The following is a 115,343-nucleotide window of genomic DNA, read 5'->3' as shown; positions in this document are numbered from 1 at the left end:
CTACAGCCGATAGTGCAAACTTGTTTTGCAACATCGACCACTTGTTTTGTTTCCAACGTAACAGCGGACCCATACCCATTAAAATGGCAAACGGTACCAGTAAAATAGCAAACATCTTATTGAAGAACGGCTCACCAATCGAAATGCTACCTAAGCCAAGTTCTTTGTGGATCATTGGCAGTAATGTACCTAGCAATACAATCAGCGTTGCCACAACTAAGAAAATATTATTTAGCCAAAGCGCAACTTCACGTGAGGCAAACTTATAACGGCCTTCACTTTTCACCTGTGAAACGCGTAATGCATAAAGCGATAAACCACCACCAACGACAATGGCTAAGAAAGCTAAAATAAACATACCGCGGTTAGGATCTGAGGCAAAAGCATGCACAGATACAATGATACCCGAGCGAACAATAAAGGTACCCAGTAAGCTTAACGAAAATGCTGCAATAGCCAACAATACGGTCCACGACTTAAACACACCACGCTTTTCGGTGGTTGATAATGAGTGCAGCAATGCTGTTGCCACAAGCCATGGCATTAATGATGCGTTTTCAACTGGATCCCAGAACCACCAGCCACCCCAGCCAAGTTCTGAGTATGCCCACCAACTACCAATGGTAATACCGAGTGTTAAAAAGCCCCATGCTGTCATAGTCCAAGGACGAGACCACTTAGCCCAAGTATTATCAAGCTTACCTGTAAGTAACGCTGCAATAGCAAATGAGAACGACACAGATAAACCCACATAGCCCATATAAAGCAATGGCGGGTGAATGATCATACCCGGGTCTTGCAATAACGGGTTTAAATCGCGACCTTCAACAGGGAAATAAGGCAATAAGCGCTCAAATGGGCTCGACATTAATAAGGTGTATAACATAAAGCCAACACCTAAAAAGCCTAGTACACCCAGTACACGAGCACGTAATACCCAAGGTAATGATTGCGAACGCATAGCAACTACAGCGGTCCAACCCGCTTGCATTACTAACCAGAGTAAAATTGCCCCTTCATGACCACCCCATGTCGAGGTTATCTTGTAGTACCAAGGTAAGGTGCTACTTGAGTGATAAGCAACATACGAAACAGTAAAGTCGTCGGTTAAACTGGCATAAACAAGTGCAGCAAAAGACAAAAGTACAAATACGAATTGTCCAATTGCCAGTGATGGGGCGGCACGCATTAAACGTAAATTGCCGGTATGCGCGCCCCACAAAGGAAAAATACACAATAGAACACTGAGCACCATGGCCAGTGTTAAAGAAAAATAACCGAGTTCTGGGATCATATTAATTGCCGTTATCTAAGTTATACGTCGGTTTTTCGTGCTTGATACCCTTCACAGCTTCAGCAACTTCTGCAGGCATGTACTCTTCATCATGCTTTGCAAGTACTTCAAAGGCATCAATTTCATTGGCTTTAACTAGCACGCCCTGCGCCACAATCCCTTGGCCTTCACGGAATAAGTCCGGCAAAATCCCTTGATAATTAATTGTCACCATAGGGCCTTTATCAATCAGTTTAAAGCTTACCTTTAAGCTTGATTCGTCACGAACAACTGAGCCAGGTACAACCATGCCGCCAATACGTAGCTTCTGACCAATATGCGGTTTTTCTTTGTTTGGTCCTTTACCCTCAACAAGTTCACTTGGGGTATAGAATAAATTGATGTTTTCTTGCAGTGCGTACAGCACTAAACCAATCGTTGCACCCACACCAAAAATAATGGCTACAACAGCTAATAAACGTTTTTTACGTCTTGGATTCATTGCCCTGCCTCTTGCTTCGCTTTCTTAATGCGCTCTTCACGTTGTGCTTGCTGCTTTACTGAAGAGAAAATACGTTTTGTATCGTTTAACGAACTAAATAAAATACCAAGTAAAATTAATGCACAGCTACCAAAAGACAACCATACATAAAAGCCATAGCCACCCATGGCAATAAAATCTGCAAAAGAATCAAACTGCATGATTAACCTCGCTCAACCATATCACGCACCCAAGGGCGATGCTTTTCACGTTGGAGAATTTCGTTTTTAAGACGGATTAACGTCACCACACCAACAAAACCTGCAAACGCAACAATGTTAACCATTAATGGCCAAAACATGCTTGGATCAATAGCTTTAGTATCAAACTTTGTAATGGTTGCACCTTGATGCAAGGTATTCCACCACTCCACCGAGAAGTGAATAATCGGTAAGTTGATAACCCCAACAATGGCTAAGATACAAGCAGCACGCCCCGCTGCTTTTTTATCTTCAAAAGCATGATAAAGCGATAACACACCAAGGTATAAAAATAACAGAATTAACTCAGAGGTAAGACGTGCATCCCACACCCACCATGCGCCCCACATAGGTTTACCCCATGCTGCACCGGTAATTAATGCTATCGCTGTCACACATGCCCCGACAGGTGCAATTGCAATCACTGCAAGTTCTGCATTACGTAATTGCCATACTAGTGCGATCACTGCTGCAATCGCCATAGAAGAGTAAGCGCCCATAGATAAAATAGCTGAAGGCACATGGATAAAAATAATTCGGTAGCTGTCTTTTTGTTGGTAATCGGCTGGGGCATAAGCAAGCCCCCAGACCCATCCAACAATCATACAAACCACCGTAACGACGGCGAAATAAGGCAGTAAGGTGTTACACAATTGGTAAGCACGATCTGCTTTTGCGTAGGGATGTAACCACTTCCACATATTAACTTACACTCACTTTCAATGCTGACGATATGGCAATTGGCGCCGCTATAATCGCTACGATTAGCATGGCACCAAGGATTGCAAGCTGTCCGCTATAGGCAAGCTCCATAGAGCTGGTATCAATAGCCGAGGTTGCAAAAATTAGTACAGGGATATACAAAGGCAAAACAAGCAAACTCATTAAAATGCCGCCTTTTTGTAGTCCCACAGTAAGTCCAGCGCCAATTGCACCAATGAAGCTAAGCAATGGCGTACCTAACAATAAGGTCAGAACGGTTGCTAAAAGCGCTGAACTTTCTAAATTCAATAACAAAGCAAATACCGGGGTCATTAACACTAAAGGCAACCCCGTGATCACCCAATGCGCTGCCACCTTTGCAAGGACAGTTAACGGTAATGGGTATGATGAAGCAATTAATTGCTCTAGTGTTCCGTCGTGATAATCATCACGAAATAGCTTATCTAAGCCCAACATAGTCGAGAGTAACGCAGCGACCCAAATAATGCCCGGTGCCATACGAGCAAGTAGACCGGGTTCAGGGCCAATTGCTAACGGAAAAAGTGTAATAACAATAAGAAAAAACAAGATAGGGTTAACGATTTCAGCACGCTGACGAAACGCTAATTTAAGATCTTTAGAAAAAACCGCAGTGAATAATTGCCAATACGAATGCTGTTTTACCATCAGTGGCGATACTCCAAAGTCACTGTTTGTAGGTCACTAAAATGTGTCGTTAAGTCTTGGTGGGTAGTTAAAAGAATCCCGCCACCAGCATTTAGGTGCTCAACAAAGCGTTCTTGTAAAAATGCCACACCGCTTTTATCAAGGGCCGTAAATGGCTCATCAAGGATCCATAGTTTGGCACTATTCAGCCACAGTCTTACTAAAGCGACACGGCGCTGTTGCCCTGCTGACAACATACGAACAGGCACATCCTCAAGACCTACTAAGCCTATTTTTGCTAGGATCGGATACAAGTCTTGTTTGCTATCGTAGCCATTAATTTTTAGCCAAAATGCGACATTCTCAAGGGCAGTAAGTTGTGTATTTACACCCGTTTTATGGCCGATGAATAATAACTCTTGTGCATATTCATCATAGTATTTTGTAATCGAGCGTTCTTGGAACAAAACATCGCCTTCATCCGCCATAGCGAAACCCGCGATAATACGCAATAATGATGTTTTACCAGCCCCATTCGGACCAGCTAATTGCATAATTTGTCCCGATTTCAAGCTGAAATTAAGATCCGCAAACAAACAACGATCTTGCTTGATGCAGGTGACGGCCTTAATGTGTAACAAGATGACGATTCTCTATACCCAAAATTAGGCGTTAGTCTACCATAATGATAGGGTAATACGAATATTGCTTTAAAACGATTAACTTATATTTGATCTAAAATAATGAATAAACAAAGCCAGTTGACTCTCAGCACTCAGCTTAATCTAGACCCAAAAGCAATCAGCAGTGCATCACAGCAATCACCTAATGATGCCTTAAAAATGCTGGCTGAGCAGAGCTTAACTGCCCGAAATATCGTAATTGGTAAGCAAAGCATGCAAATGGACGTGCTAATCAATAACTCATGGCAAACACTGCGCTTATCAACAGAGCAAGAAAATCTTAAAACTGAGCGCTTTTTAGCGGCCAATATTCAATTAAGTAGTGATGGTAAACAGCTGACTATCACACCAGCACCGCTGACGATTACACTTGGCAAAAGCCAGCAATTACAAGCACTACTGAACTTGCTAACGCAAGGGAGCGCAAATACAAATATGCCGCACCCTGCTCAGATTGCGCCAAGTAAACCTTTACTACAACTACCAACATTAAAAGCTGAGTTTGCTCTTAACAATAGCCTGGTTGCTCTTTTAAAAGCTGAAGCACCACTTAAAGCCATTTTGCTGCCTGCTACCAACCAACAAAATAGCTTTAATTTAAACATAATTAATCGCTTTGGGGATTCACTCCATCAGCAAAGTGTTAGCCAACAAAAAGTAGCCGAGTTGGTGGCTAAGCTAACCCCTGAAATGAATTTAAAATTAGCTGGGCAACAAGTACAGTTAAGCGTTGCAAACAAGCAAAGTAATGTACTAACTTTACCGCTACCTACAATATCGCCAAAACAAGCTAAGCAAATTCAAGCCCAGTGGCAATTTCATCCTCATGCATTAAAACTAATACCCCAGCAAGTTAAAAATACTATTGAACTTATAAATAAAGCACCTGTGCAACAAATACTGTTAAAGAACTCGTTGTCAGAGACATTCAATCAAGCATTAAAAAGCCAAGCTGTTGAACCTAAGAATACGTTGATAGCGCCATCGAGCAGCTCAAATTCCCCCATTAGCTCTTGGCTAAAAGACAGTTTTGCTGATTTAAAAACGCGTATTAGTGATGCTGTGCGCTATTTTGAAAAGCTCCCCGCTACCACCAAAGCGGCTGTTAACCAGTCAACGCATCAGCTGATTGAAAGCAAAAATACGATTAGCCAACTGGGCTTTAATGCTAATAAAATCAATATAGTAAAGTTTGCCGCTATTCAACAAAGCACGCCACAACACGCCGCCCCCCAAGTATCGCAAACAATCAGTGGGCCAGTTTCAGCAAATACGCCATTACCTGCGACTAAACAGACAGAACCATTAACCGAAAGTCAGTCTACAAAGCAAGTTAGCTTACCCGTGAGTTATAACAAGGCTCCACCTTTAATACAGTTACTGCAACGGATAAAAGTCAGTTTAGAGCCGCTTGTTAGCGCGCAGCGCCCTGCTACTCAAATAGCAATCAATAGTAAAGCGCAAACTCCTGCTTTGAATAAAGATACGGCTTTACAAAAAGCACCTGTAGACAACAAAGCGGTTAGCGGCGCTGTTACTGCCATGAAATCTGACAAACCAGCCTCAGAGCAGCTCGCTCAAGCTAAAAATAACCTTGCTAATTCAGTAGTTAAAAATCTGAGTGAGCAGATTACACAAACTAAACAAGCGACATTAAACTCAGCGCCCAACCCTACTGCACAAAATGCAAAGCCTGATTTAAAAGGGGCACCTGCTCCTTCGGAACAACAAGCTGATCGAGCAATAAAAACAGTGGCTAAAAACCTTGTAGCGGCAACGCCTAATGAACAAATAAAACAGAATAACTCAGCGACTCGAGCGCCAACTGAGCAAACCGCAGGATTACAAAAAGTTGCTCAGCAGCAAACTCAATTACATGCCCCCTACTTAGCTTTGAAAGAACCAAACTTGAGCCAGCCATTGTTGCCGATAAGACCGATTGAGGCCACGCTGATTGCTAAGCTATTACCGCTTCCTGAAAGCAAACCTTTAGCAAGCACACCTCTACCGGTGCAATTAACAGAAAAACTTGTAGCTCTGAGTGAGCAAAACACATCGTCTTCGGTAGATTTGAATCGACTCGTAAATCAAGCATTTAATCGCATGATCTCGAGTCAAAACATGCACCCTACTACGATTGAACGAGAGCTTTTAAGTATCCTCAGGCCAACAGCATTACCCAGCCAGACTCAGCAAGCGAGCTTTAGCCAAGGGTTAGAACAATTAGCAGTGGCTTCACTTGCCGCGCCAATTATTAATCAAGCACCAACCAACCTTAGTTTTAATAATCAGACTGGTCTTGATGCCTTACTGCAAGTGTTAGTGCCCAACTTTAAAGCCGTTAACGGTAATAAATTACTCGAGCAGCTACAGCAGCCTGCGATGCAAGCCATGGCGGCTGAAGCTTCACAACTAAAAAACACGTTGGCTCAGGTGCAAACAACACCTATCAATCAGCAACAAGATAACAGTGCTTTAGCGCAGTTTTTCTTACCGATGAAGTTACCTCCTGAAACAGGGCAAACAGAAATCAGCTTAGGACAGTATAAAAAGCCAAGTAAAAATAAACTCGAAGCGAAAAATGTCTGGTTTGTGCGATTAAACTTTGATTATGCTCAGCTTGGCAAGTTACAAATTACCGCAGAGGTGATGGATAAAGCGGTTGATTGCCAGTTGCTAGCGTCTTCACAAGAAGTGACAGCGCTTGCTCATCCGCATTTAGAAACGCTGCGTCATAAATTAGCAGGCCATGGCTTAAATGTAGGTGAGTTAAACTTGCAACAAGGGACGTCAAGCCACCAAGCTTTTTATAAATCCCATGCGATTATTAACATTAAGGTGTAATTCTTATGAGTGAACAAGCGGTGCATAAATCAGCAATTGGCTTACTCTACGAAGCTGGTAGCTCGCCACGAGTAACCAGTAAAGGCTTTGGTGAATTGGCTGAAGAAATCGTTAAACTTGCTGAACAAAAAGGTATTTTGATACACCAAGATGCTGATTTAGCACAAACCTTATCGCACCTTGAGTTAGGTGAAGAAATCCCGAAAGAGCTCTATTATGTCATTGCCGAGTTAATTGCTTTTTCGTACGTATTGCGTGGTAAATTTCCACCTGGTTGGCAAGATTTTCAGGGTAAGCTCAACATTCAAGCCTAGTGCTCAAATGTACTCAAATAAAAAGCGCCTTATTGGGCGCCTTTTTGTTTATGAAGTGACATGAGTAGCTCAGCTTCGGCTCTGGGTAATTCGCATTCACGAATTATTTCTTCTAAATCAGCGCCTAGCTCAACCATTTTAACCGCTCGCGAATAAATTTTCGCATTCGGATCATCATATTTTTGTGCATCTTGTAGCTGTTCAAGCTCTTTACTTTTTTCTTCAACAGCAACAACGCGTTTGCCAATACTCAGCATGCCGGCCCGCATCTCAGCCACTTCGCTACGTAAAATACTCAATTGCTGTTGAGCTTCTTGTAACTGTTTTTGCTTGGCTTGAATTGCCGCCGCTTGCTTATTGTTATTGACAAAAATAAGCCCCAAACACACTAATACAAGTAAGATTGAGGCACCAAACAAAGAGTATAACAGCATATAATTTCCAAACGCTTATAGTGCGCTTAGCTCGTCCCACTCATCGTCATTTAATAATTTATTAAGATCAACCAAGATCAGTAACTCACCATCACGGTTAGATACACCTTGGATAAACTTAGCACTTTCTTCTGTGCCAATATTTGGCGCACTGTCAATTTCAGAGCTACGTAGGTAAACCACTTCTGCGACACTGTCGACTAAAATACCAATCACTTGCTTTTCAGCTTCAATGATAACGATACGAGAGTTATCAGTGACCTCAGCACCCATTAAGCCAAAGCGTGCACGAGTGTCGATAACAGTAACAACATTACCACGTAGGTTAATAATACCTAATACATAAGAAGGCGCACCTGGTACAGGAGCAATTTCTGTATAGCGAAGTACTTCTTGTACTTGCATTACGTTAATACCGTACGTTTCTTCTTCAAGTTTAAAGGTTACCCACTGTAACACTTCATCGTTGCTATCAGCGTTTTTATTTGCTGACAGTAGTCTTTCTTCACTCATGCTATTACTCCGTAAAAATAGTTACTGCTCACGGCTGTCTAAGCCCTGCTCTAGCAATTGATTTAAATTTTCAACGTCAATCAAGGCGCACATTTTCTCTTTGATAACACCTGCAAGCCAAGGCCGCTTACCTGATTTTGCTCGCCATTTTACATCTTCTTTACGAAGCGTAATATTATTTACGAGCTTTTCAGCCAATAATCCCCATTGACTGTCACCTAAGGTGATTAAATACTGATAATCTAATGATTGTTCTAATTTTTCATCATACTTTTCTGGCATAACCCAACGTGCAGTATCAACAACATTTAGTTTTTCTTCACGGTTTAGCATTACACCTTTAAACCATTTAGGTTTACCAAATAATTGGTTAACCTCAGCCAGCTGATGAATTCCCCCTAATGCTTTTAACGGTACAGCAAGCGTTAACCCTGCAACCTCAAAGAATAATGCCTGAAATTCACCATCAAAATAGTCTTCTTGACGATCAGACGAGGTTTTTGCAACCAGTTCAGCTTTAGGTTCTGTGACTATATCTTTGATATTAGCTTGGTTCTCGGTTTTCTCAAGCTCTTTAGTCGGTTCTGGGGGTGGTAAAACAGGTTCTGGAGTAGGCTGAACGTCTGTCAGCTTTTCTTCCGTCTTAGTTTCAGGCTCTTTAACCTGCTCCAGCAGCTTTGCGACTGGCTCAAGATTTTGGTCTGTAGGCTCATCTTCACACAACAAAGCGCCCAAATATTGGGTCATCACTTTTTCATTGGCAAATAAATGCTTACTCATCTTTAACCTTGTGCAACTAAGTAATCAAGCAGCGCGCGATAGGCAAATACCCCACGCGAACGCGGGCAAAATTGAATCGGCACTTGTTGTGCTAAACTAGCATCTCTAAACTTTGTATCGACAGGCACCACGCCTGACCATACTTTATCTTTGTAATTATCCTGCAGAGTCTTGTAAGCTTCAAGTGATGCTTTAGTACGTTTATCGTACATTGTAGGAATAATTGTATATTGGTACTGTTTTGCTTGCGATGTTTGCATCAACTCCATCGTACGCATCATACGATCAAGCCCTTTTAAGGCCAGAAATTCTGTTTGTACTGGCACTAAAATTCGCTCACTAGCTGCAAGAGCATTGACCATCAAAACCCCTAAAACAGGCGGGCAATCAATAATTGCATAGTCATAATGGTCGCTAATTTTGGCCAGTGCTTTTTTTAGTATTAAGCCCATACCATTTTTATTGCCCATGCTTCTATCAAGCGTCGCGATTGCCATCGTCGCAGGTAAGATATCAAGGTTTTCAAGTGTTGATGGACATAGAGCCTGTAAAATTTCTTCACTGGCCATGTTATTGCCGCGCGCAAAGATATCATACACGCTAACTTCTAAGTCTTCTGAATCTATACCAAAATAATAAGTCAATGATGCATGCGGATCGGTGTCAATAAGTAACACGCGTTTTCCTTGTAAAGCGAGAATACCAGCAAGGCTAACGGCTGTTGTTGTTTTCCCTACCCCACCTTTTTGATTCGCTACGGTCCAAACTTTCACATCACACCTTATTATTGTTCATTGCGCGTGGTAATCCTAATGCCACCATGTGGTAATTGAATCACTTTAATGCTGTTATCATCGCTTGGCAACTCAATTTCTGTCGTCTGTTGCGGTTGGTTTTGTGACTCTTGTTCAGTATTTTCTGGCTCTTTTGGCGGTAAACCATATTTAGACAATGCAACAACCACTTTGCGGTTTTCTGCGCGGCCTTGCTCAGTGTCATTACTTGCGAAGGGCGAATACTGCCCGTAGCCTTCAATAGCCATACGTGCAGGGTTAATGCCTAAACTCTCAAGCTCAACCAGTACAGATGTAGCCCGCGCTACAGATAGCTCCCAGTTTGAGCGAAACATCTCATTACGAATACCTTCGTTATCGGTATAACCACGCACGCGAATGTAGTTATCAACCGGCGCGATAATATCTTTCACTAAACCAACAACTTGCTTGGCACGCTGCTGTGCAACAGCACTGCCCGATGAAAATAACATACCTGAACTTAATTCGATGATAAGCCAATCTTGGTGAAGCTCTAAACTCGCTTCGCCATCACGAATTTCATCAATAAGCGCAGACTGTAATTTAGTAAGTAAGCTGTCGAGAGGCTTGCCAAGATGTTTTTTCTCAATATTGCTGGTTTCGCTTTGTCCATCGAGTAATTCAGGACCCTGCTCATCTTTACGAATGCTCTCACCGTATAGAATGTCGTTCTCAGGACTAACTCTATCAGTTAATATGCCTGTACCGTTAACCCCAGTGCCAACCTGTTGTTGCTGACGAGCTGATTTTTCGAACACCTGCTCCAGTGAGTCTGAGAGAATCTGAAAGTCTTCATTTTTACTAATTGCGATAGCATACATGACCACAAAAAAAGCAAACATGATGGTCATGTAATCGGCATAAGAGACAAGCCAGCGTTCAGTATGTTGGTTTTTTGACGTGTTATGACGCAGACGACGGCGCATCATAATAAATTACTCGTCAACTAAGCTTGGGCGCTCTACACGGTACGCCTCAAGTTTTAGTTCGATATTTAGTGGGCTTTCACCTTGCGAAATAGCAATAATGCCTTCAGCAAGTAGTTCATGATACAGCATTTTTTGCTCAACTTGTTGCTTAAGTTTATTCGCCATCGGCAAGAATAATAAGTTAGCTAAACCAACACCGTAAATAGTAGCGATAAACGCAGTAGCCACACCGGCACCCAGCTTTTCAGGATCGGTGATAAATTGCATAGCCTGAATCAAACCGAGTACCGCACCTAGAATACCAATTGTAGGGCTATAACCGCCCATGGCTTCGTAAACTCGGCTTACCTCAAGTAAGCGCTCGCGTTCAAGCATTAAATCAATTTCAAGGGTATCTCTAAGCTTTTGCTCATCAACCCCATCAACAAGTAGACTCAAGCCTTTTGCCGCATACGGGTCTGAATGCGACAGCGCATCAGACTCAAGGGCTAAGTACCCTTCTTGGCGTGCTTTGTGTGACCAACGCTTTACTTGTTCAATGGCTGCATCAATATCGTGATACGGCGGAAAGAACACCCAATGACTGATCTTCAGTGTTTTAGTAAAAACACTTGCAGGGGTTTGAAGCATCACAGCCCCAAGCGTACCACCGAGTACGATGATAAGCGCAGGACCATTAAACAGTGCAGAAACAACCCCGCCCTCTAATGCATAACCAAAGGCGATGGCACTTATCGCGACAATTAAGCCAAGAAAAGATAGCTTATCCACAGCCAGTCTCACGCGTTAGGCGAGCTGCAACATCAGTGAGTGCTAAGCTCTCGCTCGCCAGCCCCGCATTTGCAACAGCTTGTGGCATACCATACACCACACTGGTTTTTTCATCTTGCGCCCAAATAGTAGCACCGACTTGCTTAAGCATACGCGCACCATCACGGCCATCTGCGCCCATGCCCGTTAAAACTACAGCTAGCACATCACCACCAAAGGTTTTTGCAGCACTAGCAAAGGTCACGTCAACGCTCGGTTTGTAAGTAATACGCGGACTGTCGTCTTCAAACACACGCAGTGTGCGAGAGCCGCCTCGTCCTTCTATTAGCATTTGTTGACCTCCTGGCGCTAAATAAGCGGTACCAGGCACTAAACGGTCACCATTTTGCGCTTCTTTCACATTGATTCTGCATAAGCCATTAAGGCGTGCAGCAAAAGCAGGTGTAAACGCAGCTGGCATATGCTGAATAAGCAAAATAGGATGCGGAAAGTTAGCTGGCAGCTGAGTTAAAATTGTTTGTAGCGCTACAGGCCCACCGGTTGATGTGCCAATAGCAACTAACTGATATTGCTTGCCCGAAGCGCGAATATTACTCGTACTCGAAGACGATGCGGCAGGCGAACTAGCAGGAGCTGGACGGCTAAAGCTGCGATCAGGTTGAACAATACCGCTACTCGTATTTGCAGTGCTACTGCTCCTTGATGCAGGAGCCGGAGTTGGTCGCGAAATAGGTGCTGGGCGCGAAAAACGAGAAAGGCGACGGCGACCAATTTCTTTTACTTTATTTTGCAAAAGTGCGATTGCATCTTCATTGTTGCGTGCAATGTCTTCAAATTTTTTCGGTAAAAAATCTAACGCCCCAGCATCCAGTGCATCTAGGGTTGCGGTTGCACCATCACGAGTGAGTGATGAGAACATTAAAATAGGAGTTGGTGTTGCTGCCATTATTTCTTTCACGGCACTAATGCCATCAAGAACCGGCATTTCAACATCCATAGTAATCACATCAGGTTTTAGTTCACGGGCTTTATCTACCGCTTCACGGCCGTTTACGGCAAAACCTATCACTTGAATATTGCTGTCTTGCTCTAAAATTTCGCTTACACGACGGCGAAAAAAGCTTGAATCATCAACAACTAATACTTTGACTGCCATTGGCACTCTCTTGTTTTATATCATTCAAAGTGCAGCTAAATACTGCACTTTATTATTTATTATTAGCCAACGTAGTGTTTAAGCATGCTAGGTACGTCGAGGATCAGTGCAATCCCACCATCAGAAGTAATTGTCGCACCTGCCATACCTGGTGTGCCTTGTAATAAGGCATCTAAAGGTTTAATAACAACTTCCTCTTGACCTATTAACGAGTCAACTACAAAGCCCACTTGCTTAGTACCTATTTGTACAATAACCACGTGACCTTCTGCTTTACGCTCTTGGCGGTTGGCACCTTTTACTAACCAATGTTGTAAATAGAAAAGCGGGATCGCTTTTTCACGTACAATAATTGTCAGTTGGCCATCAACTACGTTAGTTTTAGTTAAATCAAGGTGGAAAATTTCGCTAACACCAGCAAGTGGTAATGCGAAGGTTTGCTCACCCACAACAACCATTAAGGTCGGTAAGATAGCAAGTGTTAATGGCACCTTGATTTCAAGTGCAGTACCTACCCCCAGCTCAGACTGAATATTAACCGAGCCATTTAACTGAGTGATTTTAGTTTTAACAACATCCATGCCGACACCACGGCCTGAGATGTCAGAGATTTCTTCTTTGGTTGAGAAACCTGGTGCAAAGATTAAGTTGTACGCTTCGGTATCCGACAAGCGACTTGCTTGGTCGTGATCAATCACACCTTTGCTAATTGCGATTTTTTTCAGTTTCTCAGCATCCATACCTGCACCATCATCACGAATGGTTAGTAGGATGTGATCACCTTCTTGTGATGCCGAAAGCGTTACGGTACCTGTACGTGGTTTACCTGCGGCTTCACGCACGTCTGGCATTTCAATACCATGGTCAACAGAGTTACGCACTAAGTGCACCAATGGATCAGCAAGTGCTTCAACAAGGTTTTTATCTAAATCGGTTTCTTCACCAACTAGCTGCAGGTTAATATCTTTTTTCAAGCTACGGGCTAAGTCACGAACAACCCGTGGGAAACGGCCAAATACTTTCTTAATTGGCTGCATCCGGGTTTTCATCACCGCGCCTTGCAAGTCTGCGGTTACCACATCTAGGTTAGAGATGGCTTTACCCATTGACTCGCTATTGCTGTTATTAGCAAGGCTCACTAAGCGGTTTCGGACCAATACCAGCTCACCCACCATGTTCATGATTTCATCGAGACGTTTAGTATCAACACGTACCGTTGTTTCTGCCTGTGGTGGTGGCGCTTTTTTCGGTGCAGCAGAAGCAGCAGGCGATTTTTCTGGTGCTTTTGCAGGTGCTGGAGCCGGTTTAGGCGCTGCGGCAGCAGGTTTAGGCGCAGGTGCCGGTTTTGATACTGCAGGCTGTGCTGGTTTTGCAGGTTCTGCTTTTGGTGGTTCAGGCGCTTTTTCTGGCGCAGTCGTTTCTAAAGACTGAGGAGCAGTACCTTTACCATGTAATTCATCAAGCAGTGCTTCAAACTCGTCATCGCTAATTTCATCGTCTGAGTCATTGCTTGAAGGTTCTGCTGCAGACGCCTGAGGAGCAGCCTGTGCAGGCTTTGTAGCTTCAGGCTGAGCAGGAGTATCTTGTTTTACTTCACCAAAGTTACCAACGCCATGCAGTTCGTCTAATAAGCTGTCAAATTCATCATCGGTAATATCGTCACTGTCATTGCTTACAGTATCTGCAGCAGGTGCTGCTGGGCCTTGGCCTTTACCATGAAGTTCATCTAGTAGGCTTTCAAATTCGTCTTCGGTGATTTCGTCAATATTTTGTGACTCAGCGCTGCTATCTGCAAGACCGCCGCCATCAAATAACATATCGAACGCAAATGGGTCATCTTCATCGATGTTGTCTGTTGTTGTTTCTGCTGTGACTTCAGGCGTATCAACAACTGGCTCTTCAACTGCGGGTTCTTCAGGTGCAACTGCAACATCGTCTGCTACAGATAAATCTTCACCTGCAAGCTCTTCTGCAGTCGGTGGCTGACTTAATTTATGAAGGACTTCTAATAGGGCTGGGTCTGCAGGCTCTGGCTGTTCGCGATTTTGAATCGTAGCGAACATTTCGTTGATAGTGTCGAGAGCCTGTAAAATTACGTCCATTAGTTCTGGTGTTACACTGCGCAGACCTTGGCGTAATAAATCGAAAACATTCTCTGCACCATGACACGCATCTACAAGTTCAGTCATACTTAAGAAGCCTGCACCACCTTTAACAGTATGGAAGCCTCTAAAAATGGCGTTTAATAGATCTTTGTCTTCTGGGTTGTTTTCAAGCTCGACTAATTGCTCTGACAAAAGCTCTAAGATTTCTCCTGCTTCAACAAGGAAATCCTGTAATATATCTTCATCGACTTCAAAGCTCATGCAGCTACTCTCCTCTTAGAAGCCCAGACTTGATAATAGATCATCGACTTCATCTTGTCCTGAGACAACATCATCGCGAGACTCTTTATCAATAATTGGCCCTTCAGGACCTGCTAGTGTGTCACTTGTTGCAGGTGCTTTTTCTATGGCCTGTTTTTCTTGTTGTTGATGACCATCTTCTTGACTGCCAAACACAGTTAAGAGATTAATTAAACTGTCTTCTACCTCTCGCACCAACTCAATAACACGGCGAATAACTTGTCCGGTTAAATCCTGATAATCCTGCGCCATCAGCACATTAGTCATCAAACCTTGGAGCTCATCGGTTTTGGTATGCGAGTTATTCATGAACTTATCTAAGCTATGACATAACGATTTAAATTCACCGAGTTCAATTTCTCGGTTCATTAAACGATCCCACGTAGGTTTGATTGCGGCAATTTCATCAGCAAGTTGTTGCGCTATTGGTAAACTTGCTTCAACCGCATCCATGGTTTTATTGGCGGCGCTTTCTGTCATTTTCATAACATAATTTAAGCGCTGCTTAGCGTCTGGGATCGCTTCGGTAGTTAAATCAGTGAGACGAGTATCTAGGTCAAAGTTTTTTAATGCTTCATGAAGCTGACGCGTCAATTTGCCGACTTCAGCAAACAACTCTGATTGTTCTTTTGATGCAGCGTCAAGAATGAGCTTATCCGCTTTTTCTTGTTCACCATTTTCAAGATACTCAACAAGTTGACGAGCTTGCTCTAAACTTATTTGAGGCGCAGCAAGTGCTGACATAAGCCTCTCCCCTTAGATTAACCTAGACGTTCAAACACTTTTTCCAATTTGGTCTTAAGTGTCGCAGCAGTGAATGGTTTAACGATATAGCCATTTACACCTGCTTGAGCAGCAGCAACAATTTGTTCTTTTTTCGCTTCAGCTGTCACCATTAAAACAGGAATATGCTTAAGGCTATCATCAGCACGAATTGCACGTAACAAATCAATACCTTGCATACCAGGCATGTTCCAATCTGTTACAACAAAATCAAATTCTTGATTTTGTAGCATTGGCAATGCTGTTGAACCGTCGTCAGCTTCCTGCACATTGGTAAAACCTAAATCCCTTAATAGATTTTTAATGATACGTCTCATTGTAGAAAAATCATCAACAACAAGAATTTTCATGTTTTTATCCAAAACATCCTCCGGTGAGGTTTGAACCTTTATTTACTTACTACTAATTAATCCAGTCATTGATTTTTGCTTTGAGCTTAATCATCGCCTGACCATGTATTTGACTCACACGCGACTCGCTAACATCGAGTATGTGTCCTATTTCTTTTAAGTTCATTTCGTCGTTGTAGTACAAAGACAAAACGAGAGCATCTCTTTCTGGTAACGATTGGATAGCCGTTAATAGAGACTGGTTAAACCGCTCATTTTTAACGTTATTAAACGGTTTGTCTAGTCCTAAATCCTGACCTACTGGTGTGATAACGTCTTCATCTACACCTAAATCTTCAATACCTAATACTTTACTCGAATTTACATCATGTAGAATATGATGGTACTCATCTAGCGTAATATCAAGTTTTTCAGCGACTTCAGTATCTTTGGGCTCACGATTTAAAGAGCTTTCTAATTCGGAAATGGTTTCAGCCACAAGGCGGGCATTTCGGTGAACAGAGCGTGGCGCCCAGTCACCTCTACGAATTTCGTCTAACATCGCACCACGAATACGAATTCCAGCGAAGGTTTCGAAACTAGCACCTTTGCTAGCATCAAAGTTTTTTGACGCTTCAATTAGGCCTATCATGCCTGATTGAATTAAATCATCGAGTTGCACACTGGCAGGTAAACGAGCAATTAGATGGCATGCCACTTTTTTGACTAAAGAGGCATGTTTTTCGACAATCGCATTTAAATTCTGTGCTGATTGATATCCCATCGCTTTATTCACCGATGTTGTCATAGTTAGCCGTTTACTAGTTTTTCAATAAAAAATTCTAAATGGCCAGACGGTTGATTAGGGATCGGCCACTTAACTGCTTTTGTTGCTAATGTTTTAAACGCCACCGCTGCCGGAGAGTTCGGGAATAATTCAACAATCACCTTTTGACGTCGCGTAGATTTACGCATGTTCTCGTCATAAGGAATGGTTGCTACCAACTCCATTGAAACATCTAAAAAACGATCCGTTACTTTTGAAAGTTTAGCAAATAATTCTTGCCCTTCACGCAAACTGCGCACCATATTGGCAACAATTTTAAATTTATATACGCCATGCTCACGGCTAAGCACTTTAATAAGTGCGTAAGCATCAGTAATTGAGGTAGGTTCATCGCATACAACCACAACAACGTCTTGGGCTGCACGAGAAAAGCTTAATACCATGTCAGAAATACCTGCGGCGGTATCAACAATTAATATATCAAACTCGGTGTTTAACTCGCTAAAAGCGCGAATAAGGCCTGCATGCTCAGATGGCGTTAATTCAACCATACTTTGTGAACCAGACGTCGCTGGTACAATTTTGATGCCCGCAGGGCCTTCAACAAGAATTTCGTCAAGCTCACACTCGCCTGACAAAACATGAGATAAATTACGTTCAACACGAAGGCCAAGCATTACGTCACAGTTTGCCAAACCTAAATCGGCATCTAATACTAATACACGATTTCCTTGCTGACCTAATGCGATTGCGGTATTGAGTGAAACGTTGGTTTTACCCACTCCACCTTTACCGCCAGTAACAGCGATAACTTTAACGCCACTATTATTATTTTGATTCATTTTGCGCAGGCCGCTTGCTTGATCTAATACTGTGTTAATCATACATCCCTACTGTGTTCGACGCTACTGCTTGACGTCTTGAATGTTGTGCTTTTGCTCGTTTTAAATACAATTGTTCAGCTTTTTTCACTAGTTTTTCAGCATTCGCTACGCGAATATCCTCAGGAACGCGCTGACCGTTAGTAAGATACCCTATTGGCAGGCGATTTTGAATCGCTATGCTAATAATCTCACCTAAACTTAAAGATTCATCCAATTTAGTGAAGATACAGCCACTTAGGTGAACCTTTTTAAAGTGTCTTACGGTTTCTTGCAACACATTTATCTGTGCTGTAGCACTTAATACTAAATAACTACGAATATCAACACGCTGATTACGCATTAGGGTATTTAACTGCTCAGTTAAACGTAAATCACGTTGGCTCATACCCGCTGTGTCTATTAATACTAGACGCTTATTACGTAAATGGTATAACACTTCAGCTAATTCATTCGCATCTTTTACCTGCTTAACACCACAGCCAATAATTCGACCATAAGTAGCCAATTGTTCGTAGGCACCAATTCTGTAGGTATCAGTGGTGATCAACGCCACTTTATCAGCACCATATTTTTGTGCACCCAGTGCAGCTAATTTTGCAACTGTGGTTGTTTTACCAACGCCTGTTGGACCCACTAATGCGAATACACCACCTTGACGCAGGATTTCGTTATTCGTTGTATGCATTTGGTTTTCAACCATTTGCAGAAGTGCTTGCCACGCTTGTTGACGTGATACATCGTCAGGAATGAAACACGCCATTTGCTCAGCAACATCACGTTCAATGCCCATACCTGCTAAGCGGTCAATCATACATGCACGAGTCGGATCGCGGCGCGCCATATCTTGTTGCATTAGGCCAGATACTTGGTGTTCAAGTAATTGACGAATCGCATTCATTTCTTCGCGCATGGTCGTCATTTCTGATTGATTCGCAGGTGCTGAGTTTTTGTGCTCGGCTGGTGAATCTAAATCATCAAAACCAGAATCTAAGTCGTCATCAAAACCTAAGCTATGTGCTTGAGTTTGTACACGAGGTGCTGCTTGCTGTTGATAACGAGGAGCTTGCTTATATTCAGGCTGTTGCTGCTCAAAGCTTGGCTCTTTTGGTTGATAGTGTTCACTCGTATCAATACCAGATTGACTAAACATTGACGCAAGCTCTGGCGAACGAGGGCGTGGGGCTTGACGCTCAAGTAACGCTTGTAGGCTATCAGCAACTTTCGCTTGCGGCTCAGGTTTAGCACGCATTGGCTCAGGTTTAACAAAGTTATGCTCTGGAGCAGGTGCTGATTGTGCCACGGCTGGTTTAGCTTCGGCTTTCGGGGCTGCCTTGTCGTAATCAACAGCTGCAACGATTTCAACGCCGTTAGCAAGCTTTTTGTTCGACATAATAACCGCATCAACACCTAGTTCATCTTTCACTTCTTTCAGTGCTGTGCGCATATCTTTAGCAAAAAAACGTTTAATTTTCATGGTTCAACCCCTTTACTATCCTATTGTTGGCCTACTGAGCTGACAATCTTAATCTGTCTTTCGTCTGGTACCTCTTGGTAAGACATCACCCTTAAACCTGGGATGGTGTACTTAACGAAGCGAGATAACACAGTTCTTAACATTCCTGACGTTAACAGTATCGAAGGTTCACCGGCCATTTCTTGGTTTTGATGCGCTTCATTCAATGATTGTTGAAGTCGCTCTGCAAGGCTTGGCTCTATTCCGGCACCTTCGTCACCTGCATTCTGAAGTGACTGATGCAACATCTGTTCCAACTCAGGCGCCAAGGTTATGACAGGGATCTCAGAAGACATACCAACAGCGTCTTGAACGATTAGTCTGCGCAGTGAAATTCGCACTGCAGCCGTTAGTACATCTGGGTCTTGGCTACGTGGGCCATACTCAACAAGGGTTTGAACAATCGAGCGCATATCGCGAATTGCCACCCCTTCATTGAGTAAGTTTTGTAGCACTTTTACGATAGTAGTAAGTGGTAATACGTCAGGAACCAGTCCTTCAACAAGACGTGGATGACTCTTCGCTAACATATCTAGTAAGTTTTGAACTTCTTCATGACCAAGTAGTAAAGCAGCACTGTTAGTAAGTAACTGGCTGATATGAGTTGCAACCACAGTTGCAGAATCAACCACGGTATAGCCAAGTGATTGTGCTTCATCTTTTTGATCAGGTTTGATCCAAACCGCATCTAATCCAAATGCAGGGTCTTTTGTGGCAACTCCTTTGATTGGACCAAATACTTGGCCTGGATTAATCGCTAACTCATCACCATGCTTAAGCTCACCCTCACCGCTTGAAACACCCATCATAGTAATTCTGTAAGCGTTAGGGTCGAGCTCTAAGTTATCGCGAATGTGCACAGGAGGCACCAAGAAGCCAAGTTCCTGAGACAGTTTTTTACGCACACCTTTAATACGATTTAACAGTTCACCACCTTGAGATTGGTCAACAAGTGGAATTAAGCGATAACCCACTTCTAAACCAATAACATCAACTTGCTGAACGTCATCCCAACCCAGTTCTTTTTGTTCTTGTTTGTTGGCAACACCTGTACCTGGTGCACCACCATTTGCCTCTTGCTCTGCTTTTTCGGCTTCTGCTTTGGCTTTTTGTTGCTGTGTGAAATAAGCAAGGTAACCGAGTAATGCACCTAAGCTTAAAAATGCGATGTGCGGCATACCCGGCACAATACCCATGATAATCAAGATACCTGATGCGATATAAAGTGATTTTTCGTTACCTAGCTGTGTCTTAACTTGATCGCCCATATTGTGCGATTCATTTTGACGGGTAACAACGATTGCGGTACCGATTGACAGTAATAGTGAAGGAAGCTGTGCAACTAGACCATCACCAATGGTTAGCAAGGTGTACACTTCCATCGCACGGCTGAACGATAAATCATGTTGGATCATACCAACAAATAAACCACCAACGATATTAATCACGAGAATAACGATACCCGCTATCGCATCGCCTTTTACGAACTTACTTGCACCATCCATTGAACCATAGAAATCGGCTTCACGAGTAACTTCTTCACGACGTTCTCGGGCTTGTTCTGCACTGATGAAACCGGCGTTTAAGTCAGCATCAATCGCCATTTGTTTACCTGGCATTGCATCAAGAGTAAAGCGAGCTGATACTTCAGAAATACGGCCAGCACCTTTGGTGATAACCACAAAGTTAATAATGATTAAAATTAAGAAGACCACTAAACCAACTGCATAGTTACCGCCGATAACCACCGAGCCAAAGGCCTCGATAACTTTACCGGCTGCATCTCCACCGTTATGACCTTCTAGCAATACCACACGGGTACTGGCGACATTCAGTGCTAAGCGCATGATGGTTGCAATTAGTAGAACCGCAGGGAACATACCAAATTCAAGTGGTTTCATGGTGTAAACAGTAACTAGTAACACCACCAGTGCTAACGCGATATTAAACGAAAATAGAATATCTAAAAGAAATGGCGGCAGGGGTAAAATCACCATGCCCAGCGCAGCAAGTACCATTAACGGCGTGCCGATACCCTTCGCATACTCTTTTTTATCTCTGTTAAGTTGTTGTAATACCGCTTTAAATTCCATAATTCAACAATTTCAAAAAATTGACACTACACGGAATTTGCAATAACTATTCCAAGTTATAAATTTATACCAATTCGCTTAATAAAGTGAGCAATTTTGAGGCAATAAAACCTCGTTGATAGCAAGGCAAAAATTTCGTTATTTAGTTGTTCTAAATCAGAAATTTTTAACGCAGATAGCGACAGGTTTAATCCCTCAAAATGATTATAGTATTATTGCGGATTGGTATTACTAATATTTGTAAGCATCGGGTATTGGGAGCTTTTTATTGAGTGGTACAGGACGTTTACCGCGCCCTTTTTGGAAGCGTTTTAACTGGAAAACATAAGCTAGCACTTGCGCAACGGCAGTGAATAGCTGATCGGGTATTTGATTGCCCACATCGGTGGTGTGATACAGCGCACGTGTAAGCATTGGTGATTCAACAATTGGCACGTCATTACCCTTGCCTACTTTACGAATTTGCATAGCAAGCTCGTCCACGCCTTTGGCAAGAACAATAGGCGCACCCGCTTTAGCTGTATCGTATTTTAGTGCTACAGCATAATGGGTCGGGTTGGTTACGATCACATCGGCATCAGGCACGTCTTGCATCATACGCCTTTGCGACATTTCACGCTGAGTACGGCGAATGCGCGCTTTTATTTGCGGATCACCCTCAGAGTTTTTGTATTCGTCTTTCACCTCTTGTAGAGTCATTTTTAACTGTTTATGGTGCTTATGACTCTGATAAGGGGCATCAATTGCAGCAATGAGTATTAAAGTACAGGTTAAGCCTAAGAACATCCAAGAGAGGATTTCGAGTGCATGGATAAAATTTCCGGGCGCGCTTTCAATGCTTAGATGCAGTATTTCATCAAAGAAAGTATTAATTAAGAACACCGCAAAACCTGCAACCACTACAAATTTTAAAATAGACTTAACTAGCTCTACTCCTGCTTGAGGGCCAAGCATACGCTTAATACCTTTAGCGGGCGACATCTTACTAGCCTTTGGTGCTGCCGCTTGCCAACTAAAGTTATAGCCCCCCAGTAAAGTGTTTCCAACAAAAGCGGCTATCACGATGATCAACACAAACATAGCCATAGGGAATAACAACGCATCTGCAACAATTCCCCACACTGAAAACATTTTAGTGGTGTCGTAAGTTTCATTACGATTAAGGCTTAATAAGCGCCCCATCACATTATAAAGCCCTTTGCCAATTTCAGGTCCATAAAGTAATAGTGACACTGCCGAGAAGATAAGTACAAACATGGTGCCTAGCTCTTTAGAACGGGCAACCTGGCCTTTTTTCTTGGCGTCGTCTATTTTCTTCCCGGTGGGTTCTTCGGTTTTTTCTTGACCAGAATCTTCAGCCATGGCGTGCTCCTAAGGTGTACAACCAACAAGGCTGCACATTAACTCAACCATTTTTAACCACTGAAACTCAAATTGAGTCATGAAGTTACCTAACGTCGCCCATATGATTACAAGACCAGCTACTAAGGTAAACGGAAAACCAATCGAAAAAATATTTAACTGTGGTGCCGCACGAGTCATTACACCAAACGACATGTTAATAACCAGCATGGCTGTCAGTGGTGCTAAAGCAAGCACCAAGGCTGTAGTAAACATCCAGCCGCCCCAAGTAACGATATCCCAGTAATGATCAACCGCCCACCAATTGCCATCAATTGGTAGCACTTCAAAGCTATGAATGACCATTTGAATCATCATTAAATGACCATTGAAAACAAAAAATAGTAAGGTAGCCAGAATCAAATAAAACTGACCAACTGCGGGAACGTTTAAGCCATTTGACGGATCAACAACGGACGCAAAACCAAGGCCTGTTTGCATCGCGAGTATTTGCCCTGCAAGGACAAATGTATTGAGTAGTAAGGTTGATGCAAAGCCTATGGCCACACCAATAAGCATTTGTTGAATGACCACGAGAATCATTTCAAAGGAGAATAGGTTATTAAAAGTCGCAGGGGGCAGCATAGGCACAGCAACAAAGGTTACCACAATCGCTAAACCTAGCTTGATTCGGGTTGGTACGTTTCTCGCGCCAAGGCCTGCCATGATCATAATCATTGAGCTAATACGCACTAATGGCAGCAAAAAGTCGCTGAGCCATTGAATAATGACCGCAAATGGAAATTCCATTTAGCCTGCTATCTCCGGTATAGACATCACTAAACGGGTAAAATAGTCCATAAGCTCTTGAGTGAACCAATGGCCACCGACAATAAGTGCGCTTATGGTAATTAGCAAACGAGGTAAAAAGCTTAAGGTTTGCTCATTGATTGATGTTGCCGCTTGGAAAACAGCCACTACAAGACCGACTAATAAGCCAGGTACTACGATTGCAGACACTAACTTTATAACTAAAAATAGCGCGTCACTGAGTATATCGACAAAAATTTCTGGTTCCATTTTGTCTCTCCTACCTAATTATGTGTCTTGAATTGCATTGTTACACCCCGAGCCCAAAGCTCTTCGCCAGCGTGCCCATCACAAGGCTCCAACCATCTACTAATACAAACAGCATAATCTTAAACGGCAAAGATACAATCATCGGCGAAAGCATCATCATACCCATGGCCATTAATACGGAGGCCACTACTAAATCAACTATCAAAAAGGGAATGAAAAACATAAAACCAATGATAAAGGCCGTTTGCAATTCGCTGGTAACAAACGCTGGGATCAATACAATCAACGGCGTGTCTTCTGGCGAATCTAATTGCTCATAACCCGCTATTTTCGCAAAGGTCTCTAAATCTTTTATACGAACTTGCGAGAGCATAAACGCTTTCATTGGCTCTTTGGCAAGTTCTAATGCTTGCACTGAGGTAACTTGTTCATTCAAGTACGGCTCAATGGCACGCTCATTCACCTGCTGATAAATTGGCGCCATAATAAAAATACTCAAAAACAGCGACATGCCTAACAAAATTTGATTCGATGGTGTTTGTTGTAAGCCTATTGCTTGGCGTAATATCGCCAGAACCACAATAATCCGTGTAAATGAAGTCATCATAATGACCGCTGCCGGAATAAAACTCAGCGCCGTCATAATCGCTAACACTTGTAGCGTCACGGAGTAATCTTGAGAGCCATCAGGGTTGGTGGTAATGGTCAGTGCTTCTATGCCTTCAGCGTTAACCGACGGCAAAAACAACACACTTGCTAAAATAAGTATCCACTTGATCATAGCGTTAATTCTTTTTATTTGAAGGTGATTGTGGGTTCAGCAACTTACCAAATTTTTTGGCAAGTTCTGGCAGTTCTTTTTCTTGTAATGGTGTTTCTAGTTTATGCAGGTAGTTAATACTATGCGGGGTCACACCAATTAAGTGCTGAGCGTTATCGATTTCAATGACCATCAAGCGCTCACGAGAGCCTAAAGGCAAACTGCGCACTACTTTAAATTCATCACTATTAGCAAGATTTGGATTTAGTTTTTTAACCAAAAAAGCCAAAGCAATAATAACCACCAGCACTAAAAGCAAAGACATCACCATAGACAGTAAATCTGCCGTCGGTGATGCCGTAGGAAATGCAGTGCTCGACGCACTTGTTAAAGCGACTAAAGCATTCATCGTAACTTTTTAATACGCTCAACTTGGCTGATAACGTCCGTTAAACGAATACCGAACTTATCGTTTACGACAACCACCTCACCATGCGCAATCAGGGTGCCATTAACCAATACATCAAGTGGCTCACCAGCGACTCGGTCTAGTTCTACCACTGAACCTTGGTTAAGCTGTAATAAGTTACGAATGTTGATTTTTGAACGACCCACTTCCATCGAAATAGTAACTGGAATGTCCAAGATGGTATCAAGTTTACGTTTTTCGTCGCCAGACAGCTCATGTCTTTCATCTTTTAACTCATCAAGCTCCGCTACAGCAGCATCACCTGAGCCACCCTCAGCTTCTTCAGCTTCGGCTAGTGCCGCAGCCCATTCGTCCATTGTATCTTGATCATCACTCATTATGTTTAACCTTATAAATCGACTACCAGTCTAAATCTACACCTTCAGATAGATGTAGATCTTCTTCTAGTTCTGCTAATTCTGCATCTGAATCCAGTTTTTTGCCACCTTTTGTGAACACATGTAGTTCTGACTTAACTGATTCAGGGCGTTTAATTTTTTCGCTAATTTGTAGTGCCACATTGTCACGAGAGCGGCCCATTTTCGCTCTAAAGGTCGGCAATTCTTCTACAAATACGGTGATATGTTCTGGCATTTCAACAGGGATAATATCGCCAGCTTTAAGCTCCATAATCTGTTGTAGCGTTAGATCAACTTCAAGCAATTGAGTCGATAAATCGACCTCAACATCCATGATCTCATCACGTAATGCTTTACTCCAACGTAAGTCAGTGTCTTCGGTGTCTGATTGCACACCGGCATCGAGTAATTCACGGATTGGCTCAAGCATCGAATAAGGTAATGCGATATGGAAATCACCGCCACCACCATCTAGCTCAATATGGAAAGAGCTAATAACAACCACTTCAGTTGGACTTACGATGTTAGCCATCGCTGGGTTAACTTCTGAGTCAAGGTACTCAAAAGACACATCCATTACCGGCGCCCATGCTTCTTTATAATCTTCGAAGATGATTTTAAGCAGCATTTGAACAATACGGCGTTCTGTTGGGGTAAATTCACGGCCTTCTATTTTTGCATGATAGCGGCCATCACCACCAAAAAAGTTATCCACTAAAATGAATACTAATCGGGCTTCCATGGTAATTAGGCCGGTGCCCTTCAACGGACGAAAACGTACCATGTTCAAACTAGTTGGCACGAATAAGGTATGAATATATTCGCCAAATTTAATCATTTGTACGCCGTTAATCGACACCTCAGCGGTGCGGCGCATCATGTTAAATAGGCTAATTCGCATATGACGGGCAAAACGTTCATTCACGATCTCCAAGGTCGGCATACGACCCCGAACAATACGATCTTGTGATGAGAAGTCATACTGTAAGGTATTACTGTCTAAGTCATCACCTTCGTGAATATCTTCCTCTTCGACTTCATCAACGCCATGTAAGAGCGCATCAATTTCGTCTTGAGATAATAAATCGCTCACGCTGACCCCTTATTGCATCACAAAGCCGGTAAATAATACCCGCTCTATCACTTTGCTACCTTCAACATCACTTAATGCTGATTGTACTTTTTCAAGTGCAGCAACACGTACTGACTCTTTACCTTCACTGGTACCTAATTCATCTGCGGTCGTTGTTGAAAGAACGCCAAGTAAGGTACTTTCGATAAGTGGAATATGCTTTTTGGCAGTTTCTTCGTTCACTTCACCGCGAACAAGTAGCTGAACTTTTATTTGTACAATTCGGTCGCGACTAGCACCGGGTACATTAAATACAAATGGGCGTGGCATTGCGACATACAGAGCCGAACCAATCTGTGCAGAGCTAGATGGTGCAGCAGCCTCTGTCACTGTGGTTTCATCTGCTAGGCTTTCTTCAGGGGCATCATCGCCCATAAATAAAAAGTAACCCGCAGCAGCACCCGCAATCAACACTACAGCAGCAATGATGATAATCAGCTTCTTTTTGCCTTTACCCGTATCTTCTATTTCTAAATTTGCTTCTTCGGCCATTGTCACTTCCCTCAAAGTTACAGCAAGCTGTTTATCGCGCTGTAACTATTTTATTTCTTATAATAGCAGGACTTATGCATAGTAATCTATTGATGATGAAGATTGTTGTCGAGAAGTTTCTGCGCTTTGTGCTGTTACTTCTGGCTGCTGCTCTTCAGCTTGTTGATTTCCAGCAAGCTGACCTTGCCCAGACTGCTCTTGTTGTTGCTCAGGGTTACCCTGCTGAATACTACTTTCACCAAGTTCAATACCTTGCTGTGCAAGCATTTCTCGTAAACGTGGCATTGATTGCTCTAAAGCTTCTTTAGCCTGCTGATTTTGAACAACAAAATTAATTTGAGCTTGCTCCGCATCGCTACGTATACGAATTTGCATACTGCCCATTTCTGGCGGATCTAAGCGAATTTCAGCTTCTTTATTATTAATATTTAGTAACGCGCTAACTCGCTCTTGAAGCATCTTTGCAGCATCACTTTTTATGATATTAATCGCTTGCATTACACCAGGGTCAACATTCACCGATTTAGATTGAGTCTGAGTTTGCGCAGTTGTTTGTGTATGCATTGTTTGTACGTCTAGTGCTTGCTCATATTGCTGATGAGCCATCTCATAGGCACCTGGTTGTGTTGTTGCATTTGCTTGAGTCGTTAGCTGAGTAAATAATTGAGCTACACGCACAGTAACAGTTTCCTGTGTACGTTCTGTATTAATTTTTGTATCAAGCTCTGTGGTTACTTCTTCACTAGCAACTACTTTTGTCACATCGGCTGTAATTTGCGCGGTATTATTTGGTTTCGCTTTATTATTTTCAACATTAACTGTTGCTGCGGTTACTGGCATCGCAGTACTGGCTGTTGCAGGGGCATTTATAGCCTCTGTCAGCACAGTTTGAGCTGCAGCCAATTTTTCGTACTGAGCAGTGCCCGGCGTTAACGTTTGCAGCTGAGTGTTCACTTTGTTTAACAATGCTTGCTGCTCATCCTTAGTCAGCGCCGTGATTTGCTTTTCTACACCTGTAGGTAATTTGTTATCGAGAGCCTTATTGTCAGCTAATTTAGCATCTTGTTTTGCCTGGCTTTCTTCAGCAATGTCTTGCTCTACAGCAAGTTGTGATACAGGACTCTGTGCAGCTTGCGTTGTAGGCTTACTACTGTTCACATCAGTCAATAGCAACTTGATTGTTGCCACCTCATCAGCACCGAGCTTATTATCAGCTTTAAGTTGATTTATTTGTTGCTCAAGTTGCTTTTGTTGCTCAGAGGTTAGCGATAAACCTTTAGCGAACTCACTTACAGCCTGCCCATCGCCACTTTGTACTTTGGCCAGCAAGCTAACGATTGACTTATCTGTTACTGGTTTATCTAAAACTGGTTTTTCTGTTACGGCTTGATCAATTTTGGCAGCTGCGTCAGCTGGTTTATCTGCCATTTTTGCCGTGCCAGCTTCAATGTTTTTAGCAATGCTTTGCTCAGCACTGAAATTTGCTGCCGTTTTGTCAGTGTAGCTTTGTGTTTGTTTTGAATTAACTTCAGCTGTTTTTGTATCTACTTGAGCATCGCTATTTAAATCTGCAACCACCTTATTTAAAACAGTTTTACTTGTCTCATTTGCCCCAAGTTCTTTGCCTTCAGATGTTTTTGTAGCGTCTGAATTCACAGCCTGTTTCTGAGCGCTATTTAACAGAGCGTCTACATCAACTGTGGTTTCTTTGTTGTCAGTTGCTTGTGTTGAACTGGCAAAGTTAGCTACTTGAGGCTTTGTATCCGGTGTATTAACAGCTGAAACACCCTGCTTTTCTTTGTCTGTTAATGGACCATCAACAATCGGAGTCACGCTATCTTTTGGTGGTAAATCGCCAATCGCTTTTAGCTGGCTATCTACCGCTGTCGCAACTTTAGACTTATGTAATAAGCTTGCTATTGAATTGTCGCCTTCCGCGTCGGCTTTTGAATCATCGGTTTGTGCAACGTCTGTCATCGGTGAAGGTATAACAGGTGTAATGGTATCGATTGGGGTTGGTTTTTTATCAACAACTACTGGGCTAAAGTCATTATTTTCAATCAATTTATTAACACGTGTACTCATAGCTTGAGCTGCATTAATTTGCGAAAGCAGTGAGTTTTCTTCATCTTCTACAAGTGCAAGTTCATCGCTTGGCTCTTTAGTTACAGCTTCATTACGAATATCTGGGCTTGTTTTAGATTGCTGCTGTGTAGACGTGGTAGCAGTTGCAACTTTAGCATCAGCAGTTGTGTTTTCATCACCTAATTTGGCATCTGATTTAGGCTCTTCAGAAATACTGATAGCTTTAGTTTCATCAACAGAATGAGTATCTGCATCACTTTTTGTTTGAGGGGTGGTATTTGCTTGCGCGTTTGCCGCTTCACTTGCTTCTGTAAGTGAAGTTAAAAAACTTAAGCCCGATGCTTTGTCGCTAGACTCTGAGTCTTTGCCTGAAAAACCAGTACCTTGCTCAGTTTTAACCTGCAAATTGATATCACTGATCGCCATAATTCACCTAAAACTAAAGAGGCAATTTGCCGCCGCAAGTGCCAAAATTAATGCTACTGGTTAGGTAAATGCAATTAACATGCCTAAAAAAGATAGTATTTTAGAGAAGTGCGTTTTTAAGTTGACGTTGATAAAACTGATTTGAAGCGAACTCATCCAGCATTTTTTGCTCCGCTTTAGCTACTTGCATCGCTTGTTTTTCAGCTTGCTTTTCGATTAATTTCGCTACTGCTTTTGCTTTCACTTGCTGTTTTAACCACAATGCTTTGCGCTGCGTAACAACTTGTTTTGCAGTATTCACTGTGCTTGCTTGCTGGCGTATCGCTTCTTCAATTTTTGCGATAAAGGCATGATATTGACTAAACCCAGCACTAGACAAACCAGAGCGACCTTTCAAATGCAACTGCTGAGAATACTCCATGCGAAAGTTATTCAGCCCTTGCAGTTTTTGTTGATTACTTTGTAAGTGCTGCTGGGCTTTTAAATAATCCATGCGTAAAGATTCTTCTTTATCGCTCTCAAGCTTTAACAATAAATCAAGTTTACTTTGAGCCATTAACCTTGTCCTAATAACTGCGCAAGACCTTGTAGACCATCATCATAACTGATCACATCTTTCATGCCTTGCTGAAGGAATTGATTCACACGTGGCATCATATTAATTGCTTGGTCAAGCATAGGGTCGGTGCCTTTTTGGTACGCACCTAGTGTGATCATATCTTTGTTCTGTTGATACATTGAATACACTTGTTTTAGCACACGAGCTTGTTGCATATGTGCTTCAGATACAACCTGTGGCATAACACGAGAAATCGATTTTTCAATATCAATAGCCGGATAATGACCACTGTCAGCTAAATCTCGAGATAAAACAATGTGGCCATCTAATATAGCACGAGCAGAGTCAGCAATTGGATCTTGCATATCATCCCCTTCACTAAGCACAGTGAAAAACGCGGTGATTGAACCTTGCCCTTCACCACCATTACCGGCACGTTCCACCAGCGCAGGCAGTTTAGCAAATACTGAAGGCGGATACCCCTTAGTCGCAGGAGGCTCGCCAACTGCTAAGGCAATTTCACGTTGCGCCATGGCATAACGGGTAACGGAGTCAAGTAATAACAATACGTTAAGACCTTGATCGCGAAAGTATTCCGCAATGGTCACTGCACTTTCACAGCCTTTTAAACGCATTAATGGTGAAGCATCCGCAGGAGCTGCGACCACCACTGAGCGCTTACGCCCTTCAACACCTAAAATTTCTTCAATGAACTCTTTTACCTCACGACCACGTTCACCCACAAGACCTACCACAATTACATCTGCTTCAGAGCCGCGAGTCATCATACCCAGTAATACTGATTTACCGACACCAGAGCCTGCAAACAGACCCATACGCTGGCCTTGACCTACGGTAATAACGGAGTTGATGGCTCGTACACCTACATCCATAGGCTGACTAATTGGTCGTCTTGCAAGAGGGTTAATTGAGTTTTGCGCAAACTTTAAGTGATGCTCAGCATTAATGGCACCTAAGCCATCAAGTGGCCGACCAAGGCCATCCACTACACGGCCAAGTAAACTCATGCCGACAGGCAACCCAGTTTCATTTAGCTTTGGGATAACTCGGGCACCAGGCAGTACGCCAGAGATGTGATCATTTGGCATCAAGTAAAGTGTTTGGTCATTAAAACCAACGACTTCAGCATCAACAAAGCCGTTAATGGTTTCAATTTTACATTGACTGCCAACAGGTGCTCTAAGCCCTTTTGCTTCTAGCGTTAAACCAACGACACGCGTCAGAATACCGGCAACAGCTGGTTTTGGGGCCTTGATATTTTTTTCATAGCGCTGTAAGCGTTCGCTTAGAGTCATTGATTGAACACTCATAATGAGCCTAAAAAGTATTAGATACCACTGCTATGCAAAAAGTTTTCCAACGTTTCTTTGACGCGGGTTTTGATTGTCATGTCGAGGGATGATTGCGGGGTTTTAATTTCGCAGCCACCACGTTCTAAAGTCGGTTCTGCAACTAACTGCCAATGGTTATCTGCGATAGCTTGTTCGCCATAACTTTCGGTAATTAAAGTAATATCATCAGGATGTAAGTGAATACGTACTTTAGCTTGCTCTTCACCTAACGCATCAATAGCTTGCTTCAAAGCATGTAAAATGACTTCAGGTGAGGTTTTAATTTCTTGGTAAACTAAAACTTCAGTTAACATCACAGCTAACTGCACTAACTGCTTTTCGGCACTTTCATCGACTTTAGATAATGGTTGAGAAAGGCTATCAAGTAAGCTTCTTAAGTTGGTCAGCTGCTCTTCTAAAATTGGCTTTATTTCTTCTTGGCCTTGCTCCTTACCAAGCTCAATACCTTCTTTAAAGCCAGCTTCTTTTCCCTCATGTGCGCCTTTTTCAAAACCATCTATATAGCCTTGCTCATGGCCTTGCTTTAGTCCTTCTTCGTAGGCATCTTGACGGATCTTTTCAAGCTCAGCCATTGTTAGCGACGGAATTTCAGGCTCTTCTGGCTGCTCTTCGGCCTGCTGCTTTTGCTGCTCTTTGCGATATAAGTCAGCTAAAGGCGTGCCATACGCCGTTGAGCGTCCAGCGAGTTTTGTTGTATCTTGCGTCACTTCAGGAATTGGCCAGTTTTCCAATAATTCATCAGCAGCTTCACTGGCATGTACTGGGCGTCCTGTATGAAATGAAGACTTACTCATGGCTTACAGGAACTCCTCACCACCACCGCCACCAAGCATAATTTCACCTGAGTCAGCTAAACGACGTGCCGTAGAAAGAATTTCTTTCTGTGCCGCTTCTACTTCACTAATACGAACAGGGCCCATTGCCTCAAGATCATCAGCGAGTAATTCAGCAGCACGTTTTGACATATTGCCCAAAATCTTCTCTTTTAATGCTTCGTCAGTACCTTTAATAGCTTTCATTAATACATCTTGCTGTACTTCACGTAGGATCGCTTGAATACCACGGTCTTCAACATCCATTAAGTTCTCAAAGACAAACATAAGGTCTTGGATTTGCTGTGACATCTCTTCATCGTGTTCACGGATTGAATCCATTAACTGACCTTCAACATTGGTATCTAGGTAGTTCATGATATCAGCAGCCGCTTTCAAGCCACCCATTTTCGCAGCTTGCGCACCAGCTTGACCTGCGAACTGTTTCTCCATGATTTCATTCAACTCTTGCAATGCTGCTGGTTGAACTTCTTCAAGGTTAGCAATACGCATGGTTAAATCTAAGCGCACTTTTTCTGGGAATTGCGACAAGATTTCCGCTGATTGCTCTGGCTCTAAATACGATAAAACAATGGTTTGAATTTGCGGATGCTCGTTGCGAATAATATTCGCCACTTGCTTTGAGTCCATCCACTTCAATGAATCAAGACCTTTCGCCCCTGAGCCCATAACAATTTGGTCAATAAGGCTGGCTGCCTTGTCTTCACCAAGCGCTGCTGTAAGGGCTTTTTTGATAAAGTCTTCAGACTGGAAGCCAATGGTACTGAAGCTTTGAATTTGCTCAATAAACAAATTATGGACTGCGCTAATTTTCGCTTGCGATAAATCATCTAGCGCAGCCATTGCCATACCCACTTTTTGCACTTGCTTTGGCTCTAAGTGCTTAAGGATTTGCGCAGCATCTTCTTCTGATAAGCTCAGCAATAAGATTGCCGCCTTATCCACACCGTCTAATTTATCAACATCAAACGCCGGTGGTAGTTGTTTTTGTTCTTGATCAGTCATCTTCTGTTAACCACGCTTTCACTACTTGAGAAGACAGTTCTGGTTCATTTGCAACCAATGCACGAACTGCTTTGAGTAAATCTTCATCGCCATGTAAGTCTGGCAGCTGTAGTGTACCATCACTTGAGAATCCTACAGCAGCAGAGTCAAAGTCTTTATTTAGCATATCTAGCGTGCTATCACCAATATCTACACCTGCACTTAATGCGTCTTCATCGTATTCTTCTAGTGTATCGTCTGGGTAAATTAGACGTTTCAGCATAGGTCTTACTACAAAGACAATCAGTACGATAATAACCAGTGCACCTAATGCTAAGCGTAGCATCTTCATGAACCAATCTTGCTCCCAAAGTGGAACTTCAATCGCTTCACCAGCATCTTCACGAACAAATGGCACTGTAACAACCTCAAGCGCATCACCACGCTGCATATCAAAACCAACACCGCCTTGTAATAAACGACGAATATTTGACAATGCTTCTACAGAGCGAGGAACCATGGTTGTTTCACCATTTTCACCCACCTGCGGTACATAATCAACGGCAACTGAAACACTGATACGACGAATAACACCGGTTTGCTGACGCTTATGCGAAATTGTTGTATCAAGCTCGTAGTTACGTGTTGCTTCTTTATGCGAGCGACTTGGGTTCGTTGCTGAGCCTGCTCCACCTTGGCCTGCAATTTCTGGAATATTAGAGTTAACTGGCGGCTGATTCGTTAGCGCACCTGGAATGCCCACTGCAAGACCACCGATGTTGTTTTCTTCGAACGTGGTTTCACTGCGCACTGCTGGTAAGTCTGGGTTATAACGTTTTTGTGTTTCTTCGACTGCACTAAAGTCCATGTTTAAATCGACTTGCGCGGTATAGTTACCTAATCCTACAACTGGAATAAGGATGCTATCGATTTTATTTAAGTACTCTTCTTCACGCTTACGTTCAATCTCATACTCTTTACGAGAGCGAGCAGCAAGTGAGTTTTGTGAACCTGAATTAAGTAAGCGACCATTTTGATCGGTAACAGTAACACGCTCTGGCGATAACCCTTGGACTGCTGAGGCAACAATATCAACTACTGAGTCAACTTCTTCACCGTCAAGTGTACGACCGCGTTTTAAGGTGAGCACTACCGTCGCTGAAGGTTGTTTTTCACGACGAGCAAATACGTTTTCTTTTGGAATAGCTAAAAGTACTTTGGCGCGAGTAACATTTTTTAGCTCTTCGATGGTACGTGCAAGCTGTTGCTCACGACCATGTTTTAAACGTTCACGTTCAAGGCGTTGGCTAACACCAAACCCCATGTCTTGCATGATGATGTCAGTACCTGAGCTTGGCGCTTGCTCTAGGCCTTCACGAGCCATCAATAATTTAATGTTTTGGTATTCACCTTCTTCAACAGAGATGACGTTACCATCAAGTTCGTAATCAATCTTTTGAGCGTCTAAAAAGTCCAGCGTTTGAATAAGCTCTTCCGTTGGCATTTTGCCAAGCGGACGCATATCTGGTTGACGAGCCCAAATAATAATAAAAATTGCGATAGCCAAACAGATTGCCAAAGCGATCACTAAAGTAACCTGGCGTAAAACATCTACACCGTTTAAGGCACTTAGGTAGCCTGACTTTTGCTCTTGTTGATCATCAGTATCGGTTGAGTCGATACCGCCGCCTGCTAAGGCTAGATCAGTTGATTGATTAGATTGCGCCACAATAATTCTCCACTACCTAGTTACACAGGCATGTTCATGATTTCTTTATAAGCTTCAACAAGTTTATTTCGAACTTGCACCGTAGCTTCAAAAGCGACTGATGATTTTTGCGAAGCAATCATTACGTCTGCTAAAGAAACACTGCGGTCGCCCATTTCCATTGCTGTTACTTTTTGCTTAGCGTCTTGTTGTAAGCCATTCACTGTATCAAGTGCATTGGTAAGTAAATCACCAAACTGTGCCGACGATGTTGGCTGAGTTTGAGTTGGTAAATTATTAATTGAGTTACTACGGCCTACTTCTGAAGCCATAGCTTGCATTTCTTGAAATAATGCGCTGTTTTGAACTTTCATAATACTCTCTGACAATGCAGTTTACTTATGCACTGATAAAGCACAAACCGTGCCACAAAATAAAACCAACAAATTCAATAGTTTGAATCATTAATTTTGCATGTCAGAGTTTTGACAGCAAACAAGCTCACAAAAATGTGAGCTTGTTTGAGTAACTTTTTGGAAGGAGTTTATGCAGGTAAGGCTATACCCAAGTCTCGCATTTGCGCCAGTTTATAACGTAACGTGCGCGGACTAATACCTAAGGTTTCTGCAACCTCTTTGCGCTTACCATTACAGCGCGCTAAGGTTTCTAAAATAATACGATGCTCTTTGTCTTTCAGCTCGTCTTTGTAATTACCTTGCTCACTCACTTGTGGCACGGTATCTAAATTAACTTCAACAGGTTGTTCTTGATATACCGGTGCGTTGTGTGGTGGCGTAGCGACTGGCTTGATATCCACCGTAAGCAACTCCTCAATAAAGACATCATCTTGATGAATACTATTACCATCGCATAATATCAACGCCCGTTGAATAACGTTATCAAGCTCTCGTACGTTACCTGGCCAAGCATGCGATAGCAGCTTTTGTTTCGCCCCCTCACTTAGTTGAGCAATAGGCTCTTTACTGTTCAGGCAATGACGCTCTATTAAATGCTCAGCCAATACAATAATGTCGCCAGGACGCTCTGCTAATGGTTTCCACATTAGCGGGAATACATTTAAGCGATAATATAAATCTTCTCTAAATAGGTTTTCGCTCACCGCTTCTTTCAAATCTCGGTTACTTGTAGCAAGTACGCGAACATCAAGCTCTATGGTTTTACGACCGCCTAAGCGCTCTACTTCGCGCTCTTGAAGTACACGCAGTAATTTAGCTTGCAAGCCTAAATCCATCTCAGTAATTTCATCAAGTAAGATGGTACCACCTTGAGCTTGCTCAAATTTACCCGGACAGGCTTGAATCGCGCCGGTAAACGCCCCTTTTTCGTAACCGAATAAGGTTGCTTCAAGCATGTTTTCAGGAATAGCAGCGCAGTTAATAGCCACAAAGGGGGCATCGCTACGATTTGATTTATCATGGATAAAACGAGCCAACACTTCTTTACCCGAGCCACTTGGGCCGAGTACCATGACACTGGCATCTGAACGGGCAACTTTGCTCGCGAGCTCTAATAGCTTAATACTTGATGGATCGGCAACGATTGGGCCATCGGTTTCTTTTTCCTTTTCAGGCAAATAACGACTCACCATGTTAAGAAGAACTTCTGGAGCAAACGGCTTTGCCATGTAATCAATCGCGCCTAAACGCATTGCTTCTACAGCATCATCAATAGTGGCATAGGCCGTCATCATTAATACCGGCAGCTCAGGATAATTAAGTTTAATGCTACGTAGTAGGTCAAGGCCGCTCATAGCGCCCATTTGCACATCACTAACAACCAATGAATAGCTATTTTGCTTAAGCAAGATCATCGCTTGTTCGGCGCTATCTGCAGCAACGCAATCAATACCCGACATTTCAAGGGTATCAATCAGTGCTTCTCGTAAGCCTGCGTCGTCTTCAACGACTAAAATAGAGTTAGTATTCATTTTGCCTCCGCTGACATTGGTTCTGCACTAATTGGCAAGATCAAACTAAAACATGCTCCCCCATGAGCATTATTAGTCACTTCAACCCGTCCTTGGTGCGCATTGGCGACTGAACTTACAACAGCAAGTCCAAGCCCCGTGCCTTGGCTTTTGGTAGTGTAAAAAGGTTCGAATAATTTGTTGGCATGACGTAAATCAACACCTGGGCCATTATCACTGACACTGATGCGAACACAGTTTTCGCTCGTTTCGTCACGTTCGGCACTCAGGGTTACCACAGCCTCAGAGCCAATAATTTGAATACTATTGTGGATCAGGTTTTGAATAGCACTCGCCAGAGCAGTTTTATTACCCATAATTTCAATATCAGGTTCTGGTAAGTTCACGCTAAGTTCACTGTTATTTTGTGCAACCATAGCATCAGCACCGGCTTTTACTTCATTAAGTAACTGTTGCATTGAAACGCTTTCGACAACTTGTTGCTCACCACTTTTGGCAAATAACAGCATATCGTTCACTTGGGTTTCTAAATCTTTTAAACGCGACATTAGCTTCGTATGAAAGTTGCCACGCGAGCTTTCTGGCAATCGCTTTGAGCCTAAATTTGCGGCATAAAGCATGGCAGCTGATAACGGTGTTCTGACCTGATGAGCAAGCGAAGCAACCATTTTGCCAAGCGCACTCAAGCGCTGCATATGTGCTACTCGCTTTTGTAAGCGTCTGGTTTCAGTTAAATCTGTCATTAAAATTAACTGCCCTGGCTCTGGAGCAAGCGCAGTGATATCAAGCTTAATTAATCGGCCATCTTTAAGTGATACTTCATGTCCATCATCTTGCTTTGGTCGAAATGAACGTTGAATAACGCTAAACCACTTTTCACCTTCAAGCGGCTCACCTAGCATATCAATGGCAATTTGATTGGCTTTTGCGATCATGCCTCGGCCATCTAAAACCACCACACCCGCAGGCATGGTATCAACCAAGTGGCCTAACCAACTGGCTTGTTGGCGCAGCTCACTCAACTCACCCACATACTCTTCTTGTTGTAAGCATGGGTTATATTGTTTGGCTGTGATAAATTGTGGTTTTAGGACATTTGCTAAGGCCATAATCGATACTCAAAAAATCGTGTCTACCTAGCTAAATGCACAATCCGTACCAAATTTATTTTTGTTTTATTTCAATAAATTAAAGACAAAACAACACTGACAAAAAAATGACAATCGCGAGTGAATAATGCAAAAAGAACACCATTGTCGTTGCCCATGGCTCGATACCAGCAAAGAAGATTATGTGGCCTATCATGACCAAGAATGGGGGGTCCCATTATATGATGATCACCGCTTATTTGAATTTATAACCTTAGAGTCAGCACAAGCGGGACTGAGTTGGTATACCATACTTAAAAAGCGTGATGGCTATCGCAGTGCCTTCAAAAACTTTGTTGTCGAAGAGGTTGCCAAAATGACCGAAGACGACGTCGAAAGGTTAATGCAGTTTGAAGGTATTATTCGTAATCGCGCTAAAATCGCCGCCACTATCAATAACGCGCAACGGTTTATTGAGATTCAAAAAGAGTTTGGCAGTTTCTCAAATTACCAATGGCAGTTTGTTGGTGGCAAACCATTGGTAAACGATCTTGATAAATTAGAGGATTACCCGGCTATTACTGAAGCCTCAACAGCATTCGCCAAAGATTTAAAAAAGCGCGGTTTTAAGTTTTTAGGCCCTACGACGGTGTATGCCCACATGCAGGCCTGTGGCATGGTAAATGACCATAGCAATGATTGCTTTAGAAAAGCTGAGATAATTAGTGAATATTAAAGAGATAAAACCGAGGAAGAAACCTAACGCGGCTTAGTCGCGCGTTAGGTTGTATTTCTTCATTTTTTCGACCAGTGTGGTGCGCCTAACACCTAAAATTTCTGCTGCACGTGCAACAACGTAATCATAGCGCTCTAATGCTTGGCTGATTAAGCTGATTTCAAGCTCAGCAAGATACTCTTTGAGCTCAATTCCTTCATCTGGTAATAAACCTGAGTCAGCCGTTGTTGCTGGTACATCAAGCTCTTCCTCATCATAATCACTAAAGCCGGTACTGAAAATATCGTTGAAAGCATCTCGCTCCATCAACTCTTCTGGGTACTCAGGCTCATAAGCCTCAACTTCAATATAACGATATTTAGCTGGAAGGTCTGGCACATCAACCACTTTATCTGGAAACATGATCACCATGCGCTCAACTAAGTTAGCAAGCTCACGAATATTCCCCGGCCACGCATGCTCTTTTAAGCTTTGAATCGCACGCTCAGTGAATTTGGCCGTTGTGCCACTTTGCTCGTTCACACGACGCATTAATTCTTTTAAAAGCAGAGGAATGTCGTCAGCACGCTCACTAAGCGAAGGATTTTCAATTGGAAACACGTTTAAACGATAAAAAAGGTCTTCTCGGAAGTCGCCCTTTTCAATCATTTCTTCAAGGTTGCGGTGAGTCGCAGCAATAATGCGTACATCTGCTTGAATAGGCTTAGTACCCCCTACTCGCTCATAGCTACGCTCTTGCAACACACGCAGTAGTTTAACCTGCATTTGCAAAGGCATATCACCAATTTCATCTAGAAACAGCGTGCCGCCTTGCGCTAATTCAAAACGCCCTTTTCGCGCTGATATTGCGCCCGTAAAGGCACCCTTTTCATGGCCAAATAGCTCACTTTCAAGTAGTTCGCCCGGGATAGCACCACAGTTTACCGGCACAAATGGCCCGGTATTGCGTTTAGAGAGTAAATGAACGTTGCGTGCAACAACTTCTTTACCTGTGCCTGACTCACCTAAGATCAGCACATTGGCATCGGTTTTTGCTACTTGCTCAATTAAAAAGCGCACATCTTTAACAGCTTCGGTTTCACCTACTAAACCATCAAATGATTTGTTAGATTTAGCTTGTTTATGGTCACCCGGTAGCATGCGCTGATATTGCTGACAATCATGCAATAGCTGAGTAGTTACATCATGGTTAAATGGCTCACAAATTAAACCAACTACATTTGCAATGCTTAGTAACGGTTTGAGTGTTTCACCAATTAATAAAAACGGAATGGCAGGAAACTGTTTGATCACAGCCTCGTGATTTAGCTGCTGTAAAGCACCAAGAATGACCATACATTCTTGCTGTTGATGTTTTTCACAAAAAGACTGTAATGTAGTCTCATCAACTAATTGTGCAGATTCACCAATGAAGGTAAGTGCTGCATGTAAACCTATCGCACGATTATTATTATTGTCTAAAATTAAGATCATTATTGGCGAACCACAGTTACCACGAGGTTAGTTAATTTCTAAATTGTAAGCGAGTTTAGGAGGGATGCAAGCGCTAAGCGGCAATTTATTGACATCAACGCCAAAAAATAGTCACTTAGCACTAAAATTTAATACTAAAGAATTAAAGTAAACCTAATATAGATTCGGCTGAACGATTTGCCTGACCACGTAAGGCAATCGATGCTTGCGATAAAATATCATTAGCTACTTGATCAGACACAGCTTTTGCATAGTCAGTATCTTCTATTCGGCTTTGGCTCGCAGCAATGTTCTCTCGCTGGTTGCCTAAACCTTTTATCGTACTCGCCAAGGTGTTTTGAAAAGCGCCTAGCTCAGCTCTTTGGGTGTTAATTTCCTCAGCAGCTTGGTCGCTAATATCAATCGCAGCTTGAGCTCCTGCTTGGGTTGAAATATCGATTCCTGCAATAACTGAAGCAATACTGCCATCAGATGGCGTCACTGATTGTGTGGTGTTAGCATCAGGACCAACTTGAAACGACACTTGCTCACCATCAAATAAAGGTTTGCCACCGAATGTTCCATTTTCAAAGGTTTCTGAAATTTGCGTTTGCAATTGCGACACTTCTTCTTGAAGTGCAGCCCTATCACTGTCTGTGAGCGCACCATTACCCGCTTGAATAGACAGCTCTCGTATGCGAGAAACGGCATCATTCACACCTGATAGATTTGACTCTGTTACTTGCGAGTAAGAAATGCCGTCGTAAGCATTGTTAATTGCTTGACTGTAGCCATCTTGCTGCGATGTTAATCGATCAATAATTTGCAGTGCAGCGGCATCATCTGCCGCTGAGTTTACTTTTTTACCTGATGCTAGTTGCTCAGTAAGCTTATTACCCGTTTGCTGAGTTTGGTTTAAAAACCCGGTATTGGGTGATTGAATTTTCATGGCGGCCTCCGACAAACCGATTGCTTAAATTATAGCTTAATTTGCCAAATTTTGTACTTTGTACCATGGTTTAGATAAATTAACTTGGCATCTGACTTGCTAGTGTATTAGTTAATAGTTAAATTACTGAGAATTGTGTCAAAATTCTCACTTTGCGTATCAAACGCCAATGAAAAATAACTCGGGTAACACTATGTTCGACAATAAAACAATTTTAATTACCGGTGGTACCGGTTCATTCGGTAAAAAATACGTCAAAACGCTTCTAGAACGCTATAAGCCAAAAAAGATCATTATCTTTTCGCGTGACGAACTCAAACAGTTTGAAATGCAGCAAGAGTTTGACCAACCGTGTATGCGGTATTTTATTGGTGATGTACGCGATAAAGAAAGGCTTCGCCGTGCTATGCGCGGCGTGAACTATGTGATTCACGCAGCAGCATTAAAACAAGTTCCAGCCGCTGAATACAACCCAATGGAGTGCATCAAAACTAATATCAATGGCGCAGAGAATGTAATTGACGCCGCCCTTGATAATAACGTAGAAAAAGTCATTGCACTGTCGACTGATAAAGCCGCGAATCCAATCAACTTATATGGTGCGACAAAACTTGCATCAGACAAGTTATTTGTTGCTGCTAATAATATTGCTGGCGGCCATAAAACAACTTTTTCAGTAGTAAGATACGGTAACGTAGTGTGTTCGCGTGGCTCTGTTGTGCCTATTTTCCAAAAGTTTATCGACCAAGGCCGCGACCATATACCAATTACTCATGAAGAAATGACTCGCTTTTGGATTAGCCTGCAACAAGGTGTTGATTTTGTTTTAACTAACTTTGAGCGTATGTTAGGTGGCGAAATTTTCGTTCCGAAGATCCCTTCAATTCGTATTACTGATCTTGCCAAAGCAATGGCACCTGACTTACCAATTAAGGTTATAGGTATTCGCCCAGGTGAAAAGTTACATGAGGTCATGTGCCCGGCCGACTTATGCTTTGAAACGTACGAATATAGCGACCACTTTGTTATCGCTCCGGGTATAAAATTCAGTAGTCGTAGCAATGATTTTACTGTGAATGCTATTGGTGAAAAAGGCAAAAAAGTTACCCAAGGTTTCGAGTATAACTCGCTTGATAACCCTGAATATATGAGTATTGAAGAAATTAAAAACTTCAATGTTCAAGCATTATTGTAAAATTTATTATGGCGAATAAGGTAATTCCTTACGGCAAACAAAGTATTTCGCAAGAAGACATCAATGCCGTAATTGATGTATTAAAGTCTGACTGGTTAACACAGGGTCCTGCTGTTCCAGCATTTGAAAGTGCCATTGCAGAATATTGTGATGCTCACTATGCCTGTGCCACTAACAGTGCGACTTCAGCGTTACATATTGCTTGCCTTGCTTTAGGCGTAGGTAAAGGTGACATTGTATGGACGTCGCCAATCTCCTTTGTCGCATCGAGTAACTGCGCCCTGTATTGTGGCGCAGACATCGATTTTGTTGATATCGACCTTGAAACAGGCAATATGTCTGTTGCAGCGCTTCAAGAAAAGCTAACGTTAGCCAAACAAAGCCAGCAACTTCCTAAAGTCGTGATCCCTGTTCATTTAGCTGGTCAGTCATGCGATATGGCAGCAATCAATGCACTTGCCAAAGAGTATGGTTTTAAGGTTATTGAAGATGCCTCGCATGCTATTGGCGCGAAGTACAAAGATAAGCCTGTTGGCAGCTGTATTTATTCAGATATTACTGTGTTTAGCTTTCATCCAGTCAAGATAATTACATCTGCTGAAGGGGGGATGGCGGTTACCAACTGTGCTGAGCTCAACAAAAAAATGAGCCGCTTGCGAAGCCATGGTATTACTAATATTCCTGAAGAAATGACCGAGCCAAGTCACGGCCCTTGGTATTATCAACAGTTAGAGCTTGGTTTTAATTATAGAATGACTGATATGCAAGCCGCTTTAGGACTGAGTCAGTTAAAGCAGCTAGACAACTTTGTATCAGTGAGAAACGACATTGCAACAACATATAACCATGCGTTTGCAAATTCAACGCTAGCTCATTTAACACAATCGGATGATTGTTACTCTAGCTACCATTTATATATTGTTCGTTTAACGCAATGTAACGTAGAAAAACACAAGTCAGTCATTACAGGTATGCGCGAGCAAGGAGTTATTGCTCACTTGCATTATATACCGATCCATTTACAGCCTTATTATCAAGCTTTAGGCTTTTCGGAAGGTGATTATCCAAATGCAGAAACTTACTACAAACAGGCTGTTACCATTCCTCTGCACCCAACTATGACAGCAAATGAGCAGCAATTCGTTATCGATAAATTGATTGATTTATTATGAAGCTCGCTTTAGGCACAGTGCAATTTGGCTTGAATTACGGTGTGAGTAACCGTTCAGGGAAAACTAAGACCGATGAAGTTAAGCGGATCTTAAAGCTAGCAAAAAGTGCTTCGTTAAATACGATTGATACTGCTGCAGCCTACGGTGATGCTGAAGCTGTTTTAGGCAATTGCGCTATTGATGATTTCAACATCGTGAGTAAAGTAAAACCTTTACCTAATTCATGTAATGAAGAAGAGTGGGTTCACTCTTGCCTTGAGCATACACTTACCGACTTACATTTAAACGCTATTTATGGGCTACTTTTACATAACGCTGACGATTTAAAGAAATACCCAAGCCTTTTAAATGTTTTATACAATCTTAAAGCTGACAATAAAGTAGCCAAAGTAGGCTTATCGGTTTACTCACCTAACCAGATTAGCGAACCTATTTTAGAGCAAATTGATTTAATCCAGCTACCTGCAAATATATTTGATCAACGTTTTTTAACAGCAGATTTATTGAAAAAGTTTAAAAAAAATAAAGTTGAAGTTCACACTCGTTCAGCTTTTTTGCAAGGCTTACTATTGATGTCTGAAGGTGAGTGGCCTGAATATTTTAACCCAATAAAACAGTCCCTTGAGATTTTTCATCATATGGCTAAGCGTTTAAACATGACACCTTTAGCACTGGCTATTAACTACGTTGTTGGTATTGAATCAATTGATAAAGTTGTCATAGGTGTTAACAGCGAAGCCCAGCTGGAAGAGATTTTACAAGCGTTAGACAGCAAGTTAGAACCAAATGTATTTTTTAACGAACTTGCTATCGAAGACGAAAGTTTTATAAATCCTGCCAAATGGCAGCTCAGTTAGTAAAAATCACTGTAGTGAAGCGCTTGCTTTGTAGAGTTTTTTATTAGCTCTGCAGTCTTATTTGGGCCGACATTAAACAAACTGTCAATCGCGCTTAAATGCGACTCAAAACTACCATTTCTTTGAATGTATTCAGGGTGCTCAAAGTTTTGATAGTAAACATCTATATTATTTTTTACCAGTTGCCCACCAGGCGTAAATTCTTCAATATAATTTTTTGCTCCCATCGGCGACAAGTAAACGTTACAGTCTAATATGTTACATAAGGAAACTAACCGGCTATCTTTTACGCCTTCAACATTAGATAGTTTTGAAGATATGTAAGTTGGCGTGCTAATACCGATATAATCCATTAGAGCCTTAATAAGAGCTATATTAAACTGAGCTACAGTATTTAAGTTATCTTTTTCAAACACCGATGAAAGGATTGGGAATAGCTCTTCAAAATAGTCAGTTTTATTATAGTTTTCATAAATACTTTTTAAGTGCTTTTTCTTCCAAACTGTTTCTTTTACAAATGAGGTGTTTTCAATAGTGGCCGCTGATCTCCCATTCGGTGTTGATACATGACAACTAAGCATCAAGGGTTGATTTTTAGCCTTTATTCTATTTCTGATATGCCAATCACTTTTCTCTAATTTTACATCATCAAGAAACACAAACTTATCTGCGCTTTGTATCAATGCAAAGTAACCTAGCCATGGTAAATAAGTCGGCTGCATTACACTTAAAATCATACACTGAAGCCCTCTTTGTATAGGCTCAAAGTAAACTCGTAAGGATACCCACCAATTTTTGTGACATAGTCATGCTTTAAATTCACAAAGGGGGTCATTTCTTGCTTGCACATGTCAAAAATAACCATGGGATCTATATAAAATAAAGTAGGATCTTCATACTCTACATAAGTTGATAACGCATTAAAAATAATGGACTTTTCACATGCAGCAAAACTTTTAGTAAGAGCGTTTTTCATAAACGAAAAATTATCAGTTGTTTTGTTATTAAAAACACCACTGATTAAAACGTGATCATAGCCAAGTGGCATAGCATCACTGTAGATATCAAACAGTTTAAATTTAGACTTTCTATCGTCCGAAAATTTTTTTTCGGCAGAATGAATAAACTCCGGGACAAAGTCTAAACCCAAATAATCCCCTGTAAATCCATTATCACGGAAAAATGCCAACATATCTCCAAGTCCACAACCTAGATCAACAACCCGGCTTTTGTTTGATATTTGCTCAAGAAAAATTTTAAACCTAACATTTTGAGCTTCTTTTGAAACATGCTGAACAGATTGGTGACTATTCCCAAATTTAGCATATAAACCTTGATAATAACTTTTTAGGCTTTCACTCTTACCTGTAGTCATTTATAAATCTCACCATGTTAGTTAATTGAGTTTTAGGCGTAGCAGGCTGAACAAACAAATTTACAATTTTATTTCCGATTTCTTCCGCATTCGGGTAAAAACCTTGAGTTTGTAGAAGACCTAAAGAGCGGTAGTGGCTAGTGAACAATATGTTTTGTTGCTTTGCTGCATTTAAAAATCGCTCTCTATTTTCAATAAATAAAGGGTATCGCCAATACGTTATTTCAGGATTGTACTTAAGCCTTTTAAATTTTTCATTAGAAACAGTTTGCTCTACAAAAGCAATGTTCGACTTTCTGATGGCTGTTAATTTATCTAGCTTTTTTAAACCTTCTAATACATGAGTTATTTGGATAAGTTCAGAAAATTGAGCCATTTTATTATCATCTAAGAAGTCTCTAGCCTTGTCAGCAAAAGTCTGACAATTTGTCATTAATGCTCCACCATAGTTTTGGCTAATAGGCTTATCATAGCCAAAACTAATTACTGAGAAATCACCAAAGCTCCCTATTGGACGGCCTTTAAATTTGCCGCCATACGCAAGGCAAGCATCTTCAATTAAAATGACACCTTTTCGCTTAGCATAATCAGTAATTTCATCAATTGCGCAAAAGTGGCCATACCCATGAACAGCAAGAATGGCCGAAATATCATCATCCATTACTGATTCAATTTGTTCAACTTCCATAGAAAGAGTGCTTAGTGAAACATCAGCTAGCACAACTGAATAACCAGCCATTTGAATAGAGAATAAAACGATAGGACAACAACTTGCAGGCATGACTACCTTACTACCTTGCTCTAAACCTGCGCATTTAAGAGCTGTGATAATTGCAAAACTGCCTGAGCGGGTTAAGATGGCATGATTTCGAACAAAGTAACCCGCTAACTCTTTTTCTAACTCGTCTAAACCCAAATTCTAATATCCTTTCGGTATGTAGCAAGCACGAAGGTTTCTGGCTGAGTCAATACTTCTACTTTTGTTGTATATGCTGCTAAATCATCGATTAATTTTTTAAAGTTATAAAAGCGCCACTGCGAATAACGGTGTATCAGAGGTATCGTTTTTTCATATTCTAAGTCACTATTTCCTTTAATTTCTGACTCAAAGTTCGCATCAAGAATATCTCCTAATAGAATCAAGCCGCCAGGCTTTGTGACTCGAATCATTTCTAATATCACTTCTAGAGCATAGTCATATGAAGGAAAGTAGTGAAAAATGCTGTAGCAAAGCACTCTATCAAAATAATTATTCTTGAATCTTAAACTATTTGCTTCTGACTGAGTGAATGCTCCATCTGGCAACAACATTTTTGCTTTGTTTACCATAGATTCAGAGTAATCAACCCCCACTAATTCGTTAAAATTATTAGCTATCTTAGAGAGCAACAAACCATTACCACAGCCTACATCCAAAACATTACCTTTAGAGGCTGAGTTTAACTCTAGCTTACTTAATACATCTGCACTCAGTGCAAGCCAAGCACTATCTTCGAATGGGCGTCCAACCTGTTCTTTGAAGTCAGCACTTGCATTTGCTATTGAATCCCATTCAGCTTGTTTCGATTCAAATTCGTTCATTTCAAACCTTCATAATTTCAAGTGCTAAGTTTCGCGTTGAATAAGTATTATAAGTTTCAACAAATGAATTTACTTGTTTTGTTTTTTGCTTGATGAAACTGGTTATCCCTTGATTTAACTTATCAACACTTGCATCTTCAGCCAGACCTAAATCGTAAGTTAAATTATTTTTGGCTAATTCTAAAGTATCTTGATGTTGTTCGCGTGTTTGCGAAATAGAACAATTAGGTATTAAACAAAATCCAGCTTCATATTTAGTTAACCCTCCACCACTAATAATTAAATCACTATCAGCAAAGTAACTCGAAATATCTTCAGTAAACCCTACTATTTCTACCTTATTATTTTCAACATTGAGTTGCGGCTTTTCTTTATCTATAAGAGTAAAGTCGATACCAGTAAAAACTTGGTCCAAAGCCGCAATAACTTTTACACCAACACCAAAAGCGTCGTAACCCCCTATAAAAATAAGCACTTTTTCAATTTCATTTTTATATGGTAATGCTAATTTTTCTCCCCTTAAGGCAACTAGCTCGGGTGAAAATGAAAAATAATTCACACCTAAGCAGCTAGGATTAGTAGTTTGATAAAATGAATCAGCATTCAAACGAAAATTAATAAGAAGGTTAACAAAATCAAAGTTGTATTGATTAAAGTCATCAATAACACATAACTTAAAACCAGCACGCTTTAAATTGAGCAGATGTTGTTGAGAAAAATCGTAGCTATCACAAATAATAGTTGTGTTTTCAGCATCGCGCAGTTCCTTTAGTACTTTAAAAGAGTAAAAACAAATTTTTTGCTCAGCAAATAAGTCGTAGTTACCATAAAAATAAACTTTAGGACTGTTCGATAGAACACTTATTTGTCTGGCAATGTTTAGACTCCTTGATAAATGCCCTAAACCAGTACTTTTCGATGCGTTGCAATAAAAAATATACTTAGCTTTAGTTCGCATAGTTATTGATATCTTCATATGCAAACCTAAGAACGTCATGTAAAAGCCAACAACGCCCGCTAAATCTACCAGAAACAAGTATATTACTGTATGCAGACGTTAGAGTCTGATAATTAACTTCAGTCGCTTCTGCAAATTCCTTTGTAGGTACAGGGAAAGTATTTTCAATTTGCTGGACAAAGCCACTTTGTATAGAAGCATCTTCAGCAACCAACCCCATATTCCTTAGATCTTCTACACCTTCATTTAAAGTAAACTCAGCTTCACTTTTATCTCTAAGAACCTCAGCAGATACAGAGTGAGTTTTCTCTGTTCGTAAATTATCATAAAGAGTGATTCTAAAAATTTCAGAGCTTGGATCCCAGTTCCATAAATAGTGAGATTTATTATTATTGAGGGGTTTATCAAATGTTGCATGCAAGATATAAGCAGTTCGGAACGTAGGCCGATAGCTATGAATAGGTAATTCTCCCGCATGTAATGCAAAAACAGGAGGTGCGCTCCAAAAAACAAGTTCAGTGTTAATTACATCACTGTTACTTAGTTCTACAGAGTCGATTTTACCATTTGATTCAAATATTTTTTTTACTTGAGTGTTAGTGATAATTTCAACGCCTAAAGCCTGTGCTTTATTCACGAGCTCTGATATCCATAACTGAACTCCATCAGTATTTGGATAAAAGTAATATGGCATCGAAAAATTATTTTCTTTTAAATATGTGTCATATTCACTACTTTTATGAAAGCCTAACTTTTTATCTATTTCAGGATGTTGTTTTAATATTCTCGTTAAGTTTTCATCAAATGCTTTTACCCTATTAGCACCAAAGTAATTGATACTAGTGTTTGTTGATAAACGTTTCTTATCGACATCCTTACCGTACAGCTTACTAATAACTGGCTTTGCCAAGTTTTCATAAAACGTTGGCCCTAGAGTTTCTTCCAAATATGTTTCTATATCTATTGCAGAACTTGGCAGAACAGAAGATAAAAACTCACCAATACCTATGTGATAAACATCTTTATTTAACTTTCTGGCATCAATAGTTTGTGTTTCTAAGTCCCAAGAACCAGCGAAATAGTTTCCTGTTTCAAGGCGTTGAAAATGATGCCACTGTATTTCATTATTCTCAAAGTTAAAGAGAATATCATCAACCTCCTGTATTCCAGTTGTAACTGGAATATGAGTTCCCTGATCATAAATATTACCTTTGTCATCTTTGACTGAACTTAGCAAACCTCCGACTGCAGTACCTTGCTCAACCAACAAAACTCGATCATATCTTTTTTTTAGTAATATACTCGCGGTGAGGCCACAGACGCCACCACCTACAACAATACATGTTTTCATAACTAATCACCGATATTATCTAGTACATCAAAGCTTACACGGTCACCAATTTCGACTTTTCTACTAATTTGTTTACCAATAACTTGATCGTAATATTTAGTATGAAGCCCAAACCCTGGCCTAACTGACTTTATGTCATCAGCAGTAATAACATCACCTTCGTCAAGTGGTTTAGCAAAGTACAAAGAACGTCGAGCTAAAATATTTTTTTGTGCTGACTCAGTTATTGAATAATCAACATTACCAAGCGCCTTCTCAGCATCTCTTACAGCACATACCAATTGACTAAATTCATTTTTATCTAACGAGAAAAAGGCATCTACTGAATCATCACTTTTATCTAAAATGAAGTGCTTTTCGATGATTTTAGCCCCAAGAGTTACACTCACAACAGGAGAGATTATCCCTTGTGTATGATCAGAAAGTCCTGCAAGGCAATTAAAGCGCTCCTTTATATCTGCAATTGTCGCTAAATTACACTCATCTAAAGGCGTAGGGTAAGCTGTAGTACACTTTAAGATTGCGAGCTCTTTACAACCATTCTCCCTCAACACTTCAACTGCAAGTTCAATATCTTCAAGATTTGCTATTCCTGTTGATAAAATTACTGGCTTTCCAGTTTTTGCTACATATTGTAAAAGAGGGATATCTGTAATTTCTGGAGAGGCTATTTTATAAACAGGTGCACCTAATTCTTCTAGAAGATCAACTGCAGAAAAGTCAAAGGGTGAAGAAAAAATATCAATATTACAACGCTTTGCTTCAGCAAATAACTCTTTATGCCACTCCCAAGGCGTATATGCTTTTTGATATAAAGAATGCAATGAAACATGCGATTGCCATGGATTATCGCTAGGTAAGCAGAAATCAGGTTTATCGCAATCAAGAGTGATTGTATCTGCTGTATAGGTCTGCAGCTTGATAGCATCTGCGCCAGATTGTTTGGCTTCTCTTATTATTTCTTTTGCTTTTTCTAAACTTCCGCCGTGGTTCGCCGACATTTCAGCAATAATATAACAAGGACTAGTGGAATCTATTTTTTTTCCATTAATTTTCATATTATTCTCTATCTTGTTGTTCGTTTTTAAGGGAAATTAGAAGCCCCTCATTACGAACTATTTGAGCATTGATGGCTTTCACTTCAGGGTGGCTGTCTAGAAATGCTTTTATCTGTTGATAGGTTACATTTAGAGTATCATCATTCGCATCAGCAATCGCATTTATAACTTGCCAATCTTCTGGTGTATCTAAAGTAAACCGATAATGACTATCATCAGTGTCATTATTCAATTCAATAACTCGATATTGCTGTTCTTTATTTTCATAGAGATGCAAGGTGACATGTTCTAATTCAGATGGCCTCAGTGCTTCTAAAACAAGCCCTTTTAACGCCTTTGTTTCTACAACTTCACAGTCAACGCCTTCTGCAAACATTTCACTTAAAAAACCATACTGAGCATTTTCATCTATTACTTTAGTACACAACCGCTCACAAATATCAGCATCAACAAAAGGCGTATCACCTGTAATACGAATTACGAATTCACAGGGGTAAAGCTCGGTCGCGAGCTGAAACCTTTGTAATACGTTCTCTTCTGGCCCTCTAAAGTATTTAATCCCATGCTCTTTAGCAACAAGGCATAATTCATCGTTCTCTTGATTAGTCGATGTAAGTAAAACAGTATCATCAATACAAGCAGCCTTTTTTAGCCGCTCAACAACTTGAACGATCACAGGCCTACCATTAATATTTTTAAGAACCTTGTTTGGTAGTCTCGAAGACCCCATTCGAGCTTGTATGAATGCTATTACTTTAGCCATCTAATTTAACCTTTGAAAACCACTATGGCAAACAGGTCCATCTATTAAGCTGGCAATATCTTGGTTACTATCAAGTGCACCTTGCAATAGGTTAAAAACTTCAGAGATAGCAGAAATATACTTTTCACATATCTCTTCACTATGGGCAATGGAAAGATAAATTACATTACTGGCTAAGAAGCCTCTTTTTAGCATCTCTTGAGTGAACAAAGTTTTAAGTGCTAATGCTTGATCTGTCGGAAAAATAAATATCGGCACGCTATCAATACCAATAATTTTTAAATCAAAACCAGCTTTAGCTGATGCATCTAATATTTGTTTTTTGAGTTTTTTACCAATTTCATTAAGCTTAAGAGGTACATTGTCACGTTTAAAAATTTCCAATGTTTTAAGCGCAGCAACAAAACCAACTCTTTCAGTCCAGTAAGAGCTACTAATAAAAGATTGCTGTGCAGCATCCATTACTTCTGAGCGACCTATAATTGCCCCAATAGGGTGCCCGTTACCTAGCGCTTTACCTAGTACACAAATATCTGGTTCTACCTCAGTTAAAAGGTGTGATGCGCCTGTATTTAATCTAAATCCTGAGGAAATTTCGTCGAAAACAACCACTATATTATTTTCATGTGCAATTGCTTTAACTTCTTTTAAAAATTCAACATTTGGTTGGCCATGCCTGAACACTTCCATCATCACAACACCTAATCTATCACGATGCTTTTCGACAATAGCTTTGAAACCTTCAATATCACCTTCTTTAAAAGGAATAGCAGTGTTGTGTAATTGCTTTGGCACACCTGCAGGTTTTAGTCCTGGTAATAGTTGCTCATCTAAATTTTCACTATCACTAATATTTGTAGCTAAATACCAATCATGCCAACCATGGTAACCACAAAATGCCACGGTTTCTTTCTTACTAAAAGCACGAGCGATTCGAATTGCTAAAGTACAAGATTCACCACCAGTACGTGTGAAGCGAACAGCTCCTGACCAAGGATGCAGGTCAATCAATTGCCTTGCTAGTTCAACTTCTTCAAAACAGTTTAAACTACTCATCGAACCATCTTGAATAGCAGAAATAACAGCGTCATTAATCTCATCGTTAGCATAGCCAAGAGAGCTAGTTCCAATTCCCATAATAGAAAAATCGTAGTAATGATTGTTGTCTAAATCCCAAACTTCACAACCTTTTGATTTTTTATAGTAAGCAGGCCATTGCTCCGGGAGAAACATTTCAGCGCGCTTTGATAATAGCTGATTACCTCCAGGGATAATTTTTTTTGCTTGTTGCCAAAGCTTTGCACCAGAGTTATTTTTTAAGGTCATGAAATACCCCTAGAAGAATATGATTAGATAATATCGATTTGTTTAGGAATATTATAGAGATAATAAATTCCCATATATAGGTTATCGGCAAGGTATCTACAAAATAAAGTAGTAATTTATGAAAGCAACCAACGCATGTAAATACCTTGATCTTTCTTATCAAAAGTACGAAAACCTAATTTTTCATAACTCTTGATCGCGGGAATATTGTTAGCATCAACACCTAAAATGATTTCACTAATAGATAGCTGTTCCATCAAGCAGCGTGCAGTTGCAGTTATGACTTCAGCTGCAACTCCTTTACCTCGCCAAGCTGGCTCACCGATTAGTATCCCCATTGTGGCTTGTCCACTTTTTTGGTCTATTGGCTCGTATTTAATATTACCGATATGATTGCCCTCAAAAAATATCCCCCAAAGAATACAATCAGAAGCCGTATTTTTTGAGTTTATATACTCTCTTAATGAGCTTATTGAGGAAGATGAGTAAGCAATGTATTGCTTACTCATCTTGTCTTCAAACCAACTTAAGTAGCGTTCAGATGCATCTGATTCATTTAACAATCTCAAATTGAAGCGGTTGGTAGAGATTGATGTATTCATTAAACTGAAGGCTTAGAGTAGTCGAAGCTATAGTCACTCAATACATTCCATCTTGTTCTGTATTGATTAGGGGCTTCAAGAATGAAGTCTTTCCACAGTTCCTTGGCTTCTTGATAATAAGGGATAATTTCTTTGTCATCACCGAAGTTGTAAAGTAATGAAATTAATACCGAAGTTACATACAAAGACTCACCTTCTAAAAGAAGGTAAAGATGAGTAAAGCGAGGGTGGTTTTTAAATGAAAATAAGTAACGCAGGCTCTTTAATAATTGTTGTAATGCATCTGCTCGATTATTAATTTCAGAGTCTAAGATTTCAGCTATAACATTACATAACTGTTCAAACTCATCGAAGTCTAGGAACTCTTCTAGATTAATATTCTGCTCTAGTGATTTGAACGGTTCTGCTTTGATAAAACTTATAACCTCATGCTTACTGACGTTCGTAGACTCAATAAAGATGTCTTCTGATAATAATGGCATACTTCCTTTTATGGCAGTACCATCACTACAGTTATAGCAATTTAAACCTGTTCCTAACTTTGACTCTAAAAAACGCTCCATTTGAACTTTACCGGTGTGCATAAAATGATCAGTAATAACTTCACCACCAAAATTACCAGGAACGACCAACTCTCCACCCATTTTTAATGGAGCATGAATAGTTTTACCTTCTCCAGAATAGTAATAACTCCCTTTTGAATGGTGATGGTTAGGATCTTTATAACCATTATCTGCACCAAAAAGATAAATGTTCTTAAACTCCATGCTGCCAAAAAAGCTTAACGCAGTGTTACCAACAAGCGGGTTACTAAATCCTATCGTTGTTGTTATGCGGTTATTTTTTAAATATTCAGTAATATGAAACAACGATGTACCAGCTTCGTTCCCTTTTAAAGCTACGCCACACCAACCAAAAAGGTCCAAAACACCTGGGTACATTACATTTAAAACAAGTAAGTTTATTTCTTGTCGAGTTTGTTCAGGCACAAATGCGACTAAAAAGTCTTCTGTTGCTTTTGTTCTTTCAAGAGCAACGTGAAAATCAGGAACAATACCGTGATTTAGTAAAGAAGTGGTCGCTGAATTACATGCAACAACAATGACATCTTTTTGATATTTTTTTATCACCTCAATGTCTTTATCAAGAGAAGGCCCGTTCGCAACTATAAAGATAGGAAATTGATTAAAATCAGGTGATATTTTATTTTCTGGCTTTAATAAGTTAACAGGCTTATGACTGTTTTCAACGGTATGAGCAATACTTAACAAGGCATCATCAAAAAAGCCCCACCCCATAAAAAACTGATGAAAGTTTCCTTTAAATTCAGCTATGAGTCTATTAACAGCTTCTGAGGGATAATGTTGAAAGAAAAGTGCAGAGGCAACACTAAACGCACCTATCTGGTTTGCTCTATCATGTAACGCTTCGTACATTTCACTTTCAGATACTCCAATAGCAAAATACAGAAAGCTGCCTGAGTCATCGACTTTTTGGAGGAATGACTGCCAATCAAAGGTGAATAAACTTGCGAAAAAATAGTCTTCATTTGGCTCAAAAATACTGATGTAATCAGCAATAAACTTGTCAAAAAAGTTATTTAGATAATAGCCTAAGCCAACACCAAATATAATTGCGCTAGGCACTCGCTCATCAACAGCCTTATTTTCTCCTAAATTTTGGCTAGCATTGTTGTAAACTCGTCCTATAGATTTCATTAAATCAATATGAACAAAGTTTGTTTCATTCTTTAAAAACTCAACTCGGCTATGATCGACTTTTCCCATAATAGGATTTTTAAACATTTGCTCAATTTGGGAGTTGGACTGTGCTAAAGGATCTTCACCGTAAAGAGGTACACCAGTGTCATAATCAACAAAGTTAGCAGTACCATTTTCATTAAGAAATAAATTAAACTTCTCTGAAGGTTGATGTGATAAGAATTTCGTTGCGATATCTGGAAAATACTTTTTGAAGGCATTGATATTATTTTCAAATCTTTTATTTGCTTCTTCTGCAAAAAGTGCATCTCTTTTATCTTTTTCTGAAATGCCTTTTAGCTGCGCTTCAATTTCTTCAATTTGTTGCTGTTGAGATGGTTCAGACATTTTGGTACTTCTTCAAGTTTTTCTGATTTTTTTGGAACTGAGCTAACTGCTTAACAGTTGATTTTTTTTTAGCAATAACTTGCTCGATTAGTGCTTTATGTTGCTCTACTACATTTAAAATATCTTCATCACTTTTGAAGTGCTCTCTATCTATAGAGTTAGAAAATAAAGTTTTTATCTCTTCATCAATCTTAAGTGATTTTTCAACCTCGTTTGATTCAATTGCAGAAGCAAATTCAGAGAACAACTTTTCAAAATCAGCCGACATTGGCATCAACACCATTTTCGTTTAATGTTTGTTCTCTTATATCATGTGGGATTGCGTCCCAAGCTGACTTGATCTCTTTTAGCAAGTTAGAAACTTCTATCACTATTTCAGGATCATTTTTAATACTTGCATCTAGTAAACGGTCAATCATATAAGAATACAATGCATAAAGATTTTCAGTGACTTCACCGCCAACTTCAAAATCTAAACACCCTCTTAATGCCTCTAAAATAGCTGACGCTTTTGATAAATGCTCACTTTTAGCTTCAAGGTGCTTTTTTTCAATTGCCACTTTCGCAAGCACCATTTTTTCAATGGCACCAGCCATTAACATTTGAATGATTTCGTAACGGTCAGCACCAGCTACTCGGGTTTTAAGAGCCTCTTTTTGATAATTCTTAACTTTAGCGTTGTACATACTTTCTACCTTTTTATCGCTGAAAATTAACTGCTAGACTTAGTGAAACCAGGTAAACTAGCAAGTTGCGAACTCAGATAAGTTTGCGTTGATTGCATTTGCGCAAGCAAAACATCTAACCCTGAATATTGCTGCCTTAATCGAGTTTCGAGCTCTTCCATTCTATATTGGTGATTTAAAACATCATCTTCTAGCTCATCTAATTGGCCATTCAAGCTCTCTTCACGCTGCTTTATGATACCATCAGAGTCTACGTAATTATTAAGTAAGGCCTCGAACTGTTTAGCAACGCCGTTTTCACCTGCAAAAGCTTTGCCAATGTTGTCAAAGTTATCATCCATCGCTTCATTTAAACTACGAACTAAGCTCGACTTTTCAAGGTAACCTTCTTTATCAACACCTAAACCTATATCAAAAATACTGGTAAATGGGCCTGCATCAGACAAATTAGTTGAGAGTGTATTTACTAATTGTGAACTTAAAGACCTGATTGTAGCATCGCTATTTAAAGGTTTACCTACTCTTGATTGAAAACCTAGTTGACCTACTACATTGTTGTAATTTGCAATTAACTCATCAACCAGTGTAGTAATACTCTCCCTGTCATACTCGACAGACAATTTGGCAGTTTCACCGTCAACACTTTGGCGTTTAGCCGTAATTGTCATGTCTTGAACGGCATCTTTGAATGTGTTGGTGTCATTGGTGATAGTGATACCATCAACCTTTATTGTCGCGTCTTTGGCTTCATTACCAGAAGCTATAGCTATCCCACCAGCACTAACACCATCGTTTGCTAAAGTAGAAACATTATCTAGCTCAGCATTGTCGTTAGTAATAACTAGATCATTACCAGTGCCTGTCACATTCGAAGTAAAAACAAGCTTAGACTCTGTGCCTGTATTAATAATATTAGCAGTGACGCCAAAGTTAAGATCAGAATCGTTAATAGCATCACGTAAGTCAGCAAGAGTTGCACCAGCATCAAGTGTTATATCAAAGCTCTTATCGCCAGCAGCAAAAGATAAAGTACCGCCAGAAGCTGTGACAACATCATCTGTTGAGGTAAATAGACCATCATTGGAAGTTGCGCGACTACCCTGTGCAAGCTCAACAACTTCTATGTTGAAGTCCCCTGGGGTAATATCTGAAGTTGGAGTTACCGAGATTAAATCACCATCATCACTAGTAGGCTGCTTGATGTTAGCAATTCGTTTATCAAAGTTATCAGGGTCAGCAAGCTTCTCGACTGTATCTTGCAGTTTCGATAACGCTGATTTCACTTCACCTAAAGCCGATAACTCAACCTGAAGCGATTCTTCTTTTTTAACAAAAGCATTCATTTTTGGAGTATTTTCAGCTGATAGTGTCGCACTGATGATGCTTTCTAGATCAAGACCAGAGCCTACTCCTGCAGATGTAATTAATGCCATTATAATACTCCTAAATGCTAACTTTATGCGGTTCTATCGAACAACAAACCTCTATTGCTTAATTTATCGGCAAACTCTTCTAAAGCTTTAGCCACTTCGCGAAACTCTTCGGTTGGAATTTCTCGAATTACCTCATCATTTTCTTTATCAAGAACTTTGATAATAGGCGGTTCCCCCATCTCATCAAATTCAAAAATTAAATTTGTTGATGTGACTGGGATATAGCTATTAAGCTTTTCTAAGTTTTGTTTTACTTCAGCAATTAGATCGTTTTTATCTCTCTGCTCATTTTGTTTAGAAACTTGCTCAATATCCACAGGCTCTCTACCAGCAATTTCTGTGCCTTTACTTGCTTTAATATCATCAATTTCAGCTTTTAAAGTTGCAGAATTTCCACTAGTAGTAAGGTTATCATTAGACCTTTGCGTTGAATTAAGATCTATCATAGTAATACCTCTTAATATCTTACCTATTAAGTATAAGCCACTTCAGAGTAAATTTCCTAGCAACCCAAAGTGGCTTATAAAACAAATATTAGCCTAGTAGTGAAAGCGCTACTTGAGGACGTTGATTTGCTTGGCTAAGAATTGAGCTACTTGCTTGTTGCAAGATTTGCATCTTAGTTAAATTAGCTGTTTCAGTTGCGAAATCTGTATCTTGTATACGCGAACGTGCAGCAGATAAGTTTTCAGCAATATTTGATTGGTTACGAATAGTAGATTGGAAACGGTTTTGAACCGCACCAAGCTCCGCACGCTTTTTATCAACTACTGCAATAAGTGAATCCATACCAGCTAAAGTCACTTGTGCGTTTACTTGGCTTGATACACTTATTGCTGTCGCGATGTATGCTGCAGCAAATGTATCTGTGGTTAATGCTGCACCACCAATATCTGACGCACCTTCAGCTAGGCCAGATAAACGGTCACCAGTTACTGCACTTGCAATACCCGCAATACCAGAAAGAGTGAAGCCAGCATTCGCAGAAAGAGAACCAGTTGCAGAACCACCAACGTTTTGCATACTAAAGCCGATTGTTTGAACTGCATCAGCACCGACTTGGAAATTAGCATCAAAAGAACCGTCAAGAAGATTTTGACCACCGAAAGTAGTATCTTCGGCGACACGATTCACTTCAGACATTAATGAACGAATTTCTTCTTGAAGTGCTAAACGGTCTTCATCAGTATTCGAACCATTAGATGCTTGTTGAGCAAGAGTTCTCACTCGTTGGAACATTGATGTTACTTCGTCCAGCGCACCCTCAGCTGTTTGTGCTAAAGAGATACCGTCATTCGCATTTCGGTTACCTTGATTTAAACCATTAACTTGACCAGTTAAACGGTTAGAAATTTGCATACCTGCCGCATCGTCTTTTGCGCTGTTAATGCGTAAACCTGACGAAAGGCGCTGAAATGAAGTGTCTAAAGAGTTGCCAGATTTCATTAGCTGGCGCTGTGCGTTCAAAGAACTCACATTAGTATTTACATAGATAGCCATAATAGCCTCCGCTTTATCATTTTATAGCTAAACAGCGGGATACCCCTACCCTGCTATTTAACCGACTTAGAGTCCTAGATTTATAGTTCTCTAAATCAGTTATCGTCTGATAAAGCGAAAGCTTTAGCTTTATTTGTAAATTTTTTAACTAATTTTTAAATTTTATCCTTGTAATAAGCTTAGAGCCGCTTGAGGTCGTTGATTTGCTTGACCTAAAATTGTTTGGCTTGCTTGTTGTAAAATTTGGTTCTTAGTTAATGCAGCCGTTTCTGCAGCGAAATCAGCATCTTTAATTCGTGATTTTGCAGCTGATAAGTTTTCCGAGATGTTCGCCTGGTTTCGAATCGTAGATTGAAAGCGGTTTTGCACAGCACCTAACTCTGCACGCTTTTTATCTACAACAGCGATTAGCGCGTCCATTCCAGCAAAAACCAATTGAGCATTTACTTGAGTTGAAACAGAAACTGAAGAGGCTCTAAAAACAGCGTCAAAGCTATCAGTCGCTAATGCTGCACCACCAATATCTGATGCACCTTCAGCTAAAGCTGAAAGCTGCTGCCCTCCAACGGCACTTGCAATACCTGCAATACCTGAAAGAGTGAAGCCTCCATCAGCTGATAAACTATTTATTGCAGCAGTTCCACCTACACTTTGCATACTAAAGCCAATGGTTTGAACTGCATCCGCACCAATTTGGAAACTAGCAGAATAACTACCATCTAATAAGTTTTGACCACCAAATGTTGTATCTGTAGCTATGCGATTTACTTCATCTGATAATTGACGGATCTCTTCTTGGATTGCTAAGCGGTCTTCATCAGTATTCGAGCCGTTTGCAGCCTGTTGAGATAGTGTTCTAATACGTTGGAATGTTGATGTAATTTCATCCATCGCACCTTCAGCAGTTTGCGCAAGTGAAATACCATCATTAGCATTTCGATTTCCCTGATTAAGACCTAGAATTTGCGATTGTAAACGGTCAGATATTTGTAAACCGGCAGCATCATCAGCTGCACTATTAATACGTAGGCCTGATGATAAACGTTTAAATGAATTATCTAGATCTGTACCTGTTCTATCCAACTGTCTTTGTGCATTTAATGCACTAACATTAGTATTTACATATAAAGCCATAATAAACTCTCTTCTTATCTGTCAAAGTAAAGTCACTTTTAAAAAGTGAATTTGACAAAGTGACCCTTACAGCGGCAAATCTAAGTCGCCTGGGGCAAAATACTGCCACTTTGCTTATTAGTTAATTAACTTGAAGTAAACAGAGCAATTAATAGGCCAACAATTAATTTAGTTTAAAAAAGGAATGAAAAAAGGCTCCATGTAGGAGCCTTAAGAGAGATAAGTTTAAGAGTGGGTTTAATAACACAAATTATGGCATAATCTGTGCTTTATATTTTATGTTCTTACAAATGTTAGAACACTACTGTCAGGATTTTGAGCGCCTCCGCTTTATAATCCTATCTTAGCGCCTTTGTTAATACCCCATTAGACAAAGGCGCTTTTCTTTTAAGTCAAAGTTTTGACTTCACCTTAACTTAAATCCCTCAACTATTAACCTAGTAGGCTTAACGCCGCTTGAGGTCGTTGGTTAGCTTGACTCAAGATTGTTTGGCTAGCTTGTTGTAAGATTTGCATCTTAGTTAAGTTAGCTGTTTCTTGAGCAAAGTCAGTGTCTTTGATACGTGACTTAGCTGCACTTAAGTTTTCAGAGATATTCGATTGGTTACGAATAGTAGATTGGAAACGGTTTTGTACCGCACCAAGCTCAGCACGTTTTTTATCAACTACTGCTATAAGCGCGTCCATACCTGCTAAAGTCACTTGCGCATTTACTTGGCTTGATACACTTATAGCTGTTGCAATATAAGCAGCAGCAAATGTATCTGTTGCTAATGCTGCACCACCAATATCTGATGCACCTTCAGCTAGTCCAGATAAACGGTCGCCAGTTACTGCACTTGCGATACCCGCAATGCCTGAAAGAGTAAAACCACCATTTGCAGACATAGAACCCGTAGCTGAACCGCCTACATTTTGCATACTGAAACCAATTGTTTGTACAGCATCTGCACCCACTTGGAACTCTGCATCGTATGAACCGTCAAGTAGATTTTGACCACCAAAAGTTGTATCTTCAGCAACACGATTCACCTCAGACATCAGTGAACGAATCTCTTCTTGAATCGCTAAGCGGTCTTCATCGGTATTTGAACCATTTGCTGCTTGTTGAGAAAGCGTACGCACACGTTGGAACATTGCTGTTACTTCGTCTAGCGCACCTTCAGCTGTTTGCGCTAAAGAGATACCGTCGTTCGCATTACGGTTACCTTGGTTAAGACCGTTAATTTGCGATGTTAAACGGTCTGAAATTTGTAGACCTGCCGCATCGTCAGCTGCGCTGTTGATACGAAGACCTGATGATAAACGCTTGAATGAAGTATCAAGTGAGTTACCTGAATTCATTAATTGTCTTTGAGCGTTTAATGAACTAACATTTGTATTTACATAAAGTGCCATGATATTTCTCCCGAAGTAAACTTATCATTTACTCTCAAACTTACTCTAATTAAGCGGTAACTGTTATTTGTTACTCTGCTTGGTTAATTAAGTTATCGGTCCGCTCAAAAAATCCTTTAGTGAATTTTTAAACAATTTTTCATTTTTCATTTAACGCACTGTATTTAAAGTAAAAATATTTAACACTTTTAACTAAACATAGCTTCTGGTTGTCAATAAAATCGTTGCTGTGAAGTATTGCTGAAGATCAAAACGCGACAAAGAGTGCGTTAAAACCGCTTTTAAAGTGTGAAGCTTAAGGAAGGTTTTGTAGGTTAAGCTTATTAAATAAGCTTAACCTACAAAAATTATAAGTAATCAAATAATGAGAGGTTAGCCAAACGGCCAAATGTTGCCTGTGCAGCTTGAAGTGATGTTTCCTGTTTGGTGAGTTCAGTAATCGCTTCAGCCATATCAAGCTCAACAAGCTCAGCTTTTGCAGCTTTATTGCTAGTATCTAAGTCACCGTTTGATTGTTCAATTTTCTTGGCTGTATTTAAGCGACCACCCAAACCGGCCTGAACAAGTGAAACCTGATTTTTGGCATTATCGAGTTGTACAATGGCATCAGCTAAAACTTGATCAAACTCTTCTTGAGTTAAATCAGGATTGGTTAGTCCTGCAATCAGATCGTCCAAAGTATTTAACGCATTCTCTTTTTGTGGTGCTTCAAGGTCAACATCAACTTGGCCGTTAGCCACAGGATCAATGGTAACCTTCATCCCCTTATAAATAATTTTGCCGTCTTCAAAGCTGCCACTATCAATCGTTACACCAGCTTGCTGCACAACAAATGTATTAGGTGTGCCTGTGGTAGTAATAAAGCTTAGTGTATTGGCATTTGCGGCTGCGGCAGGATCAGCGTTGTAATTTGCCTGATGGAATTTATCGAAATCAGCTTGCTCAGTAACATAAATTTTTGAGCTTGTAATACCGCCGGACACAGTGCCGTCGTTTGATGCCACATTTAGTCGAGCATTTACTTTTTCGAATGTATCAAAACCATTGTCACTTGATTTGATTTCTACACCTTCAGCCACTTTGATCTTGTGTTGCCCCTGATCGCCGCCATATTCATAGCGACCAGACGTACTATTGTAGCTATAAGATGGGGTATTATCTTGGTAACCCGAAAAGATAAATTTACCGTCTTCGGTCTTTGCATTCATCAAATCAAGTACCGTACTTTGCAATGCTTTAACTTCTTCAGCAATACCTTCACGGTCGATATCACTATAGGCACCGTTACCAGCTTGAATCGATAACGTATAGGCGGACTCAAGTGCGCCTTTAATATTTTGCAGCACACTTTCTTCTGTCGTTAGGCGGCTATTCAGCATAGTAATGTTTTTTGTGAACTGTTCATTACCCTGAATGCGATCTGTATAAAGTAACGCGCGAGCCGTTGCGGAAGGATCGTCAGCAGCAGTTAATACACGCTTTTGGGTATTAACCTGCTCTTGCGCTTTGTTTACATTTTGTTGTGAGTTAAGAATAGAATTAAGGTTATTCTTATACATCATGTTATTTGAAATACGCATAATTACCTCGCCGCACTTAATAAGGTGTCAAAAATAGTACGTGCTGTTGAAAGTACCTGTGCTGATGCAGCATACGATTGCTGGAAGCGCAGTAAGTTTGCCGCTTCTTCATCAAGGTTTACACCTGATAGCGATTCATACCAAGCTTCAGACTGATCAGCCAATGCTGTAAAGGCCGCACCATTGGTTTGGGCTTGACTAGTCACTACACCAATATCAGTGACAATGCCTGAATAGGCTTGATTAAACGTTTTATGATTATCGGCTGTACTACTTGCTTCAACATTTTGACGCACTAGCTCACCATTTTGTAAATCGGCCAATAGCAAACCATTACGGTTATCATCAAATCCACCAGTGTTAAACTCTACTGTGAAGGTGTCACCTGTTGCAGGTGATCCTTCAATATTGAAGTCAAATCCGTAGGTATCATATGGCGCCCCTGCTTGAGCAAGAATATTTTCAGCAGGTGGTGTAATGGTAAAGGTCGATGTACCGTTACCATCTGTAATTTGATACTCGTTAGCATTCGCCGTTTTCACTAACGTGATATCGCCATTCGCCAAACTCGGTGGAGGACCCACGGTAATACCCGTTGAGTTGTCAATATCGGACACTGTGCCAGCAGAAATACTTGCATCACTGGTATTATTGATATCGTTCGCAGTTCGAATAGGTGATGCTAACGCTAAATCTTCAGGACGTTCAGTTGCAAGCTCTAAGCTAGTTGCAGCCTGAGAGTTCAACTTAACCATAAATTGGTCACCAGTATTTGCAGCTCCTGATACGTTGAGTTGTAAACCAAACGCTTCACCACCCGTAATAGTTGATGAGTCAATCACACCGGCAGTCACATTTGCTGTAGATGCGGTGCCAATAGGCTCACCTTTATTATCGATTGCCTGAATCTCAACAGTGGTTGCACTGGTATAAGTAACGATAAAGTCACTTGCTGGCAATTCGCTGCCTTTACCAGGTTCAAGGGTTGCCGTCATTGTTGATGTGCCCGTATTCGCTTGATAACCAAACGCATCTACCGTTGGAATAGCAAAAATATCGCCGCCAATTTCACCATTAGCGTCCATACCTAAGCTATTTTGTTGGTTAAAGGCATCGGCTAATGCTAAACCCATTTGACCAAGCTGGTTTTGCGCTGGCACTAAAATATCGTCACGAAATGCCAGTAAGCCACCAATTTTGCCTTTCAATTTACTCACATCAACTTCAAGCGGCACGGCTTTGCCACCGTTTACATCAAGTTTTAATTCTTTAAAGTTCGGATCAGGATCGCCACTGAATGAGAACAGATTAAATGTGCCACTTTGCATGACAAGTGCTTGACCAGAGCCTAAATACACTTGTTTCTCGCCGTTATTACCATCGAGTGTTTCAATATCAATCAGCTCAGATAAGTCACGAATTGCTTTATCACGTTCATTATATAAACCACTTGATACTGACTCACGATCAGTACCATGAACCGAAGCAATCTTGGTATTTAAATCACTGATATTTTGGATCAGGTTATTTGCTTCATCTGAAAAGATTTCTAGTTGCTCATTTACTACTGCTTTTTGGTCAACCACAATGCTCGATAATCTGTCCATTTGATCAATCAAATTTTGTGCATCCGTCATGACCAGTGAACGAGCTACTGTTGATGACGGTTGGTTTAAGCTTTCTTGTACATTGTTAAAAAACGAATTTACGCTCGTTGATAAGCTGTTTGACTCTTCTGAAAACAAGCTATCTACACGGCTTGCTTCAGTTACAAACTGATCAAAGAACGCTTTATTAGAGGTATCTCTATTTAATTGCTTTTGTGCAAATTCATTTAGTAAGCGATACGTTTCACCACGGCCGACTTGGTTATCGATCATGGTTGTGAACTCAGTACGCTCACGCACATACCCCTCGGTATTAACGTTGGCGATGTTTTTACTGGTGGTTTGTAAAAGCTCAGAGTTAGCTCTTACACCGGCATTTGCTATGTCATATAAGCTAAATGACATGAGGGTCTACTCCTTAACGTACCAATGAAGCAGCGACGCTTTGAAGCTCAACGCGCTTCAATACCTGCTTAATTTTATCGGCATAATTTGGATCTGTTGCATAGCCTGCTTTTTGTAACGAATCTAAAAAGGCTGCAGGTTCTGCGGTATTATTAAGTGCTTCTTGATAACGTGGGTTTTCATTTAAAAAATCCACAAAGTCGTTCACACTGTCTTTAATCGATTGATAAGAGCGAAAACTTGCTTGCTTTTTAACTGGCACACCTTGTTCAAACTCAAGCGTGACTTTGCTTGCTTTATCACCTTGCCAGCTCCTATCCGATTTAATATTGAATAAGTTGTTACTACTTGTGCCATCAGCTTTACTGATGATGTGTTTACCCCAGCCCGTTTCAAGTGCTGCTTGAGCAACCATCACAGCTGGGTTTAAGCCAATTTTCTCAGCCGCATTTTTAGCGTGCTCCCAAACAGAGCTAATGAAAGACTCAGCATCTTCAAAGCGGTTTTCTGTTTGCTCGTTCGCTGATGTATCCTCGACAGCTTGTGGTTTAGCCTTAGCCTCAGTAGTGCTATCAAGGACACCGCTTGCGCGTTTATCACTAGCAAAATCAGCCGTCGTTCTAAGTACAGAACCTGGTGTAAACTCTTTACCGTCTGGCGAGAGTTGCTGAACAATCAAGTCAGCTAGACCCAGCGAACCATTTGATGAAAGCTCAACCGACATTTGTTGGTCATGCATCTCTTCAAAAAATTTAACGCCGCTTGAATTAAATGGGCTGTCTTTATCTTCAAATGCTTCATTTGCTTTACGCATGCTTTTAAGCAGCATCTGAGTGAAGATAGATTCAAATTGTGCCGCCGCTTTTTTCAGCGCCTCTTTTGACGCATCGCTAGAGGCATCACTTTTTAAGGCATTTTGACGTAATGAGTCTAAGTTGCCTAAATCAAAAAAGTTTTGCTTGTCGAGATGATTAGTATCCATCAGCTTTTTGACACAATAGTTAATAATGAAAATTAAAATGCAAAAATTGCGCCAATAAAAAACTTTATAAATGAATGGCTAATAACTGATACAGGAATGGAGTAACTTCAGAGCCAAGATTTTGGCTGATGTTTATACACTGAACGATTAAGGTATAGAAACAAAAAACGCGCTCGAAAGCGCGTTTTAATTTAAATGATAACCAGTTGCCCGTTTATCGCCCCCGCTTCTTTTAAAGCTTCAAGGATTGCCATTAAATCACCCGGCGCAGCCCCAACTTCATTGATTGCACGCACGAGATCATCAAGATTAACACCCGGGTTAAATACAAAAGCACGTGAATCATCTTCGTTCACATCAATAATACTTTGATTGGTAACCGTGGTTTCACCATCACTTAAAGCATTTGGCTGTGACACATTTTGCTGCTCAGCAATGGTGACCGTTAAACCACCATGTGTAATCGCCGCTGGCTGTAGCTTCACGTTTTTGCCAATCACTATTGTGCCTGTGCGAGAGTTCACAATAATTTTTGCTGCTGTGTCTGCTGGCTTAAACTCTAAGTTTTCAAGTGTCGACAAATAAGCAACACGTTGAGATGCATCACGCGGTGCTAATACACGTACTGACGCTGCATCGATTGCCTGGGCGCTGTCAGGACCCACTAAATCATTAATCGTTTGCTCTAAGCGTTTAGCCGTTGTGAAATCAGGACGATTTAAATTAAAGGTAATGTAGTCACCTTGCATAAACGGGCTCTTAATAGCACGCTCTACAATGGCACCGTTTGGAATACGGCCCACTGTGGGTGTGTTAATAATTACACGGCTACCGTCTGCCCCTTCAGCACCTAGACCTCCTACAACTAAGCTGCCTTGTGCAATTGCATAAGTATTGCCATCAACCCCTTTTAGGAAGGTTTGTAATAAGGTACCACCACGTAAACTACCCGCACTACCGATAGACGAAACCGTAATATCAATGGTTTGACCGGGTTTTCTAAATGCCGGTAACTCTGCATGTACAGCCACAGCGGCAACATTTTTAATCTTAGGTTTTAAACTGTCAGGTAAAGTGATACCAAAGCCATTCAGCATGGCTTTAAAGCTTTGTTGAGTAAATCGGCTTTGTTCACCTGTGCCAGGCAAACCGACAACCAAACCATAACCCACTAATTGGTTTGAACGCACGCCCTCAACCATAGATACATCTTTGACTCGCTCAGCCTGGGCAGAAAACTGCAGGCTAATTAAGCAAAGAGCGATGATGTATTTAAACCCATTCATGACTTTATTCCTCTAAAATGGGAAAAGCGAACTACTAAAGAAACGAGACAGCCAACCTGCACTTTGTGTTTCTTGAATTTGCCCTTTACCTGAGTATTGAATTCGCGCATTAGCAATTCGGTTTGATGTGACCGTGTTATCTGCTTGAACATCTTCAGGACGAACTAAGCCTTCAAGGCGAATAAATTCTTCACCGGTATTCAAAGTGAGCCATTTTTCACCGCGAATAACCAAGTTTCCATTAGGTAAAACACGCATCACATTGACAGAAATATCACCAAATAAGCTATTTGATTGATTAGACTTTGAATCACCTTTAAACGATGCCCCTGAACCAATACCAAACTGAATGCTATCACCACCAATATTCACAGGATTGCCACCAAGCCCAATAACAGGGTCTAAACTAGCGTCCGTTTCTTTATCGGTTTCGGTTTTAGCGGCTTTGGTGGCTTGCGTTGATTCTTGCAATTTAACCGTGATGATATCACCAGCACGCAGTGCCTTTTTATCTGAGTACAAGTCATCTGCTGAATAACTATCAAACAACGAACCCGTTGGTACCATTGGCTCTGTTGTTGGCTCCGGATACATAGGCGCATAGTAAGGGTCATCCTGAACCACATGATGATTTTGCGTTGTCATACAACCACCCAGCATTAATGCTGCCGATGTGACTAAGATAATATTACGCATGCTGCCTCCTACCCATTAAAGCTGTTGATTGATGTAACTAAGCATTTCATCAACCGCTGAAATCACTTTTGAATTCATTTCATAAATTCGTTGTGTTTCGATCAAGTTAACAAGCTCTTCAGTTACATTCACATTAGACGTTTCTAGAGAACCTTGAACCACCGTACCTAAACCATCGATACCTGGGTTACCTTGCACAGGCGCACCACTCACAGCGGTTTCGGTGTATAAGTTTTGTCCCATAGGCTCAAGACCCGATGGATTAATAAAATCACTAATCGTTAGCTGACCAATGACCACGTTGTCTGCTTGCCCTGAAATACGCACTGACACTTCACCATCTTGTGAAACAGTGATTGATTGCGCATCGTCTGGAACATTCATTTCCGGCTGTAAAGGAAAACCTGCGCCCGACGTTACAATGCGGCCATCTTCGTCAGTCGTGAATTGACCGTTACGCGAATAGGCAATGTTGCCATCTGGCAATTGCACTTCAAAAAAACCTGGTCCTGAAATCATCCAGTCCAATGAATTTTCAGTGGTAAGCATGTTACCTTGTGAAAAGTTCTTTTGGTTAGCTACCACTTTGGCACCGGCACCAAGCATTAAACCCGATGGCATTTCAGTGTCTTGAGATGAACGACCACCTGGTTGATTGATGTTTTGATATAGTAAATCTTCAAATACGGCGCGGCTTTTTTTATAGCCTACCGTGCTGGCATTCGCGAGATTATTTGAGATCACCGAAATATCGGTTTGCTGGGCGTCAAGCCCGGTTTTACTGATCCATAATGCAGGATTCATAACTCTACCCTCTCAGTCATCTTAAACAATGCGTAACAGCTGATCTTGACGCTCGTCGAGCTCTTCGGCTGTTTTCATTAATTTAACTTGTAATTCAAATTGGCGTTGATTGCTGATCATGTCGACCATTTCATGCACTGGGTTTACGTTCGACATTTCAAGCGTACCCGACAGTACTTTTACGTTTGGTGAAATATCACAAAAACCACAAAGGTCATTGACCAACATGTCTTCTTTTGGTCGAAATAAACCGTCATTACCTTTTTCAAGCTGAGTGTTATCAGCCTCAATCACTTTTAAGCGATCAACCACTTCCAAAAAGTTTGCTGGCGCTCCTTGTGGGCGAACCTGAATAGCACCGTCTTCACTAAACTCAACTTTCTCGATAGGTAATGGCAAAATGATTGGACCACCTTCGCCAATTACTTGACGGCCATGGCTAGTGATCAACGCGCCATCTGGAGTAATGTTTAATGTGCCAGTTTTGGTGTACGCCTCATTGCCTGATGCATCTTGTACACTCAACCAACCACGGTCACTCATCGCGATATCAAGCTCGCGGCCAGTTTCAACAAAACCACCCGATTCCATATTAGATCCAGGGCGTTCTTGCATTGCAAACACCCTAGATGGCAGACCTTCACCGAAGGCTTGCATAGAGCGAGCTTGTGCAAAATCAGCTTTAAAGCCAGTAGTGTTAGCATTAGCAAGGTTGTTGGCCTTGAGTTCAAGACCTCGCAAACTTTGCTTAGCACCCGACATGGCAATGTAGACCATTTTGTCCATAACATTGACTCACTAAAAATACGATAACTAAGAAATGCAATAAAAGTGCCAAAGTAAAATTGACGCTAAAATAGGAAAGAAAAATAGGCTGCTAGAATGAAAAAAGGCTGCCAATAGAGGGAGCAGCCTTCGTGTCGGATTAAGCTTAGAGCCGTTAAAATTAACGGATCTGTAGGATGTTTTGCTGTAGTGTTGAGTTAACCTCAAGCGCACGTGAATTTGCTTGGAAGTTACGCTGCGCACTAATCAAGTCAACAAGTTCGTTAGTTAGGTTTACGTTTGATTGTTCAAGCGCAGATGAGTTAATTGAACCCAAGGTACCTGAACCTGGTTCGCCAGCAATAGGCTCACCTGACGTTAAACTCTTCTTCCAAGAAGTATCACCCACTTGTTGTAAACCCTGTGAGTTCGAAAAGCGTACCATGGCAACTTGACCTAAGAATGAAGTGTCACCATTACTGTATGAAGCAACAATTTTACCGTCAGAACCGATATCGATACCTGATAGACGACCTACAGTCGCACCATCTTGTTCCAGTGCTTTTACTTCAAAGTTACTAGCATATTGAGTAGGTACTTTATTCGCTGTTGCCGCTTCATCACGCCAGTTCATCGTTACATCATCAGGGAAACTAGCACCATTAGATAGTAAGTCAGATAAACCTGTCGCAGCGCCTGCGCCATTTGGTAAAGTTAATGGGTTAAATGATGCATCAGTATTAGCAACACCATCCGTGTTAAGTGGTAAACCACTTGAATCAAATTGGAATGTAGTTAGTGGTGTATAAGGCGTTGTTGTTTGCTCTACACCACTTGCATCAAATGGTTTTTCATCCAGTGTGGCGTATACTTGCCACTCATTGTCATTACCTGTCACAGCTGCATCAGTTTTAACGAAGAAGAACTGTAAAATATGTGGCTCACCTAATGAATCATACACAGTTGTTGATGTTGAACTATTATATGTAGCACTTGATTCAGGATCAAACGGTGTCACTGTTGGCGCAGAGGCACGTGAATCAAGGTTAAATGATGAATAAACATTCGTGGTTGCACGCGGTGAACCTGATGCATCAGGAATTTGTAACGCCGAAGATGTACTTAAGCTAACAGAAGTGGTATCACCAGTTGCTTCATCAACAGGGAAACCTTGTAAGTAGTTACCGCTTGCATCAACAATAAAGTTATCCTGATTTAATTTAAACGCACCTGCACGAGTATATGTGAAGTCTTGCGCACCTAGGTCATTCGCCATTGCGAAATAACCTTCACCAGTGATCGCTAAGTCAAGAGAGTTATTTGTGAAAGATAACGAACCTTGGTGGAATTGCTGTGCCACCATTGTCGTTCTTACACCGTCACCATTTTTTGTTTTACCAGAACTAAATACTGATGATGCGTATACATCAGCGAACTCTGCACGAGACTCTTTAAAGCCCGTAGTATTAACGTTAGCAATATTATTTGCTGTAACGTCTAAATCTTTTTGCGCGGCTGCTAAGCCTGTTAATGCTATATTGAAGCTCATAACTCACCTCTAACCTATCTCTTAGCCTAAGCTAACCCAAACTTTTTTTACTTATGCGATTTCAGCTATATCAGTTAGCCTAACCGCACCCTCTTTTGTATTTACGATAATGCCGCTTGCGCCATTAATATTGACACTTTCAATATTCTTAAAGGTCGCCATTGGCATACTGCTGTAGTCTCCATTTACAAAGCCTTCAGCACTGATGTCATATTCACCTTCAGGTAGCACATTGCCATCATTGTCTTTACCATCCCATTCAAAACGAAGTGCACCCGCTGACTGAGAACCTAATTCAATGGTACGCACTAACTGGCCTGATGAATCCGTTATTCTTAGCGTTAAAGATTCAACAGCGGTTTCTGCAACCACCGACCCTTTAGCTAGATTTTCGCCATCAAAATCAATGGTGTCAGACTCAAGTAACGCTTGCTTACCAACGAGCGTTGAAGCCTGTAACGCAGAGTTAGATGTCATTGATGCAGTCAGTGATTCAAACTTCTCATTTAAGTTTGAAATACCCTCAGCCATAGTGAAATTCGTCATCTGCGCAATCATTTGATCGTTGTCAGCAGGCTTGCTTGGGTCTTGAAACGACAACTGTTGTGTTAAAAGTGAGAAGAAGTCTTCTTGCGTTAAAGTATCATCTTTCTCTTCTGTTTTATTTTGATTGTCTTGCCAACGTAAATTATCTAAATACGTTGATGACGCACTGCTGATGTCGTTACTCATAACTTATCCTCGGTTACCGCTGCCCAAGCAACAGTGTTTTACTTAACATTTGCTTAGCTGCATCAGCAACTTGCACATTTGTTTGGTAAGAGCGAGAGGCTGAAATCATATTTGCCATTTCTTCTACAACATTAACGTTAGGTTTGTAGATATAACCATTTTCATCCGCACTTGGGTGGTTCGGGTTATATTCAATTTGTAGAGGTTTATCGCTCTCTACAACACCTAATACTTTAACGCCAACAGAAGAGCCCTGAGGATTGCTTTGTGATGATGACGCTTTAGTCAACTCTGCAGCAAAAACAGGATGGCGCGCTCGGTATGTCTGATCTTGGCTAGAACTAATCGTATTCGCATTCGAGATATTACTGGCAGTAGTATTTAAGCGAACATTTTGCGCGCTCATACCGGTTGCTGAAATATCAAAAACATTATACAAACTCATGATTAAGCTCCTTGACTACCGAGGGCTTTTTTAAGGCCTTTAATTTTACTACTCATAAATTGCAGGCTTGCCTGATACTCTAATGAGTTCTGTACATACAAGTTTCGTTCCACTTGTATATCAACTGAGTTACCATCACCTGTATCTGCTTGATTTGGCGTACGAAACATTTCTGCACTGCCAACAAAACGACTGCCCCCGGCAATATGTTTAGCATCGGTTCTTACCATGCTATTGCCGCCTTGTTGGTTGCTTTTTGCCGCTTTTAATGCCGAAGCAAAATCGATATCTTTCGCTTTGTAGCCCGGCGTATCAGCATTAGCGATATTTGTCGCTAATAACTCAGCGCGTTGTGAACGGATCAACATCGCATGAGGATGAACACCAAATGCTTTATCAAAACTGATAGCCATAACCATCTCCAAAAAATTGACTCTGCAGTGGTTAATGCAAAAGCTAAGCCAAGAATAAAGAAGTGATTTTATTTATATAAGAGACTGAAAAATAGATAAATTTAGCAACCTAAGGACTAGGTTGCTAAGGAGAGTTTACTTTTTCTGATAGATGATACCCGGGTTACAACGAACCATATCAAAGCTATCACTTAAGCCCGCCATTGATTCTGACGCACCTAAAAACAGGTAACCTTTCGGGTTTAAAGCTTGAGCAAATTGCGAAATGATTTTAGCTTTTACTTCTGGTGAAAAGTAAATCAACACATTACGGCAAAATATGATGTCAAACTTGCCCATTAGGGCATATGAATCGAGTAAGTTTAAATGTCTAAAGCTGACCATTTTACGTATAGGGTCAACTACCTGAGCCATTCCATTACCGCTGTCCTTGAAGAACTTTTGACGACGCTCCATCGACAAGCCACGAGCAAGGGCTAGTGAGTCATACTCAGCATTCTTGCACATATCAAGCATGGTATTAGAGATATCAGTGCCAATAATTTGCGCCCCCATCTTTAATACGCCTGGATTTTTAGATTGGAACTCGGCAACAGACATGGCAATTGAGTACGGCTCTTGTCCTGATGAACTTGCCGCTGACCATATTTTTAGTGGCCTACGCACATCTTTAAGCTCAGGAAATAGTTTTGTTTTCAATAACTCAAACGGATATTGATCACGAAACCAAAGCGTTTCATTGGTTGTCATCGCATCAACGACAGCGGCACGAAGCTGCCTCTCATGAGGGCTTAGTGTTTTACTTACCAACTGTGATAAAGACTCAACATTAAAACGCGCCATAAGCGGCGCAAGGCGGCTTTTAACTAAATAAAGTTTATTATCGCCAAGCACAATGCCACATTGTTGCTCTAAAAAAGAGCGGAATTGATCGTATTCGCTTTGTTGTAAATGCTTATTTTCCAAAGTAATACCACCTATAAATAATTAATCACAATGAACCCACTTCTTCACAGCTGTCGCTAATTCATCTGGGTTAAATTTTGCAATAAAATCATCAGCACCCACTTTTTCGATCATTGCTTGGTTAAACACCCCACTTAAAGAGGTATGCAAGATCACATGCAAAGGTGATAATTTTGGATCAGCCTTAATTTCAGCGGTTAAGGTATAACCGTCCATTTCTGGCATTTCTACATCAGATATTAATAGACCAACACGTTCAGTAATATCATTTTGACAATCGAGCTGAGCAATCTCTCTTAAACGTAAAAGCGCTTCTTTTCCGTTTTTAGCTAGTTCAGTTTGTACACCTAGAGGTTCAAGCGCACGCTTAACTTGGTTTCGAGCTACTGCAGAGTCATCAGCAATAAAGACAATACGCTCACCTAAGTCACGCTGAATCTCACCTTCACCAACTACTTCAGCGCTTACTTCAGTGTTAACTGGGCAAATTTCGTTTAATATCTTTTCTACATCGAGAATTTCAACTAATTCGTTTTCAATCTCAGTGACCGCAGTTAGGTAAGAATAACGTCCGGCTCCCGAAGGCGGCGGCATTATTTTTTCCCAGTTCATATTCACGATTCGTTCAACGCCACCAACTAAAAACCCTTGCACTGAACGGTTGTACTCAGCAATGATGATAAAACTGTCTTTGATATTTTCAATTGCAGGGCCACCTACAGCCATCGATAAATCAATAACAGAGATAGTTTGACCACGGATATGCGCAACACCGCGAATGTACGCATTTGATTTGGGCATGTTAGTAAGTGGTGGACATTGCAGAACCTCTCTTACTTTAAACACGTTTATACCAAAGCGTTGTCGCCCTCTGAGTTTGAATAATAGTAATTCAAGGCGGTTTTGCCCAACCAACTGAGTACGCTGGTTAACTGAGTCTAAAATGCCTGCCATTTCAATCTCCTAAAGATAAACAATCAGAGCTGGAACAATAATTGCCTTCTTTGTGTTAAAGCTACATAAGGTTACAAAGCGTCTGTTTTTTGACGCAAAATATTTATACCTTGTTTTCAACCATAAGCATAGTCGAAACAATATGAGTTTGTTAAAAAAAAGCCGAAGATACAGTGTTTTTTATTTTCTTACTAGCCTGTTGTTTACAACACAACTACAGGCAGAAGTTTATAATACCGAGCAACTTCAACAAATCGCCATCGATTTTGTTAGCGAGCAGCTCCCTGATCTGGACACCACACCTCAAATTAGTGCTTTACCATTAGATAGTCGCATTCCTGAGAGGTTATGTGAGTCACCAATTAACAAAGAGTTACCAACTGAGCCTCCTTTTAATCGGCAGGTAACTGTACAACTTAAGTGCCAAGATTTAAATAGTTGGACTCAATACGTTCACGTGCGCATTATTGAGCTCGAACCTGTGGTTGTTGTTACCACTAATTTAGCCCGTGGAGAGGTCATTCGCCCTGAACATTTACGCCTCGAAATGAAACCTAAACAATTTGTTAGAACACAATATGTTCAAGATGAGGCTATACTTATTGGCAGTCGCAGTAAGCGCAATTTACGTGACGGCACACCTATTGTTATGAGCCAGGTTTGTATGGTTTGTAAAGGCGATAATGTAACTATCTATGCTTCATTACGCGGCTTAAGAATTAAAACCACCGGAATTGCTCTAGAAGATGGCACGTTAGACGAATTAGTACGTGTAAAAAACAAAAAATCAGGTAAAGTATTAAATGCACGTGTGGATGGGGTCGAGTCTGTACAAGTAAATATTTAATTTTTTATATTTATGCTAAAGTATCCGCTGTGCCCGCCGATATAAAGGCATATGTTGGGTAATGTATAGGTCAAAATTATGGTAAGCAATGTCAATAATGGTCAACAACAGCCTTCTGTGTTGACAAATACCAAGCAAAAAAAGCTTGATTTACAAAAAGATAATGCTAATGCAGCCGCTGCAAAATCGGCCGCACCAAAAGCAAGTGCAGATTCTGTTAGCTTAACTCCTCAAGCTAAACAGCTAAAATCTTTGCAAGAAAAAGCAGAGCAATCATCTGGCTTTGATAGCAATAAAGTGGCTGAGCTGAAAAAGGCAATCAGTGAAGGTAAATACCAAATTGATGCTGAAAAGCTAGCAAAGAACATCGCTGCATTCGAGTTTGATGTCTATGGCTGATCATAATCATTTAATAGCTAGCAAATTAACACAACAAGTTTCTTGCTTGGAGTCTATTGCTGCGCTGTTAGATGATGAGTTGACAGCCATTGCTGCAAAGCGTGGTGACGGATTAAAGAGTATTGCCCAACAAAAAATCTCTTTGCTCCAACAAATTCAAACCATTGATAAAGAAGTTCAAAAGCTTGTTGCGCACAACGAATCGCAAGATGACGAAGTAAGTGCACTCATTAAGCAAGTAAATACTCTCCTAGCAAGCTGCAAGAAGAAAAATGATGTAAACGCTCACGCGGCCCATCAAGCACAGTTGAGTGTTAAGCAACTTAAAGATATTTTAATCGGTGCACCATCATCGATGACCTACGACCAAGGCGGCAGCGTGATTCAAGGCGATAAGAAAATCGTTCACAACTTGAAAGCATAAATACTATTTCATTAAAAAAGCGCGATAACTAAGTTATCGCGCTTTTTTAATGCTTGCAGAATTTGCTGGACTTATGCGGCAAGCCAATAGGTTACAACTAGACTAAGTTGCACCTAATAATATGTTACTTTTTTCACTTGGCGCGGTTTTACTTCGCCGATGTATAAATCGTGCACTCGCTTCATATCAAGCTGTAATTCAGTTGCGTAGGTATCCCCTACCGCATAGGTTTTAATAACCTGTGCACCTTTGATCACACCTTGTACTTGGCTTTGTAATTGATCATTATGAGCAATGCTGTTTTGCACTGTAGTGCCTGCGGAAATTCTTTGCCCGTAAACTTGCTCAGCAAGCTCGCGGTAAGCTTCAAGCTTTGAGGCTTTAATCGCAAGTAGAGTACGCTGCGATTCATTGCTACTTGGTTGAGCACTAATTGGCGCATAACCCACGGCTTTTAGCACTGGGTAGCTATCTGGCTCAATGTAAGTGTATTCTACATGTTTATCAAAAATACTACTGCAGCCGGTTAATGCTGCGCAGGCAACCAGCCCACCGAATAGAAGTGCTCGCATAATTTGCTTCCGCTTAAAACTCTTTGGCTACAAATATGCACGTTTAATGCCACTGTGGTACAGTCCTTGCTCATTTAGGTTATTCATTGGTTTTAATGCTAGGTGTCAGCATGAAAAATAAAACAATAGCCAGCTTAAAAGGCCTTGGCTTAGCCTTTACAATTTTGTTTTCTAACAATAGCTTAGCTCAGTGGTTTGAATCTACAGGCCATGCAGTTGTAAAAAATGGCGATACGAGCCAAGCCAAATCTGCCGCCATTAAAGACGCCATAACTCAGGCTTTAGTGTTTTCTGGCGCTCGAGTAACCTCTGTACAGACCTTAGTTGACGGGGTTTTGACGCAAGATCAGCTGAAAATAAGCAGCCATGGTGAAATCCAGAAAATAGAATTGATCAGCGAAGACCGCCACAACGACACCTATGCCATCACGCTTCGCCTCGATATTTTTGCCCAAGCAGAAGAATGCCCTGCAAACCAATACACCAAATTTATTGCCGTGACACAAAGCCAACTCGCCAATCGCGAGCAAGCGCGTATGGGCCAAATTTTTGACGTAAACAAAGCCATTAGTGAACACTTATATGCCAGCTTAAGTAATACGCAAATGGCAGCTAAACCGACAGCCTATTACAATATGCCGTTGCGAGTAGATCATTTTTTCACTCAGCAATACGATTACAGTAATGCACTACTTGAAGAGGTCACTAGCCGCAGTAACTCGCAATATGTATTACTGAGCCGTATTCGTGATTTATCGGTTAACCATAAGATCAACAACGATTATGCATTTTGGCAAGATGATAGTTTCAAGCGTGCATACAAAGTAGATTACGTCTTATTTGATGGCACCACTTACGAAAAGCTCTGGCAAAAAAGCTACCAAACAGAAGGTATTTGGCCGTATAAAAAGACTGAGATCATCGATGTATATAGCGACCGATTTTGGGCAACTGACTATGGCCAAGCTATTAGCGATATAAACCAAACCCTAACCTATGACTTACAAGCAGCCATGGCCTGCTTACCCACGCAAGGTAAAATACTGCATATCGAAAACGACAGACTAATCATCAACTTGGGTAAGGCGCATGGGCTTGAGCAAGGGCAAATTTTAAATATAGCCCATCATAATTACCTAACGGATGCACAGGGTAATAAGCTTCCGCACAAAATCACCACACTTAACCAGGTAAAAGTGACTCAGCTTTATCAGCAATCAGCGGTTGCCATGAGTATAGATAAGCAACCACTACCTAACATTCAAATTAACGATATTGTTGAATTAGCTGCTAGCGAGTAAATGAGCTTGTAGGCCTTGATGAGCATTTAGCCAACTAGCTAATTGCTCAACACCAGCTATATGTGGGTAGTGCTTACGAGTTGCAATGACAACTTGGCGTTGCTGATTAGGTGTTATAGCTAAGTACTTCACTCCTTCACGTGGTGTACATGCAAGCTTAGGAACAAAGGTTACCCCATCATCCATTGCTACCAAGGCGAGTAAGGTTTCAATACTGTTACCTTTATATTGGTTCGAGACTTCAACCCCAGCTGAAAAACAAAATTGCTCTGCTTGCTCTTTAAAGCAATGCCCTTCGTTTAACATTAATAAGTCACATTCATGTAATTGAGCTAAGGCAACTTCAGTATGTTGTGCTAAAGCGTGTTGCTCAGAAACCGCAACTAAGAAGTCTTCTTTATAAAGCGGTGACACATGATAAGGCGCTAAATCAGCCACATCAGCAACAATTGCAATATCAATCTCACCATTATCAAGGGCCACCAGCGTTTGCGCTGTTTGCATTTCTATAAATGAAAACTGGGTTTCACTAAAGGCCTGCTTCATAGAAGTTAAAAGTGTTGGCAGTAAATAAGGTGCAATGGTAGGAATAATACCGACATTGATTTTACCCTTTAGTGGGTCATGTGAGCTGGCGGCTATTTCTTTAAGCACTTGGGTTTGATCTAGGATCAGTGTGATCTGTTTAAGAAGTTGTTCACCTTGCACAGTCAACGTGACCTGCTTTGTTGAACGGTCAAAAATAACAACCCCCAGCTCTTGTTCAAGCTTTTTAACTTGCCCGCTTAATGTCGGTTGGCTGACATAGCAAGCATCAGCTGCTTTTCTGAAGTGCTTGTATTGCGCAACCGCTTTTACGTATTCAAAGTCTTTTAAATTCATATCACACCACCAATAGCTTTTACCTATCATACTAATACAAACAAACGATTGGAGCTATCGAAAATTTAATCGCATAATGGCACTCAACAAATCAAGAGGAATCAAAACAATGTTAAACAATATCGAAGGCCAAAAAGTACCAAACGTTACATTCGCAACACGTGTAGACGAGCAGTGGAAATCAATGACCACTGACGAAATTTTTAAAGGTAAAACAGTTGTGCTATTTGCATTACCAGGTGCATTTACACCAACATGTTCATCAACTCACTTGCCACGTTATAACGAGCTTGCGGCTGTATTTAAACAAAACGGTGTTGATGACATTGTATGTATTTCTGTAAACGATACCTTCGTAATGAATGCATGGGCACAAAACCAAGAAGCGCAAAATATCACTTTATTGCCAGACGGCAACGGCGAATTTACCGACGGCATGGGTATGCTAGTCGATAAAAACGACTTAGGTTTTGGTAAGCGCAGTTGGCGTTATTCTATGCTGGTAAAAGACGGCGTTATCGAAAAAATGTTTATCGAGCCACAAAAGCCTGGCGACCCGTTTGAAGTATCTGATGCAGATACCATGCTTGAGTACATTAACCCAGCACAGGTAAAACCAGAATCAGTGAGCATTATCACCAAGCCTAATTGCCCGTTCTGTACAAAAGCTAAAGCGTTACTAGAGGCGAAAGGTTATGTGTACGAAGAAATCGTATTAGGTCAACACGCTTCACTAACTAGTTTAAAAGCGATTTCTGGTCGTGAGACAGTGCCGCAAGTATTCATAGGCGGTGAGCACATTGGTGGCTCTGACGATTTAGAAAAACACTTTGCATAACTTTCAAGTTGGGGCTGCTAATTGCAGCCCTTTATTATTTTAAAACCACAACACATTGATTAAATTATAAATTACACAACTGGTCTGCTCTCGCCATCACCCGTATTTATATTCAAAATACCAACATCTTAGTTACCAATTTGTTACATAAAGCAAAGAATGAATCTAAAATGTCTGCAGCTACATTTACTTAAACCGTAACGAAATTAAGATGATTTAATTGGAATATACAATGAAAAAACTAACACAAGGATTGCTCCTTTCCTTGCTATGTTTCGGTGGCCAAGCTCATGCTGCGTCAACTGGTACTATCGATTTACTCACCCACCCTGTTGGCATTATCTGCCTTGTTATATTTATCTTTGCTTATGTGCTCGTCATACTCGAAGAAAAAATTCACTTACGCAAATCAAAACCCGTATTGGTTGCAGCCGGGATTATTTGGACCCTTATTGCTTGGCAGTACAGTGCACAAAACTTATCTGATCTTAGCACCGACGCATTTCGTCATGCCTTGTTAGAATTTTCGGAGTTAATGCTATTTTTGCTCGTTGCGATGACCTACATCAACGCCCTAGAAGAGCGTCGTTTATTTGATGGCCTAAGAAGCTGGCTGGTTGCGAGGGGCTTTAGCTACAAACAATTATTTTGGATAAGCGGTGTACTAGCATTTTGTATTTCACCTGTAGCCGATAACTTAACTACCGCCCTACTTTTATGTGCAGTGGTAATGAAGGTAGCAGCAAATGATAACCGCTTCATTGCTATGTCGTGCGTCAATATTGTAATAGCCGCAAATGCCGGTGGCGCATTCAGCCCATTTGGTGACATCACGACACTGATGGTTTGGCAAGCCGATGTTGTTGCCTTTACCGAGTTCTTTGTTTTATTTCTACCAGCTTTAGTCAGCTATATTATCCCTGCATTTGTTATGTCTTTATTTATCAATAACCGTCACCCGGATACGGCCGATGAAGATATTGAACTTAAACGCGGTGCGCTTCGCATATTGTGTTTATTCTTACTGACAATACTCACCGCGGTGGTGCTAAAAACCGCCTTTGGTTTACCGCCGGTTGTGGGCATGATGATGGGTCTTGGCTATTTACAGTTTTTTGGTTACTTCTTACGCGTGACACTCCCCGGCTCTCTTGCCAGAAAGCGCGCCATGGCAGAGCGCGAAGGTGATAAAGAACGCTTATCTCGCTTAGGTAATGTTGTTCCTTTTGATGTATTTAGCCGTGTATCGAGAGCCGAGTGGGACACGCTCTTGTTCTTCTATGGCATCGTTATTTGTGTTGGCGGCTTAGGGTTTATCGGCTACTTAGCTCTGCTTTCTGACTTACTTTATAACAACTGGTCTGCTACCGGTGCGAACATTATTCTTGGTTTAATGTCAGCGGTAGTCGATAACATTCCAGTGATGTTTGCAGTATTACAAATGATGCCTGATATGTCGCACGGTCAATGGCTGCTTATTACGCTAACAGCAGGAATTGGTGGCAGCCTGTTATCAATTGGCTCTGCGGCAGGAGTTGCACTAATGGGTCAAGCGCGAGGGATATACACCTTTAATAGCCACTTAAAATGGTCGCCGGTCATTTTACTAGGTTACTTTGCTGGTGTTTTAACTCACTTATACCTCAATACAGCCTACTTCGGCTAAGACTTAATAAAGTAAAAACCCTTATCACTTTAAGGGTTTTTACTTTAAAGATTCCACAATGAGCAGTTTATAAACAGCCATGTCGTAATAAGCTGTGTTTTTGTCGTAAAAAGTCAAGATTAAGGCAGGCGCTTTACTTTAGTCTAATAATTCACAAATAAGGTGAATTGAGGACACACATATGAGCCAAATGAATTCTGTTGCCATGCAAAATGGCAAGCTGCATGTAAAACAAATTGATATTCCAACTCCTGGACCCGGCCAAGTACTGGTAAAAAGCCTTGCTTGCGGTATTTGCGGTTCTGATATTCATATTACCCGCCACACCAGCGATGTATTCGATATCTATAAAAACCTTGGCATCATGGCTAAAGATGCAGGCGATGACCAAGAAGTATTATTAGGCCATGAGTATGCGGCAGAAGTTGTTAGCTACGGTCCAAATACTAAAGGCGAATTAGCTAAAGGCACCCGTGTAACCTCAGTGCCAATTTTACTTTCTGCCGGCGGCGCTGGCGTAGGTGTAACCCCAGGGCTATATGGTGCCTATTCTGAATACTTTATTGTTGATGAAGCCTTGCTATTACCTATTCCTGATACTGTTCCATCAGAAGCGGCAGCCATTACAGAACCACTTGCTGTTGGCCTGCACGCAGTGAACCGCGCACAAATGAATAATGATGATGTTGCCATTGTGGTTGGCTGTGGCCCAATTGGCCTTGCCGCGATTGCCGCGTTAAAGCTTCAAGGCGTAAAACACATCATTGCCTCTGATCCACAAGAGAGCAAAAAACAAATTGCCCTTGAATTTGGCGCTACAGAATATGTTAACCCTATGGCGGATGATGAAGTTGCTACAGCCGCAGCACTTGCGAGTAACAACAAGGTCGTTATTTTTGAATGTGCCGGTGTAAGCCGCTTATTGAACGACTACATTTTACGTGCACCAGCAAAAGCAAAAATCGTTGTAACGGGTGTACATACCGCGCCACTAAACGTTAACTTTGCCTATGCTACAGTGAAAGAGTTAGACCTTATTTTCTCTTATTACTACCAGCCAGAAGAGTTTGCACAATCACTTGAGAACATCGCGTCAGGCAAAATTGCATGGCAAAAAATGCGCACAGGTAAAGTCGGCATAGACGGCGTACAAGGTGCGTTTGATACCTTATTTAAACCAAACGACCATATCAAAATCATCATTGAACCATGGCGCACAGGCGAGCTTGAAAAAGTAACGGGTTAATTTAGTTTATAGCTCGATAGCAGGAATTACATTTGCCTGCTCAAGAAAATGATCACAACGAGCATTAACTATATCAAAGTAATGCTTTAAATATGACACTTGTGATTCTGAAGGGCTATCAACAAGCGATATTGCCTGTTGTAAATTATTTTTAATACTTGTCGCTATTTTAGTTAGATGGCTTTGTAATAACTTTTTTGAAATTCCATTTTCATCTGCAAAGTCAACTAACTGATAGGCATTAATTGCATCAGGGTTAAACTCATCTCCTATACTCATAGCTAGATCCTGTTCAAACTCTGGATACATTTTAACGTTTACTAAATCATAGAATGGCGCTGGGGTTAGACCTGATTTTTGCACAAAAAAGCTAAAGTTTTTGCCATGTGCATCTGAGTTGTAGATACAAAGATTAAATAACGCCCACTTTAAAATTTCAATTTTTGCTGCTATTGGGTTTTCGCAGAGTTCAGATAGCGCAAACAATTTTTCAAAGCTTGCACCATCGCGAATGTGACGAACATCTCGCTGCTTACCTAAATTTCTTTCGTACTTTTTATCAACTCCTAGATTACAAGCTTGGCATGCATCAATCATATGCCTGCGCTTTACACTTTCAGGGCTAAACAATTTTCTATCAAACCTTTCTACAAGTAACGCAGGGTGGTGATCAAAATATTTAAGTTCAACCTCTGCAACACTTAACCCAGCTAGTTTTGCAAGTTTCATTGTTACAAATTCATTTATAACAAGATGCTGCTGATTATTCTTTTCAAACTTAATAATATGGGTAGAGCAAAGGTCTCCTTCACCAAAACCTAACTTGCTATCAACTGACAATACATTTAATTTTGATTGAACACCTGCTACTGACAATCTTGGTTTGCCGTCCCAGACTTCCAAATGCCATAGTTGAGGATCAGATAACCTTTTGATCAGTTCAGCATCACTAATAGCGATAAAGTTACTTTTTACTTTATCGTTTAAAGCACCTTCAGGTAAAAACATCATAGCCCCAGAGGTATCTTTACCAATTCCACCGATCTGAGCAAATACATTCGTCCGTGATACCCCTAAGTAATCTATTAAATAATCTAGGCCCTTATTTTCGGGTAGTAAGTTTTGTAAAAAACGTCTGATATTGACAGAAGGTATATCGTGCCCAAAAGGTAAATGAGGAGATATTGGAAAGCCTTCATCCACCCACTCTTGTTGATAACTCAATGATAAATTATCGCTTTCTCTAGAAAGATGTAATTTACCAACCAGCTTTTGGCTATAAATTATGTCGAGTGTATATCTATCAAACCCAGACGTCATTCTCATCCTCCAAAGGTGAGTTAGCTGTGCTACCACTTTGCCATGGCTCAATTGATATCTTTACGCCTAATGCCGAGACAACTTTCATTAACGAGGCCACTTTTACATCAGCACTACCTTGTTCAATATTTATGTATGTCTGTTTTGATATACCCGAAAGTAATGCAGCGTCAGTTTGCGTGATATTGCTTTGTGTTCTTTTCGCTTTAATAACGTCACCAAGTAAAGAAGGTGTGAACGCCCTACTTAAATCTGGGGATTTACTCGCTTTAACTTTCTTTGCCATCACAATCTCGATTTGAACAATGCTTCTATTAAAGTCTAACCTATCAGACTTTAATTTCAACCTACACCATAAAACCAAATAAAGTCTAGCAAAAAAGACTTTTACAATTTAATTACTTAAAAAACCAAATAAAGTCTAAGTAAGTAGACTTTATATGCAAAAAATTACAATACCTTTATTAAAGTCTATTAAAATAGACTTTAATAATTTTCACTATTACTTTGTCAATAGTGATTATATTTTGGTTGAAATTATTAGGGGGTGATATTCAAAAAGTGAGATTTGGTAGCCCCTACAGGAATCGAACCCGTAACTGCCCCTTAGGAGGGGGCCGTTATATCCATTTAACTAAGAGGCCACTCAAAAGCTGAGTTAAAGCTTACAGCTTACAGCTTACAGCTTACAGCTTACAGCTTACAGCTTACAGCTTACAGCTTACAGCTTACAGAAAATTATAACGGTCTAAGGCTTTGGTAATCAAGAGAATAAACCAATCGACTTGTTAGTAAGTCGATTGGCAAAATAATGAGGTTAGTTAACGCTAGCCGTTGCTGATTTGATTGACTCATTTTTTAGCACAAAATAAGGGATCACTTTTTGTGCGCTGGCAATAACCAGCTTTGAGTTTAAGTTAATTACTCGAGCATTCACTTCAACACCATTTGGACGGTATATAAGCGTGCCTGTAAGTACATGGCTCGCGATGCGACGCTCGGCTAACTCTTCTACATCTCGCGACATCACAAAATCACCACGTGAGGTCACACTAATGATATCCATCGCTTTAAAATCAACAACGCCAAAGCCAAATTTTTGCAGCTGGTGCATCATTGTTTCAGAGAGTTGATTACCAAGTTGAGAGCTATTTTTTAGGCTCGCATCTAAATCAACAAAGCTAGTTATGGCTATTCCTAACTCGCTTTCTTGCTGCATGGTATCCACTAACTCAAGGGCCATTTGCTCGACATAATTAACAACGGTTTTATGATGTTGATAAGGCACAAATAAACGATGGTTAGCGTTATCCTGCTGCATATCATTTTGTTCAAGCGCTTGAAGCATAGCAACGTAATCGACTTGAGTATTTGCTGATGCAGGTACATTTTGAGCTGTATTTTGCGGCTCTGCTGATTGCTCTGGCAGCAATTGGCAGCCAGATAGTGCGAGCGTTAACGATGCTAAGATAAAACCTTTCATAGCTTACTCACTTGCTTGTTTTAGTGTAATACCATCACTGCGGTTGGTACTATCAAGGGCATCAACCACTGATTGCGGGATAAAACCTTGCGCTGACCCTACAACTGCTTTGCTTGCTAAACCAACAATTCGGGCATTAACGAGCACACCACTTTGATGATTAACCAAAGTACCTGCCAATACATAATTGAAGTTTTGATCTTGGCTTAGCTCTAAATAATCACGACTGAAAACATAATCACCACTTGGCGTAACACGCATATAATCTGTGGTTTTAAAATCAATGACAGGCACACCAAACGCATGAAGTTCATGAATAAAACTTTCGGCAATTTGATTACCTAGCAAATTCGTTGAGTTGTAATCTGCATCAAGGTATATGAAGCTTGAAACAGCAACCGGCGTGCTATCGCTAACATATTGCAAGTTTTCAACAAGATCCTGCATGATGCCACGCACATAGTGATTAATATTTTTACGCGTTGGTGCTGCTGTAAAGGTGCTGTTATTCATCACCGCCTGATTGGTTTGAAACACACTGTCGTTACTATGTGGCGCGGCGACTTCTCTTTGCGCAGCTAACTGAGGATCATTATCGTGTTGTGTTACATCACCAGTTAACATTGACGAGCAACCAAAGCCAAAAGGCAAACATAAAGTTAAAATTAAACGTTTCATTAAATGAGTTCCTCTTAATATTCGCTTCGATACAACTGGCCATCACGTTGCTGAACTTTTTCAGCGCCCCACATTACATTGATAGGGATCTCAGTGCTTGCTGCTGACACAATTCGCAGATCTTTGGTATTCACTAATCGGGCATTTACTATGTAGGCATGTTGTTGCCGCGTCAGTGTGCCGGTAATAACAAAGTCAATATTCTGACGTTGACGTAAGGTATTTACATCACGACTTAGTACACTATCGGCCGATTGCTGCACATTTAAAGTATTTTCTAATCGATACTCAATGGTATGAAAACCAAGCTGAGTAAATTGCGTTAATAAACTTTCTTGAATTTGCTGACTCAAGCCACTGCCCTGATCTTCAGCTAAATCAGTACCTAAGCCATCAGCCATATAAAAACTGGTTACAGCAATACGTGCATTGCCTTTGTAAGGGCCTTGAATACGGCTCAGCTGACTACTTAAATCAGCAACGTATTGATGCACCGTATAAGGTGCCATCGGCGATTTTGGGGTTTCTCTAGGGGGCGTTTTTTGTGGCTCTTCAGTTAAGCTACAACCCACCAACACTAAAAAAACGGAATAAAATAACAGACGCATAATTGCCATCCTCACTAAACTTAGTAAGTACAAAGCAATAATTATGCCTAAGTATTATTGTTGATGAGATAAATCAAGCGGATTCTGTACATAATGTGATACCAAGCATGCCACCCCGACTGATGCTAACTTTTTACAGTCATTAGCTGCTTGCTGCTTTTGTTGATATGCACCAATTTTCAAACGATGAAAAGTGCTGCCATTCACTGTTACTGACTCTACATTAGCAATAAACTGGCCATTAAATAGCGCCGGCGCTTGTTTTTTAATTTCAGCAAGGCGAGCTGTTAGTCGAGGTAATTCTGTTACGGAAGCAAGTTGTAGTGCAAATTTGGCTGTAGGCTCAGCTATAAACTGAGGTGCGGTTACGGATGACTTTTTAGTCTTTTCAGGCTCAGTTTGCTGCGCATTTAGCAAAGTAAGTTGTTCAGTGAGTAAGGTTAACTCACTTTCTATTGTCAGCAAGCGCTCAAGCTCTGGCTTCATCGCTTGGAATTGCTGATGCGACTGCCTCAGCTCTATAAGCTCTTGCTGGCTAATTTTTACTAAGTTTTCTTCACTCACTTGTGGCTCTGACATGCTTTGGCAACCAATGATAGGAGTAACCAGTAAGACTAACCATACTTTCTTCAGATTTTGAAAAGTAGTAAAAACCATAATTTGCTCCTTGCTAGTGTTGAACATGCTGTTCTGTTACATGGCATTTAATTGCTTGTGATATTAGCTGCACACATTGCTGCTCAAGCTCGTTTGCAGACTGTGGGTCAAAGCCAATCGCAAGCGTGTAGTGTGCATTTGCTTTATCGTGTATATAAAAAGCGTTATGTAACCCTTGCTGTAACAAACGCTGTTTCACCAATGAGTAATACACTTTTAAAATTTTCAGTGAATTAAACTTGCCAATACTCGCTATATATCCTTGGCGCTTTTCGAGTGGTCGCAAAGTAATATCAACCCCCACCAGCACATCACCTTTAGGCGATAATTGTATTTTGTGTGTTTGAGCACTGGTCAGTGATTTTTGCTCTTGGTATTGCTTATCAACAACCGCTTTATACTTACCGGGTTTAATATCAGTAAACAAGTAATAGCCATCATAAGCCGCTTGCGTAGTAGCTACATCATTACCTTGTTCATCCACTAAAGTAATTTGGGCATAAGGTTGAACATTAGAGCCTTGCTCTGTTTGCTGATAAACAGTACCTTCTATTTCGCTGGCATTATTTACTGGGTAATCCATGTACTCAACAAAACCTGCTCGTGGTGTTATGGAGAAACCATCGTGGGCGGGGATCATAAAAGGGTCAGAAAAGCTGTCACGATCGAGCACTATATCTGTTGTGCGATTAGCTGGCATAGCTGAAAGAATCGCAATACCTTGTTCATCGGTAATAGCTTGGCGATAATTTTGTAAGCCTTTTACTTTAACACCCGCCAAGCCTTTTTCATTGTAGTCTTTAAGGCCATTATCATTTTCATCTAAAAACACATTAACCATCAAGCTACCAGTATTGGTCAATGTTCGATTACTCATAAATGGCTGATTATATTGACTATCAAAACCAAAACTAAATCGACTATTTAAGCGAATTTGCCATTGATCATTGCTGTCGTAATTAACATTACTGCTTAAGTTAATCCTGTCATTTTGCCACGTTAATCCTAATTCGGCAGACTGAACATCGTAATCTAGAGAATCCCTTAAAGTTAGTTCTGTTTGTAAGCTTGGGCCTAAACTTCTGCTAAACTCAGCTTCATAACTCACTATTTCACTAACCGGAGAGAGTCGATAATTAACCCCAAATCGACTATACACTCTACCTAGGCGTGTTTGTAAACGCGTCGTGCCATCAACACTTTCTTGCCCAACACTTAAGTCTTGCCACTGCAATAAATTATTTATAGAGACGTTTGCATAGTTGTAATTTAAACGGTTATAAATTTGCTTTAAATCACCACTTTGTGCGTGTTGAATCAGAAAGTTATTCTGATAATTGAGCCGCCCAAAATCATTTTTCATCAGCTCACCAGACATATCAAACTGATAGCTTTTCAGCGTTATATCTCGACCATTCTGATTATCAGTACGGTTCGTTGCGCTGAATAGCAAAGACTGATCAGCCAATTTAGTTCTTGTTGTTAATTCAAATTCTCTTTGTTGTTGATTGTTTTCTTCATATTCCAGATTAACCAAAAACCTGTCTAACAAGCTAAGGTTCGTTCCTAGAGCAACATGATATAGCTCATCTTGCTCTCGTTTTTGCGCCATGAAGCCTGAATACATGGCAATGTTATCACTCACACCATATTGGTATCGCCCTGCAGCAACCCAGCCCTTGTTGGCACTGTAGTTACTGCTGCCAAGTAACTGCTCACCTTGCTCTGAAACAGAAAACTCATAAACAGCTTCCCCTTGCTCAAGCTGCGTGCCATCAATGTAGTAATATTCAGTTTTTCGCTCTACTTGTCCTTGTGGGCCATAAAAGATCAACTCAAAGCTGTTTTCACCAAACAGTAAATCAATATCAGCAAAAACATAGCGACCATCAGTCAAGCTCAGCTGCTGATCAATTAAAATGCCATTACGATATAATTCAACATCCCAACCTGGCTGTACTGCACCAGTTAGATTCACCCGATTATTATCAATAGCTTGCCCTAGTTGATAATTCGAAATTTTAACCCCGCGACCGTATTGGTTGTTATAACGGCTGCCAACTTGCGTAGCTGTGACATCACCTACTTCAATAAGACTTGCAGCAAGTGGACCTAATAATTGATTATTCACATCTTGCTTGGAGAAAGTTAGCCTTGAGTTATTCAATAAATCACTTTCACGACCCGATAAAAAGTATTCCATCGTTAAATATGCAAAATCTTGCGAGCCAAGTAATGAGTAACTAGCCTGACTGCCATCATTATCTTGGGTGTAATTCAATTGTAAGTCAGCCACAGGGACAGATAAGGCCTGATATGGGCTTGGTTTCCAAGGTAAGGTTGCTTGTTTTTGAGTACTATAGCTTTGCAGTTGTTTTTTGTGACGCTGCGCTTGGGCGACAACCGGATAAACAGACTCAGTTTCAATATGTAGCTCTAAGCTTGCGTAGTCAGAGCGGTGCTTAAATTCTAAAGCCTCTGCCAGTACTGCTGCCTCAATATAAATATCATCGTCAACACTAATTTGTTGCTCAGTAAGCTGCCACTTTTTGTTATCTGTAATCAGCTCTTTTTGAGCTGTTAATTGAAAGGTTTTATTAATGTTGATGAACCAACCTTCTGCACTCTCGGCTGATAAATCGACATTGATTGCTAATTGTAATATATCAACTAGCCCTGAAAGCCCTAGCAATATGTCTTGATCAGACTTAAGGGCAAAAATCTCACCGAGGTAATTTTCATTTAAATAAATTGAAAATAGCAAAAACTCCCCAGTCGCAATTCGCTGCTGGGTGTCTGCAGAATGATTGACAGCAGGTGTATGCTTTGATTGTGGAGCATGAAGCTGCTCGCCATTTAGCTTAGCCTTTATGGCATTGAGTCTAGCTAGTACATCCTCTGTACTCACAGTCGAATTAGCAAAGCTAATAGGGCTTAATAGCATAAGCCCTAACGCAAATAAGCGATTCATAAGTTTTTTCGCATTAATCCCTAATGTCGAATAGCAAATGAATATGAGTCAAAAACTATACCTTCATACTCATCAGCACCTTCATATTTAATCTCAATAGGCCCTTTCTTCGGTAGTTTTTTATCGGTAAATAGAGCTAGGTAAGCTGTTGTTTCATTGACTTCAGGGTACAAACTCAAGTTACCAATTTCAGCGATTTTCTCTTGTTTACCCGCTGTATTAGTTGCATACGCACTGAGCCTCCCATAACTACTAAAGCCTTGGCTTTCGGTTAACTTAACTGCAAGACTAAGTTTTTTATTAATAGAGTCTTCAACCAGCTTAACGTCCCTAATTTTAACATTCGGTTGTTCGCCTTGCTCACGATATACAACTGGAATACTAAAACTCATTATCATGTTCACTTTAATACCTGGTTTAGTGCTTTTCACTTCATTGGGTAATGCTTGAAACAATAAGTGAGAACGATACTCCCCTTTAGCCAAATTCTTAGGCTTTCTAATCGCTATTTTAACCGTTTGCCTTTCGCCCGGTGCTAAGCGAATTTGCTTTGGGGATAAACGCGTCATTGGTGAAAGGCTCCTTGCTACAGGCTCACTCAATGTTTGATACCCCCCACTAGGAAGCGCTAATTTTTCGCTCCATACCACGCGATATGTTCTATATTCATCAGAGCTATTAATGACGGTGACTTTTGCGCTACGTTGGCGCTCATCAAATGAAACTCGAGTTGGTGAAATAAGTAAATTTGCCGTTGCGTATTGACTGAATAAAACAAAAAAGAGTCCACATAAAAGACGTTTTGCGAACATATCTATCCTTAGTAATCGACTGATATTTCTAAATAAGTTGAAGAAGAGTAATGACCATCTGCGTATGCTTTAGCGCTACGATCTGTTGTTAAAATACCGCCAATAAATACTTTTGCCTCACCAAACTCATTGGTGATCACATATTTAGGAAAACCATTAAGGCGCACAGAAAACTCAGCACTCGTGTTGCCGTCTACATCATGTATTAAGTCAACTGGAGCAACTAGATTCATAGTTAGTTGGGTTCTGGCAGGAAAGTCAGTAAGTAATAATTCTGCAGGGTGGCCATTTTCAAGTACATAAACTGAGCCCTGAGTATTGATACTGCCATCATCTTTGACAATTACAGAGCTGGTATTTGTATTAGCTAAAATAACAAGAGTGCCAAAATCAAGCGCTTGTTGCTCTGTGCTCGCTGCTTGTAGAGGCAAAGAGAAGACAGAAAATAGCACACTGGCTAAAAGCAAAAAGCGCATAAAAATTACCTAAAATAATTAATAAGCGACTTCGATTTGAAAAGTCCCCGCATAAACACCATCAGCATAAGGCTTTGTGGTAGTACGATCCGATGTATCTAAGCTTGCGCCAATATTGAATGACACAGTACCGTCTTGCGCAACCTGTAAGTTAGGTGTACCAGAATTGTAGTTCGCATTTGCGTTTGGCCCGCTAGTAATAACGAATAACCAATTACCAATTTCAAAGTCAGGACGGTCAGTATCTTGTCCATCTTCAAATTCTAATTGAGTCTGAGTAGGCTCAGTAATCGATAAAATAGCATTTGGAACAGCTTCAGACACAGTAAACGCTGCAGGCTCGCCATCTTCAATAACAGCAAATAAAGCGTTTTCTGTATTATTGGTACTTACTGATATTGGACTAGCATTTGGTGTCGCATTAACTGTAAGCCTTGCTCGATCGTTTCCAGATGGGTCTGCAACAGCACGAATAGTCCCAAAATTAAGGTCACTATCTTTGGTCAAAACAACAGTGTTTTGAACTGTAACTTCAGCACGAAAAGTTTCAGTAGCAGAAAAGGCAGTTGATGAGGCGAAAATAACACTAAGAGAAAGTAAAGAAAGAGGTAATTTCATATTAAGTCCTTATAATTAAATGGCTAAGCCATTTTTCTGTATCTTAAGCTTTATCGACCTCTAGAACAAATACTTTAAGATTAATTACCTAATTTTTAAGAGGAAAGATGCTTAAAGCATCTCTCCAATAAATGGTGCCGTCATACAGGTTTGCCCCATTCTTTTGGCTATCTCACAAAATGCAGTAGCCTGAGTATAATTTGCAAATGGACCAGCCCTCAACCCATACAAGGTTACACCTTTTTGCTCTCGTGTTTTAAAACGAAAATCAAGGCCATTTAAAACAGCAGGATAATCACGTTTGAGCTTTAAGACCTGATAACTAACTTTTTTCGGCGTTAAATATAAACCTAATTGCACACCCGCTTCAGCCGCTTTGTTTGCTGCAATAATCGCCTCAAGTGAGTCTGTTGATGATGCTTTCAGTACTTGCGTTTGTTCGCTTTGATGAATAATCACATCATTTTGTGGCTCTGCTGATTGCAGCGCAGTTAAATCACTATTAGCTGATAGCACTTCGATTAACAACGCAAGGTCTTTTTCCATGGCTGAAAGGCGCTCAATGCTCGGCTGTTGATTTTGCCACTCGGCAGCAAATTGCTGTACTTGCTGCTCAGTATAAGCTGGCTGAGTTTGCTCTTGGCTCATCATACATGCTGTCAAAGCAGTTAAGCTGATGGTTATCAGTAGATATTTAGAGAAAATAGAAAAATGCATGGTGACGTCAATTCTAAAAAACAGACTTAAATCTAAGCAATAAAAATGCCACCTTTAGAGTGAATATTTGACGCTAAAAATAAATTCGGTTGTCAGTGTAGTTGCTTACCCAGCAATCAATGCCTTGTCGTTTAATCGCTTCACAATCAGCTTTCGCGTTTTTCAAATACTTATAGCCACCAAACTTAAGTCGATAGTAGGTATGCTCATTTACATCAGCGACTTCAACATTAAGTATCGGCTTTCCTTGAAAAATACTGGGTGCTCGTTTAGCCATTTTCTTTAATGTATAAGCAAGACCTTGTTCCGTATTAACAGACGCTAATTGCAAAGCAAATGCATAGTCAGGTTTAACAGAGTCTTTAGAGTCGCTTGATACTGCTTGAGAAGTATCAGCCTGTTCTAGCACTGTACTGACAGGTTCACTTTGGGTTTGCGCCAACAAAAATGAGTTTTGCATTAGCGTTATATCACTAAGGTACTGAACAACATTGAAAACAGGAAGCTTGTTAAAAGAGATATCAGGAAATGCCTTATTACTGCAACCAGACACAGTCAATAACACCAACAGGTATATACTGTAACGCAAAGGTTTTAAGCAATATTTCATAAGTAGGATTCTTAAACGTACCATTAAAAATTTGCTTCTTTTTAAAGAAGTCTATCTGTTAGCACTTACCTATACAAAAACCATAAAAGTGATTTACGACATTGCATAAGAAAACTCTAACACATTATTTGTTATTATAATATTTTCAGTACAGTGCTTAACTAACTGCAATAAAAACTTAATGACACCCTAATACTTAAGTTTTCATATTAGACAACCTAAAGCAATAAAAATCCGTCTTTACATAGGTATTTTTATAAGTATAGCTGAGTTTAACTATCCTACAGGGGTAAATAAGCATCTCACTGATCTTTAATCTTAACAATGCGTTAAGACTTAGGTATATCAGAAAAATCCTTTATTGGGTAATAATCGACAATTGGAAGGAACATGTAAATAACAAAAAAGTGCCATATAGACACTTTTTTTACATAATTTTCAACTAGGTAATTTGAATTGCTTATTTAACCAGCGACTTTATGAAGTCTGTAAGCTCACCTTTGAATTCATCACGACGCAGTGCAAACTCAACTATGGCTTTTAAATAACCAATTTTGCTACCGCAATCATGGCTTTTACCCTTCATTGAGTAAGCATCAACAATCTCTTTTTCCATTAGCATGGCAATGGCATCTGTTAATTGGATTTCATCGCCTGCACCGGCTGGGGTTTTTGCAAGTAATGGCCAAATATTTTTGCTCAATACATAGCGACCCACAACAGCAAGATTTGATGGTGCTTGATCAACTGGAGGCTTTTCAACCATATTTAAAATAGCTGCGCTTTCACCTTGATTGATTTTTACATCACCTAAGTCGACAACACCGAACTTGTCTACTTCGTTTTTCGGCACAGGCTCAACCATAATTTGGCTCTCGCCGGTGGTTTCAAAACGCTGGATCATTTCAGCTAAGTTATCTTTTTTAAGGTCGCTTGCTACATCATCGATGATCACATCCGGTAAGATAACAACAAACGGTTCATCACCTATGATAGGTGCAGCACAGTTAATCGCATGACCAAGACCTTTCGCTTCCCCCTGACGAACATGAATAATTGTTACATCTTTCGGGCAGATTGATTGTACTTCTGCGAGTAACTGACGTTTAACACGCTTTTCTAGCGTTGCTTCTAACTCAAAACTGGTATCAAAGTGGTTTTCAATTGAGTTTTTACTTGAATGCGTTACTAAAACAATTTCTTTAATTCCTGCTGAAATTGCTTCATTCACAACGTACTGAATCAACGGGCGGTCAACAATAGGAAGCATTTCTTTAGGGATTGCTTTTGTTGCAGGTAACATACGTGTGCCAAGACCAGCAACTGGGATCACTGCTTTCATTGATTTCTCCTTAAATTTTATTGTTCTTAAACTGAAAACGGATACTTAATTGCATCGTGACACTGATAACCTACTACTTCAAAATCGTCTTTTGTAACCCAGGTTTCAATGTCTTCTAGTGATTTAATATTTGGGTTTATTTTTAATTCTGGCGACGCGAATGGCTCACGCTTAAGCTGCACATCACGCATCAACTCAAGTTGGTTTTCATAAATATGCGCATTCGCTATTTTATGATACGCCTTACCCGGTTTGTGGCCGGTGATTTGTGCAACTAAAGCAAGTAACACAAAACATTGAATTTGATTAAAGTTCAAACCCAGCGGCACATCGCAGCTACGTTGGTATGATGTTAAGTATAGGGTATCGCCCAATAAAGAAAAGGTGTGCGTATGCATACAAGGGCGTAAACAACCTAACTCAAACTCACCTGGGTTATAAAAAGTGACGATTTCACCGCGATCATCAATCCCTTTTGATAAGTTATCGATAACTTTTTTAAGTTGATCAAGGTGGCTGCCATCCGGACGTTGCCAACTGCGGCCTTGCACACCATACACTCGACCCATATCATCTTCACCACGGCGATGTGGGTTTTCTAGCCAAGCTTTGTTTTCGTTTGCGTTAGCATTCCAAGTCATACAGCCGATATCACGAAACTGTGCAGCGCTGTCGTAACCACGTAAATAACCAAGTAACTCCGCTATCGCCGCTTTGTAAAAGCTCTTGCGCGTTGTTATTAGCGGAAACTTATTATTTGCCACATCATATTCAAGATCGGCATTAATAACGGTTAAACACTTGGTACCTGTGCGTTTGTTCTCAACCCACACACCTTCGTCAACAATACGCTGACATAAATCTAAATACTGTTTCATTGATTTGCTCTTGTTATGCTTTGCTTGCCACGCTGTGTTGCGGCTTTTTATAGGCCCATATTAACAAACCAAGGCCACCAATTACCATCGGCAATGACAGTATTTGCCCCATCGAGATAAAGCCTGCGAATAAACCTAAATGAGCATCTGGTTCACGGAAATATTCAACAATAAATCTAAACACGCCATAGCCAAGTAAGAACACCCCTGCAACACTACCCGCTGGACGAGGCTTTTTGATAAACCATTGTAAGATTAAGAACAGCACCAAACCTTCTAAAAAGGCTTCATATAATTGTGATGGATGACGAGGCTCTGGGCCACCTGATGGGAAAATAAACGCCCAAGGTACATCAGTCACTCGGCCCCATAGTTCGCCATTAATAAAGTTACCAATACGTCCGGCTAGTAAACCAAGCGGCACCAGTGGCACTACAAAATCGCCCACTTCAAATAATGATTTTTTACGTGTCCAGGCAAAAATAGCAATGGCTGTAATCACACCTAGCGTACCGCCATGGAACGACATACCACCTTGGTCAATTCTGAATAAGTACAGTGGGTTTTCAATAAAGTAGCTGAACTGATAAAACAATACATAACCAATACGGCCACCGAGTATTACCCCGAGCATGCCGTAAAATAATAAGTCACTAACTTGTTCTTTTGTCCAACCTGAGTTTGGTTTTTCTGCTTGACGATTAGCAAGCCACATCGCCAAAGCAAAACCTATTAAATACATTAAACCGTACCAACGTACGCTGAGCGGGCCTACCGAAAAAATAACCGGATCGATATCTGGAAATTGAAGAGCCATAAAAATAAAAACCTTTAACTAAACACCATTTTAAGCGCAATTATGACAAGTAATAGCGCGAATACTTTTTTTATTGTTGCCACAGGCAAGTAATGCGTGGCCTTGGCACCTATTGGCGCAATGAGCGACGAGGTAACCACAATCCCGACTAACGCAGGTAAATACACAAATCCGGCAAATCCATCACTGAAAGATGTTAATTGCCACCCAGCAGATACGTAACCCACCGAGCCGAACAGCGCAATGACAATACCACATGCAGCAGCACAACCAATGGCCTTTTTAATATCAACGGAAAAATAATGCAGTAGCGGCACAATAAGCGCTCCACCACCAATACCAATTAGCCCTGACAGCGCTCCCATTATGGCACATAAAAAGCCAAGAATAGGCCCTGATGGCAGCGGCTTTTCACTGGCGGCTTTTTTACGTGTCGATAACACCATTCTAAGTGCGATAAACACCACGCTACCGGCAAAAACAAAGCGCAGTAGCTGCTCTGGGATAAAGCTTGCTGCAAAGCCACTGATCAATGCGCCAAGGCCAACGCCAGTCATAACCCAAGGAGCAATTTCCCAAGGCACGTTAGCATTACGATGATGAGCAAAGGCTGAAGAAGTCGAGGTAAAAATAATGGATGCTAACGAGGTTGCTATCGCGATAACTAATACATGGCTTGGGTCGGCAACATTAAACGACACTAATAGCGCACTAAGTACTGGCACGATTATAAGACCGCCACCAATACCTAATAATCCTGCTAAAAATCCAACCACGCTGCCCAAAATTGCGCAGTACACCATTAAAAGTATTACGTCATGCATAGCACACTCATATATTCAATTTGTTATATACATATACTAAACTAATATATATACCCAAACCACCTCAAGATGCGAGTTTCAGTTGGAATTAAAAGCGATTTAGGCAAGGCATTGATTGCAAGTAATAGTGGTTCACAGCACAATTTTCCCTCATGATTGACCTTGGCTTGGGGTGTAAAAAAGCTCACCGAGTTGATGTTCGATCATAAAGTTACGTGTCAACCTAAGTACATGCTTTGCCGTTGGTTGTAATAAGCACTCTGCAAGTAACTTTTCCATATCACTGACATTTAATCGCCTAAGCACAAACTTAATTTTACTAATCGAAGCGTAGTTCATGCTCAAGCTTCGATAACCCATCGCAATGAGCAGTAAAGCGCCTTCTGGGTCGCCCCCTAACTCACCACATAAACTAAATGGCAACTCATGTTGCTGACACTCTTGTGCTATTTTTAACAGCACTCTAAGTACACTTGGGTGATAAGGGTTAAATAGCTCAGCAACGCGGGCATTAGAGCGATCAACTGCCAGCATATACTGGGTTAAATCGTTGCTACCTACAGAGCAAAAATCGACTTTTTGCGACCACTCTTCAAGCATAAATACACTTGAAGGTACTTCTAACATCACACCAATTTCAGGGCGCTCAATGGCTTGTTCAGGGTATTGCTCACTTAACTCAAAATAGGCTTGTTCGAGCAATTTTAACGATTCATCCACTTCTTCTGAGCCACTGATCATCGGCAGCATGATTTTTAAATTACCCAACCCAATATTGGCTTTTAACATTGCCTTGAGCTGATCTAAAAATAGCTCAGGATGATCTAAGGTCACGCGAATACCACGCCAACCTAAAAATGGATTTTCTTCTGTTATATTGAAGTAATCTAAAACTTTATCGCCACCAATATCGAGTGTACGCATCACCACAGGATTAGGATGGTAACTAGTGAGCACTTCACGATACCAGCTTTCTTGTTCTGACTGTGAAGGAAATTGGCCTTTTTGCATAAACCAGGCTTCGGTGCGATAAAGACCTACCCCATCGCAAAATGGCTTATTGTCATGCTCGGTATTTAATTCAAGACCCGCGTTTAGTAGCAAGCTAATGTGTTCGCCATCTTTAGTGATGGCATCTAGGTTTTGCTCTGCTACAAAACGGTCGTTCAATAAGGCTTCTTGATATTTGAGCTGACTGTATTCCTCTTGCAGCATTTGTGAAGGCGAGATATATAAACGCCCTGCATAGGCGTCTAATATCATTTGCTTGCCTTCAAACTGCAATAACGGCACATCTTCAATGCCCCAAATTGCAGGGATCCCCATAGCACGAGTTAAAATTGAAGCATGACTATTTGCCGCACCATTAACACTCACAACCCCAGCAAGGTGCCCTTTCGGTACTTCAGCAAGCATTGCGGGGGTTAATGTACCGGCAATTAAAATAGTGTCTTTAGGGTAAGGTTTTGCCGCATGCTCAGTATTAACTAAGTGATGTAAAACCCGTAAACCAATATCTTTAACATCAACAGCACGCTCTTTAATGTAAGGGTCTTGCATGGCATTGAATTGAGTCACTAATTTCTCAATAACAATTTTCAGGGCGCTTTTAGCATTCCAGCCTTGTTGTAATTGTGCTTCAACATTTTGACCAAGACTTTTGGCATCAAGTAACTGCTGATAAACATCAAATACCGCCAGTGCCTCTTGCGGAATAGAGTCGCTCAGAGTCATAGATAAGGTATTAAATTCGTTACGCGTCGCAGCAACTGCTTGGGTAAATAGCTTACGCTGGGTGCTCACATCGTCGTCTTTTTGCAGTTCAATGGAGCTGAAGTCAAGTTTAGGGATCACCACAAAGGCTTCACCTATGGCAATACCTGGTGCACTTGATACCCCTTTTAATACTGAGGTTTGGTGTGAAAACTCATCGACGCGTAATATTTCTTTTATTTCTGCATGAGCTAACTGAGAAGCTAGCTGGGCCGAGAGCGTAATTAAGAATGACTCTTCGTCAGGGCTAAAAACACGGGCTAGTTTTTGTTGAACAACAATAACGCCTAAAACCTTTTTCTGGTGCACGACTGGCACAGATAAGAACGCGTTATAGCCTTCTTCATTGACTTCAGGTGAGAGTTTAAAGCGAGGGTGAGACTTTGCAAAAGCAATATTGATAGGCTCTTCACGCTGAGCAACAAGACCAACGAGACCTTCAGTAAAGCCTATACGAAACTTACCCACTGCATCTGGGTTGAGGCCTTGGGTGGCCATCAATACAAAGTTATCTTGACTATAATCTGCAAAATAAATCGAGCAGCACTGTGTTTGCATGGCATCTTTTACCATTTGCACAAAACACCCCAGCGCACTATTTAAGTCCGCCTGTTGCGACACTGCCTCAGCAATTGATCTGAGCGTGGCTAACATGATGCTGCTCCTTTGATTTAAATAAGGTTGCCCTTATCGTTTATGTCGCCAATGATCTTTGTGTTGCTCTCGTTTATTAAACGGCATTGCAAACGGAGCAAACTCTTTCATTACTCGACGATATACATCGCGCTTAAACGAAACAACTTGCCTAACCGGATACCAATAACTCACCCATCGCCAATCATCAAACTCGGGGTGATGAGTTTTAAGTAAATCTACATCTTCATCTTTACAACGAAGTTTCAGTAAAAACCATTTTTGTTTTTGCCCAATACACACAGGACTTGAGTCTCTGCGAATTAAACGCTTGGGTAATTTATAGCGTAACCAATGTTTAGAACTTGCGACGATCTCAACGTCTTCAGGAAGCAAGCCCACTTCTTCGTGTAATTCTCTGTACATGGTTTGCTCTGCTGTTTCGCCGTCATCAACACCACCTTGGGGAAATTGCCAAGAGTGCTGACCATAGCGACGAGCCCAAAATACTTGTCCCTGATTATTGCAAATTACAATTCCGACATTGGCACGAAAACCTTCGGCATCAATCACCTTAGTGCCTCATTTGTAAGTCGATTTTTATTGATTGTTCCACATAACCTGCGATACAGCAAACACTTTACACCTAAGCCTAAATTAGATTGAAAAATTATTTTTTAACAAACATGTTTAATCAAGGTGTTACGAAGTAATTATTATAAAAATGTGCTGTTTGATTAAAATAACTATTTACAACCGTATTTTTATCACCTTACCCACAGCTTGTGCATAACTTTTATAAATCATGCCTAAATTGCAAACAAATCCACAATCCACAGTTGAAATATCCACTTTCTCCACAGAAACTGTGGATAAACATGTTTATATATCTGTATTTATACAAACAACTGTTTAATTAATGAAATAGAAACACCGCACAAAAACAGTAAAACAATTAAATATCAGTTAGTTAGACCAGAACATCCAAAAGTAAAACTGATTATTTTTAGCCCACTCTTAACGTGCACAAAAAACACACAAACACAAAGATATCCACTAAGGCACGCATTTGCTATCATGAACCGGTTAATTAGACAATCAAATAAACGCCTTATGCGACCAATAAAACCCGCTTCTATAAACGAATTAATGCAACGCGTTGATGCTATTGCTGGCCTCACCCTAGGGCAGCTAGCCGAGCAATATAAGTTCAAAACCCCTGACGATTTACTACGTGAAAAAGGCTGGACCGGGCAACTTATCGAATATGTACTTGGTGCAACAGCAGGCTCAAAGCCAACACCTGATTTTGAAGAGTTAGGCATTGAGCTAAAAACCCTACCTATTTCATTTAAAGGAAAGCCCCTCGAAACAACCTTTGTTTCGGTAACACCGCTATTAAATGTAACCGGAATGACTTGGCAGCAAAGTACGGTTCGTAAAAAGTTGAATCATGTTTTGTGGTTACCGATTTTAGGCGAGCGCGAGATACTACCTTTTCACCGTACCATAGGCAGTGGCTTTTTATGGCAGCCAAGTGCAGAGCAAGATGCCCTTTTACAGCGTGATTGGGAAGAACAAATGGAGCTAATCGCCCTTGGCCGCGTAGATGAAATTTCGGGGCATTTAGGCGATGTTATGCAAATAAGGCCAAAAGCAGCCAACAGTAAGGCGCTAACAGATGCAATTGGCCCAAATGGCCAGATAGTACAAACTTTACCTCGCGGCTTTTATCTAAAAACCAGCTTTACTGGCGAAATCCTAAAACAACAATTTCAGCTATAAAAAAACCTCCCGAAGGAGGTTTTTTAAAGTCTTGATGAGCTAAGCCAGATTACTGACCTTTAACCTCTTTAAGACCGTTGTAAGGTGCTTTTTCACCTAATACTTCTTCAATGCGAAGTAGTTGGTTGTACTTAGCAATACGGTCAGAACGGCTTAATGAACCCGTTTTGATTTGACCAGCTGCAGTACCTACTGCTAAATCAGCAATTGTCGCATCTTCAGTTTCACCTGAACGGTGTGAGATAACAGCTGTGAAACCAGCGTCTTTAGCCATTTTGATAGCAGCAAGCGTTTCAGTTAATGAACCGATTTGGTTGAACTTGATTAGGATTGAGTTAGCAATACCGTTATCAATACCACGCTTTAAGATCTTCGTGTTAGTTACGAAAAGGTCATCACCTACTAATTGTACTTTGTCGCCAATTAGTTGTGTTTGGTGTGCGAAACCATCCCAATCAGACTCATCTAAGCCGTCTTCAATTGAAACAATTGGGTATTGCTCAGTAAGGCCTTTAAGGAAGTGGTTGAATTCTTCAGAAGTGAATTTTTTACCTTCGCCTTTAAGGTCGTAGATATTCGCTTCTTTGTCGTAGAACTCAGATGCAGCACAATCTAGAGCTAGAGTGATATCTTTACCAAGCTCATAACCTGCATTTGCAACAGCTACCTTGATTGCAGCAAGTGCCGCTTCGTTTGATTCAAGGTTAGGAGCAAAACCACCTTCATCACCTACTGATGTAGAGTGACCTTCAGCTTTAAGTACTTTTGCTAAGCTGTGGAAAACTTCAGCGCCCATACGTAACGCTTCACGGAAGTTTGAAGCACCAACTGGTTGGATCATGAACTCTTGAATATCAACAGAGTTATCAGCGTGCTCACCACCATTGATGATGTTCATCATAGGTAATGGCATTGAGTAAACACCTGGCGTGCCGTTTAGGTCTGCGATGTGCTCATAAAGCTCAACGCCTTTTGAGTTTGCAGCCGCTTTAGCTGTTGCTAAAGACACAGCTAAGATAGCGTTAGCACCTAGTTTTTCTTTGTTTTCAGTACCATCTAAGTCAAGCATTACTTGGTCAACCGCTTTTTGATCAACTGCGTTTTGACCTTTAAGCGCTTCAGCGATTTCGTTGTTGATATAACCTACTGCTTTTAAAACACCTTTACCTAGGTAACGTGCTTTATCACCATCACGTAATTCAAGCGCTTCGCGAGTACCTGTTGATGCACCAGATGGTGCTGCAGCACGGCCCCATGAACCATCAGCTAAATGTACATCAGCTTCAACAGTTGGGTTACCACGCGAGTCCATGATTTCGCGACCAATCACTTTTACGATTTCTGACATCTTGATTCCTCTTTTCCCGAAAATGGTGAGTTTGTGCCAATTTTATTAATTATCCTTAATGCCATTGGCTTATTAAAACAAATAAGCCGTGCATAAAGCACGGCCTATTTAAATTACGATGACGCTTTTTGGTGAGTGTGCGCAGCTGCAACAAACCCTTCAAACAGCGGGTGACCATCACGTGGTGTTGACGTGAATTCCGGGTGGAATTGCGCGGCAATAAACCAAGGGTGATCTTTATTCTCAATAATTTCGACTAGTTTCTTATCTTCAGATAAACCAGTGAAACTTAAACCTGCTTTTTCAAGCTGCTCTACGTAGTGATTATTCACTTCGTAACGGTGACGGTGACGCTCAACAATCTCGTCGCTACCGTACACTTCGCTTACTTTAGAACCCGGTGTTAAATGACACTTCTGTGCACCTAAACGCATAGTACCACCTAGGTCAGATTGCTCATCACGCACTTCAACGTTACCGTCAGCATCTTGCCATTCTGTGATCAAACCAACAACTGGGTGTGCTGATTTAGCGTTAAACTCAGTTGAGTTTGCATCTTCAAGGCCTGCAACGTTACGCGCATATTCAATAAGCGCTACTTGCATACCTAAACAAATGCCTAAGTAAGGAACTTTATTTTCACGTGCATATTTAGCCGCTAAGATCTTACCTTCAACACCACGGCCGCCGAAGCCACCTGGAACTAAGATAGCATCAAGATGAGAGAGTAACTCAGTACCTTTACTTTCTAAGTCTTGTGAATCAACGTATTCGATGTTCACAGTTAAACGGTTTTTCAGACCCGCATGCTTTAATGCTTCGTTTACTGATTTATATGCATCTGGTAGTTCGATGTACTTACCAACCATACCAATTGTCACTTCACCTGTTGGGTTAGACTCTTGGTATAACACTTGCTCCCACTCTGATAAATCTGCTTCTGGGCACTCAAGATAGAAACGACGACATACGAAGTTATCTAATTCTTGTGACTTAAGTAACGCAGGGATCTTATAGATGCTTTCTACGTCTGGTAATGAAATAACAGCTTTCTCTTCAACGTTAGTGAAAAGTGCGATCTTCGCGCGCTCGTTATTTGGTAATTTACGATCAGAACGACAGATCAAGATATCTGGTTGAATACCAATCGAACGTAATTCTTTTACTGAATGTTGTGTTGGCTTAGTTTTAACTTCACCTGCAGGGCCTAAGAATGGCACTAGCGTTAGGTGGATAAACAATGCGCGCTCACGGCCAATTTCAGTGCCAAGCTGACGAATTGCTTCTAAAAATGGTTGTGACTCGATGTCACCAACTGTACCGCCAATTTCAACGATTGCTACATCGCGACCTTCAGCACCGTCGTATACACGTTGCTTAATGTCGTTTGTGATGTGTGGAATAACCTGAATTGTTGCACCAAGGTACTCACCACGACGCTCACGTCGTAATACATCTTCATAAACACGACCTTGTGTGAAGTTGTTGCGGCTAGTCATCTTGGTACGGATGAAACGCTCATAGTGACCTAAGTCAAGGTCAGTCTCTGCACCGTCTTCAGTTACAAATACTTCACCGTGCTGAATTGGGCTCATAGTGCCTGGGTCAACGTTAATGTAAGGATCCAGCTTTAAAATAGTCACGTTAAGACCACGTGCTTCTAAAATAGCGGCTAATGACGCTGCTGCAATACCCTTACCCAACGAAGAAACAACCCCGCCAGTTACGAAGATAAATTTTGTACTCATGCGAACCCTAGAATATCAGGAATTAAAAGGAATAATATAGAATCAAGACGGGGCGATATTATAGCAAAGGGGCTGCTATCAATCCAGATAAAATTAGCAAATAAGTGCACAAAAAACGAGCTTGGTTACACTGTACCCAAACTGCTCTACAATGCACTTACCTGGCTTGTTTTTTTATGGCTTCCCATGCGTTGTCCATTTCTTCAAGGCTAGCCGTTTCTAAACTCTGGCCACGTTCACCTAAGTAAGCAGCCACTTTTTCAAAGCGTGACGCGAACTTAGCATTGGCACTTCGTAATAATTGCTCAGGATCGCGCTTAATATGACGGGCAACATTCACCGTTGCAAACAGTAAATCGCCAAGCTCTTCTGCACTGTGCTCTGAATAAGGGTCGTGAGCCAGCGCTTCTTTGACTTCGTCTACTTCTTCAGCAACTTTATCAAGTGCACCATGATAACTTGGCCAATCAAACCCTAGGCTTGCTACACGCTGTTGAATCTTCTTCGCTTTTGATAACCCCGGCATAGCATTGGGAATATCTTGCCACAGGCTCATTTGTGGTGAAGCTGCTTTCTCTGCTCGCTCTTGTGCTTTAATAGCCTGCCACTGCGCCGAAAGCTCAGCGTCAGTCAGCTCACTTTGTTCTGCAAAGACATGGGGATGACGACGCACTAACTTATCATTGAGCGTATTAGCCACATCGGCAAAATCAAATAAGCCCTGCTCTTTGGCAAGTTGAGCATAAAAGATGACTTGAAACAGTAAATCGCCAAGCTCACTTTTAAGCTCAGTAAGCTCACCTTTTTCAATGCAGTCTGCTACTTCGTAAGCTTCTTCAAGGGTATGCGGCACTATTGATTTAAAGTCTTGTTTTAAATCCCACGGACACCCAGATTCTGGGTCCCGTAGTTTAGCCATAATTGCAAGCGACTGCTCAATTGCCTGTTTATCATCCATTACGAATGACCACGCTTTGCATCATGTACACCTTCGATTTGGTGTAACTTAGACAATAAGCGGTTGGTGCTTGATAAGTCATGTACTTCAACCTGCATTGAAAACAGCGCAAGCTGCTTATCTTCTACCGTGTTGACGTTCATGTTCAGCACATTCACTTTTTCGTTTGCAAGTACTGAGCTGATATCTCGAATAAGGCCTGAGCGATCGGTCGCTTCAACTTTAATCGTTAATGAGTAAGAGCCATTGACATCGTCTGACCAACTTACTGATATCACCCGCTCAGGATGCTTTTCACGAAGTTTCTCAAACGAATCGCAATCTTCACGGTGAACTGCAATCCCTCGGCCTTGCGTAATGTAGCCAATAATTTCATCGCCCGGCACAGGTCGGCAGCATTTAGCAACATGGCTCATTAAGCTACCTACCCCATCAACAACAATACCGTTCTTATCGCCGGTGACACTTTTTGGCTTTTTAAACTTAATTTGTGGTTCGTCATGCTCACGGTCACTAATAAAGTTTAATAACTGGTTTAAGCGAACATCTCCAGCACCTACCGCAACCATAAGGTCGTCAAGGCCTTTAAGGTTAAAGCGCTCGATTGCTGGCGCTAGATCTTTGGTTGTTAAATCTAGCTTTTGCAGCTCAGTTTCGAGTATTTCTTTACCGGCACTTAAGTTTTTATCGCGATCAAGCTGCTTAAACCAATGATGGATTTTAGAGCGTGCTCGTGAAGACTTAATATAACCTAGCGATGGGTTTAACCAATCACGGCTTGGGTTAGGTTGCTTTTGAGTTAAAATTTCAACCTGATCGCCGGTGCTTAATTGGTGAGTAAATGGCACAATTTTGCCAAACACTTTTGCGCCAATACAACGATGCCCTACATTTGAGTGAATGTAATAAGCAAAATCAAGTGGTGTTGCACCCAGCGGCAAATCGAAAATATCCCCTTTAGGCGTAAACACATAAACACGGTCTTCTACTACTTGGTTTTTAAGCTCTTCCGCTAAGTCACTGCCATCAACAACTTCTTCTTGCCATTGCAGTAACTTACGTAACCAGCTAATTTTTTGCTCGTAGCCTGAACCACGTCCTGGCAATGCACCTTCTTTGTACATCCAGTGCGCAGCAACACCTAGCTCAGCATCTTGGTGCATTTCGCTCGTACGAATTTGAATTTCAACGGTTTTACCTTCTGGGCCAAATACCACGGTATGAATTGACTGATAACCGTTTTGCTTAGGTGTTGCGATGTAATCATCAAATTCTTTATTTAAATGGCGCCAGTTAGTATGCACAATACCTAATGCCGCGTAACAATCTTGCAGGCGCTCTACCACTATGCGCATAGCGCGAATATCAAAAAGCTGGTCGAACTCGTAGTTCTTCTGTGCCATTTTTTTGTAGATGCTGTAGATATGCTTAGGGCGGCCATACACCTCACCTTCAATACCTGCTTCAGCCAAGCGTGCTTTTACTAAAGCAACCATGTTCTCCATGTAAGCTTCACGGGCAAGGCGCTTATCATCCAGCTGTTTGGCGATATTTTTATAGGTATCTGGGTGCAAATAACGGAACGAAAGATCTTCAAGTTCCCATTTAAGCTGACCAATCCCTAAACGATTAGCTAGGGGCGCAAAAATGTCGCGTGTTTCTTTAGCGGCAATGACGCGCTCTTCTTCACTGGCATCTTTCACATCACGCAGGTGGCACACTTGCTCTGCAAGTTTAATCACTACGGCGCGCACATCTTCAACCATGGCTAACAGCATACGGCGAATATTATCGATTTGTACTGTGCCTTTTCCTTGATGAGCTAAGGTGCTGATAGTAGCCATTTGGCTTACGCCTGTTAGTAATAACGCAACGTGATTACCCAGCTTTTCGGTGACTGTCTCAATTGAGATTTTTTCGGCTAAAAAATAAGGCGTTAAAAAAGCAGTGGCAAGAGAGTCTGCATCTAAATTTAGCTCAGCTAAAATCTCTACCATTTCAATGGCTGTGTTTTCACGTTTTGCATCATCGCAATGCAGGCACAGTTGGTGGGCCTGCTCTAATAAGGTATGTTTGTCTTCTGTTAGCGCTAACAGCTCGATACGGCTGGCAAAATCACTCGGCTTAGTTAGCTGATGTGACTGTCTAGTGGCTACCATGTGCGCTTTACCTCCTGTGAAATAACGCCATCGTTTCAATATGCCCGGTATGCGGGAACATATTCATTAGCCCAATTTTTTCAATGCTAAAGCCTGCTTGTAAAATAATTGCACTGTCACGGGCTAAAGTAACAGGATCACAAGAGACGTATAAAATCGTTTTAAATTGAGTAAGTGGTAACTGCTCTAAAATAGCCATTGCGCCAGTACGTGATGGATCAAGAACTAACACGTCAAGTTCGGCACTAAACCAAGCAGCTGATTGCATTGATTTTGTTAAATCAAAACAATAAAAATCGGTATTCGACAATGAGTTAGTTTGCGCATTTTGCTTTGCTAATGCAACCGCAGAATCGACCCCTTCAACACCAATAACATATTTAGCATACTTTGCAATCAATAATGAAAAGTTACCAATACCACAAAATAAATCCAATACCTGTTCATGACCTTGTAAATCAAGCCACTGTCTTGCTTGATGTAGCATAGCTTGGTTAACTTGTGGGTTAACTTGAATAAAGTTTTCAAGGCCAAACTCAAAGCGTAAATCATAAGCTGGTATCTGGTAGTACGGCATTGGATGGTCACTGTGATCAATTTCACCACTTTGTGATTGCCACACAACACGCCAGCTATATTCATCACACGCCGCTACGACTATGGCTTTTAACTCTGCATTAATAGCTTTGGTATGCCTAATAACCACAAAGGCCGCGTTATCAGCTTCACATAATTGTAAGTGACTAATACTACTCAGACCTGAATGGCTGTTGATAAGAACATCAAAAACTGAAAAAACGTCTTTAAATGTGCTGCTCAGCACATCACAGCTTTCAATACTCACCAACTGTTTAGAGCCCTGAGCTCGATACCCTACGCGCATTTTCTTTGCGGATTTGTCATGCATTACAGCAATACGCGCAGAGCGACGGTAATGGCGCTTTTCACTAAGCAGAGGTGCTTGCCAATTTAAGTCATCAGCTTTGGCAAACTTGCTAAACAGCTGACTAACCGCAGCTTGCTTCTCAACCAATTGTTGCTCTGCATTAAGGTGCTGTAGCTGACAACCACCACAAACCTGATAATGCTGACAAAAAGGAGTAACCCTATGCGCTGAGGCTGATAGTACTTTTTTACAATCAGCACTGGCAAAACGCGCCTTATCTTCAATCAATAACGCTTTTACTTCTTCACCCGGCAAAGCACCATTAACAAAACAGACTTTATTTCCCTGCTTAGCAACGCCCCGCCCTTGGTGATCCATAGCAGTGACATTGAGGGTTAGCATTTTTTGCGAAACGGATTTCTTTTTGGCTTTGAAAATCTGTGCCATCGGGCAACACCTTAATTATTGATAAAGCGGAAGTAAGTATATACTCTTAAACAACGATAATAATGATAACAACATTTTTTATGACTAAATTTGGCTTACGTGACTCAGTCTTAACCCTTACACTTATACCGACTGTGATCATAGGCTTGTTGCTGGGCGGTTATTTTACAATAAATCGTTACATTGAGCTCGATGAAATTTTGTATCAACAGGGCGTGACTATTATTGAGCCCCTCGCCATTGCTGTTGAGCAACCATTAATAAAGCGTGATAAAGCCTTATTAACTCGCTTAGTTAGTCATACACATAACAAACACTCCCCTGCTATCCAATCAATTGCTATTTTTGATGAAAACAATGAGTTAGTGATTTTTAGTAAATACCAAAGTGAATTCAAAGAAATTGTTAGCAGCAATGCAAACAGCATGGATGGCATTCAAGTACAAAATTCTGAGCACTATCTAACATTCTCTACTGCCATAATTAATCATAGCCGCCAAGACATGATTTGGAATCATCACAGCTACCAAGCATCGCTAGGCACTGTGGTGATCATGCTCAACAAACAACAAGCCATTATTGGCCAGCAACGGGCATTATTAGTCAGTGGCGTGGTAATTTTACTCGCACTCATACTTGCCACCGTATTAGCGTTTAGATTAACTCGCATGTTTATTCAGCCTCTTAATAAGTTAGTACTAGCTACCGACAAACTCATTGAAGGTAAAGTAGACACAGGGCTTGATCAAAAAATGTTTGGCGAATTTGAGCTATTACGCACAGGTTTAAATACCATTTCAGAAACCATGGTTGTACAACGTGATGAGATGCAAAAACACATAGACCAAGCAACCTCTGATTACCGCGAAACACTCGAACAATACGAAACCCAAAATATTCAGTTAAGTATTGCTAAAAAAGACGCGCAAGATGCGAACCGAGTTAAATCTGATTTCTTAGCTAAAATGAGTCACGAATTACGTACACCATTAAATGGTGTAATAGGTTTTACGCGCCAGCTTTATAAAACCCCGCTCAATAAGCATCAAAAAGATTATCTAGATACCATTGAACTGTCGGCAAATAGCTTACTTACAATTATCAGTGATATTTTAGACTTTTCGAAATTAGAAGCCGGTGCCATGGAACTTGAGTCAATGCAATTCCAGCTCCGTGACAATATTAATGAAGTTATGACCTTGTTGGCACCAAGTGCCCACGAAAAGCAACTTGAGCTTTCAATATTTATCCATCCGCAAGTGCCAGACAACCTAACTGGCGACCCGACCCGCTTTAAACAAATTTTGATAAACCTATTAAGTAATGCCATTAAATTTACTGAAAAAGGCTCAATCAAGGTTGATGTTGGCTACCGTTTACTGGATGAAGAGCGCGCCTCGATTTTGGTGTCTGTCACCGACACCGGTGTGGGTATCCCTATGGATAAACAAGATGCGTTGTTTACACCATTTGGCCAAGCAGACTCTAGTATCACACGTAAATTTGGTGGCACAGGTCTTGGGTTAATCATCACTAAACATATTGTTGAAGCGATGAATGGCCGCATTACTCTAAACTCAGCACCTGGTAATGGTACCTGCTTTACGTTCAACGCCGTATTCAGAACGCCAAGTAACTCAATTACCAGTGACTTACCAACACAATCACTGATCAATAAACGTATTTTGTATCTTGAGCCTCATGAGCATACCCATCAAGCAACGTTATCGCTACTGCATGAATGGCAAACTCGCGTTACCGCCTGCATGGATGAAGAAAGCTTCTTAAATGAGATCAACAAAGACTTCAGCTACGATATTTGTATTATTGGCCATACCGCTACTATTGACGATATGCAGCAACTTAAGAGTTATGTAAAAGCAGTGCGTCCTGTCACTGATTATTTATACATCATGCTCAATACAGTTTCGCATAATATGCGTGAAGCCTTTGTCGGTAGCGGCGCAGATGCTTGCTTAAGTAAACCGCTTAACCACCGTAAATTATGTGAGGTACTTGCTGCGCCTTACCGTCTTGACCACCCGGTGCATAACATTGAGCAAGGTGATGAAAAATTATTACCACTTAAAGTACTGGTTGTTGACGATAACGATGCCAACCTAAAACTCATTTGCACCTTGCTTGAAGAACAAATTGAGCTCATAGATACCGCACATAATGGCTCACAAGCTTACAGCTTAAGTAAAAGTCATAAATATGACTTGATCTTTATGGACATCCAAATGCCAATTATGGATGGTATTACCGCATGTAAACTTATTCGCGAGTCATCTCTTAATGAAGATACCCCTATCATTGCAGTGACTGCTCACGCCCTCGCAGGTGAAAAAGAGCAACTGCTTAAAGATGGCTTTAAAGGCTACTTAACTAAGCCTATTGATGAGGACATGCTAAAACAAATAATTAGCGATCATAGCCCGCAATCGCCAATTAATCGTGAACGTAGCAAAACTGCCGCAGTTGACTCAGAACCTCCATTTGAAAGTGCCCGCCTCGATTGGCAACTGGCACTTCAACGCGCAGGCGGTAAAGAAGAACTAGCGCTTGAAATGCTTAATATGTTGTTACTCAGCGTGCCTGAAACCTTGCGCCTACTCAATGAAGCTATAGAAAAAGAAGATTGTGAACATGTACTTAGCATAGTGCACAAGTTCCACGGAGCATGTTGTTACACAGGCGTACCAAAACTAAAATCACTTGCTGAAACACTCGAGACAGCTTTAAAAGGCGATTGCGATTTAAATTACATTGAGCCTGAACTATTTGAGCTTGTTGATGAGCTGAATAATTTGTTGAGCGATGCCGGTATGGTTGAGCAACAACGATAAAAGAACACCCAATAAATTATATAAAGGAATATATTAATGAAAAACTCTTTAATACTAGCTAGCAGTTTGTTTGTCTTTGGTTGCGCATCAACCTCAGACAAACCAGTAAAATTAGAATATGCGGATTTAGCTGTTAGCTCTAATGAAATGGAGTCAGCAAAATGGCAGCAGCTTGAACGCTTTCCTGCCAGATACCCAAAAAAAGCTGTTATCCAAGCAAAAGAAGGTTGCGCAACTATTGAGTATGTCATTACGCCACAAAATGAGATTAGAGATATTCAGGTTGTTGCCTCAACTAACTCTGTATTTGCCGACGCAGCAAAAGATGTAATCACTAATTGGCACTGGAATGAGCTGGCGAAAAATATTACTGATAAAGCGGTGAAAACCCAAACTCGCTTTGACTTTTGTTTTGACACACCTGAGCAATCTTGCAAAGAGCTAAAACCTAACTATTCATGCCCTAGTTCAGATATTATTTATTCCACGGGTACACGCGTAGTGAAGTATTAAAGGGAGCTTGCTTTGTATTTTATCTTACTTATCGTCTTTAGTGCTATTTCACTCACTTGGTTTTTCCTCCGCTATAAAAAACTAAGTATAGAAGCTAATAATTACGTAAAAACCAATTACACAGAGCAGTGGCAAACATACGAAAGCCAAGCCCGTTTGATGAAGGCCAAACCTAACTCAATTGTGTTTCATTCAATTAAGAAAGGCGAATTGTCGGCAATAAATGACAATGTCTTAAAAAGCTTTAAGAAAAAACATCAATATTTAGTGGCCCTACTCTGCCTATCGCCACTGTTATCATCCTACCTCTCAGAATTTATTGTTTACCTAAACAAATAAAAAACGCGGTGGATATTATCTCCACCGCGTTCAGTATTCAAATTTGCTGGCTCTTATTAAAGACGTCAGCTAAAGTCTTGCTTCAATCATTAAGCGTTTCATATCGCTTACTGCTTTTTCTAAACCATCAATCGCTGCACGGGCAATAATCGCATGACCAATGTTTAACTCATAAATTTCTGGCATTGCCGCAATAGGTTTTACATTGTGATAATGAAGACCATGGCCGGCATTAACGATTAAACCTAAGCTATCAGCATATTGTACGCCGCTACGAATACGCTCAAGCTCAGTGTGAAGCTCTTCGTCATTTTCAGCATCAGCATAAGCACCGGTGTGAATTTCAACGTATGGAGCATTACACGCTTTTGCAGCGTCAAGTTGTGCGTTGTCGGCATCAATGAATAACGAGACCTTAATTCCCGCAGCTGTTAGCTTTTCTGTTGCTGCTTTTACTTTTTCAAAGTTACCAACAACATCAAGGCCACCCTCGGTGGTGAGCTCTTCACGCTTTTCAGGCACTAAACAAACATAAGCAGGTTTCACTTCAAGGGCGATGTCGATCATTTCATCGGTGACTGCAATTTCAAGATTCATACGTGTTTGAATCGTTTTTGCCATCACATATACGTCGCGGTCTTGAATATGACGACGGTCTTCACGCAAATGAATGGTGATACCATCTGCACCAGCATGCTCTGCAACAGCTGCAGCATGCGCAGGATCTGGGTAACTCGTGCCACGCGCTTGGCGTAAAGTGGCAATGTGATCAACGTTTACACCAAGAAGAATATCTTTCATTTTTTTACCTGTTTAAAACAACGATTCAAGGCTGAATAACAGCCTACTTAATAAATAACTCACGGCTTTTTAATGGCTTTTTGCCAAGTAAAGGCTTGAGTAGGTATCGACTTAATTGCTTTGCCATATATAACACATCAGGGGCGCTAAAGTCATGAGCCGCTATGGCATTTAATTGCTTTCCTGAAAAGCCACTATGGGGGTCGTCATGCAGCAAGAAACCGTATTCAGCAAAATACTGGTAATTTGCTGCATCGTTAATTTCATCACCTTCGGCATCAACACTAAAATCAACGCCATAACCCAGCATCTCAAGTAACTGAAACTCATAAGAGCGCAGCACAGCTTGTAGGTTTTTAGTGGTTGATAATTCATCTAGATGCTGCTTATAAAGATGATAAACACTTTCCATCGGCTCATTAATAGGTACGATACGATTGGTTAATTCGTTCATATAGAAGCCGCAATAAAGCTCGGTACCCTGCAACATAGTTTGCCGGCCATGGGGTTCAAAACGATTAATGTATTTTAAATCAGACTTGCCGCTATATTGTACGAGCAGAGATTGGAAAGGTTGTAATTGTGCTTTGTGTTTAGTGGCCTGGCGACCACTAACACGGGCCAGCATTCTCAGCTGACCTACGCCTTCTACCAGCATATCGAGCATGACTTGCGAGTCGCTAAATGGACGTCGGTGCAGCAAGTATGCTGTGTAGAATTCGCTATCCATGGCGTGTAAGACTTTACTTAGTCTTCACCATAGCCAAGGCTACGTAGCGCACGCTCATCGTCAGCCCAGCCAGACTTCACTTTTACCCAAAGTTCTAAAAACACTTTGTTATCAAGCATATCTTCAAGGTCTTTACGAGCTTCACGGCCAATCACTTTGAGCTTTTCGCCTTTATTGCCGATCACCATACGCTTTTGTGTTTCACGCTCAACGAGGATCAAACCATTAATTTGCCAGACACCGTTTTCTTGCCATTTAAACTGCTCGATCTCAACGGTGACCGAATATGGTAGCTCATCACCCATAAAGCGCATCAGCTTTTCACGGATCACTTCAGCTGCCATAAAGCGCATTGAACGGTCTGTTACGTAGTCTTCAGGGAAGTAAAACTCACAAAGCGGTAAACGCTTTTTCACTTCATCTTTGATTAAATCAATATTTTTACCCTGCTTCGCAGAGACCGGCATAATAGCCACAAAATCAAATTTACCACCTAAAAACTGCATGTGCGGAAGCAC

General features: G+C 40.9%; 115 protein-coding genes and 1 tRNA gene (2 of these 116 running past the window's edge). 17 read left to right on the top strand and 99 right to left on the bottom strand.

From position 1 onward, the window contains the following. The 6 genes in view from HUS61_RS08760 to ccmA are tightly spaced (at most 2 nt apart) and all read right to left on the bottom strand, a layout consistent with a single transcriptional unit that may run on beyond the window. On the bottom strand, positions 1-1,294 hold the 5' portion of the coding sequence (locus HUS61_RS08760) for a heme lyase CcmF/NrfE family subunit (RefSeq protein ID WP_175082355.1). 662 nt of this gene lie to the left of the window's left edge; only the first 1,294 of its 1,956 coding nucleotides appear in the window; it begins with the start codon at positions 1,292-1,294; its stop codon lies off the left edge, out of view. Between the two features lies 1 nt (position 1,295). Continuing rightward, complete coding sequence (ccmE, locus tag HUS61_RS08755; RefSeq protein ID WP_054562161.1) at positions 1,296-1,775, bottom strand: cytochrome c maturation protein CcmE; 480 nt, start codon at positions 1,773-1,775, stop codon at positions 1,296-1,298. After that, positions 1,772-1,975 (bottom strand): heme exporter protein CcmD, encoded by a 204-nt coding sequence (ccmD, locus tag HUS61_RS08750; RefSeq protein WP_054553244.1) that lies wholly within the window; start codon positions 1,973-1,975, stop codon positions 1,772-1,774. The genes ccmE and ccmD overlap by 4 nt, the downstream gene beginning before the upstream one ends. Before the next feature lie 2 nt (positions 1,976-1,977). After that, positions 1,978-2,715 (bottom strand): heme ABC transporter permease, encoded by a 738-nt coding sequence (locus tag HUS61_RS08745; RefSeq protein ID WP_054553245.1) that lies wholly within the window; start codon positions 2,713-2,715, stop codon positions 1,978-1,980. A gap of 1 nt (position 2,716) precedes the next feature. Then, complete coding sequence (gene ccmB, locus HUS61_RS08740) at positions 2,717-3,403, bottom strand: heme exporter protein CcmB (protein WP_130166649.1); 687 nt, start codon at positions 3,401-3,403, stop codon at positions 2,717-2,719. Then, on the bottom strand, positions 3,403-4,023 hold the full coding sequence (gene ccmA, locus HUS61_RS08735) for a cytochrome c biogenesis heme-transporting ATPase CcmA (protein WP_130166648.1): 621 nt from the start codon (positions 4,021-4,023) through the stop codon (positions 3,403-3,405). The genes ccmB and ccmA overlap by 1 nt, the downstream gene beginning before the upstream one ends. 102 nt (positions 4,024-4,125) lie before the next feature. Here ccmA and HUS61_RS21625 point away from each other — a divergent pair, with 102 nt between their 5' ends. After that, complete coding sequence (locus HUS61_RS21625; RefSeq protein ID WP_258535984.1) at positions 4,126-6,909, top strand: flagellar hook-length control protein FliK; 2,784 nt, start codon at positions 4,126-4,128, stop codon at positions 6,907-6,909. Positions 6,910-6,914: 5 nt separating this feature from the next. After that, entirely contained in the window at positions 6,915-7,223 is a 309-nt protein-coding gene (locus HUS61_RS08725) for an EscU/YscU/HrcU family type III secretion system export apparatus switch protein (RefSeq protein ID WP_054562165.1), read from the top strand. Between the two features lie 29 nt (positions 7,224-7,252). On the opposite strand, the gene HUS61_RS08720 is transcribed toward HUS61_RS08725, so the two are convergent. From HUS61_RS08720 to HUS61_RS08570, 31 genes are all read right to left on the bottom strand, one after another. Continuing rightward, complete coding sequence (locus HUS61_RS08720; protein WP_055020709.1) at positions 7,253-7,657, bottom strand: DUF2802 domain-containing protein; 405 nt, start codon at positions 7,655-7,657, stop codon at positions 7,253-7,255. A 15-nt stretch (positions 7,658-7,672) separates the two neighbouring features. After that, entirely contained in the window at positions 7,673-8,170 is a 498-nt protein-coding gene (locus HUS61_RS08715; protein WP_054553251.1) for a chemotaxis protein CheW, read from the bottom strand. Positions 8,171-8,191: 21 nt separating this feature from the next. Further along, positions 8,192-8,950 (bottom strand): chemotaxis protein CheW, encoded by a 759-nt coding sequence (locus tag HUS61_RS08710; protein ID WP_130166647.1) that lies wholly within the window; start codon positions 8,948-8,950, stop codon positions 8,192-8,194. A 2-nt stretch (positions 8,951-8,952) separates the two neighbouring features. After that, positions 8,953-9,723 (bottom strand): ParA family protein, encoded by a 771-nt coding sequence (locus tag HUS61_RS08705; protein WP_054562168.1) that lies wholly within the window; start codon positions 9,721-9,723, stop codon positions 8,953-8,955. Between the two features lie 11 nt (positions 9,724-9,734). Next, positions 9,735-10,694 (bottom strand): flagellar motor protein MotB, encoded by a 960-nt coding sequence (locus HUS61_RS08700; protein ID WP_054562169.1) that lies wholly within the window; start codon positions 10,692-10,694, stop codon positions 9,735-9,737. Positions 10,695-10,700: 6 nt separating this feature from the next. Further along, positions 10,701-11,465, bottom strand: coding sequence for a flagellar motor protein (locus HUS61_RS08695; protein ID WP_130166646.1), 765 nt, complete (start codon positions 11,463-11,465; stop codon positions 10,701-10,703). Beyond that, positions 11,458-12,621 carry a chemotaxis response regulator protein-glutamate methylesterase gene (locus tag HUS61_RS08690; protein WP_175082354.1) on the bottom strand — a complete coding sequence of 388 codons (1,164 nt, stop codon included), beginning with the start codon at positions 12,619-12,621 and terminating at the stop codon, positions 11,458-11,460. Before HUS61_RS08690 ends, HUS61_RS08695 begins: the two co-directional genes overlap by 8 nt. 62 nt (positions 12,622-12,683) lie before the next feature. Continuing rightward, entirely contained in the window at positions 12,684-14,987 is a 2,304-nt protein-coding gene (locus HUS61_RS08685; protein WP_130166644.1) for a chemotaxis protein CheA, read from the bottom strand. Between the two features lie 15 nt (positions 14,988-15,002). Further along, positions 15,003-15,770 (bottom strand): protein phosphatase CheZ, encoded by a 768-nt coding sequence (locus tag HUS61_RS08680; RefSeq protein WP_175082353.1) that lies wholly within the window; start codon positions 15,768-15,770, stop codon positions 15,003-15,005. Positions 15,771-15,787: 17 nt separating this feature from the next. Then, positions 15,788-16,171, bottom strand: a complete 384-nt coding sequence (gene cheY, locus HUS61_RS08675; protein WP_016708035.1) for a chemotaxis response regulator CheY — start codon at positions 16,169-16,171, stop codon at positions 15,788-15,790. Positions 16,172-16,211: 40 nt separating this feature from the next. After that, positions 16,212-16,922: an RNA polymerase sigma factor FliA gene (locus tag HUS61_RS08670; RefSeq protein WP_130166705.1), complete on the bottom strand. Its 711-nt coding sequence runs from the start codon at positions 16,920-16,922 to the stop codon at positions 16,212-16,214. A gap of 26 nt (positions 16,923-16,948) precedes the next feature. Then, positions 16,949-17,809 carry a MinD/ParA family protein gene (locus HUS61_RS08665; RefSeq protein ID WP_054553259.1) on the bottom strand — a complete coding sequence of 287 codons (861 nt, stop codon included), beginning with the start codon at positions 17,807-17,809 and terminating at the stop codon, positions 16,949-16,951. Then, the gene (gene flhF, locus HUS61_RS08660; RefSeq protein WP_175082352.1) at positions 17,802-19,283 is read right to left on the bottom strand and encodes a flagellar biosynthesis protein FlhF; all 1,482 of its coding nucleotides are present in this window, start codon (positions 19,281-19,283) and stop codon (positions 17,802-17,804) included. Before flhF ends, HUS61_RS08665 begins: the two co-directional genes overlap by 8 nt. Before the next feature lie 20 nt (positions 19,284-19,303). Continuing rightward, a complete protein-coding gene (flhA, locus tag HUS61_RS08655; protein ID WP_054562175.1) occupies positions 19,304-21,415 on the bottom strand; it encodes a flagellar biosynthesis protein FlhA in 2,112 nt (703 codons plus the stop codon). Positions 21,416-21,646: 231 nt separating this feature from the next. Next, positions 21,647-22,777, bottom strand: coding sequence for a flagellar biosynthesis protein FlhB (gene flhB / locus HUS61_RS08650; protein ID WP_130166641.1), 1,131 nt, complete (start codon positions 22,775-22,777; stop codon positions 21,647-21,649). Positions 22,778-22,786: 9 nt separating this feature from the next. Then, complete coding sequence (fliR, locus tag HUS61_RS08645) at positions 22,787-23,566, bottom strand: flagellar biosynthetic protein FliR (protein WP_058586387.1); 780 nt, start codon at positions 23,564-23,566, stop codon at positions 22,787-22,789. Further along, a complete protein-coding gene (gene fliQ / locus HUS61_RS08640) occupies positions 23,567-23,836 on the bottom strand; it encodes a flagellar biosynthesis protein FliQ (protein WP_058586388.1) in 270 nt (89 codons plus the stop codon). Between the two features lie 40 nt (positions 23,837-23,876). Then, the gene (gene fliP / locus HUS61_RS08635) at positions 23,877-24,617 is read right to left on the bottom strand and encodes a flagellar type III secretion system pore protein FliP (protein ID WP_054553265.1); all 741 of its coding nucleotides are present in this window, start codon (positions 24,615-24,617) and stop codon (positions 23,877-23,879) included. 4 nt (positions 24,618-24,621) lie between these two features. Further along, complete coding sequence (fliO, locus tag HUS61_RS08630) at positions 24,622-25,005, bottom strand: flagellar biosynthetic protein FliO (RefSeq protein WP_054553266.1); 384 nt, start codon at positions 25,003-25,005, stop codon at positions 24,622-24,624. Continuing rightward, positions 25,002-25,403 (bottom strand): flagellar motor switch protein FliN, encoded by a 402-nt coding sequence (fliN, locus tag HUS61_RS08625; RefSeq protein WP_054553267.1) that lies wholly within the window; start codon positions 25,401-25,403, stop codon positions 25,002-25,004. The genes fliO and fliN overlap by 4 nt, the downstream gene beginning before the upstream one ends. Before the next feature lie 22 nt (positions 25,404-25,425). Then, positions 25,426-26,517 (bottom strand): flagellar motor switch protein FliM, encoded by a 1,092-nt coding sequence (gene fliM / locus HUS61_RS08620; protein ID WP_054553268.1) that lies wholly within the window; start codon positions 26,515-26,517, stop codon positions 25,426-25,428. A gap of 9 nt (positions 26,518-26,526) precedes the next feature. Next, complete coding sequence (fliL, locus tag HUS61_RS08615) at positions 26,527-27,048, bottom strand: flagellar basal body-associated protein FliL (RefSeq protein WP_054562177.1); 522 nt, start codon at positions 27,046-27,048, stop codon at positions 26,527-26,529. A gap of 72 nt (positions 27,049-27,120) precedes the next feature. Then, on the bottom strand, positions 27,121-29,559 hold the full coding sequence (locus tag HUS61_RS08610) for a flagellar hook-length control protein FliK (RefSeq protein ID WP_175082351.1): 2,439 nt from the start codon (positions 29,557-29,559) through the stop codon (positions 27,121-27,123). Positions 29,560-29,659: 100 nt separating this feature from the next. Next, on the bottom strand, positions 29,660-30,115 hold the full coding sequence (fliJ, locus tag HUS61_RS08605; RefSeq protein WP_062566806.1) for a flagellar export protein FliJ: 456 nt from the start codon (positions 30,113-30,115) through the stop codon (positions 29,660-29,662). Then, positions 30,115-31,449 carry a flagellar protein export ATPase FliI gene (fliI, locus tag HUS61_RS08600; RefSeq protein ID WP_062566805.1) on the bottom strand — a complete coding sequence of 445 codons (1,335 nt, stop codon included), beginning with the start codon at positions 31,447-31,449 and terminating at the stop codon, positions 30,115-30,117. Before fliI ends, fliJ begins: the two co-directional genes overlap by 1 nt. A gap of 17 nt (positions 31,450-31,466) precedes the next feature. Then, a complete protein-coding gene (gene fliH / locus HUS61_RS08595) occupies positions 31,467-32,285 on the bottom strand; it encodes a flagellar assembly protein FliH (protein ID WP_175082350.1) in 819 nt (272 codons plus the stop codon). Positions 32,286-32,288: 3 nt separating this feature from the next. Continuing rightward, complete coding sequence (gene fliG, locus HUS61_RS08590) at positions 32,289-33,329, bottom strand: flagellar motor switch protein FliG (RefSeq protein WP_054553274.1); 1,041 nt, start codon at positions 33,327-33,329, stop codon at positions 32,289-32,291. Further along, entirely contained in the window at positions 33,322-35,037 is a 1,716-nt protein-coding gene (gene fliF, locus HUS61_RS08585; protein WP_054562182.1) for a flagellar basal-body MS-ring/collar protein FliF, read from the bottom strand. The genes fliG and fliF overlap by 8 nt, the downstream gene beginning before the upstream one ends. Before the next feature lie 20 nt (positions 35,038-35,057). Next, entirely contained in the window at positions 35,058-35,390 is a 333-nt protein-coding gene (gene fliE / locus HUS61_RS08580) for a flagellar hook-basal body complex protein FliE (protein ID WP_054562183.1), read from the bottom strand. Between the two features lie 170 nt (positions 35,391-35,560). Next, positions 35,561-36,964 (bottom strand): sigma-54 dependent transcriptional regulator, encoded by a 1,404-nt coding sequence (locus tag HUS61_RS08575; RefSeq protein ID WP_130166638.1) that lies wholly within the window; start codon positions 36,962-36,964, stop codon positions 35,561-35,563. Beyond that, entirely contained in the window at positions 36,961-38,073 is a 1,113-nt protein-coding gene (locus HUS61_RS08570) for a PAS domain-containing sensor histidine kinase (RefSeq protein ID WP_130166637.1), read from the bottom strand. The genes HUS61_RS08575 and HUS61_RS08570 overlap by 4 nt, the downstream gene beginning before the upstream one ends. 127 nt (positions 38,074-38,200) lie before the next feature. Between HUS61_RS08570 and HUS61_RS08565 the strand changes: the two genes are divergently transcribed. Further along, on the top strand, positions 38,201-38,788 hold the full coding sequence (locus HUS61_RS08565; protein ID WP_063529302.1) for a DNA-3-methyladenine glycosylase I: 588 nt from the start codon (positions 38,201-38,203) through the stop codon (positions 38,786-38,788). 33 nt (positions 38,789-38,821) lie between these two features. On the opposite strand, the gene HUS61_RS08560 is transcribed toward HUS61_RS08565, so the two are convergent. Both HUS61_RS08560 and HUS61_RS08555 read right to left on the bottom strand, forming a co-directional pair. Beyond that, a complete protein-coding gene (locus HUS61_RS08560) occupies positions 38,822-40,261 on the bottom strand; it encodes a sigma-54 dependent transcriptional regulator (protein WP_175082349.1) in 1,440 nt (479 codons plus the stop codon). A gap of 142 nt (positions 40,262-40,403) precedes the next feature. Beyond that, positions 40,404-41,189: a flagellin gene (locus tag HUS61_RS08555; protein WP_175082348.1), complete on the bottom strand. Its 786-nt coding sequence runs from the start codon at positions 41,187-41,189 to the stop codon at positions 40,404-40,406. A 193-nt stretch (positions 41,190-41,382) separates the two neighbouring features. Here HUS61_RS08555 and pseB point away from each other — a divergent pair, with 193 nt between their 5' ends. Genes pseB through HUS61_RS08540 form a run of 3 tightly spaced genes read left to right on the top strand, consistent with a single transcriptional unit; the run spans position 41,383 to position 44,413 of the window. Continuing rightward, positions 41,383-42,384 carry a UDP-N-acetylglucosamine 4,6-dehydratase (inverting) gene (gene pseB / locus HUS61_RS08550; protein WP_058586397.1) on the top strand — a complete coding sequence of 334 codons (1,002 nt, stop codon included), beginning with the start codon at positions 41,383-41,385 and terminating at the stop codon, positions 42,382-42,384. 8 nt (positions 42,385-42,392) lie between these two features. After that, a complete protein-coding gene (gene pseC, locus HUS61_RS08545) occupies positions 42,393-43,556 on the top strand; it encodes a UDP-4-amino-4,6-dideoxy-N-acetyl-beta-L-altrosamine transaminase (RefSeq protein WP_175082347.1) in 1,164 nt (387 codons plus the stop codon). Further along, on the top strand, positions 43,553-44,413 hold the full coding sequence (locus HUS61_RS08540) for an aldo/keto reductase (RefSeq protein ID WP_058586399.1): 861 nt from the start codon (positions 43,553-43,555) through the stop codon (positions 44,411-44,413). The genes pseC and HUS61_RS08540 overlap by 4 nt, the downstream gene beginning before the upstream one ends. Here HUS61_RS08540 and HUS61_RS08535 read toward each other — a convergent pair. The 31 genes from HUS61_RS08535 to HUS61_RS08385 form a co-directional block, all read right to left on the bottom strand. Further along, complete coding sequence (locus tag HUS61_RS08535) at positions 44,410-45,150, bottom strand: WbqC family protein (RefSeq protein WP_175082346.1); 741 nt, start codon at positions 45,148-45,150, stop codon at positions 44,410-44,412. The genes HUS61_RS08540 and HUS61_RS08535 overlap by 4 nt on opposite strands. Further along, positions 45,147-45,788, bottom strand: a complete 642-nt coding sequence (locus tag HUS61_RS08530) for a class I SAM-dependent methyltransferase (RefSeq protein WP_175082345.1) — start codon at positions 45,786-45,788, stop codon at positions 45,147-45,149. The genes HUS61_RS08535 and HUS61_RS08530 overlap by 4 nt, the downstream gene beginning before the upstream one ends. Continuing rightward, positions 45,775-46,704, bottom strand: coding sequence for a DegT/DnrJ/EryC1/StrS family aminotransferase (locus tag HUS61_RS08525; protein ID WP_175082344.1), 930 nt, complete (start codon positions 46,702-46,704; stop codon positions 45,775-45,777). The genes HUS61_RS08530 and HUS61_RS08525 overlap by 14 nt, the downstream gene beginning before the upstream one ends. Beyond that, entirely contained in the window at positions 46,695-47,369 is a 675-nt protein-coding gene (locus HUS61_RS08520; RefSeq protein ID WP_175082343.1) for a class I SAM-dependent methyltransferase, read from the bottom strand. Before HUS61_RS08520 ends, HUS61_RS08525 begins: the two co-directional genes overlap by 10 nt. Position 47,370: 1 nt before the next feature. After that, positions 47,371-48,345, bottom strand: a complete 975-nt coding sequence (locus HUS61_RS08515; RefSeq protein ID WP_175082342.1) for a glycosyl transferase — start codon at positions 48,343-48,345, stop codon at positions 47,371-47,373. Then, complete coding sequence (locus HUS61_RS08510; RefSeq protein WP_175082341.1) at positions 48,317-49,678, bottom strand: NAD(P)-binding protein; 1,362 nt, start codon at positions 49,676-49,678, stop codon at positions 48,317-48,319. The genes HUS61_RS08515 and HUS61_RS08510 overlap by 29 nt, the downstream gene beginning before the upstream one ends. Before the next feature lie 2 nt (positions 49,679-49,680). After that, the gene (gene pseI / locus HUS61_RS08505; protein WP_175082340.1) at positions 49,681-50,736 is read right to left on the bottom strand and encodes a pseudaminic acid synthase; all 1,056 of its coding nucleotides are present in this window, start codon (positions 50,734-50,736) and stop codon (positions 49,681-49,683) included. Position 50,737: 1 nt separating this feature from the next. Beyond that, positions 50,738-51,499: a cytidylyltransferase domain-containing protein gene (locus HUS61_RS08500; RefSeq protein ID WP_175082339.1), complete on the bottom strand. Its 762-nt coding sequence runs from the start codon at positions 51,497-51,499 to the stop codon at positions 50,738-50,740. Continuing rightward, positions 51,500-52,825: an aminotransferase class III-fold pyridoxal phosphate-dependent enzyme gene (locus HUS61_RS08495; RefSeq protein ID WP_175082338.1), complete on the bottom strand. Its 1,326-nt coding sequence runs from the start codon at positions 52,823-52,825 to the stop codon at positions 51,500-51,502. It abuts the gene before it with no gap. A 116-nt stretch (positions 52,826-52,941) separates the two neighbouring features. Continuing rightward, positions 52,942-53,427, bottom strand: coding sequence for a GNAT family N-acetyltransferase (locus tag HUS61_RS08490; RefSeq protein WP_058586408.1), 486 nt, complete (start codon positions 53,425-53,427; stop codon positions 52,942-52,944). Further along, the gene (locus tag HUS61_RS08485; protein WP_175082337.1) at positions 53,427-55,535 is read right to left on the bottom strand and encodes a 6-hydroxymethylpterin diphosphokinase MptE-like protein; all 2,109 of its coding nucleotides are present in this window, start codon (positions 55,533-55,535) and stop codon (positions 53,427-53,429) included. The genes HUS61_RS08490 and HUS61_RS08485 overlap by 1 nt, the downstream gene beginning before the upstream one ends. Beyond that, entirely contained in the window at positions 55,528-55,803 is a 276-nt protein-coding gene (locus tag HUS61_RS08480) for a hypothetical protein (RefSeq protein ID WP_175082336.1), read from the bottom strand. Before HUS61_RS08480 ends, HUS61_RS08485 begins: the two co-directional genes overlap by 8 nt. Then, the gene (gene fliS, locus HUS61_RS08475; protein WP_058586411.1) at positions 55,793-56,221 is read right to left on the bottom strand and encodes a flagellar export chaperone FliS; all 429 of its coding nucleotides are present in this window, start codon (positions 56,219-56,221) and stop codon (positions 55,793-55,795) included. The genes HUS61_RS08480 and fliS overlap by 11 nt, the downstream gene beginning before the upstream one ends. 26 nt (positions 56,222-56,247) lie before the next feature. Then, positions 56,248-57,654 (bottom strand): flagellar filament capping protein FliD, encoded by a 1,407-nt coding sequence (fliD, locus tag HUS61_RS08470; protein ID WP_175082335.1) that lies wholly within the window; start codon positions 57,652-57,654, stop codon positions 56,248-56,250. 23 nt (positions 57,655-57,677) lie between these two features. After that, positions 57,678-58,100 (bottom strand): flagellar protein FlaG, encoded by a 423-nt coding sequence (locus HUS61_RS08465; protein ID WP_175082334.1) that lies wholly within the window; start codon positions 58,098-58,100, stop codon positions 57,678-57,680. Between the two features lie 88 nt (positions 58,101-58,188). After that, the gene (locus HUS61_RS08460) at positions 58,189-59,154 is read right to left on the bottom strand and encodes a flagellin (RefSeq protein WP_058586414.1); all 966 of its coding nucleotides are present in this window, start codon (positions 59,152-59,154) and stop codon (positions 58,189-58,191) included. Between the two features lie 162 nt (positions 59,155-59,316). Further along, complete coding sequence (locus HUS61_RS08455; RefSeq protein WP_058586415.1) at positions 59,317-60,288, bottom strand: flagellin; 972 nt, start codon at positions 60,286-60,288, stop codon at positions 59,317-59,319. Between the two features lie 432 nt (positions 60,289-60,720). Beyond that, entirely contained in the window at positions 60,721-61,686 is a 966-nt protein-coding gene (locus HUS61_RS08450; protein WP_058586416.1) for a flagellin, read from the bottom strand. A gap of 347 nt (positions 61,687-62,033) precedes the next feature. Further along, positions 62,034-63,266 (bottom strand): flagellar hook-associated protein FlgL, encoded by a 1,233-nt coding sequence (gene flgL, locus HUS61_RS08445; protein ID WP_130166622.1) that lies wholly within the window; start codon positions 63,264-63,266, stop codon positions 62,034-62,036. Between the two features lie 2 nt (positions 63,267-63,268). Next, a complete protein-coding gene (flgK, locus tag HUS61_RS08440; protein WP_058586418.1) occupies positions 63,269-65,278 on the bottom strand; it encodes a flagellar hook-associated protein FlgK in 2,010 nt (669 codons plus the stop codon). 13 nt (positions 65,279-65,291) lie between these two features. Then, positions 65,292-66,260 carry a flagellar assembly peptidoglycan hydrolase FlgJ gene (gene flgJ, locus HUS61_RS08435; protein WP_175082333.1) on the bottom strand — a complete coding sequence of 323 codons (969 nt, stop codon included), beginning with the start codon at positions 66,258-66,260 and terminating at the stop codon, positions 65,292-65,294. A gap of 191 nt (positions 66,261-66,451) precedes the next feature. Next, positions 66,452-67,546, bottom strand: a complete 1,095-nt coding sequence (locus HUS61_RS08430) for a flagellar basal body P-ring protein FlgI (protein WP_054553304.1) — start codon at positions 67,544-67,546, stop codon at positions 66,452-66,454. Positions 67,547-67,558: 12 nt separating this feature from the next. Then, positions 67,559-68,242 carry a flagellar basal body L-ring protein FlgH gene (gene flgH / locus HUS61_RS08425; RefSeq protein WP_054562216.1) on the bottom strand — a complete coding sequence of 228 codons (684 nt, stop codon included), beginning with the start codon at positions 68,240-68,242 and terminating at the stop codon, positions 67,559-67,561. A gap of 15 nt (positions 68,243-68,257) precedes the next feature. Continuing rightward, the gene (gene flgG / locus HUS61_RS08420; RefSeq protein WP_119853538.1) at positions 68,258-69,046 is read right to left on the bottom strand and encodes a flagellar basal-body rod protein FlgG; all 789 of its coding nucleotides are present in this window, start codon (positions 69,044-69,046) and stop codon (positions 68,258-68,260) included. 21 nt (positions 69,047-69,067) lie between these two features. Next, positions 69,068-69,832 carry a flagellar basal body rod protein FlgF gene (locus HUS61_RS08415; RefSeq protein WP_054553307.1) on the bottom strand — a complete coding sequence of 255 codons (765 nt, stop codon included), beginning with the start codon at positions 69,830-69,832 and terminating at the stop codon, positions 69,068-69,070. Positions 69,833-69,992: 160 nt separating this feature from the next. Then, the gene (gene flgE, locus HUS61_RS08410; protein WP_058586421.1) at positions 69,993-71,360 is read right to left on the bottom strand and encodes a flagellar hook protein FlgE; all 1,368 of its coding nucleotides are present in this window, start codon (positions 71,358-71,360) and stop codon (positions 69,993-69,995) included. A 51-nt stretch (positions 71,361-71,411) separates the two neighbouring features. Beyond that, entirely contained in the window at positions 71,412-72,092 is a 681-nt protein-coding gene (locus tag HUS61_RS08405; RefSeq protein WP_062566777.1) for a flagellar hook assembly protein FlgD, read from the bottom strand. Between the two features lie 13 nt (positions 72,093-72,105). Then, entirely contained in the window at positions 72,106-72,537 is a 432-nt protein-coding gene (flgC, locus tag HUS61_RS08400; protein WP_058586423.1) for a flagellar basal body rod protein FlgC, read from the bottom strand. Between the two features lie 2 nt (positions 72,538-72,539). Further along, positions 72,540-72,950 carry a flagellar basal body rod protein FlgB gene (flgB, locus tag HUS61_RS08395; protein ID WP_054562220.1) on the bottom strand — a complete coding sequence of 137 codons (411 nt, stop codon included), beginning with the start codon at positions 72,948-72,950 and terminating at the stop codon, positions 72,540-72,542. 135 nt (positions 72,951-73,085) lie between these two features. Beyond that, the gene (locus HUS61_RS08390; protein ID WP_054562221.1) at positions 73,086-73,916 is read right to left on the bottom strand and encodes a protein-glutamate O-methyltransferase CheR; all 831 of its coding nucleotides are present in this window, start codon (positions 73,914-73,916) and stop codon (positions 73,086-73,088) included. 21 nt (positions 73,917-73,937) lie between these two features. Then, positions 73,938-74,870 carry a chemotaxis protein gene (locus HUS61_RS08385; RefSeq protein ID WP_054562222.1) on the bottom strand — a complete coding sequence of 311 codons (933 nt, stop codon included), beginning with the start codon at positions 74,868-74,870 and terminating at the stop codon, positions 73,938-73,940. A 142-nt stretch (positions 74,871-75,012) separates the two neighbouring features. Here HUS61_RS08385 and flgA point away from each other — a divergent pair, with 142 nt between their 5' ends. The 3 genes from flgA (at position 75,013) to flgN (ending at position 76,540) form a co-directional block, all read left to right on the top strand. Next, entirely contained in the window at positions 75,013-75,717 is a 705-nt protein-coding gene (gene flgA / locus HUS61_RS08380) for a flagellar basal body P-ring formation chaperone FlgA (RefSeq protein WP_054562223.1), read from the top strand. 78 nt (positions 75,718-75,795) lie between these two features. Continuing rightward, positions 75,796-76,116: a flagellar biosynthesis anti-sigma factor FlgM gene (flgM, locus tag HUS61_RS08375; protein ID WP_054553314.1), complete on the top strand. Its 321-nt coding sequence runs from the start codon at positions 75,796-75,798 to the stop codon at positions 76,114-76,116. Continuing rightward, on the top strand, positions 76,109-76,540 hold the full coding sequence (flgN, locus tag HUS61_RS08370; protein WP_054562224.1) for a flagellar protein FlgN: 432 nt from the start codon (positions 76,109-76,111) through the stop codon (positions 76,538-76,540). Before flgM ends, flgN begins: the two co-directional genes overlap by 8 nt. A gap of 113 nt (positions 76,541-76,653) precedes the next feature. Here flgN and HUS61_RS08365 read toward each other — a convergent pair whose 3' ends face one another. Continuing rightward, positions 76,654-77,112, bottom strand: coding sequence for an LPP20 family lipoprotein (locus HUS61_RS08365; RefSeq protein ID WP_175082332.1), 459 nt, complete (start codon positions 77,110-77,112; stop codon positions 76,654-76,656). Between the two features lie 110 nt (positions 77,113-77,222). On the opposite strand from HUS61_RS08365, the gene HUS61_RS08360 reads away from it, so the two are divergent. Beyond that, positions 77,223-78,413: a flagellar assembly protein FlgT gene (locus HUS61_RS08360; RefSeq protein WP_175082331.1), complete on the top strand. Its 1,191-nt coding sequence runs from the start codon at positions 77,223-77,225 to the stop codon at positions 78,411-78,413. Here the strand turns inward: HUS61_RS08360 and HUS61_RS08355 are convergent. Beyond that, the gene (locus HUS61_RS08355; RefSeq protein ID WP_175082330.1) at positions 78,396-79,295 is read right to left on the bottom strand and encodes a LysR substrate-binding domain-containing protein; all 900 of its coding nucleotides are present in this window, start codon (positions 79,293-79,295) and stop codon (positions 78,396-78,398) included. The two genes, HUS61_RS08360 and HUS61_RS08355, sit on opposite strands and share 18 nt — an antisense overlap. A 109-nt stretch (positions 79,296-79,404) precedes the next feature. Here HUS61_RS08355 and HUS61_RS08350 point away from each other — a divergent pair, with 109 nt between their 5' ends. The 3 genes from HUS61_RS08350 to HUS61_RS08340 all read left to right on the top strand — a co-directional run bounded on the left by HUS61_RS08350 (position 79,405) and on the right by HUS61_RS08340 (position 83,045). Further along, positions 79,405-80,133 carry a glutathione peroxidase gene (locus HUS61_RS08350; protein WP_062566773.1) on the top strand — a complete coding sequence of 243 codons (729 nt, stop codon included), beginning with the start codon at positions 79,405-79,407 and terminating at the stop codon, positions 80,131-80,133. A gap of 232 nt (positions 80,134-80,365) precedes the next feature. Then, positions 80,366-81,799 carry a sodium:proton antiporter NhaD gene (nhaD, locus tag HUS61_RS08345; protein WP_082422933.1) on the top strand — a complete coding sequence of 478 codons (1,434 nt, stop codon included), beginning with the start codon at positions 80,366-80,368 and terminating at the stop codon, positions 81,797-81,799. Positions 81,800-81,980: 181 nt separating this feature from the next. Further along, complete coding sequence (locus HUS61_RS08340; protein ID WP_175082329.1) at positions 81,981-83,045, top strand: zinc-binding dehydrogenase; 1,065 nt, start codon at positions 81,981-81,983, stop codon at positions 83,043-83,045. Positions 83,046-83,051: 6 nt separating this feature from the next. On the opposite strand, the gene HUS61_RS08335 is transcribed toward HUS61_RS08340, so the two are convergent. The 19 genes from HUS61_RS08335 to rppH all read right to left on the bottom strand — a co-directional run bounded on the left by HUS61_RS08335 (position 83,052) and on the right by rppH (position 100,835). Beyond that, positions 83,052-84,365: a HipA domain-containing protein gene (locus HUS61_RS08335; RefSeq protein WP_175082328.1), complete on the bottom strand. Its 1,314-nt coding sequence runs from the start codon at positions 84,363-84,365 to the stop codon at positions 83,052-83,054. After that, positions 84,349-84,711, bottom strand: coding sequence for a helix-turn-helix domain-containing protein (locus tag HUS61_RS08330; RefSeq protein WP_220094658.1), 363 nt, complete (start codon positions 84,709-84,711; stop codon positions 84,349-84,351). The genes HUS61_RS08335 and HUS61_RS08330 overlap by 17 nt, the downstream gene beginning before the upstream one ends. A gap of 223 nt (positions 84,712-84,934) precedes the next feature. Beyond that, a tRNA-Arg gene (locus tag HUS61_RS08325) sits at positions 84,935-85,009 on the bottom strand. A 173-nt stretch (positions 85,010-85,182) separates the two neighbouring features. Beyond that, on the bottom strand, positions 85,183-85,848 hold the full coding sequence (locus HUS61_RS08320; protein ID WP_062566771.1) for a FlgO family outer membrane protein: 666 nt from the start codon (positions 85,846-85,848) through the stop codon (positions 85,183-85,185). 3 nt (positions 85,849-85,851) lie between these two features. Then, complete coding sequence (locus tag HUS61_RS08315) at positions 85,852-86,526, bottom strand: FlgO family outer membrane protein (protein ID WP_175082327.1); 675 nt, start codon at positions 86,524-86,526, stop codon at positions 85,852-85,854. 14 nt (positions 86,527-86,540) lie between these two features. Next, entirely contained in the window at positions 86,541-87,134 is a 594-nt protein-coding gene (locus tag HUS61_RS08310; RefSeq protein WP_175082326.1) for a FlgO family outer membrane protein, read from the bottom strand. A 54-nt stretch (positions 87,135-87,188) separates the two neighbouring features. Continuing rightward, positions 87,189-87,791, bottom strand: coding sequence for an SPOR domain-containing protein (locus HUS61_RS08305; protein ID WP_165385088.1), 603 nt, complete (start codon positions 87,789-87,791; stop codon positions 87,189-87,191). 13 nt (positions 87,792-87,804) lie between these two features. Further along, positions 87,805-90,762 carry a hypothetical protein gene (locus HUS61_RS08300; protein ID WP_175082325.1) on the bottom strand — a complete coding sequence of 986 codons (2,958 nt, stop codon included), beginning with the start codon at positions 90,760-90,762 and terminating at the stop codon, positions 87,805-87,807. 20 nt (positions 90,763-90,782) lie between these two features. After that, positions 90,783-91,574, bottom strand: a complete 792-nt coding sequence (locus HUS61_RS08295; RefSeq protein WP_175082324.1) for a molecular chaperone — start codon at positions 91,572-91,574, stop codon at positions 90,783-90,785. An 8-nt stretch (positions 91,575-91,582) separates the two neighbouring features. Further along, positions 91,583-92,050, bottom strand: coding sequence for a DUF4402 domain-containing protein (locus HUS61_RS08290; RefSeq protein WP_058586446.1), 468 nt, complete (start codon positions 92,048-92,050; stop codon positions 91,583-91,585). Between the two features lie 18 nt (positions 92,051-92,068). Continuing rightward, complete coding sequence (locus HUS61_RS08285) at positions 92,069-92,668, bottom strand: DUF4402 domain-containing protein (RefSeq protein WP_175082323.1); 600 nt, start codon at positions 92,666-92,668, stop codon at positions 92,069-92,071. A gap of 111 nt (positions 92,669-92,779) precedes the next feature. Continuing rightward, on the bottom strand, positions 92,780-93,385 hold the full coding sequence (locus HUS61_RS08280; RefSeq protein ID WP_175082322.1) for an SPOR domain-containing protein: 606 nt from the start codon (positions 93,383-93,385) through the stop codon (positions 92,780-92,782). A gap of 73 nt (positions 93,386-93,458) precedes the next feature. Continuing rightward, positions 93,459-93,995 carry an SPOR domain-containing protein gene (locus tag HUS61_RS08275; protein WP_175082321.1) on the bottom strand — a complete coding sequence of 179 codons (537 nt, stop codon included), beginning with the start codon at positions 93,993-93,995 and terminating at the stop codon, positions 93,459-93,461. Positions 93,996-94,455: 460 nt separating this feature from the next. Continuing rightward, positions 94,456-95,337, bottom strand: coding sequence for a UTP--glucose-1-phosphate uridylyltransferase GalU (gene galU / locus HUS61_RS08270; protein ID WP_175082320.1), 882 nt, complete (start codon positions 95,335-95,337; stop codon positions 94,456-94,458). A 26-nt stretch (positions 95,338-95,363) separates the two neighbouring features. Then, on the bottom strand, positions 95,364-96,215 hold the full coding sequence (locus HUS61_RS08265) for a thymidylate synthase (RefSeq protein ID WP_054562236.1): 852 nt from the start codon (positions 96,213-96,215) through the stop codon (positions 95,364-95,366). Between the two features lie 13 nt (positions 96,216-96,228). After that, a complete protein-coding gene (gene lgt / locus HUS61_RS08260) occupies positions 96,229-97,032 on the bottom strand; it encodes a prolipoprotein diacylglyceryl transferase (protein ID WP_054562237.1) in 804 nt (267 codons plus the stop codon). Positions 97,033-97,046: 14 nt separating this feature from the next. Beyond that, positions 97,047-97,856 (bottom strand): sulfite exporter TauE/SafE family protein, encoded by an 810-nt coding sequence (locus HUS61_RS08255; protein WP_054554352.1) that lies wholly within the window; start codon positions 97,854-97,856, stop codon positions 97,047-97,049. A gap of 150 nt (positions 97,857-98,006) precedes the next feature. After that, positions 98,007-100,283 carry a phosphoenolpyruvate--protein phosphotransferase gene (ptsP, locus tag HUS61_RS08250; protein WP_062566761.1) on the bottom strand — a complete coding sequence of 759 codons (2,277 nt, stop codon included), beginning with the start codon at positions 100,281-100,283 and terminating at the stop codon, positions 98,007-98,009. A 33-nt stretch (positions 100,284-100,316) separates the two neighbouring features. Then, positions 100,317-100,835 (bottom strand): RNA pyrophosphohydrolase, encoded by a 519-nt coding sequence (rppH, locus tag HUS61_RS08245; protein ID WP_054562240.1) that lies wholly within the window; start codon positions 100,833-100,835, stop codon positions 100,317-100,319. 540 nt (positions 100,836-101,375) lie between these two features. On the opposite strand from rppH, the gene mutH reads away from it, so the two are divergent. Continuing rightward, positions 101,376-102,047, top strand: a complete 672-nt coding sequence (gene mutH, locus HUS61_RS08240) for a DNA mismatch repair endonuclease MutH (protein WP_175079976.1) — start codon at positions 101,376-101,378, stop codon at positions 102,045-102,047. 49 nt (positions 102,048-102,096) lie between these two features. Here mutH and eno read toward each other — a convergent pair whose 3' ends face one another. The 5 genes from eno to rlmD all read right to left on the bottom strand — a co-directional run bounded on the left by eno (position 102,097) and on the right by rlmD (position 109,593). After that, positions 102,097-103,395, bottom strand: a complete 1,299-nt coding sequence (gene eno, locus HUS61_RS08235) for a phosphopyruvate hydratase (protein WP_175079977.1) — start codon at positions 103,393-103,395, stop codon at positions 102,097-102,099. Between the two features lie 113 nt (positions 103,396-103,508). Next, positions 103,509-105,143 carry a CTP synthase gene (locus HUS61_RS08230; protein ID WP_063529466.1) on the bottom strand — a complete coding sequence of 545 codons (1,635 nt, stop codon included), beginning with the start codon at positions 105,141-105,143 and terminating at the stop codon, positions 103,509-103,511. Between the two features lie 157 nt (positions 105,144-105,300). Continuing rightward, on the bottom strand, positions 105,301-106,101 hold the full coding sequence (gene mazG, locus HUS61_RS08225; RefSeq protein WP_175082319.1) for a nucleoside triphosphate pyrophosphohydrolase: 801 nt from the start codon (positions 106,099-106,101) through the stop codon (positions 105,301-105,303). Next, a complete protein-coding gene (relA, locus tag HUS61_RS08220; protein ID WP_055197911.1) occupies positions 106,101-108,260 on the bottom strand; it encodes a GTP diphosphokinase in 2,160 nt (719 codons plus the stop codon). Before relA ends, mazG begins: the two co-directional genes overlap by 1 nt. Positions 108,261-108,267: 7 nt before the next feature. Beyond that, positions 108,268-109,593 carry a 23S rRNA (uracil(1939)-C(5))-methyltransferase RlmD gene (gene rlmD / locus HUS61_RS08215; protein ID WP_175082318.1) on the bottom strand — a complete coding sequence of 442 codons (1,326 nt, stop codon included), beginning with the start codon at positions 109,591-109,593 and terminating at the stop codon, positions 108,268-108,270. 80 nt (positions 109,594-109,673) lie between these two features. On the opposite strand from rlmD, the gene barA reads away from it, so the two are divergent. The 3 genes from barA to HUS61_RS08200 are packed head-to-tail and all read left to right on the top strand — an operon-like array spanning position 109,674 to position 113,294. Beyond that, positions 109,674-112,442, top strand: coding sequence for a two-component sensor histidine kinase BarA (barA, locus tag HUS61_RS08210; protein WP_058586457.1), 2,769 nt, complete (start codon positions 109,674-109,676; stop codon positions 112,440-112,442). A 36-nt stretch (positions 112,443-112,478) separates the two neighbouring features. Further along, positions 112,479-112,955 carry an energy transducer TonB gene (locus tag HUS61_RS08205; protein ID WP_175082317.1) on the top strand — a complete coding sequence of 159 codons (477 nt, stop codon included), beginning with the start codon at positions 112,479-112,481 and terminating at the stop codon, positions 112,953-112,955. A 12-nt stretch (positions 112,956-112,967) separates the two neighbouring features. Further along, positions 112,968-113,294 carry a hypothetical protein gene (locus HUS61_RS08200; RefSeq protein ID WP_175082316.1) on the top strand — a complete coding sequence of 109 codons (327 nt, stop codon included), beginning with the start codon at positions 112,968-112,970 and terminating at the stop codon, positions 113,292-113,294. A gap of 69 nt (positions 113,295-113,363) precedes the next feature. On the opposite strand, the gene pdxJ is transcribed toward HUS61_RS08200, so the two are convergent. The 3 genes in view from pdxJ to era are tightly spaced (at most 43 nt apart) and all read right to left on the bottom strand, a layout consistent with a single transcriptional unit that may run on beyond the window. After that, positions 113,364-114,095, bottom strand: a complete 732-nt coding sequence (gene pdxJ / locus HUS61_RS08195) for a pyridoxine 5'-phosphate synthase (RefSeq protein ID WP_054554340.1) — start codon at positions 114,093-114,095, stop codon at positions 113,364-113,366. A 43-nt stretch (positions 114,096-114,138) separates the two neighbouring features. Then, positions 114,139-114,825: a DNA repair protein RecO gene (gene recO, locus HUS61_RS08190; protein WP_058586460.1), complete on the bottom strand. Its 687-nt coding sequence runs from the start codon at positions 114,823-114,825 to the stop codon at positions 114,139-114,141. 17 nt (positions 114,826-114,842) lie between these two features. Then, positions 114,843-115,343, bottom strand: partial view of a GTPase Era gene (era, locus tag HUS61_RS08185; protein WP_054554338.1) — the 3' portion only. Its footprint extends 432 nt past the window's final position; 501 of the gene's 933 nt are visible here — the last part of the coding sequence; its start codon lies beyond the right edge, outside the window; the stop codon is at positions 114,843-114,845.

The organism is Pseudoalteromonas sp. 0802, from assembly GCF_013350085.1.
GTDB lineage: Bacteria > Pseudomonadota > Gammaproteobacteria > Enterobacterales > Alteromonadaceae > Pseudoalteromonas.
Note: the sequence above shows the minus strand (reverse complement) of the source record. Positions and strands in the feature narration are given on the sequence as shown.

Coding starts and splice junctions, on each gene's coding strand:
- ccmE (WP_054562161.1), bottom strand. CDS start 1,775: ATGAATCCAAGACGTAAAAAACGTTTATTAGCTGTTGTAGCCATTATT.
- ccmD (WP_054553244.1), bottom strand. CDS start 1,975: ATGCAGTTTGATTCTTTTGCAGATTTTATTGCCATGGGTGGCTATGGC.
- HUS61_RS08745 (WP_054553245.1), bottom strand. CDS start 2,715: ATGTGGAAGTGGTTACATCCCTACGCAAAAGCAGATCGTGCTTACCAA.
- ccmB (WP_130166649.1), bottom strand. CDS start 3,403: ATGGTAAAACAGCATTCGTATTGGCAATTATTCACTGCGGTTTTTTCT.
- HUS61_RS21625 (WP_258535984.1), top strand. CDS start 4,126: ATGAATAAACAAAGCCAGTTGACTCTCAGCACTCAGCTTAATCTAGAC.
- HUS61_RS08725 (WP_054562165.1), top strand. CDS start 6,915: ATGAGTGAACAAGCGGTGCATAAATCAGCAATTGGCTTACTCTACGAA.
- HUS61_RS08720 (WP_055020709.1), bottom strand. CDS start 7,657: ATGCTGTTATACTCTTTGTTTGGTGCCTCAATCTTACTTGTATTAGTG.
- HUS61_RS08715 (WP_054553251.1), bottom strand. CDS start 8,170: ATGAGTGAAGAAAGACTACTGTCAGCAAATAAAAACGCTGATAGCAAC.
- HUS61_RS08710 (WP_130166647.1), bottom strand. CDS start 8,950: ATGAGTAAGCATTTATTTGCCAATGAAAAAGTGATGACCCAATATTTG.
- HUS61_RS08700 (WP_054562169.1), bottom strand. CDS start 10,694: ATGATGCGCCGTCGTCTGCGTCATAACACGTCAAAAAACCAACATACT.
- HUS61_RS08690 (WP_175082354.1), bottom strand. CDS start 12,621: ATGGCAGTCAAAGTATTAGTTGTTGATGATTCAAGCTTTTTTCGCCGT.
- HUS61_RS08685 (WP_130166644.1), bottom strand. CDS start 14,987: ATGAGCTTTGAAGTCGATGAAGATATATTACAGGATTTCCTTGTTGAA.
- HUS61_RS08680 (WP_175082353.1), bottom strand. CDS start 15,770: ATGTCAGCACTTGCTGCGCCTCAAATAAGTTTAGAGCAAGCTCGTCAA.
- HUS61_RS08670 (WP_130166705.1), bottom strand. CDS start 16,922: ATGGGATATCAATCAGCACAGAATTTAAATGCGATTGTCGAAAAACAT.
- HUS61_RS08665 (WP_054553259.1), bottom strand. CDS start 17,809: ATGATTAACACAGTATTAGATCAAGCAAGCGGCCTGCGCAAAATGAAT.
- flhF (WP_175082352.1), bottom strand. CDS start 19,283: ATGAAAATTAAACGTTTTTTTGCTAAAGATATGCGCACAGCACTGAAA.
- flhA (WP_054562175.1), bottom strand. CDS start 21,415: ATGGAATTTAAAGCGGTATTACAACAACTTAACAGAGATAAAAAAGAG.
- flhB (WP_130166641.1), bottom strand. CDS start 22,777: ATGGCTGAAGATTCTGGTCAAGAAAAAACCGAAGAACCCACCGGGAAG.
- fliR (WP_058586387.1), bottom strand. CDS start 23,566: ATGGAATTTCCATTTGCGGTCATTATTCAATGGCTCAGCGACTTTTTG.
- fliQ (WP_058586388.1), bottom strand. CDS start 23,836: ATGGAACCAGAAATTTTTGTCGATATACTCAGTGACGCGCTATTTTTA.
- fliP (WP_054553265.1), bottom strand. CDS start 24,617: ATGATCAAGTGGATACTTATTTTAGCAAGTGTGTTGTTTTTGCCGTCG.
- fliO (WP_054553266.1), bottom strand. CDS start 25,005: ATGAATGCTTTAGTCGCTTTAACAAGTGCGTCGAGCACTGCATTTCCT.
- fliN (WP_054553267.1), bottom strand. CDS start 25,403: ATGAGTGATGATCAAGATACAATGGACGAATGGGCTGCGGCACTAGCC.
- fliL (WP_054562177.1), bottom strand. CDS start 27,048: ATGGCCGAAGAAGCAAATTTAGAAATAGAAGATACGGGTAAAGGCAAA.
- HUS61_RS08610 (WP_175082351.1), bottom strand. CDS start 29,559: ATGGCGATCAGTGATATCAATTTGCAGGTTAAAACTGAGCAAGGTACT.
- fliJ (WP_062566806.1), bottom strand. CDS start 30,115: ATGGCTCAAAGTAAACTTGATTTATTGTTAAAGCTTGAGAGCGATAAA.
- fliI (WP_062566805.1), bottom strand. CDS start 31,449: ATGAGTGTTCAATCAATGACTCTAAGCGAACGCTTACAGCGCTATGAA.
- fliH (WP_175082350.1), bottom strand. CDS start 32,285: ATGAGTAAGTCTTCATTTCATACAGGACGCCCAGTACATGCCAGTGAA.
- fliG (WP_054553274.1), bottom strand. CDS start 33,329: ATGACTGATCAAGAACAAAAACAACTACCACCGGCGTTTGATGTTGAT.
- fliE (WP_054562183.1), bottom strand. CDS start 35,390: ATGAAAGTTCAAAACAGCGCATTATTTCAAGAAATGCAAGCTATGGCT.
- HUS61_RS08575 (WP_130166638.1), bottom strand. CDS start 36,964: ATGAATACTAACTCTATTTTAGTCGTTGAAGACGACGCAGGCTTACGA.
- HUS61_RS08570 (WP_130166637.1), bottom strand. CDS start 38,073: ATGGCCTTAGCAAATGTCCTAAAACCACAATTTATCACAGCCAAACAA.
- HUS61_RS08565 (WP_063529302.1), top strand. CDS start 38,201: ATGCAAAAAGAACACCATTGTCGTTGCCCATGGCTCGATACCAGCAAA.
- HUS61_RS08560 (WP_175082349.1), bottom strand. CDS start 40,261: ATGATCTTAATTTTAGACAATAATAATAATCGTGCGATAGGTTTACAT.
- HUS61_RS08555 (WP_175082348.1), bottom strand. CDS start 41,189: ATGAAAATTCAATCACCCAATACCGGGTTTTTAAACCAAACTCAGCAA.
- pseB (WP_058586397.1), top strand. CDS start 41,383: ATGTTCGACAATAAAACAATTTTAATTACCGGTGGTACCGGTTCATTC.
- pseC (WP_175082347.1), top strand. CDS start 42,393: ATGGCGAATAAGGTAATTCCTTACGGCAAACAAAGTATTTCGCAAGAA.
- HUS61_RS08540 (WP_058586399.1), top strand. CDS start 43,553: ATGAAGCTCGCTTTAGGCACAGTGCAATTTGGCTTGAATTACGGTGTG.
- HUS61_RS08535 (WP_175082346.1), bottom strand. CDS start 45,150: ATGATTTTAAGTGTAATGCAGCCGACTTATTTACCATGGCTAGGTTAC.
- HUS61_RS08530 (WP_175082345.1), bottom strand. CDS start 45,788: ATGACTACAGGTAAGAGTGAAAGCCTAAAAAGTTATTATCAAGGTTTA.
- HUS61_RS08520 (WP_175082343.1), bottom strand. CDS start 47,369: ATGAACGAATTTGAATCGAAACAAGCTGAATGGGATTCAATAGCAAAT.
- HUS61_RS08515 (WP_175082342.1), bottom strand. CDS start 48,345: ATGAAGATATCAATAACTATGCGAACTAAAGCTAAGTATATTTTTTAT.
- HUS61_RS08510 (WP_175082341.1), bottom strand. CDS start 49,678: ATGAAAACATGTATTGTTGTAGGTGGTGGCGTCTGTGGCCTCACCGCG.
- pseI (WP_175082340.1), bottom strand. CDS start 50,736: ATGAAAATTAATGGAAAAAAAATAGATTCCACTAGTCCTTGTTATATT.
- HUS61_RS08500 (WP_175082339.1), bottom strand. CDS start 51,499: ATGGCTAAAGTAATAGCATTCATACAAGCTCGAATGGGGTCTTCGAGA.
- HUS61_RS08495 (WP_175082338.1), bottom strand. CDS start 52,825: ATGACCTTAAAAAATAACTCTGGTGCAAAGCTTTGGCAACAAGCAAAA.
- HUS61_RS08490 (WP_058586408.1), bottom strand. CDS start 53,427: ATGAATACATCAATCTCTACCAACCGCTTCAATTTGAGATTGTTAAAT.
- HUS61_RS08485 (WP_175082337.1), bottom strand. CDS start 55,535: ATGTCTGAACCATCTCAACAGCAACAAATTGAAGAAATTGAAGCGCAG.
- HUS61_RS08480 (WP_175082336.1), bottom strand. CDS start 55,803: ATGTCGGCTGATTTTGAAAAGTTGTTCTCTGAATTTGCTTCTGCAATT.
- fliS (WP_058586411.1), bottom strand. CDS start 56,221: ATGTACAACGCTAAAGTTAAGAATTATCAAAAAGAGGCTCTTAAAACC.
- fliD (WP_175082335.1), bottom strand. CDS start 57,654: ATGGCATTAATTACATCTGCAGGAGTAGGCTCTGGTCTTGATCTAGAA.
- HUS61_RS08465 (WP_175082334.1), bottom strand. CDS start 58,100: ATGATAGATCTTAATTCAACGCAAAGGTCTAATGATAACCTTACTACT.
- HUS61_RS08460 (WP_058586414.1), bottom strand. CDS start 59,154: ATGGCTATCTATGTAAATACTAATGTGAGTTCTTTGAACGCACAGCGC.
- HUS61_RS08455 (WP_058586415.1), bottom strand. CDS start 60,288: ATGGCTTTATATGTAAATACTAATGTTAGTGCATTAAATGCACAAAGA.
- HUS61_RS08450 (WP_058586416.1), bottom strand. CDS start 61,686: ATGGCACTTTATGTAAATACAAATGTTAGTTCATTAAACGCTCAAAGA.
- flgL (WP_130166622.1), bottom strand. CDS start 63,266: ATGCGTATTTCAAATAACATGATGTATAAGAATAACCTTAATTCTATT.
- flgK (WP_058586418.1), bottom strand. CDS start 65,278: ATGTCATTTAGCTTATATGACATAGCAAATGCCGGTGTAAGAGCTAAC.
- flgJ (WP_175082333.1), bottom strand. CDS start 66,260: ATGGATACTAATCATCTCGACAAGCAAAACTTTTTTGATTTAGGCAAC.
- HUS61_RS08430 (WP_054553304.1), bottom strand. CDS start 67,546: ATGAATGGGTTTAAATACATCATCGCTCTTTGCTTAATTAGCCTGCAG.
- flgH (WP_054562216.1), bottom strand. CDS start 68,242: ATGCGTAATATTATCTTAGTCACATCGGCAGCATTAATGCTGGGTGGT.
- flgG (WP_119853538.1), bottom strand. CDS start 69,046: ATGAATCCTGCATTATGGATCAGTAAAACCGGGCTTGACGCCCAGCAA.
- HUS61_RS08415 (WP_054553307.1), bottom strand. CDS start 69,832: ATGGACAAAATGGTCTACATTGCCATGTCGGGTGCTAAGCAAAGTTTG.
- flgE (WP_058586421.1), bottom strand. CDS start 71,360: ATGAGCTTCAATATAGCATTAACAGGCTTAGCAGCCGCGCAAAAAGAT.
- HUS61_RS08405 (WP_062566777.1), bottom strand. CDS start 72,092: ATGAGTAACGACATCAGCAGTGCGTCATCAACGTATTTAGATAATTTA.
- flgC (WP_058586423.1), bottom strand. CDS start 72,537: ATGAGTTTGTATAATGTTTTTGATATTTCAGCAACCGGTATGAGCGCG.
- flgB (WP_054562220.1), bottom strand. CDS start 72,950: ATGGCTATCAGTTTTGATAAAGCATTTGGTGTTCATCCTCATGCGATG.
- HUS61_RS08385 (WP_054562222.1), bottom strand. CDS start 74,870: ATGGCAGGCATTTTAGACTCAGTTAACCAGCGTACTCAGTTGGTTGGG.
- flgA (WP_054562223.1), top strand. CDS start 75,013: ATGAGTTTGTTAAAAAAAAGCCGAAGATACAGTGTTTTTTATTTTCTT.
- flgM (WP_054553314.1), top strand. CDS start 75,796: ATGGTAAGCAATGTCAATAATGGTCAACAACAGCCTTCTGTGTTGACA.
- flgN (WP_054562224.1), top strand. CDS start 76,109: ATGGCTGATCATAATCATTTAATAGCTAGCAAATTAACACAACAAGTT.
- HUS61_RS08365 (WP_175082332.1), bottom strand. CDS start 77,112: ATGCGAGCACTTCTATTCGGTGGGCTGGTTGCCTGCGCAGCATTAACC.
- HUS61_RS08360 (WP_175082331.1), top strand. CDS start 77,223: ATGAAAAATAAAACAATAGCCAGCTTAAAAGGCCTTGGCTTAGCCTTT.
- HUS61_RS08355 (WP_175082330.1), bottom strand. CDS start 79,295: ATGAATTTAAAAGACTTTGAATACGTAAAAGCGGTTGCGCAATACAAG.
- HUS61_RS08350 (WP_062566773.1), top strand. CDS start 79,405: ATGTTAAACAATATCGAAGGCCAAAAAGTACCAAACGTTACATTCGCA.
- nhaD (WP_082422933.1), top strand. CDS start 80,366: ATGAAAAAACTAACACAAGGATTGCTCCTTTCCTTGCTATGTTTCGGT.
- HUS61_RS08340 (WP_175082329.1), top strand. CDS start 81,981: ATGAGCCAAATGAATTCTGTTGCCATGCAAAATGGCAAGCTGCATGTA.
- HUS61_RS08335 (WP_175082328.1), bottom strand. CDS start 84,365: ATGACGTCTGGGTTTGATAGATATACACTCGACATAATTTATAGCCAA.
- HUS61_RS08320 (WP_062566771.1), bottom strand. CDS start 85,848: ATGAAAGGTTTTATCTTAGCATCGTTAACGCTCGCACTATCTGGCTGC.
- HUS61_RS08315 (WP_175082327.1), bottom strand. CDS start 86,526: ATGAAACGTTTAATTTTAACTTTATGTTTGCCTTTTGGCTTTGGTTGC.
- HUS61_RS08310 (WP_175082326.1), bottom strand. CDS start 87,134: ATGCGTCTGTTATTTTATTCCGTTTTTTTAGTGTTGGTGGGTTGTAGC.
- HUS61_RS08305 (WP_165385088.1), bottom strand. CDS start 87,791: ATGGTTTTTACTACTTTTCAAAATCTGAAGAAAGTATGGTTAGTCTTA.
- HUS61_RS08300 (WP_175082325.1), bottom strand. CDS start 90,762: ATGAATCGCTTATTTGCGTTAGGGCTTATGCTATTAAGCCCTATTAGC.
- HUS61_RS08295 (WP_175082324.1), bottom strand. CDS start 91,574: ATGTTCGCAAAACGTCTTTTATGTGGACTCTTTTTTGTTTTATTCAGT.
- HUS61_RS08290 (WP_058586446.1), bottom strand. CDS start 92,050: ATGCGCTTTTTGCTTTTAGCCAGTGTGCTATTTTCTGTCTTCTCTTTG.
- HUS61_RS08285 (WP_175082323.1), bottom strand. CDS start 92,668: ATGAAATTACCTCTTTCTTTACTTTCTCTTAGTGTTATTTTCGCCTCA.
- HUS61_RS08280 (WP_175082322.1), bottom strand. CDS start 93,385: ATGCATTTTTCTATTTTCTCTAAATATCTACTGATAACCATCAGCTTA.
- HUS61_RS08275 (WP_175082321.1), bottom strand. CDS start 93,995: ATGAAATATTGCTTAAAACCTTTGCGTTACAGTATATACCTGTTGGTG.
- galU (WP_175082320.1), bottom strand. CDS start 95,337: ATGAAAGCAGTGATCCCAGTTGCTGGTCTTGGCACACGTATGTTACCT.
- HUS61_RS08265 (WP_054562236.1), bottom strand. CDS start 96,215: ATGAAACAGTATTTAGATTTATGTCAGCGTATTGTTGACGAAGGTGTG.
- lgt (WP_054562237.1), bottom strand. CDS start 97,032: ATGGCTCTTCAATTTCCAGATATCGATCCGGTTATTTTTTCGGTAGGC.
- HUS61_RS08255 (WP_054554352.1), bottom strand. CDS start 97,856: ATGCATGACGTAATACTTTTAATGGTGTACTGCGCAATTTTGGGCAGC.
- ptsP (WP_062566761.1), bottom strand. CDS start 100,283: ATGTTAGCCACGCTCAGATCAATTGCTGAGGCAGTGTCGCAACAGGCG.
- mutH (WP_175079976.1), top strand. CDS start 101,376: ATGCGACCAATAAAACCCGCTTCTATAAACGAATTAATGCAACGCGTT.
- eno (WP_175079977.1), bottom strand. CDS start 103,395: ATGTCAGAAATCGTAAAAGTGATTGGTCGCGAAATCATGGACTCGCGT.
- HUS61_RS08230 (WP_063529466.1), bottom strand. CDS start 105,143: ATGAGTACAAAATTTATCTTCGTAACTGGCGGGGTTGTTTCTTCGTTG.
- mazG (WP_175082319.1), bottom strand. CDS start 106,101: ATGGATGATAAACAGGCAATTGAGCAGTCGCTTGCAATTATGGCTAAA.
- relA (WP_055197911.1), bottom strand. CDS start 108,260: ATGGTAGCCACTAGACAGTCACATCAGCTAACTAAGCCGAGTGATTTT.
- rlmD (WP_175082318.1), bottom strand. CDS start 109,593: ATGGCACAGATTTTCAAAGCCAAAAAGAAATCCGTTTCGCAAAAAATG.
- barA (WP_058586457.1), top strand. CDS start 109,674: ATGACTAAATTTGGCTTACGTGACTCAGTCTTAACCCTTACACTTATA.
- HUS61_RS08205 (WP_175082317.1), top strand. CDS start 112,479: ATGAAAAACTCTTTAATACTAGCTAGCAGTTTGTTTGTCTTTGGTTGC.
- pdxJ (WP_054554340.1), bottom strand. CDS start 114,095: ATGAAAGATATTCTTCTTGGTGTAAACGTTGATCACATTGCCACTTTA.
- recO (WP_058586460.1), bottom strand. CDS start 114,825: ATGGATAGCGAATTCTACACAGCATACTTGCTGCACCGACGTCCATTT.